At 62.8% G+C, this 115343-nt stretch carries 96 protein-coding genes and 2 riboswitches (2 of these 98 running past the window's edge); of the genes, 41 read left to right on the top strand and 55 right to left on the bottom strand.

All coding sequences use genetic code 11. The annotated features are described in order from the left end of the window. Positions 1-35: the end of a tRNA epoxyqueuosine(34) reductase QueG gene (gene queG, locus AA098_RS02485; RefSeq protein WP_064613792.1), read on the top strand. 1030 nt of this gene lie to the left of the window's left edge; only the last 35 of its 1065 coding nucleotides appear in the window; its start codon lies beyond the left edge, outside the window; it ends in the stop codon at positions 33-35. A gap of 131 nt (positions 36-166) precedes the next feature. On the opposite strand, the gene AA098_RS02480 is transcribed toward queG, so the two are convergent. Then, entirely contained in the window at positions 167-778 is a 612-nt protein-coding gene (locus tag AA098_RS02480) for a trimeric intracellular cation channel family protein (protein WP_003249516.1), read from the bottom strand. A 91-nt stretch (positions 779-869) separates the two neighbouring features. Further along, positions 870-1412, bottom strand: a complete 543-nt coding sequence (gene orn / locus AA098_RS02475) for an oligoribonuclease (protein WP_003249514.1) — start codon at positions 1410-1412, stop codon at positions 870-872. A 152-nt stretch (positions 1413-1564) separates the two neighbouring features. Between orn and rsgA the strand changes: the two genes are divergently transcribed. Continuing rightward, positions 1565-2596, top strand: coding sequence for a small ribosomal subunit biogenesis GTPase RsgA (gene rsgA / locus AA098_RS02470; protein ID WP_003249512.1), 1032 nt, complete (start codon positions 1565-1567; stop codon positions 2594-2596). A 307-nt stretch (positions 2597-2903) separates the two neighbouring features. Here rsgA and motB read toward each other — a convergent pair whose 3' ends face one another. Both motB and motA read right to left on the bottom strand, forming a co-directional pair. Further along, positions 2904-3944 (bottom strand): flagellar motor protein MotB, encoded by a 1041-nt coding sequence (gene motB / locus AA098_RS02465; protein WP_003249509.1) that lies wholly within the window; start codon positions 3942-3944, stop codon positions 2904-2906. A 3-nt stretch (positions 3945-3947) separates the two neighbouring features. Beyond that, positions 3948-4799, bottom strand: coding sequence for a flagellar motor stator protein MotA (gene motA, locus AA098_RS02460; RefSeq protein ID WP_003249507.1), 852 nt, complete (start codon positions 4797-4799; stop codon positions 3948-3950). Between the two features lie 130 nt (positions 4800-4929). On the opposite strand from motA, the gene AA098_RS02455 reads away from it, so the two are divergent. Genes AA098_RS02455 through asd form a run of 3 tightly spaced genes read left to right on the top strand, consistent with a single transcriptional unit; the run spans position 4930 to position 8192 of the window. After that, entirely contained in the window at positions 4930-6465 is a 1536-nt protein-coding gene (locus AA098_RS02455; protein WP_003249505.1) for an HDOD domain-containing protein, read from the top strand. Between the two features lie 44 nt (positions 6466-6509). Beyond that, positions 6510-7319 (top strand): rhodanese-like domain-containing protein, encoded by an 810-nt coding sequence (locus AA098_RS29680; RefSeq protein ID WP_003249503.1) that lies wholly within the window; start codon positions 6510-6512, stop codon positions 7317-7319. A 9-nt stretch (positions 7320-7328) separates the two neighbouring features. Further along, on the top strand, positions 7329-8192 hold the full coding sequence (gene asd, locus AA098_RS29675) for an archaetidylserine decarboxylase (RefSeq protein WP_003249501.1): 864 nt from the start codon (positions 7329-7331) through the stop codon (positions 8190-8192). A gap of 76 nt (positions 8193-8268) precedes the next feature. Here asd and serB read toward each other — a convergent pair whose 3' ends face one another. After that, a complete protein-coding gene (gene serB / locus AA098_RS02440; RefSeq protein WP_003249498.1) occupies positions 8269-9483 on the bottom strand; it encodes a phosphoserine phosphatase SerB in 1215 nt (404 codons plus the stop codon). 134 nt (positions 9484-9617) lie between these two features. On the opposite strand from serB, the gene AA098_RS02435 reads away from it, so the two are divergent. Further along, on the top strand, positions 9618-11075 hold the full coding sequence (locus AA098_RS02435; protein WP_003249496.1) for an AhpA/YtjB family protein: 1458 nt from the start codon (positions 9618-9620) through the stop codon (positions 11073-11075). Positions 11076-11632: 557 nt separating this feature from the next. Here AA098_RS02435 and AA098_RS02430 read toward each other — a convergent pair. From AA098_RS02430 to AA098_RS02390, 9 genes are all read right to left on the bottom strand, one after another. Next, entirely contained in the window at positions 11633-12343 is a 711-nt protein-coding gene (locus AA098_RS02430) for a membrane integrity-associated transporter subunit PqiC (RefSeq protein WP_003249494.1), read from the bottom strand. Positions 12344-12515: 172 nt separating this feature from the next. Further along, positions 12516-14774 (bottom strand): DNA topoisomerase IV subunit A, encoded by a 2259-nt coding sequence (gene parC / locus AA098_RS02425; RefSeq protein WP_003249492.1) that lies wholly within the window; start codon positions 14772-14774, stop codon positions 12516-12518. A 10-nt stretch (positions 14775-14784) separates the two neighbouring features. Further along, entirely contained in the window at positions 14785-15303 is a 519-nt protein-coding gene (locus AA098_RS02420; protein ID WP_003249490.1) for a TIGR02281 family clan AA aspartic protease, read from the bottom strand. Next, positions 15300-16286, bottom strand: a complete 987-nt coding sequence (locus AA098_RS02415) for an esterase-like activity of phytase family protein (protein ID WP_064613791.1) — start codon at positions 16284-16286, stop codon at positions 15300-15302. Before AA098_RS02415 ends, AA098_RS02420 begins: the two co-directional genes overlap by 4 nt. Further along, the gene (parE, locus tag AA098_RS02410) at positions 16283-18187 is read right to left on the bottom strand and encodes a DNA topoisomerase IV subunit B (protein ID WP_003249486.1); all 1905 of its coding nucleotides are present in this window, start codon (positions 18185-18187) and stop codon (positions 16283-16285) included. The genes AA098_RS02415 and parE overlap by 4 nt, the downstream gene beginning before the upstream one ends. A gap of 35 nt (positions 18188-18222) precedes the next feature. Continuing rightward, positions 18223-18831: a YqiA/YcfP family alpha/beta fold hydrolase gene (locus AA098_RS02405; RefSeq protein WP_003249484.1), complete on the bottom strand. Its 609-nt coding sequence runs from the start codon at positions 18829-18831 to the stop codon at positions 18223-18225. A 240-nt stretch (positions 18832-19071) separates the two neighbouring features. Continuing rightward, entirely contained in the window at positions 19072-19872 is an 801-nt protein-coding gene (cpdA, locus tag AA098_RS02400; RefSeq protein WP_004577397.1) for a 3',5'-cyclic-AMP phosphodiesterase, read from the bottom strand. Between the two features lie 85 nt (positions 19873-19957). After that, positions 19958-20410 carry a DUF1249 domain-containing protein gene (locus AA098_RS02395; RefSeq protein ID WP_003249480.1) on the bottom strand — a complete coding sequence of 151 codons (453 nt, stop codon included), beginning with the start codon at positions 20408-20410 and terminating at the stop codon, positions 19958-19960. Further along, on the bottom strand, positions 20401-21018 hold the full coding sequence (locus AA098_RS02390) for an NUDIX domain-containing protein (RefSeq protein ID WP_064613790.1): 618 nt from the start codon (positions 21016-21018) through the stop codon (positions 20401-20403). Before AA098_RS02390 ends, AA098_RS02395 begins: the two co-directional genes overlap by 10 nt. A 185-nt stretch (positions 21019-21203) precedes the next feature. Here AA098_RS02390 and AA098_RS02385 point away from each other — a divergent pair, with 185 nt between their 5' ends. Continuing rightward, complete coding sequence (locus AA098_RS02385) at positions 21204-21950, top strand: RsiV family protein (protein WP_003249476.1); 747 nt, start codon at positions 21204-21206, stop codon at positions 21948-21950. Here the strand turns inward: AA098_RS02385 and cytX are convergent. Further along, positions 21919-23202 carry a putative hydroxymethylpyrimidine transporter CytX gene (gene cytX / locus AA098_RS02380; protein ID WP_064613789.1) on the bottom strand — a complete coding sequence of 428 codons (1284 nt, stop codon included), beginning with the start codon at positions 23200-23202 and terminating at the stop codon, positions 21919-21921. The two genes, AA098_RS02385 and cytX, sit on opposite strands and share 32 nt — an antisense overlap. A gap of 165 nt (positions 23203-23367) precedes the next feature. Next, on the bottom strand, positions 23368-25248 hold the full coding sequence (thiC, locus tag AA098_RS02375; RefSeq protein WP_003249473.1) for a phosphomethylpyrimidine synthase ThiC: 1881 nt from the start codon (positions 25246-25248) through the stop codon (positions 23368-23370). A gap of 153 nt (positions 25249-25401) precedes the next feature. Continuing rightward, positions 25402-25508, bottom strand: a riboswitch (TPP riboswitch). A 160-nt stretch (positions 25509-25668) separates the two neighbouring features. On the opposite strand from thiC, the gene AA098_RS02370 reads away from it, so the two are divergent. Then, complete coding sequence (locus AA098_RS02370; RefSeq protein ID WP_064613788.1) at positions 25669-27105, top strand: TolC family outer membrane protein; 1437 nt, start codon at positions 25669-25671, stop codon at positions 27103-27105. Between the two features lie 114 nt (positions 27106-27219). Here the strand turns inward: AA098_RS02370 and waaA are convergent, their stop codons facing one another. Next, complete coding sequence (gene waaA / locus AA098_RS02365) at positions 27220-28491, bottom strand: lipid IV(A) 3-deoxy-D-manno-octulosonic acid transferase (RefSeq protein WP_004577391.1); 1272 nt, start codon at positions 28489-28491, stop codon at positions 27220-27222. Between the two features lie 11 nt (positions 28492-28502). Next, positions 28503-29393 (bottom strand): LysR family transcriptional regulator, encoded by an 891-nt coding sequence (locus AA098_RS02360; protein WP_003249460.1) that lies wholly within the window; start codon positions 29391-29393, stop codon positions 28503-28505. Positions 29394-29479: 86 nt separating this feature from the next. Here AA098_RS02360 and AA098_RS02355 point away from each other — a divergent pair, with 86 nt between their 5' ends. From AA098_RS02355 to AA098_RS02340, 4 genes are all read left to right on the top strand, one after another. Next, the gene (locus tag AA098_RS02355) at positions 29480-29812 is read left to right on the top strand and encodes a multidrug efflux SMR transporter (RefSeq protein WP_003249458.1); all 333 of its coding nucleotides are present in this window, start codon (positions 29480-29482) and stop codon (positions 29810-29812) included. Positions 29813-29900: 88 nt separating this feature from the next. Continuing rightward, the gene (locus AA098_RS02350; protein WP_064613787.1) at positions 29901-31076 is read left to right on the top strand and encodes an FAD-binding oxidoreductase; all 1176 of its coding nucleotides are present in this window, start codon (positions 29901-29903) and stop codon (positions 31074-31076) included. Further along, complete coding sequence (locus AA098_RS02345; RefSeq protein WP_003249454.1) at positions 31073-31885, top strand: aldo/keto reductase; 813 nt, start codon at positions 31073-31075, stop codon at positions 31883-31885. Before AA098_RS02350 ends, AA098_RS02345 begins: the two co-directional genes overlap by 4 nt. Positions 31886-31943: 58 nt before the next feature. Beyond that, on the top strand, positions 31944-32912 hold the full coding sequence (locus AA098_RS02340) for a hypothetical protein (protein ID WP_064613786.1): 969 nt from the start codon (positions 31944-31946) through the stop codon (positions 32910-32912). Between the two features lie 81 nt (positions 32913-32993). Here the strand turns inward: AA098_RS02340 and hldE are convergent, their stop codons facing one another. The 3 genes from hldE to AA098_RS02325 form a co-directional block, all read right to left on the bottom strand. Further along, positions 32994-34415 (bottom strand): bifunctional D-glycero-beta-D-manno-heptose-7-phosphate kinase/D-glycero-beta-D-manno-heptose 1-phosphate adenylyltransferase HldE, encoded by a 1422-nt coding sequence (hldE, locus tag AA098_RS02335; RefSeq protein ID WP_003249449.1) that lies wholly within the window; start codon positions 34413-34415, stop codon positions 32994-32996. Between the two features lie 130 nt (positions 34416-34545). After that, positions 34546-36354, bottom strand: a complete 1809-nt coding sequence (msbA, locus tag AA098_RS02330; protein ID WP_003249447.1) for a lipid A export permease/ATP-binding protein MsbA — start codon at positions 36352-36354, stop codon at positions 34546-34548. 15 nt (positions 36355-36369) lie between these two features. Further along, the gene (locus AA098_RS02325) at positions 36370-37545 is read right to left on the bottom strand and encodes an O-antigen ligase (RefSeq protein WP_004576601.1); all 1176 of its coding nucleotides are present in this window, start codon (positions 37543-37545) and stop codon (positions 36370-36372) included. Between the two features lie 100 nt (positions 37546-37645). On the opposite strand from AA098_RS02325, the gene AA098_RS02320 reads away from it, so the two are divergent. Continuing rightward, a complete protein-coding gene (locus AA098_RS02320; RefSeq protein WP_003249444.1) occupies positions 37646-38251 on the top strand; it encodes a hypothetical protein in 606 nt (201 codons plus the stop codon). Between the two features lie 2 nt (positions 38252-38253). Here AA098_RS02320 and AA098_RS02315 read toward each other — a convergent pair whose 3' ends face one another. The 9 genes from AA098_RS02315 to putP form a co-directional block, all read right to left on the bottom strand. Next, positions 38254-39345: a glycosyltransferase gene (locus tag AA098_RS02315; RefSeq protein WP_064613785.1), complete on the bottom strand. Its 1092-nt coding sequence runs from the start codon at positions 39343-39345 to the stop codon at positions 38254-38256. A 37-nt stretch (positions 39346-39382) separates the two neighbouring features. Further along, positions 39383-40156: a glycosyltransferase family 2 protein gene (locus tag AA098_RS02310; protein WP_054830858.1), complete on the bottom strand. Its 774-nt coding sequence runs from the start codon at positions 40154-40156 to the stop codon at positions 39383-39385. Between the two features lie 65 nt (positions 40157-40221). Further along, a complete protein-coding gene (locus tag AA098_RS02305; protein ID WP_003249439.1) occupies positions 40222-41178 on the bottom strand; it encodes a glycosyltransferase in 957 nt (318 codons plus the stop codon). A 48-nt stretch (positions 41179-41226) separates the two neighbouring features. Next, positions 41227-42630: a PIG-L deacetylase family protein gene (locus AA098_RS02300; protein WP_064613784.1), complete on the bottom strand. Its 1404-nt coding sequence runs from the start codon at positions 42628-42630 to the stop codon at positions 41227-41229. Next, positions 42627-43523 carry an antimicrobial resistance protein Mig-14 gene (locus tag AA098_RS02295; protein ID WP_014859633.1) on the bottom strand — a complete coding sequence of 299 codons (897 nt, stop codon included), beginning with the start codon at positions 43521-43523 and terminating at the stop codon, positions 42627-42629. Before AA098_RS02295 ends, AA098_RS02300 begins: the two co-directional genes overlap by 4 nt. Further along, positions 43523-44653: a glycosyltransferase gene (locus AA098_RS02290; protein WP_003249433.1), complete on the bottom strand. Its 1131-nt coding sequence runs from the start codon at positions 44651-44653 to the stop codon at positions 43523-43525. The genes AA098_RS02295 and AA098_RS02290 overlap by 1 nt, the downstream gene beginning before the upstream one ends. Further along, on the bottom strand, positions 44637-46394 hold the full coding sequence (locus AA098_RS02285) for a carbamoyltransferase (RefSeq protein ID WP_003249431.1): 1758 nt from the start codon (positions 46392-46394) through the stop codon (positions 44637-44639). The genes AA098_RS02290 and AA098_RS02285 overlap by 17 nt, the downstream gene beginning before the upstream one ends. 192 nt (positions 46395-46586) lie before the next feature. After that, positions 46587-47423 carry a 23S rRNA (adenine(2030)-N(6))-methyltransferase RlmJ gene (locus AA098_RS02280; RefSeq protein WP_003249430.1) on the bottom strand — a complete coding sequence of 279 codons (837 nt, stop codon included), beginning with the start codon at positions 47421-47423 and terminating at the stop codon, positions 46587-46589. 106 nt (positions 47424-47529) lie between these two features. Next, the gene (gene putP, locus AA098_RS02275) at positions 47530-49008 is read right to left on the bottom strand and encodes a sodium/proline symporter PutP (RefSeq protein ID WP_003249420.1); all 1479 of its coding nucleotides are present in this window, start codon (positions 49006-49008) and stop codon (positions 47530-47532) included. 355 nt (positions 49009-49363) lie between these two features. Here putP and putA point away from each other — a divergent pair, with 355 nt between their 5' ends. Further along, entirely contained in the window at positions 49364-53317 is a 3954-nt protein-coding gene (putA, locus tag AA098_RS02270) for a trifunctional transcriptional regulator/proline dehydrogenase/L-glutamate gamma-semialdehyde dehydrogenase (RefSeq protein ID WP_064613783.1), read from the top strand. A gap of 682 nt (positions 53318-53999) precedes the next feature. Here the strand turns inward: putA and AA098_RS02265 are convergent. Beyond that, entirely contained in the window at positions 54000-54683 is a 684-nt protein-coding gene (locus AA098_RS02265) for a hypothetical protein (RefSeq protein WP_064613782.1), read from the bottom strand. A 142-nt stretch (positions 54684-54825) separates the two neighbouring features. Between AA098_RS02265 and AA098_RS02260 the strand changes: the two genes are divergently transcribed. From AA098_RS02260 to yccS, 7 genes are all read left to right on the top strand, one after another. Further along, positions 54826-56628 carry an acyl-CoA dehydrogenase gene (locus tag AA098_RS02260; RefSeq protein WP_003249414.1) on the top strand — a complete coding sequence of 601 codons (1803 nt, stop codon included), beginning with the start codon at positions 54826-54828 and terminating at the stop codon, positions 56626-56628. Between the two features lie 31 nt (positions 56629-56659). Beyond that, positions 56660-58102, top strand: a complete 1443-nt coding sequence (locus AA098_RS02255) for a TldD/PmbA family protein (protein ID WP_064613781.1) — start codon at positions 56660-56662, stop codon at positions 58100-58102. Beyond that, positions 58102-59421 (top strand): TldD/PmbA family protein, encoded by a 1320-nt coding sequence (locus AA098_RS02250; RefSeq protein ID WP_064613780.1) that lies wholly within the window; start codon positions 58102-58104, stop codon positions 59419-59421. Before AA098_RS02255 ends, AA098_RS02250 begins: the two co-directional genes overlap by 1 nt. Positions 59422-59530: 109 nt before the next feature. Beyond that, a complete protein-coding gene (gene mdtD, locus AA098_RS02245) occupies positions 59531-60958 on the top strand; it encodes a multidrug transporter subunit MdtD (RefSeq protein WP_003249408.1) in 1428 nt (475 codons plus the stop codon). A 112-nt stretch (positions 60959-61070) separates the two neighbouring features. After that, complete coding sequence (gene dbpA / locus AA098_RS02240) at positions 61071-62408, top strand: ATP-dependent RNA helicase DbpA (protein WP_230065385.1); 1338 nt, start codon at positions 61071-61073, stop codon at positions 62406-62408. Between the two features lie 121 nt (positions 62409-62529). Continuing rightward, the gene (locus tag AA098_RS02235; RefSeq protein ID WP_064613779.1) at positions 62530-63711 is read left to right on the top strand and encodes an NAD(P)/FAD-dependent oxidoreductase; all 1182 of its coding nucleotides are present in this window, start codon (positions 62530-62532) and stop codon (positions 63709-63711) included. 83 nt (positions 63712-63794) lie between these two features. After that, positions 63795-65978 carry a YccS family putative transporter gene (gene yccS, locus AA098_RS02230; RefSeq protein ID WP_012053890.1) on the top strand — a complete coding sequence of 728 codons (2184 nt, stop codon included), beginning with the start codon at positions 63795-63797 and terminating at the stop codon, positions 65976-65978. Positions 65979-65996: 18 nt separating this feature from the next. Here the strand turns inward: yccS and AA098_RS02225 are convergent, their stop codons facing one another. Then, entirely contained in the window at positions 65997-66734 is a 738-nt protein-coding gene (locus AA098_RS02225; protein ID WP_003249400.1) for an ABC transporter substrate-binding protein, read from the bottom strand. 153 nt (positions 66735-66887) lie between these two features. Between AA098_RS02225 and AA098_RS02220 the strand changes: the two genes are divergently transcribed. Next, a complete protein-coding gene (locus AA098_RS02220; protein ID WP_003249398.1) occupies positions 66888-67340 on the top strand; it encodes a GNAT family N-acetyltransferase in 453 nt (150 codons plus the stop codon). Between the two features lie 25 nt (positions 67341-67365). Here AA098_RS02220 and AA098_RS02215 read toward each other — a convergent pair whose 3' ends face one another. The 9 genes from AA098_RS02215 to tkt all read right to left on the bottom strand — a co-directional run bounded on the left by AA098_RS02215 (position 67366) and on the right by tkt (position 76803). Beyond that, on the bottom strand, positions 67366-67662 hold the full coding sequence (locus AA098_RS02215; RefSeq protein ID WP_003249396.1) for a helix-turn-helix domain-containing protein: 297 nt from the start codon (positions 67660-67662) through the stop codon (positions 67366-67368). A 12-nt stretch (positions 67663-67674) separates the two neighbouring features. Further along, positions 67675-68175, bottom strand: coding sequence for a M48 family metallopeptidase (locus tag AA098_RS02210; RefSeq protein ID WP_004576612.1), 501 nt, complete (start codon positions 68173-68175; stop codon positions 67675-67677). A gap of 39 nt (positions 68176-68214) precedes the next feature. Next, on the bottom strand, positions 68215-70341 hold the full coding sequence (locus tag AA098_RS02205; RefSeq protein ID WP_064613778.1) for a bifunctional diguanylate cyclase/phosphodiesterase: 2127 nt from the start codon (positions 70339-70341) through the stop codon (positions 68215-68217). 212 nt (positions 70342-70553) lie between these two features. Next, positions 70554-71618 carry a class II fructose-bisphosphate aldolase gene (gene fba, locus AA098_RS02200; protein ID WP_003249389.1) on the bottom strand — a complete coding sequence of 355 codons (1065 nt, stop codon included), beginning with the start codon at positions 71616-71618 and terminating at the stop codon, positions 70554-70556. Positions 71619-71718: 100 nt separating this feature from the next. Continuing rightward, positions 71719-72048: an MliC family protein gene (locus AA098_RS02195; protein ID WP_004576614.1), complete on the bottom strand. Its 330-nt coding sequence runs from the start codon at positions 72046-72048 to the stop codon at positions 71719-71721. 78 nt (positions 72049-72126) lie between these two features. Continuing rightward, positions 72127-72378 carry a hypothetical protein gene (locus tag AA098_RS02190; protein WP_003249384.1) on the bottom strand — a complete coding sequence of 84 codons (252 nt, stop codon included), beginning with the start codon at positions 72376-72378 and terminating at the stop codon, positions 72127-72129. Then, complete coding sequence (locus tag AA098_RS02185; RefSeq protein ID WP_003249382.1) at positions 72378-73541, bottom strand: phosphoglycerate kinase; 1164 nt, start codon at positions 73539-73541, stop codon at positions 72378-72380. Before AA098_RS02185 ends, AA098_RS02190 begins: the two co-directional genes overlap by 1 nt. A 12-nt stretch (positions 73542-73553) precedes the next feature. Beyond that, complete coding sequence (gene epd / locus AA098_RS02180) at positions 73554-74615, bottom strand: erythrose-4-phosphate dehydrogenase (RefSeq protein WP_003249381.1); 1062 nt, start codon at positions 74613-74615, stop codon at positions 73554-73556. Between the two features lie 190 nt (positions 74616-74805). Next, complete coding sequence (tkt, locus tag AA098_RS02175) at positions 74806-76803, bottom strand: transketolase (RefSeq protein ID WP_003249379.1); 1998 nt, start codon at positions 76801-76803, stop codon at positions 74806-74808. Positions 76804-77053: 250 nt separating this feature from the next. On the opposite strand from tkt, the gene AA098_RS02170 reads away from it, so the two are divergent. The 6 genes from AA098_RS02170 (at position 77054) to AA098_RS02140 (ending at position 83857) form a co-directional block, all read left to right on the top strand. Beyond that, on the top strand, positions 77054-78046 hold the full coding sequence (locus tag AA098_RS02170) for a metalloregulator ArsR/SmtB family transcription factor (RefSeq protein ID WP_004576617.1): 993 nt from the start codon (positions 77054-77056) through the stop codon (positions 78044-78046). 18 nt (positions 78047-78064) lie between these two features. Beyond that, positions 78065-79255: a methionine adenosyltransferase gene (gene metK, locus AA098_RS02165; RefSeq protein ID WP_003249375.1), complete on the top strand. Its 1191-nt coding sequence runs from the start codon at positions 78065-78067 to the stop codon at positions 79253-79255. Between the two features lie 117 nt (positions 79256-79372). Then, positions 79373-80592, top strand: a protein-coding gene (locus AA098_RS27790; RefSeq protein ID WP_156747497.1) for an IS3 family transposase whose coding sequence is annotated in 2 segments (ribosomal slippage) — positions 79373-79721 and positions 79721-80592 — 1221 coding nt in all. Because the reading frame shifts where the segments join, the coding sequence is not laid out codon by codon here. Positions 80593-80888: 296 nt separating this feature from the next. Further along, complete coding sequence (locus AA098_RS02150; RefSeq protein ID WP_004576618.1) at positions 80889-81164, top strand: hypothetical protein; 276 nt, start codon at positions 80889-80891, stop codon at positions 81162-81164. 467 nt (positions 81165-81631) lie between these two features. Continuing rightward, entirely contained in the window at positions 81632-83332 is a 1701-nt protein-coding gene (gene ligB, locus AA098_RS02145) for an NAD-dependent DNA ligase LigB (protein WP_004576619.1), read from the top strand. Positions 83333-83464: 132 nt separating this feature from the next. Beyond that, a complete protein-coding gene (locus tag AA098_RS02140; protein WP_004576620.1) occupies positions 83465-83857 on the top strand; it encodes a DUF1090 domain-containing protein in 393 nt (130 codons plus the stop codon). A 185-nt stretch (positions 83858-84042) separates the two neighbouring features. On the opposite strand, the gene AA098_RS02135 is transcribed toward AA098_RS02140, so the two are convergent. Beyond that, positions 84043-84501 carry a cytochrome c gene (locus AA098_RS02135; protein ID WP_003249371.1) on the bottom strand — a complete coding sequence of 153 codons (459 nt, stop codon included), beginning with the start codon at positions 84499-84501 and terminating at the stop codon, positions 84043-84045. Between the two features lie 119 nt (positions 84502-84620). Between AA098_RS02135 and AA098_RS02130 the strand changes: the two genes are divergently transcribed. Further along, positions 84621-85772, top strand: coding sequence for a murein transglycosylase A (locus AA098_RS02130; RefSeq protein WP_064613776.1), 1152 nt, complete (start codon positions 84621-84623; stop codon positions 85770-85772). Positions 85773-85822: 50 nt separating this feature from the next. Here the strand turns inward: AA098_RS02130 and AA098_RS02125 are convergent, their stop codons facing one another. Continuing rightward, complete coding sequence (locus AA098_RS02125; protein WP_003249368.1) at positions 85823-86209, bottom strand: MAPEG family protein; 387 nt, start codon at positions 86207-86209, stop codon at positions 85823-85825. Between the two features lie 28 nt (positions 86210-86237). After that, complete coding sequence (locus AA098_RS02120) at positions 86238-87071, bottom strand: EamA family transporter (RefSeq protein WP_003249366.1); 834 nt, start codon at positions 87069-87071, stop codon at positions 86238-86240. 282 nt (positions 87072-87353) lie between these two features. Between AA098_RS02120 and AA098_RS02115 the strand changes: the two genes are divergently transcribed. Beyond that, positions 87354-88589, top strand: coding sequence for a sodium:proton antiporter (locus AA098_RS02115; protein WP_012053901.1), 1236 nt, complete (start codon positions 87354-87356; stop codon positions 88587-88589). Between the two features lie 112 nt (positions 88590-88701). Here AA098_RS02115 and AA098_RS02110 read toward each other — a convergent pair whose 3' ends face one another. Next, positions 88702-89103 carry an acyl-CoA thioesterase gene (locus AA098_RS02110; RefSeq protein ID WP_003249362.1) on the bottom strand — a complete coding sequence of 134 codons (402 nt, stop codon included), beginning with the start codon at positions 89101-89103 and terminating at the stop codon, positions 88702-88704. Between the two features lie 178 nt (positions 89104-89281). Continuing rightward, a riboswitch (S-adenosyl-L-homocysteine riboswitch) is annotated at positions 89282-89378 on the top strand. 20 nt (positions 89379-89398) lie between these two features. Here AA098_RS02110 and ahcY point away from each other — a divergent pair. The 6 genes from ahcY (at position 89399) to AA098_RS02075 (ending at position 97493) form a co-directional block, all read left to right on the top strand. Further along, positions 89399-90808, top strand: a complete 1410-nt coding sequence (ahcY, locus tag AA098_RS02105) for an adenosylhomocysteinase (RefSeq protein ID WP_003249358.1) — start codon at positions 89399-89401, stop codon at positions 90806-90808. A 166-nt stretch (positions 90809-90974) separates the two neighbouring features. Continuing rightward, positions 90975-91820 (top strand): methylenetetrahydrofolate reductase [NAD(P)H], encoded by an 846-nt coding sequence (gene metF / locus AA098_RS02100; RefSeq protein WP_003249357.1) that lies wholly within the window; start codon positions 90975-90977, stop codon positions 91818-91820. Positions 91821-91913: 93 nt separating this feature from the next. Next, positions 91914-92990: a hypothetical protein gene (locus AA098_RS02095; RefSeq protein ID WP_003249356.1), complete on the top strand. Its 1077-nt coding sequence runs from the start codon at positions 91914-91916 to the stop codon at positions 92988-92990. 61 nt (positions 92991-93051) lie between these two features. Further along, a protein-coding gene (locus AA098_RS27780; protein ID WP_177342662.1) for an IS3 family transposase occupies positions 93052-94406 on the top strand; the annotation gives its coding sequence in 2 pieces (ribosomal slippage) (positions 93052-93571 and positions 93571-94406; 1356 coding nt in all). Between the two features lie 187 nt (positions 94407-94593). Further along, positions 94594-95382, top strand: coding sequence for an ABC transporter substrate-binding protein (locus tag AA098_RS02080; RefSeq protein ID WP_003249354.1), 789 nt, complete (start codon positions 94594-94596; stop codon positions 95380-95382). A 218-nt stretch (positions 95383-95600) separates the two neighbouring features. Next, a complete protein-coding gene (locus AA098_RS02075; protein WP_064613773.1) occupies positions 95601-97493 on the top strand; it encodes a DEAD/DEAH box helicase in 1893 nt (630 codons plus the stop codon). Positions 97494-97633: 140 nt separating this feature from the next. Here AA098_RS02075 and AA098_RS02070 read toward each other — a convergent pair whose 3' ends face one another. From AA098_RS02070 to AA098_RS02060, 3 genes are all read right to left on the bottom strand, one after another. Further along, positions 97634-98212, bottom strand: a complete 579-nt coding sequence (locus AA098_RS02070) for a YceI family protein (RefSeq protein ID WP_003249350.1) — start codon at positions 98210-98212, stop codon at positions 97634-97636. A gap of 32 nt (positions 98213-98244) precedes the next feature. After that, the gene (locus AA098_RS02065; protein WP_003249347.1) at positions 98245-98796 is read right to left on the bottom strand and encodes a cytochrome b; all 552 of its coding nucleotides are present in this window, start codon (positions 98794-98796) and stop codon (positions 98245-98247) included. Between the two features lie 199 nt (positions 98797-98995). Beyond that, on the bottom strand, positions 98996-100855 hold the full coding sequence (locus AA098_RS02060) for a flavin monoamine oxidase family protein (RefSeq protein ID WP_064613772.1): 1860 nt from the start codon (positions 100853-100855) through the stop codon (positions 98996-98998). 209 nt (positions 100856-101064) lie between these two features. Here AA098_RS02060 and AA098_RS02055 point away from each other — a divergent pair, with 209 nt between their 5' ends. From AA098_RS02055 to AA098_RS02045, 3 genes are all read left to right on the top strand, one after another. Then, positions 101065-101556 carry a hypothetical protein gene (locus tag AA098_RS02055; protein WP_003249344.1) on the top strand — a complete coding sequence of 164 codons (492 nt, stop codon included), beginning with the start codon at positions 101065-101067 and terminating at the stop codon, positions 101554-101556. 79 nt (positions 101557-101635) lie between these two features. Further along, positions 101636-103042: an adenosylmethionine--8-amino-7-oxononanoate transaminase gene (locus AA098_RS02050; protein WP_003249342.1), complete on the top strand. Its 1407-nt coding sequence runs from the start codon at positions 101636-101638 to the stop codon at positions 103040-103042. A 148-nt stretch (positions 103043-103190) separates the two neighbouring features. Next, positions 103191-103910 carry a 16S rRNA (uracil(1498)-N(3))-methyltransferase gene (locus AA098_RS02045; RefSeq protein ID WP_003249340.1) on the top strand — a complete coding sequence of 240 codons (720 nt, stop codon included), beginning with the start codon at positions 103191-103193 and terminating at the stop codon, positions 103908-103910. On the opposite strand, the gene AA098_RS02040 is transcribed toward AA098_RS02045, so the two are convergent. From AA098_RS02040 to AA098_RS02010, 7 genes are all read right to left on the bottom strand, one after another. Then, positions 103911-104528 (bottom strand): hemolysin III family protein, encoded by a 618-nt coding sequence (locus AA098_RS02040; RefSeq protein ID WP_003249338.1) that lies wholly within the window; start codon positions 104526-104528, stop codon positions 103911-103913. 140 nt (positions 104529-104668) lie between these two features. Beyond that, a complete protein-coding gene (locus tag AA098_RS02035) occupies positions 104669-105142 on the bottom strand; it encodes a chemotaxis protein CheW (RefSeq protein ID WP_003249336.1) in 474 nt (157 codons plus the stop codon). Further along, positions 105135-110075 (bottom strand): Hpt domain-containing protein, encoded by a 4941-nt coding sequence (locus tag AA098_RS02030; RefSeq protein ID WP_064613771.1) that lies wholly within the window; start codon positions 110073-110075, stop codon positions 105135-105137. The genes AA098_RS02035 and AA098_RS02030 overlap by 8 nt, the downstream gene beginning before the upstream one ends. A 12-nt stretch (positions 110076-110087) precedes the next feature. Further along, positions 110088-112112 (bottom strand): methyl-accepting chemotaxis protein, encoded by a 2025-nt coding sequence (locus AA098_RS02025; RefSeq protein WP_223817433.1) that lies wholly within the window; start codon positions 112110-112112, stop codon positions 110088-110090. A 47-nt stretch (positions 112113-112159) separates the two neighbouring features. Further along, entirely contained in the window at positions 112160-112714 is a 555-nt protein-coding gene (locus AA098_RS02020) for a chemotaxis protein CheW (RefSeq protein ID WP_003249330.1), read from the bottom strand. After that, entirely contained in the window at positions 112711-113076 is a 366-nt protein-coding gene (gene pilH, locus AA098_RS02015) for a twitching motility response regulator PilH (RefSeq protein ID WP_003249327.1), read from the bottom strand. The genes AA098_RS02020 and pilH overlap by 4 nt, the downstream gene beginning before the upstream one ends. A 47-nt stretch (positions 113077-113123) precedes the next feature. Next, positions 113124-113525: a PleD family two-component system response regulator gene (locus AA098_RS02010; RefSeq protein WP_003249324.1), complete on the bottom strand. Its 402-nt coding sequence runs from the start codon at positions 113523-113525 to the stop codon at positions 113124-113126. A 238-nt stretch (positions 113526-113763) separates the two neighbouring features. Here AA098_RS02010 and gshB point away from each other — a divergent pair, with 238 nt between their 5' ends. Continuing rightward, a complete protein-coding gene (gene gshB / locus AA098_RS02005; protein WP_003249322.1) occupies positions 113764-114717 on the top strand; it encodes a glutathione synthase in 954 nt (317 codons plus the stop codon). A gap of 91 nt (positions 114718-114808) precedes the next feature. After that, a protein-coding gene (locus tag AA098_RS02000; protein WP_003249319.1) for an energy transducer TonB crosses the window boundary here: on the top strand, positions 114809-115343 show its 5' portion. Its footprint extends 371 nt past the window's final position; the window shows 535 of its 906 coding nt (coding positions 1-535); its start codon is at positions 114809-114811; the stop codon falls past the right edge of the window.

Here is a 115343-nt window from a genome sequence, read left to right as displayed (position 1 = left end):
TGGAGTGGGCGCTGGCCCGACACGATATTTCCTAGCCACACAATCTTTGCAGGAGCGGGTTCACCCGCGAATGCTGTGGCGGCGGCACAATTGAACGCCTGGTAGAAACTGGCCGACAGGCCCGGGCCTTTCGCGGGTAAACCCGCTCCTACAGGGCTGCATCAGGCTACTGCTGGTCGTTGTAGTGGAACTTGGGCATTTCCCAGTGGAAGCGTATCGCCAACAGGCGCACCAGGAAGCCGCCAAACAGAGTCAGCAACATCGCCTGCTCCGCCGGCACCTTGAAATACACGCATCCCAGATAGAACCAGGCCGCCGCAAATGACACACTGGCATACAGCTCACGGCGGAACACCAGCGGGATGTCGTTGCAGAAGATATCCCGCAGGATCCCGCCAAACACCCCGGTGATCACCCCGCTGATCGACGCCACCAGCATGCCCTGCCCCATCTCCAGCGCCGTCATGCAACCTATCAGGGTAAACGCCACCAGCCCCAGGGCATCAAGCACCAGGAACAGCGAGCGAAGGCGGCGCATCATTGGCGCAATGAAAATGGTCAGCAGCGCCGCAAAACTGGTCAGCACCAGGTACTCAGGGTGCTTCACCCAGGTCAGCGGGTAGTGCCCGAGCAGCACATCACGCACCGAGCCACCCCCAAGCGCAGTGACGCAGGCGATCAGCACCACGCCAAACCAGTCCATGCCGCGACGCCCGGCAGACAGCGCGCCAGTCATGGCTTCGGCGGTAATGGCGATAAGGTAGAGCATCAACAACATGGTGCGGGTCCGTGCGGGAAAGGCGCGCAGTCTAACCAGTTGCCCAAGGCACCAAAAGGGGGCGCAGAAACAATATCTGCGCCGTTTCGACTCACAGCTTGATGAAGTGCTCGCGATAGTGACGCAGTTCGGCGATCGATTCGCGGATATCGTCCAGCGCCAGGTGGGTATTGCCCTTCTTGAAGCTGTCACGCACGTCCGGCGCCCAGCGCGCGGCCAGCTCCTTGAGGGTGGAGACATCCAGGTTGCGGTAGTGGAAGTAGTTTTCCAGGTTGCGCATGTGGCGATAGAGGAAACGACGATCCTGGCAGATGCTGTTGCCGCAGATCGGCGACTTGCCTTTAGGCACCCACTGCTCGAGGAAGGCGATGGTCTGTGCCTCGGCTTCGGCCATGCTGACCTTGCTCTCGCGCACGCGCTGGGTCAGCCCCGAAGCGCCATGGGTGCGGGTGTTCCACTCGTCCATGCGCGCCAGCACTTCGTCACTGTGGTGGATGGCGATCACCGGGCCTTCGGCCAAGGTATTGAGCTCGCTGTCGGTGACGATGGTGGCCATTTCGATGATGACGTCGCTGTCCGGATCCAGGCCGGTCATTTCCAGGTCGATCCAGATCAGGTTCTGTGGGTTTTGCATGCAGGGGCTCCTCATATAGGCGGTCATATTAGCCTAGTGGCCAAGGCACGCCCATTCACGGCACAAAGGTGAGCAGAATAGTCCAGCGGCTGGCGTGCTAAACTGCCTGCCGTTTTCAATGCCCCACGCCGGGCCTCTCTTACGGTACCTTCATGGCCAAACGCCAGCTCAATCGCCGCCAAAACTGGCGGATCGAAAAAATCCAGGGCGAGCGCGCCGCTCGCGCGGCCAAACGCGAGCAGCATGCACTGCAGGAACTGGAAGGTGGCGACCTGGGGCCGGAGCAACTGGGCCTGGTGATCGCGCACTTCGGCGTGCAGGTAGAAGTTGAAGCTCAGGATGGCGAAACCGCAGGCCAGGTGTTCCGCTGCCATTTGCGCGCAAACCTGCCAGCACTGGTCACCGGCGACCGTGTCGTGTGGCGTGCGGGTAACCAGGGCATCGGCGTAATCGTGGCGCAGATGCCGCGCAGCACCGAGCTGTGCCGGCCGAACAACCATGGTCAACTCAAGCCGGTGGCAGCCAACGTCGACCTGATCGTGATCGTGTTCGCCCCGGCGCCGGAGCCGCACCCGAACCTGATCGACCGCTATCTGGTAGCGGCCGAGCACGCCGGCCTGCGCCCGCTGCTGCTGCTGAACAAAGCCGACCTGATCAACGACGAGAACGGCCCCGGCCTGCATGCGCTGCTGGAGGTCTACCGCGAACTGGGCTACCCGCTGCTGGAAGTTTCGGCACACCACGGCGACGGCATGCAGCGCCTGCAGCAACAACTCGACGGCCATATCAGCGTGTTCGTCGGCCAGTCGGGGGTGGGCAAGTCGTCGCTGGTCAACAGCCTGCTGCCAGACGCTGGCACCCGCGTCGGCGACTTGTCGGAATGGTCAGGCCAGGGTACCCACACCACCACCACGGCGCGGCTTTACCACTTCCCCAATGGCGGGGACCTGATCGACTCGCCGGGTATTCGCGAGTTCGGCCTTGGCCATGTCAGCCGCGACGACGTGGAGGATGGCTTCATCGAGTTCCGCGACCTGTTCGGCACCTGCCGCTTCCGCGACTGCAAGCATGACCGCGAACCGGGCTGCGCGCTGCTCAAGGCACTGGAAGAGGGGCGCATCAAGCCGCAGCGCATGAACAGCTACCGCTCGATCATCGCCAGCCTGGCAGAAGACAGCTACTGAAACGCTCGAAATGAAAGTTGCCGCGCCCCCTTGTAGGAGCGGGTTTACCCGCGAATACGGTGGCGACTGCAACGGTGAACGGCGGGTGGAAATTGGCCAGCAGGTCCGGCCCTTTCGCGGGTGAACCCGCTCCTACGACGGCCTGCGCCCAATCACCGATGCGTATGTAGGAGCGGCTTTAGCCGCGAACACCGGCAACGCCGGTGCCATTCACCGCACTGGCGGCTTCGCGGGTAAACCCGCTCCTACAGTGATCGCGCCAGCGTTCAGGTGGTGGGTAGCACAGTTGCCCACCCCCAAAAGCCGCTTACTGATCCTTGGCTTCATCCATCTTCAGCGTGCCATCTTCAAAGATGTTCAGCTTCTGGCGCAGCTCGCGCGGTTGCATCGGTGCCTGTTCAGTTGCCCCTGGGTCAGCCGGTGCCGAAGCCCCTGGCGCAGCACCACTGGCTGGCGCTGCAGGTGCCGTTGGCGCAGCTGGCGGTGTTTCCGGCGCACCCTGCTCACCTTCGATATTGCGCTGGGCTTTCTTGGTCAGCACGATGATGTCGATACGGCGGTTGACCGGGTTGAACGGGTCCTTGCGGTCGAACAGTGACGACGAGGCGTACCCCACCACCCGTGCCACCTGGCCGTCCGGGTAACCACCCGCCACCAAGGCACGCCGCGCGGCGTTGGCGCGGTTGGCCGACAGCTCCCAGTTACCGTATTCGCCAGTGCCAGCATACGGCTTGGCATCGGTATGGCCGCTGATGCTGATCTTGTTCGGCACCGCCTTGATGGTGTCGGCCATGGCCAGCAGGATATCTTCGAAGTAAGGCTGCAGGCGCGCGCTACCGATGTCGAACATCGGTCGGTTCTCAGCATCCATGATCTGGATGCGCAGGCCGTCCTGGGTGATCTCGAACAGGATCTGGTCCTTGAACTTCTGCAGCTGCGGGTTCTCTTCCACCTTGTTCTGCAGTTCCTGCAGCAACAGCTCCAGACGCTCGCGCTCGACCTGCTCGGCCATGGTCTCGACCTGGTCCTTGTTCAGCTGAGTGGGGGACTGCTGCGTCGGCTCGGTCTTCACTTCCGGATTGATCGTTTTGTCCGGCGCCATCTCCGGGGAACCCCCCAGGTCGATGACATAAGGCGTGCCACTCTCGGAGAAACCAATAGGGTCCTGGAAGTAGCCGGCAATGGCGATCTTCTGCTCAGGCGTGGCCGTGGACAACAGCCACAGCACCAGGAAGAACGCCATCATCGCCGTGGCGAAGTCGGCAAAGGCGATTTTCCAGGCGCCACCATGGTGGCCGCCGCCAAAGCGCTTGACGCGCTTGACGATGATGGGCTGATTGTTCTCCATGACTCAGCGACCGCGAACCGCTTGTTCCAGTTCGGCGAAGCTTGGGCGGTGCTTGGGGTACAGCACCTTGCGCCCGAACTCGACCGCCAGCGAAGGTGGCATGCCCGACGCCGAGGCCACCAGCGAAGCCTTGATCGATTCGTAGAGGTTCAGCTCTTCCTTGGCATCGTGCTCAAGGCACTTGGCCAAAGGGCCGAAGAACCCGTAAGCCGCCAGAATACCGAAGAAGGTACCCACCAGCGCCGCACCTACGTGCATACCGATGGCCGCCTGATCGCCATCGCCCAGCGAGGCCATGGTCACCACGATACCCAGTACCGCCGCAACGATACCGAACCCGGGCATACCGTCGGCGATGCCGGTCACCGCGTGGGACGGGTGCTCCAGCTCTTCCTTCATGCTCAGCAGTTCCATGTCGAACAGGCCCTCGAGCTCGTGCGGGGCCATGTTGCCGGTGGACATGATGCGCAGGTAATCGCAGACGAACGCGGTCATGCGCTCATCGGCCAGTACCGTCGGGTACTTGGCGAAGATCGGGCTGGCTGCGGCGTCCTCGATGTCGGCCTCGATGGCCATCATGCCTTCGCGACGGCTCTTGTTGAGGATTTCGTAAACGAGGCCCAGCACCTCCAGGTAGAAGGCATGGCTGAAGCGCGAGCCGAACATCTTCATCGACTTCTTGATGACGTGCATGGTCATGTGGCCAGGGTTGGCCTGCAGGAATGCACCAAAGGCCGCACCGCCGATGATCAGTACTTCGAACGGCTGGATCAGCGCTGCGATCTTGCCGTGGGAGAGCACGTAGCCGCCGAGCACGCTCGCGAATACGACGATGATGCCGATAATTTTAGCCATAGGTTCAAAGCACTTGCTGTCGTGGTCAGGGGAAGAGACGGGAGCTTTAAAACTCTTCTTCTACTTATCGGCAGAACTGCGCCAGACTATAGCCACTCAATGCGAAAAGCCAGTTCGGACTGATGTCAAAATGCCAATTGAAACCAAGGTGCCCACTCAGGCCCCGCGTACGCTAGAGGCCTGGGTAAAGCTGCTCGAGAGTGTTCGCATCCCCGTGCCGAAGCACAGCTACGACCGGGTCATGGCTGCCATCCACGATAGCCGTCGCTCGCTGCGCGATATCGCCGAACTGATGCAGGATAGCCCGGCACTGGTGCTGTCAGTGATGCGCGAAGCCAATCACCCCACCAATGCCAGCCTTGCCGAACCCGCCGAAAGCCTGGAGGTCGCTCTCAACCGCCTGGGCCTGGAGCGCAGCGAGCAGCTTCTCAAACGCCTGCCGGCGCTGCCCGTGGAGGAAATTCCGCCGGTACTGTGCCAGTTCCAGATGATCAGCCAGCATGCGGCACAGCAGGCCAGCGGCCTGTTCGCCAGCCGCCTGGCACGGCTGTGGCAAGAGATTCACTGGGGCAGCCTGCTGTTCCTGTCGCCACTCTGGCCACTGGCACTGGCCTACCCCAAGCTGCTCGACACTTGGGAGCTGCGGGTTATCCACAAAGGTGAAGACGCCGCCCACGTCGAGGAAGAACTGTTTGGCGTGCGCATCATGGCGCTGTGCCAGACCATGGCCGAGTATTGGCGCCTGCCCCAATGGGTCACCCAGGGTTATCGCCTGCTACTGGAAGAGCGCGAACAACTGGCCCAGGTGCTGAATATCGCCCGCGACGAAGACCTGCTCAGCCAGCAACACCGCCTGGACGCCGAGCCCGGCCTGCGGCGCTGGTTCAACCAGCCGGCCAATACCGTACTGCTGGCCAACAACCTGGCCCTGGCGGCACAGGTCGGCTGGGACAACCCGCACCTGCTGCGCTGGCAACTGCTGACCGCGCTGTACCTGCAAACCTCGCTGGAAGATGTGCAGCAGCAGGTGCACCAGCAGGCTGCAGCCAGCGCCCGCCGCCACGCTCGGCATGCCCTGTTCCACCCGGCCGAGGCCTTGATCTGGCCGTGGCACCAACGCCGCCCTCACCCGGACATGCTGGCCCCGCCACCGCCCAGCAGCGACGACCTGGCACGCTGGCGCACGCTGTGCCAGCACCTGCTGGCCCAACCCAGCCCGTTCACCAACACCGTGCACCTGGCCACGCAGGCCCGTGAGGCCCTGCTGGCCTGCGGCATGCAACGCATCATGCTGCTTAGCCTGGACAAGGCCAGTGACTACCTGCGCGTGCAGCAAATTGCCGGCCTGCCCAAGGAGGCCGGGGCTCTGGCCCTGCAGGTATCGCAGAACAAGCTGCTGCAAAAGCTGCTGAGTCAGGCCGGGCAGTTGCGCATCACACCGGAAAACCACAGCCAGTTCTCGGCGCTGTTGCCCGCCCCGCTACGCACCTTGTTCCGCAGCGAACATGTACTGCTTCGCTCGCTGGCTGCGAACGACCAGGTGCTGATGCTGTTGGTGGCCGACCAGGGCTGCCGGCCTTTGGCCGATATCAGCGTGCAAGCCTTCGGCAAGACCGCGCAATGCATCGAGCGGGCCTTGTCGGTGTTTACCAACCGCAAGGGTTGAGCCTTGCGCTACAATCGCCCCTCTTTCCACACTGGAGACCGTGGATGACCGACTTTTCCGGCCTGCCCCTGGTGATCGAAGCTGCAGACCTGCTGCCACGCCTGGATTCGCCGCAGCTGATCCTGGTCGACCTGAGCAGCGCCAACCGCTATGTCAGCGGGCATATCCCCGGCGCGCGCTTTGTCGAAGGCAAGCGCACCCAGCTCGGCCAGCCCCCGGCGCCCGGCCTGCTGCCAGCCCTGGGCGAGCTCGAAAAACTGTTCAGCGAACTCGGCCACCGCGCCGATGCCGTGTATGTGGTGTACGACGATGAAGGCGGCGGCTGGGCCGGGCGCTTCATCTGGCTGCTCGATGTCATCGGCCACGAGCGCTACCACTACCTCAATGGCGGTATCCAGGCCTGGCCGGCAGACAAGCTGTCCACCGCAGTGCCTGCCATTGGCAGCGCCCCGGTGCACCTGCACATAGACAGCGCACCCACTGCCACCCGCGAGTACCTGCAAAGCCGCCTGGGCGCCGATGACCTGGTCATCTGGGACGCACGCGGCCCGCAGGAATTCAGCGGCGAAAAAGTGCTGGCAGCCAAAGGCGGCCACATCCCCGGCGCGATCAACTTCGAGTGGACCGCCGGCATGGATTTCAACGACCACCTGCGCATCCGCCAGGACATCGCTGAAGTCCTCAAGCAACTGGGCATCACCCCTGACAAGGAGGTGATCACCCACTGCCAGACCCACCGCCGCTCCGGTTTCACTTACCTGGTGGCCAAGTCCCTCGGTTACCCACGCGTCAAGGCCTACGCCGGCTCGTGGGGCGAATGGGGCAACCACCCGGACACGCCTGTAGAAGTCTAAGGAACCTGCATGAAATCCCGTCTGTTCATCATCAGCCAGTACCTGCTGCCGCACCACCTGCTGTCGCGGCTGGCCGGCTGCATCGCCGAGTGCCGCGTGCGCTGGTTCAAGAACGCCTTCACCGCATGGTTCGCCAAGCGCTACCAGGTGAACATGAGCGAGGCGCTGGTCGAAGACCTGAGCGCTTACGAGCACTTCAATGCGTTCTTCACCCGCGCCTTGAAACCTGGTGCCCGTCCGCTGGACGAAACCCCGGGCGCCATCCTGTGCCCGGCCGACGGTGCGGTCAGCCAGCTTGGCCCGATCGAGCACGGTCGTATCTTCCAGGCCAAAGGCCACGGTTTCAGCGCGCAAGAGCTGCTGGGCGGTGATCCGGCCATGGCCGCGCCGTTCATGGGCGGCGAGTTTGCCACCATCTACCTGTCGCCCAAGGACTACCACCGCGTGCACATGCCGCTGGCCGGCACCCTGCGCGAAATGGTCTATGTGCCGGGCCGCCTGTTCTCGGTCAACCAGACCACCGCAGAGAATGTCCCCGAGCTGTTCGCTCGCAACGAGCGCGTGGTCTGCCTGTTCGATACAGAGCGTGGGCCAATGGCTGTGGTACTGGTCGGCGCGATGATCGTCGCCTCGATCGAAACGGTATGGGCCGGGCTGGTCACGCCGCCCAAACGTGAGCTGAAGACCTTCCGCTACGACGAAGCCAGCCGCACGCCGATCCACCTGGAGAAAGGTGCCGAACTAGGCCGCTTCAAGCTGGGTTCGACCGCCATCGTGCTGTTCGGGCCGGAGCAGGTGAAGTGGGCTGAGAGCCTGGGTGCGGGTTCTGCAGTGCGCATGGGGCAGCAGCTGGCGGCGCCTGTGCAGGCTTGATTCGAGCCATATGAAAAAGGCCCTGCATATGCAGGGCCTTTTTCGTTGGGCCGCCATGCGGCCCCAGATTCACGGATCAGCCGCGGGCGTCGCGATCACGCAGGCCCAGCAGATACAGCACCCCGTCCAGCCCCAAGGTGGAAATCGCCTGCTTGGCCGACTGGCGCACCAGCGGCTTGGCACGAAACGCCACGCCCAAACCGGCCAGCGACAGCATCGGCAGGTCATTGGCACCATCGCCCACGGCGATGGTCTGCTCCAGTTGCAAGCCTTCGTCACTGGCCAGCTTCTTCAACAAATCGGCCTTGCGCTGGGCATCGACAATCGGCTCAACAGCCACGCCCGTCACCTTGCCATCGACCACTTCAAGTTCGTTGGCGAACACATAGTCGATACCCAGGCGCGCCTGCACCTGACGAGCGAAATAGGTAAAGCCACCGGACAGAATCGCGGTCTTGTATCCCAGGCGCTTGAGCTCGGCAAACAGGTTCTCGGCACCCTCGGTCAGGCGCAGCGATGCCCCGATCTCGTCCAGTACCCCCACATCCAGGCCCTTGAGCAGCGCCATGCGCTCTTTGAAGCTGGCGCGGAAGTCCAGTTCACCGCGCATGGCGCGCTCGGTGATCGCCGCCACCTGCTCACCCACACCCGCCGCCTTGGCCAGTTCGTCGATGACTTCGGCCTCGATCAGCGTGGAGTCCATGTCGAACACCGCCAGGCGGCGGTTACGGCGGAACAGATCGTCCTTCTGGAAGGCGATGTCGACGCTCAGCTCTTCAGCCAGGGCAAAGAAGTCGGCACGCAGGGCCTGGGCATCGCTCGGTACACCGCGCACGGAGATCTCGACGGCTGCCTTACCCTTGTCGGTTTCGGCATCCAGTGCCACCCGGGCCGACAGGCGCTCGATACGCTCGATGGTCAGGCCGTACTGGCTGATCACCGCACTCACCCGCTGCAGTTGCTCGGGAGTAATCTTACGGCTGAGCAGGGTAACGATGTGGCGCGCTTCGCCATGCCCATCAGCCCAATGCTGGTAGTCCGCCTCGGAAATCGGCGTGTAACGGGCCTGCAGGTTCAGTTCGTGGGCTTTAGCCTGCACGCTTTGCAACAGCGCGGTAGCCACTTCGTTGTCCGGGATGTCGACCAGGATGCCAAACGACAAGGTGCCGTGCATGACCGCCAGGCCGATGTCGAGGATACTCACACCGCCCTGTAGCAGGACGCCGGTGATAGCCGCAGTGAGACCGGGACGGTCCTCACCGGTGATGTTGATCAGGACGATTTCGCGCACAACCTGGCTCCGACTTCGATGAAAAATGCGCATTCTACCGATTTTCCATGACCATCGGGCGCCAACGATACTTTGCCGACAAAACCCGGCTCGCTATACTCCCCCCACTTTCATGCCATTAAGAGCCGAGCTCTGTGAACCGGCCCACGCCAGTCAAACCAGACAATTTCTTCCTGATGATCTATCGCGCCCTGAGTCAACGTCGCGTGCCGCTGGCACTGCGCATCGCCTGCACCAACATTTTCCTGGTGGCGCTGGCGCTGGTGATCTACGCCTGCGTGATGGGCCTGCAGTTCAAGCAGGCCATGCATGAGCAGGCCGATGCCTTGGGCCAGAGCCTGACCACCCAGACGGCCACATCGGCCACCGAGCTGCTGGTGTCCAATGACATCCTCAGCCTCAACGTGCTATTGGGCAACCTGGTTAAAAACCCGCTGGTGGCCCATGCCGCAATCTACAGCGTGGATAACCGCATCCTCGCCGAAGCGGGCCAGCGCCCGCGCAACAGCCTGCTGGGCGAGGCCGAAGGCCTGTACCAGACCAAAATCACGTTCCAGGACGTGACGGCCGGGCAGTTGCGCATCAGCCTGGACATGAGCCAGTTCCAGCAACCGATGCTGATCAGCCTGCAGAGCATGGGCATTCTGGCCGCTATCCTGCTGGCCCTGGCCTTGGCCCTCAGCTTGCGTCAGGGCCGCTTCATCACCCTGCCACTGCTGCAACTGCGGGTATGGCTGCGCGACCCGCAGCCCTATACCCCGGCCACCGACCGCCAGGACGAAATTGGCGACATCGCCCGCCAGTTGCATGCACGCCTGGCCCCGCCTCCGCCCCCGGAGCCGGAGCCTGAGGAAGAAGACGACGAGCAGTTCGACGACCTGCCCGCCGCTGCCCCGGCACCCAAGGCCGTACCGCGCGCCAAACCTGCCCTGGAAGACGAGGATGACGACGAGGCCTTCGCCGGCCTGCTGGACGACGACACTGCACCCAAGGCCGCCGCAGAGGTCGAGTCCGACGAGCCGCAGTACAGCGCCGTACTTGCCGTGCAGCTGGGCTCGCAGGAGCAACTGCGTCGCCTGCCACGCACACGCCTGGCCGAGCTGACCGAGCGCTACCGCGATTGCCTGGAGCACGCAGCCTCGCTCTACGACGGTGAAACCCACACGCTGAACGACGGCAGCACCTTGGTGCTGTTCCACAGCCGCGAGTGTGGCGAGGACTACCTGACCAACGCCATTTGCTGTGGCGAACTGTTGCGCGCCCTGGGCCACGCCCTGCAGATCGAGGTAGCCGACAGCGGCATTACCCTGCAACTGCAGCTAGGCCTGGTCTTGGGCAACGACCTGCATGGGCTGGAACTGGTTGACCTGTTGATGGCCGAGAAGGTCCAGGATGCCCTGGCACTGTCGCAGCACAGCCGTAACCTGTTGCTGGTAGAGCGGCAGATCAACGATGACGCCCTCATTCGCCAGCGTGCGCGTATTCGCCCGATCGCCAGCCCCGAAGGCGCCTGCTGTGTGGAGCGACTGATGGAGCCCTACCCGTCAATGCTGGAACGGCAACTGGCACGCATGCATGAGCACCGCGCCTGACAGGCATACGCTGCATCTGCAGCGCATGTCTTGAGCCAGGCTCGTTTCCTTGCGATCACGTGCCTGGCGCAAGATCCAGCCAATAGCGCCCCCGGTAGGAGCGGGTTTACCCGCGAATACGGTGGCGGCGGCAACGGTGAACGGCGGGGGAAAATTGGCCAGCAGGGCCGGCCCTTTCGCGGGTAAACCCGCTCCTACAGCGGCCAGTATCAACCCCCGATGTGTATCCACCCCAATCAGATGTAGGAGCGGGTTTACCCGCGAATACGGTAGCGGCGGCAACGGTGAACGGCGGGTGAAAATTGGCCAGCAGGGCCGGCCTCTTCGCGGGTAAACCCGCTCCTACAGCGGCCAATATCAACCCCCGATGTGTGTCCACCCCAATCAGATGTAGGAGCGGGTTTACCCGCGAATACGGTAGCGGCGGCAACGGTGAACGGCGGATGAAAATTGGCCAGCAGGGCCGGCCTCTTCGCGGGTAAACCCGCTCCTACGAAGACCGGCAGATACAAAAAAGCCCGCAGCGAATGCGGGCTTTGTCGTATCTGGCCGTTTGATCAGAACCGATAAACTTCCATATCGGTGCGAATCGGCGAGGCCATCGGGATTTTGGGTTTCTCCGGCCCCTTCTTCACCTGCGTCGGTGCAGCGGGCTTTTTCGGTGCTTCTTCGGCAATCGCCGGCTGGTTGGCCAGCGGCTTCACCGCCGTGCTCAGCTGTTCCGCCAGCTTCTGCAGCAGTTGGCCCTGAGCCTGCACCTGCGACGACTCACTGCCCTCGTGCTGCTGCTCGAGGTGAATGATACGGTTGTCACGCACACGGCCACGGCGGTCAAGCAGACGCCACTGGGCATCCAGGATGGCCGGCTGGTTCTTGCCCGAGTCCAGGCGTGTAATCGACAACAGCACTTGCACGTCCGGGCTGAAGCCTGCGGTCGCCGGGGCCAGTACTACGCGTTGGCTGTCCAGGCGCCAGGCCAGTTGACGCACCAGCAGCTGGTCGATATCCGATGAAAGGCTGCCAGCCCAACGACCGTCGGTCGCCGCGCTCAGGCTGCCATCAGGTTGACGCTGCAGAAACGTCTCACGCTGAAGGTAATCGGCCACCGATACCGGGCCGAGTACCACGGCCATGCCCGCACTCTGCGACGGCTGGCCAGGATCACCACTGTCGAGCTGATACAGGGCAACCGGCTGATGCATGGTGCACCCGCCAAGGCCCAGCAGGCCAGTCATCAACAGCGCAAATGGAAGGCGCAGAAATTTCATCATCCCATCCAGGCGGCTGCCACAAGGCACACCGCAGTGATACATGTAGATTCAAACGGGCACACGGCCACGCCGGCACCGCAAGGGGCATATCATCCGCGAAATAACCGTCCGACTCCAGCATTTCTGCCCGAAACGGCGTTGAAATTGCCGTTCCAGACATTACAACCGGTTATGTCGGCACTTCCACCTGCAACCCATCGACGCGCTGGAACCCGCGTGGCAGCTTGCTGCCGCGCCGACCGCGCTCGCCCTTGTAGTGCTCCAGGTCGTCCGCCTTCAAAGACAGGGTACGCTTGCCGGCTTGCAATACAAGGGTCGCGCCTTCGGGAATCACCGCCAGATCGGTAACAAATTCTTCACGGCTGGCCACCCGGTCACCCGGCACGCCAATGATCTTGTTGCCCTTGCCTTTACCCAGCTGCGGCAAGTCGCTGACCTTGAACACCAGCAGGCGGCCTTCGGTGGTCACGGCCGCCAACCAGTCCTGCTCGCGATCAGCCACTGGACGCGGGGTCATGACCTTGGCCCCGTTGGGCAAGCTGAGCAAGCCCTTGCCGGCCTTGTTCTTGGCCTGCAGGTCTTCACCCTTGACCACGAAGCCGTAACCGGCATCCGAAGCCACCACGTACAGCGCATCGTCGTCAGGCAACAACACACATTCGAAAGTCGCCCCCGGTGGCGGCGTCAGACGGCCAGTCAGCGGCTCGCCCTGGCCACGCGCCGATGGCAGGCTGTGGGCCGCCAGCGAGTAGCTGCGGCCGGTGGAATCGATGAGCACGGCAAACTGGTTGGAGCGCCCGGCCGCGGCGGCCTTGAATCCGTCGCCGGCCTTGTAGGAAAGGCCAGTGGCGTCAATATCGTGGCCCTTGGCGCAGCGCACCCAGCCCTTCTCCGACAGCACCACAGTGACGGGCTCGGTCGGCATCAGCTCGTTTTCCGACAGGGCCTTGGCTTCGGCACGCGCTACGATCGGCGAGCGACGATCATCGCCATAGGTTTCGGCATCCTTGATCAGCTCGCTGCGCACCAGCTTGCGCAGTTTGGCCTCGCTCCCCAGCAAGGCCTGCAGCTTGGCTTGCTCCTTCAGCAACTCATCCTGCTCACCGCGGATCTTCATCTCTTCCAGGCGCGCCAACTGCCGCAGGCGGGTCTCGAGGATGTAGTCAGCCTGGATCTCGGTCAGCTCGAAACGTTCGATCAGGGCCTGCTTGGGGTATTCCTCGGTACGGATGATGTGGATCACTTCATCCAGGTTGAGGAATGCGGTGAGCAAACCGTCCAACAGGTGCAGGCGCCTCTCGACCTTATCCAGACGGTGCTGCAGGCGGCGACGAACGGTATTGGTGCGGAACTCCAGCCACTCCACCAAGATGGTTCGCAGGTTTTTCAACTGCGGCCGGCCGTCCAGGCCGATGATATTCACGTTGACCCGATAGGTGCTTTCCAGGTCGGTGGTAGCGAACAGGTGCTGCATCAGCTCGTCGACATCGACGCGGTTGGATCGCGGGATGATGACAATACGGCACGGGTTCTCGTGGTCCGACTCGTCGCGCAGGTCGGCGACCATCGGCAGCTTCTTGGCCTGCATCTGCGCGGCAATCTGCTCCAGCACTTTGGCCCCGGAGACCTGGTGCGGCAGCGCAGTGACGACGATATCGCCATCCTCGACGCGGTACACGGCACGCATGCGGATCGAGCCGCGGCCGCTTTCGTACATCTTGAGAATTTCAGCCCGCGGCGTGACGATCTCCGCCTCGGTCGGGTAATCCGGCCCCTGGATGTGCTCGCACAACTGCTCGATGGTTGCCTTGGGCTCATCGAGCAGTCGCACACAGGCACTGGCCACCTCTCGCAGGTTGTGCGGCGGCACGTCGGTGGCCATGCCCACGGCGATACCGGTGGTACCGTTGAGCAGGATGTTGGGCAGGCGCGCAGGCAGCACGGCCGGCTCCTGCAATGTGCCGTCGAAGTTCGGCACCCAGTCGACGGTGCCCTGGCCGACTTCGCTGAGCAGCACTTCAGCGTAGCGTGACAGCCGCGCCTCGGTGTAGCGCATGGCGGCGAACGACTTCGGATCATCCGGCGCACCCCAGTTGCCCTGGCCATCGACCAGGGTGTAGCGGTAGCTGAACGGCTGCGCCATCAGCACCATGGCCTCGTAGCAGGCCGAATCGCCATGGGGATGGAACTTGCCGAGCACGTCACCGACGGTACGTGCCGACTTCTTGTGCTTGGCATCGGCATCGAGCCCCAACTCGCTCATGGCGTAGACGATGCGGCGCTGCACCGGCTTCAGGCCGTCGCCGATATGCGGCAAGGCACGGTCCATGATCACGTACATGGAGTAGTTGAGGTAGGCCTGTTCGGTGAAGTCAGCCAGCGAGCGGCGTTCTACGCCGTCCAGGCTGAGTTCCAGTGAGTCGCTCATGCGGGCCTCGTCATTTCAGGTTCTGGCGCAGCAGCATGGTGCCACCGCGCTGGGTAAATTCAAGTTGTTGCAGGGCACTCATGCCCAGCAGTACGGTGGCCCCATCCAGGCCCGGCACCACGATGGCGCGTACGTTCTGCAGGCGGATATCGCCCAGTTGCAGGCTGGTCAGGCGCGTGCGGTAACCTTCAGTACGGCCATTGGCGGTGCTCAGTAGCACCGGGCTACCGCGCTCCAGGCTCAGTTCATGAGCCAACGCCTCCGGGATCGCCACATCGGTGGCGCCGGTGTCGAGCATGAAATGCACCACCTGGCCGTTGATGGCACCATCCACCACGAAGTGGCCCTGGCCATTACTCAGCAGGCGCACTTCGATAAAGCCTTGACCATGTTCGGATTGCACCTGGCTGTTGGGATTACGCTGGCTGTCTTCCCACTGGCCGAAAAAACGCGTGGCAAGAAACAGCGCCGCCGCCCAAGCGACGATCATCAGCAACTTGCCCGCGCGCTTGCCCGGCGCCTGGCTCATGGTTTGGCGCTCCAGCCACCTTCCGGTGCGTCGAAGCGCCAGACGACTGGGCGGGTTTCACCGTCGGCACGGGCGCCGTTGTTGTTGTCCAGGCCAATCCAGGCGCCCTTGGCATCGATCACCAGTGCTTCGGCCAGGCCAAACGGCTGCGCGTAGCGCCGTGACTCGACCAGCGCATCAGCAGCGAACGACCAGCACCGCTCGACCTTGTCACTGTCGACATCACGTCGGCACACCCGGTAGGCGTTGCGTTCGAGGGTAAACAGCTTGCCCTCGAACCAGGCCAGGTCAGCGAAGTCGCGCGACAGGGCCCTGGCATTGGGCATCTGCGCGGGTTGCATTTCGACCCCCGCCTCGCTCAGCAGCACGCAACCACGCCCGCAGGTCCAGACCGACTGCTGGCGCTCGATAGCCAGCAGGCCACGGCGCTCACGCTCGGCAGCCAGCCACAGGCGGTCACCCGCGGGGTTGATCGCCAGGCCTTCGAACAGGGCATTGAAGTTCAGCAGCATGCCGCTTGCCCGGGCCTGGCGCACCATGGCCGAGTCGATCCTCAACCAGTCCGGCTCGCCTTCCAGCGGCAATTGCAGCACCGCGGCATGCGCCTCGCTGACCAGATAGAGGTTACCCGCCTGATCACAGGTGATACCTTCGAAATCCAGCTCGCCACCGCGAATGTACGATGCCGCCCAATTGCGCGACTTCAACCCCCATGGCAGGCCGCTTTCCGGGACAGCCGGCGGGGTGAAGGTAAGCGGCTGCGCGCGCCAGGTGGGGTTCTGCTGATCGAAGCGGTAGATACGGTCGTCGTCACGGTCGGACACGCCCCACAACCCGCCCCGGCATTCCACCAGCCCCGACAGGTTGCCACCGCGCATACCGTCAATCGGGTGCTCGGCTGTCATCTTCAGCTCTGGCCAGTTGCCCGCCAGGGTAGGCAGGGCAACCAGCGCCAGGCAAACGGCAAGTACTTGCCGAATCAAACCATGACCTCGGCCAGGTTGCCCTTGGTTTCCAGCCAACTCTTGCGGTCACCGGCGCGCTTCTTGGCCAGCAGCTTGTCCATCAGCTCGCAGGTGGCTTCTACGTCGTCCAGGGTCAGCTGCACCAGGCGCCGGGTATTCGGGTCCATGGTGGTTTCGCGCAACTGCGGCGGGTTCATCTCGCCCAGGCCCTTGAAGCGTGTTACCTGCGGCTTGCCGCGCTTCTTCTCGGCCACCAGGCGGTCGAGGATGCCGTCACGCTCGGCTTCGTCGAGGGCGTAGTAGATTTCCTTGCCCAGGTCGATGCGGTACAGGGGCGGCATGGCCACGTAAACGTGCCCAGCTTCGACCAGTGCCCGGAAGTGCTGAACAAACAGCGCACACAGCAATGTGGCGATGTGCAGACCATCGGAGTCAGCGTCGGCGAGGATGCAAATCTTGCCATAGCGCAGCTGCGCAAGGTCGGTTGCCCCCGGATCGACGCCAATGGCCACGGCAATGTTATGCACTTCCTGGCTGGCCAGGACTTCGCCACCGTCCACTTCCCAAGTGTTGAGGATCTTGCCGCGCAGCGGCAGGATGGCCTGGAACTCCTTGTCCCGCGCCTGCTTGGCCGAACCACCGGCCGAGTCACCCTCGACCAGGAACAACTCGGCACGCATCGGGTCCTGGCCCGCACAATCGGCCAGCTTGCCGGGCAATGCCGGGCCCTGTGTGATGCGCTTGCGCTCGACCTTCTTGCTGGCCTTGAGGCGGCGACCGGCGTTGCTGATGGCCAGTTCTGCCAGTTGCATGCCCAGCTCGGGGTGGGCGTTGAGCCACAGGCTGAAAGCATCCTTGACCACACCGGAGACGAACGCGGCGGCCTCGCGCGATGACAGGCGCTCTTTGGTCTGCCCGGAGAACTGCGGGTCCTGCATCTTCATCGACAGTACGAAGGTGATGCGCTCCCAAACGTCTTCCGGCGCCAGCTTCACCCCGCGCGGCAGCAAGTTGCGGAACTCGCAGAACTCACGCATGGCATCCAGCAGGCCCTGGCGCAGGCCGTTGACGTGGGTGCCGCCCTGGGCGGTGGGGATCAGGTTGACGTAGCTTTCCTGAATGCTGTCGCCGCCTTCGGGCAGCCACAGCAAAGCCCAGTCAACCGCTTCCTTGTTACCCGCCAGGCTGCCACAGAACGGCTCGTCGGGCAGGCGCTGGAATTCGTTGACCGAGTCGACCAGGTAGGAGCGCAGGCCATCCTCGTAGTGCCATTCCACCTTTTCGCCGCTGGCCTTGTCCTCGAAGCTGACCAGCAGCCCCGGGCACAATACCGCCTTGGCCTTGAGCACGTGCTTGAGACGGCTGATGGAAAACTTGGGCGAGTCGAAGTACTTCGGGTCTGGGCTGAAGTACACGCTGGTGCCGGTGTTGCGCTTGCCGACCGAGCCGACCACTTCCAGCTCGCTGGCCTTGAAGCCATCGGCAAAGGTCATCTGGTATTCATTGCCGTCACGCTTGACGCGCACACGCACCTGCGTCGACAAGGCGTTGACCACCGAGATACCCACCCCGTGCAGGCCACCGGAAAACTGATAGTTCTTGTTGGAGAACTTGCCGCCGGCGTGCAGCTTGGTGAGGATCAGCTCGACCCCGGACACGCCCTCTTCCGGATGGATGTCCACCGGCATGCCGCGGCCGTCGTCGCTGACTTCCAGCGAGTGGTCGGCATGCAGGATGACCTGCACCGAACGCGCGTGGCCGGCCAGTGCTTCGTCGACACTGTTGTCGATGACTTCCTGGGCCAGGTGGTTGGGGCGGCTGGTATCGGTGTACATGCCCGGCCGCTTGCGGACCGGATCAAGGCCCGAGAGGACTTCGATGGCGTCTGCGTTATAGGCGCTAGCGCTGGGATTGGCCATAGGGTCTCGTCGTCAGTCTGGTGAATGCAAAAAAGTCAAAATACAGAAAAATCGAGCGCCGCATACTGCCCACGGGCAATGCCGGCGAAGGCCAGCAGTGCCGGCAGGCGCTCGGCGAAGCCCTGGAAGCTGTGGTCGCCACCGGCCTGGATACGCAGGGCACAAGCACGGTAATAGCGCTCGGCGTGGCGATAGTCCAGGGTTTCATCGGCGGTCTGCAGCCACACTTGATAGCGGTCGGCATCGGCCGGGGCCGCGACTTCCAGTTCGGCCAGGGCCTGAACGTGATCGTGGGTCAGTTCCCAGGTTTCACCGCTGTAATGGTTGCGCTGGGTGCCCAGGTAACCGTCGAAATGCTTGTGCGGGGTTACCGCCGGGTTGACCAGCAGGGCCTTGAGGCCATGGCGCTCGGCCAGATGGGTGGCATAGTAGCCGCCGAGCGAACTGCCCACCAGCAGTGGCGCACCCAGTTCGGCGATGGCCGCTTCGAGCTGGACCATGGCTTGCCGTGGGTGGTGGTGCAGGGCCGGCACTCGCAGCTGGTCGGCCAGGCCGAGCTGCTGCATGACTGCCTCCAGCTGACGCGCCTTGGTCGAAAGCGGCGAGCTGTTGAAGCCATGGATATAGAGGATGGAACCCGACATGCTGCCCCCGGAATCTGTGGCTTCGCGCCTGATAATGCGGGCGCAGGGACGCGCAGTGTAGCGCGTTCGCCGGGTTTTGGCGCCGCACAGGGGTTTTAGCAACACATTCTTCAACAGCTTTGAGAGTGCCGGCGGCGCTTTGCGCCCTATCGCGACACAAGGCCGCTCCCACAGGGGTACGCGATCTCCTGTGGGAGCGGCCTTGCGTCGCGATAGGGCTGCGCAGCAGCCCCAAAATCATCAATAGCCAGGGCTATCGAAGTCGAGCTGCACCTCGAAATCCAGCGCCCGCTCCACCCCGGTTTCCAGCCGCCCGTCGGCATGCAGGCGCAACCAACGGTACCCCGGATGCTCTTCGCTCACCTGAAAGTCTTCGCTGCGCGCCGCGAACTGAATGCAGGTCGACGGCGTGGCCAACAGGCGCCGCCCCCCTCGGACCTCATCCCATTCCTGATGCACATGCCCCCATAGCAAAGCCCGTACCTGTGGATATCCTTCAACGATATCGAACAGCGCCTGGGCATTGCGCAAGCCGATCGGCGCGATCCAGGCGCAGCCGATGTCCACTGGCTGATGGTGAAAGCACACCAGGCAATGCCGCTCGCCGGCCTCTTTCAAGGCAGCTTCCAGTACGGCCAGCTGGTCATCTTGCAGAAACCCGTGGGTAGCACCGTGCACGGCGGTGTTGAGCATGACCACCCGCCACGCGCCGATATCAGTCACTGCCTGCACCAGCTCCGGCGCCACCTGCGCCATCACCTGAGCCTCGTCATGGTTGCCCGGCAGCCAGCGCGTGGGCACGGCAAACGGTGCGGTCAGCTCACGAAACGCTTCATAGGATGCCACGCTGGCATCCTGGGACAGGTCGCCCGTGCACAGCAGCAAGTCGACAAGCGGCTGCTCGCGCCGCACCTGGGCCACCACGTGGCGCAGGCTGTCTCGGGTCTTGAGGCCCAGCATGCTGCCAGCCGGGTCGGCGAACAGGTGGGCATCGGTCAGTTGCACCACATGCACGGGGCGGGATTGGTCTGGCGGCGACAACGGCCATCTCCTCGAATGGATTCAGCGGGAATTATGGCTGTGCGACGGTGACGAGCAAACACCCGCAACCGACTCACGTCACAATTCAGCGAACACTTGCCAGTTCGTGGCCGCAGGCCAGGCAGTGGCTGAGCCATTCACCCAGGAACAGGTTGAGCTGGGCCTTTTCGTCCGGCTGGTGCATGGCATCGTTCGGATACGGGTAGATGCTGCGCAGGCGCCGGGTGTGTTCGGCGCTGACCACTTCGGCCATGCGCGCATCGTGATACACCTGCACTTCCAGGTGTGGCACTGGCAACCAAGGCAGGCTGTGTTCCTGGCGCACATGCAGGGTGGTGGTGTACGGGCAGGCCAGCACCACGTCGAGCACCAGCACGCCAAGCATCTGGTCACCCTGGGTCATGCCGATGCGGCGCGAGCTCTGGGTGGTGCGCATGTCGGGCAACAAGCGCATCAGCCGGGCGTAGTTGGCCTCGCAGGCTGCCTGCAGCCCGACCAGGTCGACTCGATAGCGCTCGCGCAGCAGGTTCACTTCCACATACCTCTTACTTCGTCACGGTTCAGCGCCAGCCATTGCAGGCCAATGATGGTGGCCGCATTGCAGATGTGCCCGTCGCGCACCGCCTGCAGGGCATCCTCGAACGCCCACACGCGTACGCGAATGTCTTCGCCCTCTTCCTCCAGGCCATGCAGCCCTCCCGCGCCCTCGCTGCTGCAACGGCCGAGGAACAGGTGAACGTATTCGTCACTGCCGCCAGGCGACGGGAAGTAGCGGGTCATCGGCCACAGGGCGCTGAACGTCAGGCCTGCTTCTTCTTCCGCCTCGCGATGGGCAACTTCCTCGGGCTGCTCGTCTTTGTCGATCAGCCCGGCAACCATCTCGATCAGCCAGGGGTTGGCGACCTTGTCCAGTGCGCCCACGCGGAACTGTTCGATCAGCACCACTTCATCGCGCGCAGGGTCGTACGGCAGCACGCATACCGCATCGTGGCGCACAAACAGCTCGCGACTGATCTCGCGCCCCATGCCCCCGGCAAATAGCTCGTGGCGCAGGCGTAACTTGTCGAGCTTGTAAAAGCCCTGGAAGCAATTGGCCCGCTCGATGATTTCGAAGCCCTTGGGCACAGCGTTCAACGCGTCTGACATGGAAATCCTCATTACCTCAAATACTGCTTCGCGCCATCCTACTCCGCACGCCTGTTGGTTTCACCCCTTTCCAGCAACCGCCGGCGCACTCGGGACAGCAGCCCTTCACTCTGTTAGCTTAGTGGCGAACTGAAGGCCGCGCAGACGGTCAAAGGCCGACTTTTCCCTGTTCTGCAAGGATCATCATGACACTTGTCAAACTGACTTCCGTGGCCGTGCTGGCACTCGCTCTGGGCGCCTGCCAGAGCCTGTTCACGCCCAACTACCGGGCCCCGCTCGAGGTCAAGCGCGACGCCTGGGAGCATGTCAAACCCGGCTGCAGCGAGAGCGACTGCCCGCTGGTGAACATCGACATGATCCACTTCCCGGCCCTGCCCAAGCTCGACGGCATCGTCGAAAAACGCCTGCTGCAACTGACCGAAGACAATCAGCATGGCACCGCACCAGCCACCCTGCAGGCCTACGAACAGCAATATCTGGCCAGTGCCGACAAACGTAACAGCAGCTACTTGCAAGCCAAGGTACGCGAGCAGCATGACGGGCTGGTGATCATCGAGTTGTCCAGCTACCTGGACAGCGGTGGCGCCCACGGCATGCCCGGGCGCGGCTTCATCAACTATTCACGCAAGCTGGACAAGGTGCTGACCCTGCAGGACATGCTGGTGCCCGGCCAGGAAGACACCTTCTGGAAAACCGTCGAAGAATCGCACCGTGCCTGGCTGATGAGCGTGGGAATGGACAAGGATGCCGAGTTCGTCAAGACCTGGCCGTTCAAGAAATCGCCGCACGTCGCCCTGACGTACGGCGCGGTAGTGGTCAAGTACGAGGTCTATGCCATCGCGCCCTATTCCATGGGCCACGTGGAACTGAAGATCCCCTACCCGCGCCTGAATGGCGTACTCAAGCCTGAACTGTTTCCCGGCCGCGGCTGAGGCTTAGCAGCCCATGCAGCACACCTGCCAGCAGCAATGCGGGCAGGGTAGCGCCCAGTTCCGGCGCCTTGGCGGCAATCAGGTGATAGGCCACCGCCCCGGCAAACCAGGCCACCAACGCCTGCCAGTGCAAGCCATTGACCTGCGCTGGCAGACGGCGTCGACGGACCACGTAGTGGTCCATCAGCACCACGCCGAACAGCGGTGCGAACACCGAGCCGATCAGCAACAGGAAGTTTTCGTACTGTGCCAGTGGCGCCAACAGGGCAATCAGGGTGCACAACACGCCGATGGCCAACGCCAGGTGCTCGACCTTCAGCGGTAGCAGCACACCGGTGGAAACCGCCGCCGAGTGGATGTCGGCGAAGGCCTTTTCCGACTCGTCCAGCAGAATAAGCAGCAGCGGAATCCCCATGCCGGCGCCCGCCAGGGCCAGCAGCAAGGCATTGACTTCGCCATTGGCGGCGAACGCCAGCGTGTAGGCCACGCCCAGGCTCATCAGCCAGGTGTTGCCGATGAAGTAGCCAACGACCGTGCCGCCGAACACATGCTTGCCATTGCGGGCAAAGCGCGAGTAGTCCGCGATCAGCGGCAACCAGGACAGCGGCATGGCGATGACGATATCGAAGCCAACCGCCAGCGACATCGAACCATCCCCGGCTCGGTTCCACAGCTCCGCCAGGTCGGCCTTGGCGAACAGGTTCCAGGTCAGCCACAGACAGGCGCCCAGCAACAACCAGATGCCCCAGGCGCGCAGCACCTTGCGCACGAAGGCCAGTGGCCCGCTGACGGCCAGCAGGGTGGCCAGGGCACCGAAGCACAGCGTCCAGAGCATGGGGCTGTTCCAGGCACTGTCCTCACCGAACGCTCGCGCCCCCAGCAAGCTGGCAGCATCGCGCATGACGATAATCTCGAAAGCGCCCCAACCCACCAGTTGCAGCAAGTTGAGCAGCGCCGGCAAGCGCGCGCCATGGCTGCCCAGGCTGAGTTTCAGGGTGCCCATGGCGGACAGGCCGGTGTCGCTGCCGATAACCCCCGCCGCACCCAGCAACAGCACACCGACACCGGTGCCCAGGGCGATGGCCAGCACGGCGCCAGCAAGGCCCAGGCCTGGCGCCAGCATGGCGCCGACCTGCAGCACCATCAGGCCGATGCCGAGGGAAAACCACAGTGAAAACAGGTCGCGAGCACCGAAGATGCGCTGCTGGATGGGGATTGGATGGTCGGGAGAGAACTGGCTGGGTGATGTCATGGTTGGCGCTCGCCGGCAATATTGTTGGTGTTCCTGGCGAGGACTTCGTCCTCGTATCGCGACGCAAGGCCGCTCCCACAAAAACCACGCAGGCTTCGAGGCTTGCGCGGTCCTTGTGGGAGCGGCCTTGCGTCGCGAAAGGGCCGCAAAGCGGCCCCAGCGTGCTTACACTTTGTGGTACAGCTGGCTGCCTTCCTGGCGGAACCGCTCGGCCTGCTCACGCATGCCTTGCTCGACCGTCACATCCACGGCCTCGATCTTGGCAGCGTACTCACGCACTTCCTGGGTGATCTTCATCGAGCAGAACTTCGGCCCGCACATCGAGCAGAAGTGCGCGACCTTGGCCGATTCCTTCGGCAGGGTCTCGTCGTGGAAAGCGCGGGCGGTGTCCGGGTCGAGGCCCAGGTTGAACTGGTCTTCCCAACGGAACTCGAAACGCGCCTTGGACAAGGCGTTGTCGCGAATCTGTGCACCCGGGTGGCCCTTGGCAAGGTCGGCGGCATGCGCGGCGATCTTATAGGTGATGATGCCGGTCTTGACGTCGTCCTTGTTCGGCAGGCCCAGGTGCTCCTTCGGCGTGACGTAGCAGAGCATGGCGCAACCGAACCAGCCGATCATCGCCGCACCAATGCCCGAGGTGATGTGGTCGTAACCCGGCGCGATGTCGGTGGTCAGTGGGCCGAGGGTGTAGAACGGCGCCTCGTCGCAGCACTCCAGCTGCTTGTCCATGTTCTCTTTGATCAATTGCATCGGCACGTGGCCGGGGCCTTCGATCATGCATTGCACGTCGTGCTTCCAGGCAATCTTGGTCAGCTCGCCGAGGGTTTCCAGCTCACCGAATTGCGCAGCGTCGTTGGCGTCGGCAATCGAGCCAGGGCGCAGGCCGTCGCCCAGCGAGAAGCTGACGTCGTAGGCCTTCATGATTTCGCAGATTTCGTCGAAGTGGGTGTACAGGAAGTTTTCCTTGTGGTGCGCCAGGCACCACTTGGCCATGATCGAGCCACCGCGGCTGACGATGCCGGTGACGCGCTTGGCGGTCAGGGGCACATAGCGCAGCAACACACCGGCGTGAATGGTGAAGTAGTCCACGCCCTGTTCGGCCTGCTCGATCAGGGTGTCGCGGAACAGTTCCCAGGTCAGGTCCTCTGCCACGCCGTTGACCTTTTCCAGGGCCTGGTAGATCGGCACGGTACCGATCGGCACCGGCGAGTTGCGAATGATCCACTCGCGGGTTTCGTGGATGTGCTTGCCGGTGGACAGGTCCATGACCGTGTCCGATCCCCAGCGGATGCCCCAGGTCAGCTTGGCCACCTCTTCCTCGATCGAGGAACCCAGGGCGCTGTTGCCGATGTTGCCGTTGATCTTCACCAGGAAGTTGCGGCCGATGATCATCGGCTCTACTTCCGGGTGGTTGATGTTGGCCGGAATGATCGCGCGGCCACGGGCGATTTCCTGGCGGACGAATTCAGGGGTAATTTCTTTCGGGATGTTGGCACCGAAGCTGTGGCCGGCATGTTGCTCATTCAGCAGGCCGGCGGCGCGGGCCTCCTGCAGCTTCATGTTTTCGCGGATGGCCACGTATTCCATTTCGGCGGTGATGATGCCCTGACGGGCATAGTGCATCTGCGAGACGTTGGCGCCGGCCTTGGCACGACGCGGGTTGCGCACATGGGCGAAACGCAGCTTGGCCAGCTCTGCATCGTTCAGGCGCTGCTGACCGAAGTCGGAGCTCAGGCCTTCCAGGCGCTCGGTGTCACCGCGGGCTTCGATCCACGCCGAACGCACATCGGCCAGGCCTTTGCGCACGTCGATGATCACGTCGGGGTCGGTGTACGGGCCAGACGTGTCATACACCAGCACCGGGGCGTTGGACTCGCCGCCGAAATCGGTCGGGGTGTCATCCAGGCTGATTTCACGCATGGGGACGCGGATGTCCGGGCGCGAGCCTTCGACATACACCTTGCGCGAACGGGGGAAGGGTTGCACGGACTGCTGATCGACTTGTGCCGATTCGCTGAGGTTGATCGCTTTTTCTTGTTTGGTCATCACAGGCTCTCCTGACGGCTTCCTAGCAGTGGAATGTCGGGGTGAACCTGAAACGCGCGGACGCACCCCCTTTGGGTGCAGTGCCGGACATGGGGGTGCCTGAAGCTGTAGCAGCTGTGACAATCCCGGACCTGGCACAAGAGGCTCCCCGGGAAGGCGAGCAATCTTGTTCCCTACGCAGGCGCTAACCTGATCAGGTTCAACGGGATCCGCACCTCTGCGATCTCAGCCTTTGCTTCAAGGCACCCCGACAAGAACATGCGCAGTCTAGACTGGAGTGGTCAGCAAAGCCAAGCAGGTAAATGCGCGGATGATGAAAGGCACACCGAGCGATTGTTGCCGGGTGCGCATGGCACTACACTGGCCCATCGCTCGATACTCAACAGTTCAGTAATTAAATTTCGTACAAGGATTGCCTCTATGCTGCGCAAACTCTCACTGGCGATAGCCGTGTCTTGTGCGTCCAACGGAGTGGTCTGGGCAGCGGACGTGCCTTCGACAGTCAAAACCGATCTGGTCAGCGTCTACCAGGAAGCAGTGGACAACAACGCTGACCTGGCTGCAGCACGCGCCGATTACGGGGCACGCCGCGAAGTGGTGCCGCAGGCCCGCGCCGGGTTGCTGCCAAACCTGTCGGCCGGTGCCGAGATGATGAACACCCGCACCAAGCTGGACGAGCCGTCCATGACGTCCAATCGCAGCGGCAACGCCTGGAGCGCGACCCTGGCTCAGCCGATCTTCCGCGCTGATCGCTGGTTCCAGTTGCAAGCCGCCGAAGCAGTCAACGAACAGGCAGCACTGGAGCTGTCGGCGACCGAGCAAAACCTGATCCTGCAAACCGCGCAAAACTACTTCGCCGTCCTCCGCGCCCAGGACAACCTGGCCGCCACCAAGGCAGAAGAAGCCGCCTTCAAGCGCCAGCTGGATCAGTCCAACGAGCGTTTCGACGTGGGCCTTTCGGACAAGACCGACGTGCTGCAATCGCAAGCCAGTTATGACACTGCACGGGCCAACCGGATCATCGCCGAACGCCAGGTGCAGGATGCATTCGAGGCCTTGGTGACCCTGACCAACCGTGAGTACACCTCTATCCAGGGCGTGGTGCATAGCCTGCCGGTACAAGTGCCAACGCCCAACGATGCCAAAGCCTGGGTCGAAACCGCCGGGCGCCAGAACCTCAACCTGCTGGCCACCAACTACGCGGTTTCTGCCGCAGAAGAGACCCTGCGTCAGCGCAAGGCCGGGCATGCACCGACCCTGGACGCCGTGGCCAAGTACCAGAAGGGTGACAACGACAGCCTTGGCTTCACCAACCCGGCGCCGCAGCAAAACGTGCGCTACGGCGGCGACGTCGAGCAGACCAGCGTTGGCCTGCAACTGAACATACCGATCTACAGTGGCGGCCTGACCAGCTCGCAGGTACGCGAGGCTTACCAGCGCCTGAGCCAGAGCGAGCAACAGCGTGAAAGCCTGCGCCGCCAGGTCGTGGAAAACACCCGCAACCTGCACCGCGCAGTGAACACCGATGTGGAACAGGTACAGGCGCGCAAGCAGTCGATCATTTCCAACCAGAGCGCGCTGGAAGCCACTGAAATCGGCTACCAGGTCGGTACCCGCAACATCGTCGACGTGCTTGATGCCCAGCGCCAGCTGTACACCTCGGTGCGCGACTACAACAATAGCCGTTACGACTACATCCTCGACAACCTGAGCCTGAAGCAGGCAGCCGGCACCCTGAGCCCGCAAGACCTGCAGGACCTGAAGCGCTACCTGAAACCTGACTACAACCCGGACAAGGACTTCCTGCCGCCGGACCTGGCGGCAGCAGCGGCCAAGAACTTCGAGCGCAGGCCTTGAGGTAGGGGCTGGACCATTCGCGGGCTCGCCCGCTCCCACAGGGATAGCGCAGCCCTCGAGCCATGCATCCATCCTGTGGGAGCGGGCGAGCCCGCGAAGGAGCCAATGCAAAAATCAGCGGATAAGCGCACCCAGCCCCTCGAGCAATCGCTGCAGCGCCCCCTGATTGGCCCGCATCACCGCCCTGCCCGCCTCGCCCATGCGCTGGGCGTCCTGCGGCAGTTCCACCAGACGGCGCACCGCACCGGCCAGCCCGTCAGCATCATCCACCTGCTGCAACGCACCCGCCTCGCGCAGCATCGCGCTGATTTCGAGGAAGTTGAACACATGTGGCCCCATGAGCACCGGCAAGGCCAGCGCCGCAGGCTCCAACGGATTGTGCCCACCGGTCGGCACCAGGCTGCCACCGACGAAGGCAATGTCGGCCAGGGCATACAGGAACAGCAGTTCGCCCATGGTGTCGCCCAGCAATACCCGCGTTTGCGCATCGACCAGCGTGCCGGCAGAGCGGCGCACGGTGGTGAACTGCTCGCTGCACAGCGCATGCACTGCATTGAAGCGCTCGGGGTGGCGCGGCACCAGGATCAGCAAGGCATCGCCATGCACCTGCAACAACTGCCGATGCGCCTGCAGGATCAAGGCATCTTCCCCTTCATGGGTGCTGGCGGCGATCCACACAGGGCGCTGGCCGCCCCCCCACTGTTCACGCAATGTCCTGGCGCGCGGCAGCAGCTGTTCGTCGATCGTCAGGTCGAACTTGATCGAACCGGTGACTTGCACGCGCTCAGGGCGTGCACCCAGGTCACGGAAGCGCTGGGCCTCGGTTTCGGTCTGCACGGCAATCAGGCTCATCTCGGCCAGCATCGGCCGGGTCAGCCTGGCAAAGCGCCCATAGCCACGGGCCGAGCGCTCAGACAAGCGCGCATTGGCCAGCGCCACCGGAATGCCGCGCCTGGCACACTGGTGAATGTGGTTGGGCCAAAGCTCGGTTTCCATGATGATGCCCAGCTTAGGCTGCACATGATCGAGAAAACGCCCCGCCGCCCAAGGCAGGTCGTAGGGCAGGTAGCAATGCTGCACGCGTGGTTCGTTGGCGAACAGGGCGCGAATGCGTTCGGAGCCGGTAGGGGTCATGCAGGTCAGTGTGATCGGCAGCTCCGGGTAAGCCTTTAGCAAGGCACGCACCATGGGTGCGGCAGCAATGCTCTCGCCCACCGATACCGCATGTACCCAGATACCCCCCTGGCGCATGGCCGGCAGCTTGAAAGCAAAGCGCTCGCCGATGCGTTGGCCATAGGCCGGCGCCTTGCGCGCGCGCAGGTACAGGCGCAGCGCAACCAGCGGCAGGCCCAGGTGAAACAGCAAGGTATAGAGAGTTCTGTTCATGGCGGCTAAGTCTACCCGATCGCGCGAAGGTGCACTGCAAAGCGCTCGGCCAGCCACTGCGCGGCCGGGCCCAGAGGTTCATCGCGGCGCCAGGCCAGCTCTGCCACCAAGGCCGGCGGCCGCCAGTCGCTGTCCAGTTCGACCATGTGCGCCTGGTAGGTCGGGTACTGCACCACATGCCGGGGTAACCAGGCCCAGCCCAGGCCGCGCATCAGCAGTTCGGCCATGGCGTAGAAACTGTCGGCACGCCATACCTGCGGGCTGATCGCCTCGCCGCCGGGGTAACCGCTTTGTTGTGGCGTGATCAGCAACTGCCGGTGGCGGGCCAATTGTTGGCGGGTGACCCGGCCTTCGCCCGCCAGCGGGTGGCCGACCGCGCACACCGTGACCATCTCCACGCTACCCAAGGCACGGCGCTCCAAGGAAGCCGGGATGCTTTCGTGGAGGAAGAACAGGCCCAGATCGGCGCGCCGCTCCACCAGCTTGCGCGCCACATCGCCCTGGGCTCCGCTGGCCAGTTGCACCTCCAGGAACGGGTAGCGGCTCGCCAGTTCGTCGAGGCTGTCGATCACCGGCTGATACGGCATGGCTTCGTCCTGCGCGACCCGCAGCAAGGCCTCCTGCCCGCGCATCAGGGCCAGGGCGCGGCCATCCAGGCGTTCGCACTGGCGTAACAATTCGCGGGCGTCTTCCAGCAAGGCGCTGCCGTTTTCAGTCAATTTCGGTTGCCGGCCGCTGCTGCGCTCGAACAGGGTGACCCCTAGGTCGGTTTCGAGCAGCGCGATGGCACTGCTGATCGCCGACTGGGCTTTGTGCTGCTCACGTGCCACCGCGGAGAACGAGCGCAGTTCTGCAACGCGCAGAAAGGTACGCAATTGTTCAAGGTTCCACTGCTCGGCCATCAACCTATCTCCCACATTGATAGGTAATGACTTTACCCCATCCAGGCAACGTCTAGAATGCCCGCTCAGTAACGGAGGATCCCGCCATGAATGCCTACACCTACCTCGCCATTGCCATCTGCGCCGAAGTCATCGCCACCGCCTCGATGAAAGCGGTGAAAGGCCTGAGCACGCCGTTGCCACTGCTGCTGATGGTGGTTGGCTATGGCATTGCGTTCTGGATGCTGACGCTGGTAGTCCGCAGCATTCCGGTGGGGATTGCCTACGCCATCTGGTCGGGCCTGGGGATTGTGCTGATCAGTGTGGCGGCGCTGGTGATCTATGGGCAGAAGCTGGATATACCGGCAATGCTTGGCATGGCCATGATCGTGGGTGGCGTGGTGGTGATTCAGCTGTTCTCGAAGACCGCTGGGCATTGAGAGCCCGTGTGCGGGGTTCGCCGACGATAGGGCCATCTCAGGTATAGCCTGTATACTTGCCAGCTGTCCCAGTCTTCGAGGTACCGCCATGCCATCTGCCATTTCCACTGACGTGCTGATCGTCGGCGCCGGGGTCGCAGGCCTTTGGCTCAATGCCCGCCTGCGCCGCCTGGGCTACTCGACAGTGCTGGTGGAGCGCGCCAGCCTTGGCGGCGAGCAGACCATCAAGTCGCAGGGCATCATCCACGGCGGCACCAAATACGCCCTGCACGGCGCCCTGACCGGCGCCTCGGAAGCCATCGCCGACATGCCGCGCCGCTGGCGCGATGCCTTGGCCGGCAACGGCGAACTCGACCTCGGGCGTACCCGCCTGCTCTCCGATGCCCACTACCTGTGGTCGCCGGGCACCTTGGCCGGCAACCTCACAAGCTTCTTCGCCAGCAAGGCCGTGCGCGGCCGGGTCGACCAGGTCAAGGGTGACCAGCTGCCACCGGCACTGCAGGACCGCGCGTTCAAGGGCAAGGTGTACCGCCTGGCGGAACTGGTGATCGATGTCCCGAGCTTGCTGGCCAACCTGGCCGAGCTGGCCGGCGAGTCCTTGCTGGCAGGTGAACGCATCGAACCCTTGCGTGAAGGTAATGCGTTGGTTGGCCTGCGCGTGGACGACCGGGAAATCCGTGCCCAGCGCATCGTATTGAGTGCCGGAGCCGGCACCGAAGGCTTGCTGCAGGCGCTGGGCCTGGATCAGCCGGCCATGCAAACCCGCCCGCTACACATGGTCATGGCCAAGGGCCCGAACCTGAAACCTTTGTACGCCCACTGCCTCGGCGGCGGGCCCAAGCCGCGGGTAACGGTGACCACCCATCCGGCAGCCGATGGCCAGTGGGTCTGGTACCTCGGTGGGGACCTGGCCGAAGCCGATGGCGTGGCGCGCGAGCCTGCAGCGCAGATTGCTGCAGCGCAGAAGGAAATCGCCAACCTGCTGCCCTGGGTCGATCAGAGCCTGGTGCGCTGGGCCACACTGCGCGTCGACCGCGCTGAGCCTGCACAATCCGGCCTGGCACGCCCGGACAACGCCTTCCTTGCCGACCAGCAGCGCCTGTTGGTGGGCTGGCCAACCAAACTGGCACTGGCACCGGACTTCAGCGACCGGGTAATCAGCCACCTGGAGCGCGACGGCATTCGTCCACAAGCACAGGCCGACCTGGCCGACCTCCCACGCCCTCCACTGAGCGTACCGGCCTGGGAGCAGTTGCTGCCATGAGCCTGCCAACCCTGCACGCATTCCATCGCCCGCTGGGCAGCACTGGCCTCACGGTCTCTCCACTGGGCCTCGGCACGGTCAAGCTGGGCCGCGATCAGGGCGTGAAGTACCCCACTGGCTTCACGATCCCCGGCGATGAGGAAGCCCGCCTGTTACTGGCCCAGGCCCGCGAGCTTGGCATCAACCTGATCGACACCGCCCCGGCCTACGGCCGTAGCGAAGAACGCCTGGGCCCGCTGCTGCGCGGCCAACGCGATGAATGGGTAATCGTCAGCAAGGTCGGTGAAGAGTTCGAGGAAGGCCTGTCGCATTTCGACTTCAGCGCTGCCCACACCCGCCGCTCGGTGGAGCGCAGCCTGCGCCGGCTCGAAACCGACCGCATCGAACTGGTGCTGGTGCATTCCGACGGCAACGACCTGGCCATCCTCGAACAGCAGGAGGTCTACCAGACCCTGGCCGAACTCAAGCAGGAGGGCAAGATCCTCGGTTTCGGGCTGTCCGGCAAGACCGTCGCCGGCGGCCTGAAGGCACTGGAGCAAGGCGACTGCGCCATGGTCACCTACAACCTCAACGAACAGGCAGAACGCCCGGTGCTGGACTACGCTGCCGAACACGGCAAGGCCATCCTGGTAAAGAAGGCCTTGGCGAGCGGGCATATCTGCCTGGCCCCGGGCGTCGACCCGGTGCAGGCCAGCTTCGAGCTGCTGTTCGCCCACCCGGGCGTCAGCAGTGCTATTGTCGGCACCATCAACCCGTTGCACCTGGCCCACAACGTGGCCACCGTCGCCCGTATCCTGGGCCAGCATTGAGTTACCTCAGGCTCCCGATTCAGGGACTGGAGACTGACCCGACGCAAGGAGGAGCCTCGTGGCGCGAACGCTGATCCGCAAGAACCCGAGCAACTTCAAGACACTGCCACTGCATGTCGAGGCCACGCCCGAAGGCTTGATTTACCAAAGCATCGGCATGCCGCTGAACTTTGCCCAGATCCAGCAACGGCGCAAGGCCATCCAGTTACCCGATACACAACACTTCGTGGTCGAACTGGCCAACCTAGGCGTGTCAGTGCGCCTCACGCTGCATTGGCAGAACCGCGATTACTGGGTACTGGTGCGTCAGCGCCGACAAGACCGTGGCGATGTGGTACTGAAACTGATTTCCGGTTATGTACCGGCGCAGGAGCTGAACCTGCCGCTGCACACGGCCGTACAGGAAGTGGCCGAGGAGTGCCTGCTGGAAACACCGGAAGGTTGGCTGGGCGGGCGCTTCAACGACACCTGGCTGCCCATCCCCTACGCCGCCGCCCTGCACTACCGCGAAACACCCCACTTCGTGCTGGCTCCGGAGTCCGGTGCCGCACGCCCGGTGCATTGCGGCAAGCTGATGCTCCTGGAGCGCCCACGGGCCTATGTGCACCTGCCCACCGCTTCGCTACAGCTGATCTATGACATGCGCCTGCAAGTGCCCCGGGACGCCAAGAAACTCAGCTTGTTCCACGTTGACGAGCGGCTGGAGGGCGACCAGCTGGTGGCGCGGCTCAACCGCAAACGCCCCGACCTGTACCTGATGCCATTGAAGGACGGCCAGCCACTGGCAGAGCTGTACACGCTGAAAAAGGATGAGCTGGTGCCGGCGAGTACGCGTGGGCTGTACCTGGCAGAGAGTTTTGCCCGGCAGGAAGGCTGGGTGGTGGCAGATGAACGGGTACGCTGGAAGGATTGGGTGAAGCAGCAGGGGTTGGTGGAAAGCAAGCCCGCAAGGGCGTCGCACTTGCAAAGGTTTGGCGACAAGGCGCGAGCGCTGCTGGAGCGGGCGCGGACCTCGCTGAACAAGTGACATCCCGAGAGCTTTCGCCTGCTTGCTGGGGCGGGTAAACCCGCCCCAGCCGAGGGCCGCCACAACGGCCCCAAGGTCAGATCAGTTCTTGCGAATTTTCTCGACAATCGCCGTGGTCGAGCTGTTCTCGACCAGCCCCAGCACCTTCACGGTGCCGCCATAGCCCTTGACGATATCAGCGCCAACCACCTGGTCGATGCCATAGTCTCCACCCTTGACCAACACATCCGGCTTGACCTGGCTCAGCAGGTTTTCCGGGGTGCCTTCCGGGAAACTGATCACCCAGTCCACCGCGCCCAAACCGGCCAGCACGGCCATACGCCGGTCAACGCTGTTGATCGGCCGGCCCGGCCCCTTCAGGCGGCTTACCGAGGCATCGTCGTTTACCGCAACGATCAGGCGATCACCCTGGGCCCGCGCCTGTTCCAGGTAGGTGACATGCCCGGCATGCAGGATGTCGAAGCAGCCATTGGTAAAGACAATCTTCTCGTTGTGCGCCCGCGCGTCATCAATGGCCAGCAGCAGTTGCTCAAGGCCCAGCACGCCGCGTTCGGAGCCTTCCTCACGCTGGATGGCCCGACGCAGCTCAGGGGCGCTGATGGCAGCCGTACCCAGCTTGCCGACCACAATGCCCGCCGCCAGATTGGCCAGGGCCACCGCATGGGGCAGGTCCTCACCCGCGGCAATGGCTGCGGCAAGGGTGGAGATGACAGTATCGCCGGCACCGGTCACATCGAACACCTCGCGTGCCCGTGCAGGCAGGTGCAACGCAGGCTGACCAACGCGCAGCAGGGTCATGCCATGCTCGCCGCGGGTGACCAGCAGGGCGCCCAGGTCCAGGTCCTGCAGCAACTGCAAGCCCTTGGCAACCAGTTCGGCCTCATCGACGCAACGGCCAACGATGGTCTCGAACTCGCTGAGGTTCGGGGTAATCAGGCTGGCGCCACGGTAGATGGAAAAGTCCTTGCCCTTGGGGTCGGCCAGCACCGGAATGCCCTTGGCCCGCGCCGCCTGGATCAGGTTTTGGTGGTTCTTCAATGCACCTTTGCCGTAGTCGGACAGGACCAGCACCTTGACGCCTTCGAGCAGGCTGTCGACCTCCGCGCCCAGCGACAGTGGGTCGGTGGCGAACGGCTCTTCGAAATCGATACGCAGCAGTTGCTGGTGACGGCTCATGACCCGCAGCTTGACGATAGTCGGCTGGTGTGCGATGCGCTGGAATACCGAACGGACACCGGCAGCCTGCAGGCTGTTGGCCAGGCTGTCGGCAGCCTCATCCTGGCCGGTGACGCCGATCAGCGAAGCCGGCGCGCCCAGCGCAGCAATGTTCAAGGCAACGTTGGCCGCGCCGCCGGGGCGATCCTCGATTTGATCGACCTTGACCACCGGGACTGGCGCTTCAGGCGAAATACGCGAAGTACCGCCATGCCAGTAGCGGTCGAGCATGACATCGCCGACCACCAGTACCGGGGCTTGATCGAAACGCGGCATGGACAACTTCATGGGCAACCCATATGGAAATAATGAACAGGGGCAGGATATTAGCACAGGGTAGTCAATGGCTTTATGGCCAGATCAACCCTGGAAAATTCCCGTGACAATCGGGGCCATAACGGCCCCGATCAAGGAGGGTTCAGGTGATATCGGCCTTGGCCGGCTCATCCAGCCCCATGGCATGCAGACGGGCATAATGGCCATTAGCCGCAAGTAGCTCGGTGTGAGTACCGCGCTCGACCAGGCGGCCCTGGTCCATGACCAGGATCTGGTCGGCCTTCTCGATGGTCGACAGGCGATGGGCAATCACCAGCGTGGTACGGCCTTGCATCACGTGGTCCAGGGCGGCCTGGATATGCCGCTCGGACTCTGTATCCAACGCCGACGTCGCTTCGTCGAGGATCAGCAACGGCGCGTTTTTAAGCAGCGCACGGGCAATTGCCAGGCGCTGGCGCTGGCCCCCGGAAAGCAGTACACCGTTCTCACCCACTTCGGTATCGAAGCCCTTTGGCAGCCGGTCGACGAATTCCTTGGCATAGGCATCGGCCGCGGCGGCTTCGATGTCTGCGCGCGGCGCGCCGGCCAGATCGCCATACGCGATGTTGTTGGCCACGGTGTCGTTGAACAAGGTGACATGCTGGGTGACTTGCGAAACATGGCGACGCAGGTTGCGCAGGCGATAGTGCTCGATCTCCACGCCATCGAGCAGGATCTGCCCCTTGTCGTGGTGATAGAAGCGTGGAATAAGGGCCGCCAGGGTAGACTTGCCACTGCCGGAGCGGCCGACCAGGGCGATCATCTGCCCGGGCTCGGCGACAAAACTGATGTCGCTCAACACTTCACGCTCGGTACCCGGGTAGGTGAAGCTCAGGTTGCGCACTTCCAGGCGCCCTTCCACGCGCTCCTTCTCGACCGTACCAGTGTCCACTTCAGGCGCTTCGTCCAGCTGTTCGAAGATGCTCTCGGCACCTGCCAGGCCCTTCTGGATGGTCGAGCTGACTTCCGACAACTGGCGAATCGGCTTGGGCAGCAGGCCGGCAGCAGTGATATAAGCCACCAGGTCACCGGCAGTGGACTCACCGCGCAGGAACAGTACCAGGAACATCAGCGCAGCCATGGCGCTGTAGATCACCAGCTGAAGCATCGGCGTGTACAGCGAGCCGGTCTTGGTCATCCGCAGTTGCTTGTCGGTGTTGCTCTGGCTGGCCTGGCCGAATCGCTGCTGCTCGTAGGCCTCGCCACCGAAGCTACGGACCACGCGGTAACCCTGGATGGTTTCCGAGGCAACGTGGGTGACGTCGCCCATGGCTACCTGGATCTTCTTGCTCTGCTTGCGGAATTTCTTGCTGGCGATGCTGACCATAACCGCGATCACCGGCAAGATGGCAACCATCACCAGGGTCAGGTGCCAGTTCATCCAAAGCAGGTAGGCAAACAGGAACACCACGGTCAGGCCTTCGCGGATTACCACCTTGATGGCGTCGGTAGCGGCGCCGGTGACCATGGTCACATTGAAGGTAATGCGCGAAATCAGGTGCCCGGAGTTGTGGTTGTCGAAGTAGCGGTTGGGCAACACCAACAGCTTGTTGAACAACGCCACCCGCAGGTCATGCACCAGGCTCAGAGAGACCTTGGCCAGGAAGTAGTTGCCGAGGAACGAGCCCAGGCCCTGCCACGCAGCGATCAGGATGATCAGCAGCGGCACCGCCTGCAGCAATTGCAGGTCACGCAGGTAGGGGACGTTGGGGAACAATACCGCTTCGGGGTTGCTCAGCCCATCGACGAAGTACTTGAGAATGCCGGCCAGCATTGGCTGGGTCGAGGCAAAGATCACGAAACCGACAATGCTCAGCAGGAAAATGCCGACATAGGGTTTCACATAGCTCAACAGCCGGAAGTAGATCTTCAGGCTGGAGGTGTGCTCCGCTGGTCGCGGTGTTTCGGCCATTATCGAGCTCGCTGTTCAGGTTGAACCGGCAATTTTACCACAGGCGTCATTTTCGGCACGCCCCCATGGCAGCAACATGGCAAGGCCCACCGGCAGCCAGCTGATGAACCATTCGGCACGTGGCGTACCGGTGAGGCTGGCGGCATCGAACTGCATGGCCAGGGTCGAATAGACCCAGAAGCCCAGCAGGACCTTGCCGAGCAGGGTGCCACGGGCGCGCACGATTTCGCCCAGCGTGAACAGCCACACCATTACCCACAGCAACATGCCGGGCAAGCCCATCTCAACGGCAACATGGGTGAACATGTTGTGGGTGTGATCGAAGTGCATGCCGACGGCGCTCACTTCGTAAGCAGCCCCCAGACCAAGACCAGTCCAAGGGTGCGCGGCTATCATCTGGACCACGGCATGGAAAATTTCCGGCCGGTAGGACGAGCCCCGTTGGGCGATAACGTCGTACACGGCCAAAAAGGCCAGGCCGGTGGCAAGCAGTGCCAGAACAGAGAACACCCGGCTGTGGCGGTCACGGAACCACAACGGCGCCATCACCACGGTAATCACCAGTGCCAGAACCGCACCACGGCTCTGGCTGAGCATGGCGAAGGCCCCCAGGCAAGCCAGTGCCGCCAGCCACAACACCTGCAAGCCACGCCGCCGAGGTGGCTCGTAGAGCATCAAGAGCACAGCCGAACCAATGACATAGGCCCCCAGGATGGGGTGGGATATTTCGCCGATACCCGCCAGCCTGAACAGCAGAGGCGCACGCTGCACCCCATAGAACTTGATGATGGAGACTAACGCAGCGATGGCCAGCAGCGCGCTGCCGAGCAGCAATAACTGACGAATGCGGGCTTGGCCAAGCTGGGCCAACAGCGGAAACGCCAGCAGGAACACCAGGATGTAGAGCAAGCGCTTGAGCTCGCGCATGGGCTCCTCGGCGGGCGACCATGCCAGGCTCAGGCCGCTCCAGGCCAACAGCAGCAGCACACTCCCCCACAGCGCCGGTTGCCGCCTCCAGGCTTGCACCAGCACACCTCGGGCCGACCAGGCCAATACCAGCGTTGGCAGCCATAAGAACAACACCAGACCTTGCTGATAAACCTTGTTGCTGGGTGCCAGGGCAATCGCCGCCAGGAACCAGACCAGGCCCAAACCTAACCACGCTTGTGCCCAGTTTTTTTGATACAACATCCTTTCCCCCGATGAATCAGAAACACCATCCATGGTGCTACAGCATTATTTTCGGCATTATTGCCGGTCATTTTGATCGCCAGACGACAAGGCTCTATTCATGCAATGCTCCCGGCTCACCCAGGTCGACTTCGATCAGCTGACACTCGGCGCACAGGTGCTTGAGGCAGACAGCCATGGCGCCAAAGTCTACCTGCTCACAGATGGAAATTTCCTCAAGGTTTTTCGTAGGAAGCGGCTGATTTCATCTGCACTGCTACGTCCTTACTCGCAGCGTTTCGTCGATAACGCCGCGCGCCTGGCGCAACTGGGCATCCCTACCCTCGAAGTGATCAGCCAGCACAAGCTCGACCTGCCGGGCCGCACTGCGGTGCTGTATCGCCCGCTACCTGGGCGGACGCTGCTGCAGATGTCGCGCGATGACGGCTTCAGCTGGGACACTTACCTGCCACGCCTGATCGAACTGATCCGCCAGTTGCACCGCAGCGGCGTTTATTTCCGCTCGCTGCACTTGGGCAACGTGGTGGTCACCCCCGACCAGCGTCTGGGCTTGATCGACGTGGCCGACATGCGCTTTCTGCGCCCGCCACTGTCAGCCCGCATGATTCGACGCAATGTGCAGCACATGGTGCGCTATATCGAGCGGGAGAACCTGGGCGACCGGTTCCCCCTTGCCGCCTTCGAGGCAGCCTTGCTGACACGCTGAGCTCAACTGCGCAACAGGCTCTGCGAGCCGCTGCAGAACGCCTGCCAGGCCTGCTCCGGTGCCAGTGCCTGGCGCTGCTTCGCGGCGATCGTCGATGCACTGAGCACCGCACAGCGCTCGATCGCCTCAGCCCAGGCGCTTTCGTCGGCAACCGGCAGGTAGCCACCCGTGTCGCGCAACTGCTCGCGGAACACCTCCAGGTCGCTGCACACCACCGGTACGTCGGCCATCACCGCCTCTTGCACCACAAGCCCCAGGCCTTCGGAACGCGAAGGTACCAATAGCCAGTCGAATGCCCGATACAGCTGCTGCAGGTCTTCGCGGTGACCGCGCAGATGAACGCGCTCGGCCAGGCCCAACGCGTCGATACGCTGCTGCAGCACGGCATGCTGCGGCCCCTCGCCAATGATCGCCAGCTGCAAGCCCGGTTGCCGTGCACTGGCCTTGGCGAATGCCTCGATCAGCATTTCGAAGCCTTTGCTCTCTACCAATCGCCCTACCGCACCCAGCATCACCTCGGCGCCCTGAGGCAACTTCAGCGCCTGCCTGGCCTGGTCCCGGTTCAGCAAAGGCTCGACGAATGCAAGCGGGTCGAGCGCCATGCGCAGCGTCTGCACCGGCCTGCCCAGGTCACGCTCCAGCGACTCGGCCAACGTCTGTGATACCGCCGCGATACTCAGACGCTCGGACGGAAAACTCTGCAACAAGCGGATATCGCTGGCATGCAGGCGCGTCTTGCCATGGAACAGTACCTTGGCACGCACGTGCGTGATGCGCTGTAACAACGGCAGCACCAACCGGGCGACACCAATACCGTCGAGCAGCACCACTTCTGCCCCGGCCTCGGCCAATGCCTTGCGCAAGCGCATGCGCAGCCACGGACGCAGCAAGCGCCACAAGTGCCGCCCTTTGAGCGCACGTGAGGGCATATGCCATTCCCGGGTCGAACCGAGCCCACAGCAGAGCCCGCTCCCCAGCAACAGCCAGTTACTGATCCGGGCATCGGCACCCGCATTCGACAAGACCTGCCGATGCACCTTGTGGATGGACATGTAAGGCGTTCCACCCGCCCACATCATATTGACGATGTTCATGGGCCCTCTCCCGCTCAAGTCAGGTGGGACAGCGACTTCATTGAACAAAAATGGTGATTCCCATGCCGATCAAGGCACCCGCAACCAGCGTCAATGCCAGCTTCATCCGATCACGTTGACGGCGCTTGGCCTTACGCTCCACCTCGATAGGCAAGGTCACGTGATTGCCAAAACCAGTGTGCAATACTGCATCACCCTCCAAGGTGACCGCTGTCAGATTTAACTCAGCGTAGCGGCGGGAAAGCGCCTTTTCTCCAGCATAGGCGGCAAATGGCGCACAGCGCTGGTAATCGCTCAATCGGCGCAGCCCAGGGTTGAGCGAGAACGCCTGCCACTCGGCCTTGTCGGACAGCAGCGGATAGCACGGCACCCCGGCGATCACCTGGCGATCGCCCAAGTGGATGTACGGGCTGTGGATGGCCAGGTCGTGGGCATGGCTGCGCAACCACACCTGCAAGATGTTGGGACTGACATCCAGGATGGCCTGCGAGTCTTCGACAAAGCCTTGGCGATAGAATTGCCAGTCGTCTTCGCAGTGAAAAATGTACGGCGTCTTGACCTGGCTGTAAGCCAGGTCGATAGACGGCAACTGGCCAAGTTTGGGCCGGTTGACGAACACCTTGCAGTACGGCTTCCAGTGCGCCGGCACAGCGGCATGCACAGCATCGTCGCCAGAGTCTTCGGTGATGAATACCTCGCGAATGGGCGCGGTGTTGTAGCGATCGAAACTCTCAAGGGTGTCTTTGAGCAGATCGAACCGCCCACAACTGGTCACGACAAGCGTGACGTCACTCTCATTTGAAAAGCGCACCGGATTCCCTCCGCATTACGACTATCGGCCTTCAACAACCCGCTCCTGGGCGTGAAAGCTCTTATTTAGATGCCCAGCTTCAGACGCAGCCGCTGCCATGCAGACAGTGGCGGATGGGGCCTGAGCGCAGGGCGCATGTGGTCGACGATGCTACGTCCAACTGCGCCGAAACTAAAACGGGAAACCGCCAGATGGCGGCCATTTTCTGCAATCTGCCGTGCTAGCTCGGGGTTGGCGCGCAAGCGACGGAGTTTTTCCTGAAGGGTCGGGATGTTGTCATAGAACACCACGTTGTGCATGTCTTGCAGGCCCAGCGCACGGTTCTCTTCCTCGCCCTGGTCGTATGCCAGCAACACACAGCCACAGGCCATGGCTTCGAAGTTCTTGATCATGTATTCGCCCATGCCGACATCGGCACTGACGAAGAAACGAATACGGTTGAGCGTGTTGCAGTAGTCCTCACCCGACTTGGTACGGGTTACCAGCAGGTTCTCGACCTGCCCCAACTCGTCCAGCAGTGCCTTGCGGCCACTGTAGGCCACGCTGTTGACGCTGCCGACAAAGGCCAGTTCGATATCACGCTCTCGCCCTTGGTCGGCCAGCAACTGCTCGTCATAGCCCTTGGGCACGAACACCGCGTCAAAACCTTCCTGGCGCAAGCGCTCGCTGACCATGTAGCCGGAGCTGATCACCCGTGCCCATGGCAACTGACGGTAATGAGCGCTGAACTTGCCGGTGTACTTGCACGGGATGTAGTTCTGGTAGGCGTCGTGCTCGAGAATCACCAGGTTCGGCACAGTGCGGATGAAGGCCACCTGACGGATCTCTTGCTTGAAACGCAGGAAGAACACGATGCGGTCATAACGCTCGACCTGCACTTCACGCTTGAAGTAACGGCGCAGGTTGCGCTGATCCTGGCTGGTCAGCCAGCGCAGGTCGCACTCGCAGTTGGCCGCGACGCCATCGTACAGGCGGTCAAGTATCGCCCGCTGTTCCTTCTGCACCAGAAATAGGACTTTCATTGCTTTCCTTGGGCGCTCTGCGCCTTCGCGGTCAACCATGGGGCGTGCTTACAGCTCACGCCGCCAGAACAGTTCGTGCCGGCGCACGGCCTTGCGGAAGAATTCGTTCTCCCCAAAAGGCGATGGCTGTCGCCCGGCAAGCCAGCGTTGCAGCAGACGGCGCAGGCGGCGCTTGAACGGTGCCGGCGGCTGCAGGTCGTGCATCATGCCCAGGGCCATGGCCTTGTCGCGCTGGGTCGCGCAGTCCAGCACCAGGCTGCAGGGTGCCCAGGCCTGGGCAGCGCTCAATTGCGGCGGCAAAGCCACGCCATCGCCACTGTCGCCCATCGGCCAGCGGTCGTTATCGTGCAGGTGGTTGGCGTAGCACAGCAAGGTTTGTGGCTGCCAGGTCATGCCTTGCAAGGCTTCCAATACCGCCGCCTGAGCGCAGATATGGTCCGGATGGGGGTCTAGCTGCGGGTGCGGCATCACCAGGACCTCTGGCTTGGCCCGCTCCAGCAAGGCTCGCAGGTCGGCCAGCAGGTTATGCCAGGTGGGTGCGCCATCACGGTCGCCCGGTAACGGGAACGGGTTGAACTGGCGGAACACGCGGATATCGGCCAGTTCGGCTTCACGTGAGGCGGCCGGCTGGTCGGGGGCGGCCTGCATGGCAGGCAGCTGCAGGCAAAAGTAGCCCAGCTGTATGCAATGCGACTCCGGCACCCCGGCCCAACGCGGCACGGCGATGCTGTCCCAGGCACGCAGGCGCCCCTTCAGGCGCGCGGCCTCGGCCTTTGCAAGGCCCATCTGCTGATAGTGCTCGGCCTCTATCTCACCGGCGGTCAGGGTCACCACCCAGCTTTCGTCGGCCTGGCTGTACAAACCATACGCGGCCAACTCGGCGTCGTCGGCATGTGGCGCGATCACCATCACTCGGCGCCGCTGCAGCTCGACCGAGGGGGTTATCCACAGACGCAGCTGACCCTGCAGCCGGCAATGCCGGCCGCGCAGTCGCAACGTACCGGCCTGCAGTGGCGCAGCAAGGCCGGTCAGGTTAAGGAAGCGCACCCCATCGACGCCACGCTCGAACGTTTGCCGATCGGCCTGTTCGCCAGCCAGCAGCTCGACCCGAGGGTCGAGAAAGCGCCCCAACCAGCTGCTCTTTAGCCGCAGCTCAAGCACCAGGGTTTCGTCGCCCTGCAACGTGCAATCAGCCTTGAGCCAGCCATCGTGCAGGCTGGCAGGAACCTGCCGCACCTGATCGCCGAAGTCGTAGGCATAGTCCTCACCCGGTGCATAGAACAGGTGGTCGGCAAACCAGGCCTCATGGGCAGCCCAGAGCAGCGGCAACAACAGCAGTGGCAACCACCACCAACTGAATACACCGAGGGCGACCAGCGCAACCAGGCCCGCCAGCAGCCCCAGGCGTTTGTTGCGCCGGTGGCGCTTGAGCAACTGCTGCTTGCGGCTCACGCTTGATACACCGGCACAGGGTTGCACCAGCGGTCCTTGTACTCACGATCAGCACGGCCGAACGAGAACCGCAGCGGCTTGTTGCGCGCCCGGGCATCTTCCCAGGCGGCCTGGGTATTAAGGAAGCTCAGCACGCTGCCTGGGCTGAAGGCCTTGGTTTCAGGGTCGACACCGCCATTGATGTACTCGACGCTAATCCATTCCGGCGCTTCGACGCGGTACACCAGCTGGATGGCAATCGGTTTACCGTCCAGCAGCAGCACCGAGCCGATCAGCAGCTCGCGCAAGCGGCCCAGCACATCGGCCATACGCTCGGCACCGGTGGCAGGGAACCCCCAGCGGCGCAGGAACAGGTCGCAGTACATGCTGGCGATTTCCTGAGCACTGAAGTCGCTGATCGGGCGTACCACACCACCCGCTTCTTCCAGCAGGCGAAGTTCACGGCGCTGGTTGTAGCGGAACTTCTTCGACAGGTCTTCAGGCGCCCGGGCCATGGCCAACTGCTCCTTCTGCGCCTTTAGGCCGCTGAAGCGGCCCTGGTTCAGTTCGGACAGGTAACGCATTGTATGGCGCAACGGCGCAGCGGCATCAGACGCCGCCGGTAGAATGATCTCGGCATTACCGAGGTCGAACAGGGCCTTCTTGCCAGCACGCTTCAGCACGTCCTTGGACAGCGCCAAGTGACGCCCCCAGGCCGGGATGGCGGCTTTCAGCTCGCCAGCCTGGTGCCAGCCCAGGTAACGCACCGGGATCTGTGCCAGATCCGCCAGTTGCTCGACCACCAGCGGATGGGTGGCGACACTGCCGCCAAAGCGCGCCCATGCCTGGGCATAAGCATTGGCATCGATAGCTTGCCAACCGCGTTCGCGGAAGGCCTGGATACGATTGAGCATCAGGCCTGCCCCACCAACGCGCGCACCTGCGGGAGTTGCCAGAAGGCCTCGCGCACCGCCTGGTCAGAGAAACGCTCACGCAGGCGCTGCAGCATGTGCCTGGCACAGGCCTGGCGCTGCTCAGCGTCCAGTACGGCCATGTGCTTCAGGCCCTGAGCCAGCTGCGCGGCGTCGCCCAGCGGGAACAGCACGCCAACGCCCTCGACCACTTCGCGGGCACCGCCACAGGCCGTGGCCAACACCGGTACACCGGCAACCATCGCTTCGAGCAGGACCATGCCGAACGGCTCGTGATCAGAACTCAACGCGAACACGTCGAACGCCTGGAAATAACGGCGCGCATCCGGTACCTGGCCAAGAAAGTCGACTTGCCCGGCAATACCAAGTTCGGCGGCCAACGCCTTGAGCTTGGCCTCCAGGCGCCCCTTGCCGAGGATTGCCAGGCGGGCGCCAGCCGGCAGCCCCGGCAATGCCTGGGCAAAACCGCGCAACAGGGTGGCCTGGTCCTTGTCCGGGTGCAGGCGCCCAACATTGCCGACGATCCACGCCTGAGCATCCAGGCCCAAGGCCTGGCGTGCGTCAGCGCGCGGCACCAGGGCTGCTTGCAGGGCGTCGATGTCGATGCGGTTGTACAGGGTCTGGATGCGTTCGGCCGGCCACTGCGGCAAGCAACGGCGCATATCGTCACGTACCGCGTCCGAAACACCCAACAGGCTCAGACGCTTGCCGAACAGGTTCGCGAACAGGCGGCGGCCTTTGCGCTGGTAGTCGCCAAAGGCATGGTGCACACCAATCACTGGCAGGCCGGTCCCCAGCAGGGCAACGTAGATCGGCTTGAAGCGATGGGCGATGCAGAAAGCGAAATTGCGCTCAGCCGCAATGCGCCGCAATGCGCGGATGGCGCCGAGTTTCAGGCCACGCACGGCCTTGGAGCTGAACTCAAGGAACAGCACCTCGTCCGACGCACAGCCAGCCGCCACCTGCGCGTCGGCGGCGCCGGTGAGGAACACCGTAGTCACCCGGTACCCACGCCCCTGAAACAGGCTGGCGTACTGACGGGCGCAGTCCAGGAACGGCCCGTCATAGCCATGGCAGAACTGCAGGATGCGCGGTTCAGAGCGGCTGGTCATACGGGGCCGCGCCGTCCTTCACAACCAGGATGTCTTCCATGATCAGGTACTGCAGGTCCGAGCCGAAGAACATGTTCAGGGCATCGGTCGGCGAGCAGATCATCGGTTCACCACGACGGTTCAGCGAGGTGTTCAGCGACACGCCGTTGCCCGTCAGGTCTTCCAGTGCCTTCATCATGTCGTAGTAGCGCGGGTTGTACTCGCGCTTGAGCACCTGGGCACGCGAAGTGCCGTCCTCGTGCACCACTTCCGGCACGCGGGTTTTCCACTCTTCAGCAACTTCGAAGGTGAAGGTCATGAACGGCGCGGGATGGTCGACCTTGATCATCTGCGGGGCGACAGTGTCGAGCATCGACGGGCAGAAAGGTCTCCAGCGTTCGCGGAACTTGATCTGGTGGTTGATGCGGTCAGCCACGCCTTCCACGCTTGGGCAGCCGATGATCGATCGGCCACCCAGGGCACGCGGCCCGAACTCCATGCGGCCCTGGAACCAGGCAACCGGGTTGCCATCGACCATGATCTGGGCGATCTGCTGCGGCATGTTCTCGAGTTTGCGCCATTTTGGCTGGTTCGGGTGACGGGCGCAGGCGGCGATCACGTCTTCGTTGGAGTACGACGGGCCGAGGTAGACGTGCTCCATCTTCTCGACCGGAACGCCACGGGCGTGGGACACATAGGCAGCGGCGCCAACGGCAGTCCCGGCGTCGCCGGAGGCCGGCTGAACGAACAGCTCTTTCACGTCCGGACGGGCGATGATCTTCTGGTTGAGCTTGACGTTCAGCGCACAGCCGCCGGCGAAGGCCAGCTTGCCGGTTTCACGCAGGGTGTCGCCCAGGTAATGGTCGATCATCTGCAGCGCCAGTTTCTCGAACAGCGCCTGCATGCTGGCGGCGTAATGGATGTACGGCTCGTCGGCGATGTCGCCTTCGCGCTTGGGGCCCAGCCATTCGATCAGCTTTGGCGAGAAGTAGAAGCCCTTGCCCTTCTCTTTGTAACGGCGCAGGCCGATAACGTTGGCGTACTCGGTGTTGATGACCAACTCGCCGTTTTCGAAGCTGGCCAGACGCGAGAAATCATACTTGCTGGCGTCGCCATACGGCGCCATGCCCATGACCTTGAACTCGCCATCGAGCATTTCGAAGCCCAGGAACTCGGTGATGGCACCGTAAAGGCCACCCAGCGAGTCCGGGTCGAAGAATTCCTTGATCTTGTGGATCTTGCCGTTTTCGCCGTAGCCAAAGAAGGTGGTGGCGTACTCGCCCTTGCCGTCAATGCCGAGGATTGCGGTTTTTTCCTTGAAGCCCGAGCAATGATAAGCACTGGAAGCGTGGGCCAGGTGGTGCTCGACCGGCTCGATCTTGACCTTTTTCGGGTCGAAGCCCAGTTGCTCCAGGCACCAGACGATCTTCTTGCGATAGCGCTTGTAGCGACGGTTGCCCATCAGGATGGCATCGAGCGCACGATCCGGGGCGTACCAATAGCGCTTGGCATAGTGCCACCGCGCCTTGCCGAACAGGCTGATCGGGGCGAACGGGATGGCTACCACGTCGACGTCGGACGGCTTGATGCCTGCCTGTTCCAGGCAGAACTTCGCCGACTCGTAGGGCATGCGGTTCTTCGCATGCTTGTCACGCACGAAGCGCTCTTCTTCGGCGGCGGCAATCAGCTTGCCGTCAATGTACAGGGCCGCGGAAGGGTCATGGCTAAGGGCGCCGGACAGGCCAAGAATCGTCAATGCCAAGGGATTAGCCTCTTCATTCGGTAAAAATGCGCCAGCGGCCTCTTGGGCGGATGGCGGCTAAAGGGCGGGATTATAACGCAAACATTGGAGGCACACCGCCCCCTTGTAGGAGCGGGTTCACCCGCGAAGCAGGCAACGCGGTGGATGGCACCGGCGTCGCCGGTGTTCGCGGGTAAACCCGCGCCTACAGGTTTACTCGGCGATCAGCCAGTCCATGCGGTAACTGCCGGCGGTCTGTGCCAGCTCTTTGGCCAGCCATGGCAGCAGCTCCTTAAGTTCATCCTCCAGCCCCCACGGCGGGTTGGCGATGGCCAGGCCAGAGCCGTTCAGCCCCTGAGGGCTGTCCTGGTGATGCACATACAGCTCAACCCGCAACAGTTTCGGCGCGCCAGTGCTGGTCAGGTCCTGGTAATAGCGGGTCAGCGAACGCTGGTCTTTGATCGGGTACCAGATGGCCACAACCGTCTGGCGCATGCGGCCGATCGCCTCTTTCATGGCAGTGGTGCAGCGCTTGAGCTCATCGGCCTGCTCGAACGGCGGGTCGATCAGCATGATCGCGCGCTTTTCCTGCACCGGCAGCAAGGCCCGCGGCACATGCCAGCCTTCACCCAGGTGCACGGTCACGCGCGGGTCTTTTTTCATGTTTTCCTTGAGGAGCGGCCCGTCTTCGGGGTGCTTCTCGTTGAGCAGGGCGCGGTCCTGCTGGCGCATCAGGCGACGGGCCAATTCGGGCGACCCCGGGTAGTAGCGCAGTTCGCCATCGGCATTCAGGCGCTTGATGATGCGCAGGTAGTCGTCGGCCATGGCCGGCAGGTCATCGCGATTCCACAGGCGGGCTACGCCTTCCAGGTACTCGCCGGTACGGCTTGCCTGATCGCCCTGCAGGTCGTACAGGCCGAGCCCTGCGTGGGTATCGATATAGGCGAACGGCTGCTCCTTGCGCGACATCAGGGCGATGAGGCGGGTCAGCACGATGTGTTTGAGGACGTCGGCGTGGTTGCCGGCGTGGAAGGCGTGACGATAGTTCATGGCAACTCCTGCGAAGGCGGCAAGTTTACCTTGCCTTGCAGGCGGAGTCAGGCCTGGCTGCTGATTGGCGGCACCCGCAAAGCAGGCACCGCCAATTCAACGGGTGTTACTTGTCGGCGTGATACGCCGCATCAGCTGCTTCGAAGCGTTTGACCATCGCCTGCGAAGGGCTGCCCAGCTTGCTCACCAGAACAATGGCGATGCTGGCGAACAGGAAGCCCGGGATGATTTCGTACAACCCGAGGGTGTCGAAGTTCTTCCACAGGATCACCGTCAGCGCACCCACCACGATACCGGCCAGCGCACCGTTACGGGTCATGCCTTTCCACAGCACCGAAATCAGCACCACCGGACCGAAGGCGGCACCGAAGCCGGCCCAGGCATAGGCCACCAGGCCCAGCACGCGGTTTTCCGGGTTGGAGGCCATGGCGATGGCGATCAGGGCCACGGCCAGCACCATCAGACGGCCGACCCACACCAGTTCGACCTGCGAAGCATTCTTGCGCAGGAAGGCTTTGTAGAAGTCTTCGGTCAGGGCACTGGAGCACACCAGCAGCTGGCAGCTCAGGGTACTCATGACTGCGGCCAGGATGGCCGACAGCAGGACACCCGCAATCCATGGGTTGAACAGGATCTTGGCCAGCTCGATGAACACACGTTCGTGGTTCTCGCTAACCGGGCCTGCCAGTTCAGGATGAGCCGAGAAGTAGGCGATGCCGAAGAAGCCAACGGCGCAGGTACCCGCCAGGCACAGGATCATCCAGGTCATGGAAATGCGGCGCGCCTTGGCGATGGACTTCACCGAATCAGCGGCCATGAAGCGCGCCAGGATATGCGGCTGGCCGAAGTAACCCAGGCCCCAGCCCATCAGCGAGATGATGCCGATGAAGGTGGCACCCTTGAGCATGTCGAAGTTCGCCGGGTTCACCGCCTCGATAGCGGCGAAGGTCTGGTCGAAGCCACCGGTGGAGATCAGCACGATTACCGGGGTCAGGATCAGCGCGAAGATCATCAGCGAAGCCTGTACGGTATCGGTCCAGCTCACCGCCAGGAAGCCACCCACGAAGGTGTAGGCGATGGTCGCCGCTGCACCAGCCCACAAAGCGGTTTCGTACGACATGCCGAAGGTGCTCTCGAACAGACGGGCACCGGCCACGATGCCGGAGGCACAGTAGATGGTGAAGAACACCAGGATGACGATGGCGGAAATGATACGCAGCAGCCCGGTATTGTCTTCGAAACGGCTGGAGAAGTAGTCCGGCAGGGTCAGCGCGTCACCGTTGTGCTCGGTCTGCACGCGCAGCCGGCCGGCCACGAACAGCCAGTTCAGGTAGGCACCCACCGTCAGACCGATGGCGATCCAGGCCTCGGACAGGCCCGCGAAGTAGATGGCACCGGGCAGGCCCATCAGCAGCCAGCCACTCATGTCGGAGGCACCGGCAGACAGCGCGGTAACCACGCTACCGAGGCTGCGACCGCCCAGAATGTAATCGGAAAGGTTGTTGGTAGCGCGATAGGCGGCGAAGCCGATCAGCACCATTGCTGCGATGTAGATCACGAAGGTGATCGTTAGTGGATTGCCCATGCGTGTGCCCTGGCGTTTGTTTTTATCATGCGCAACCACAGCGATGGCGGTTGCACCCAGGCGGCGAATGCTATGCAACAACGCAAAGAAGGTGCAACCATTTTTCTTTTGCAAGTTGCACCTGCCCGTGCATTTTCCGACAAAGCCTGCTTCTTGCTCCTTTCGGGAGCAAAAAACCGACTTTTCAGAATAAATCGCACCGAAAACGCCCCTTTTCAGGGTATGGGAATAGCTGTCGGACGAGTTGCACCTTTCACACGAAAAAATCGGGTTGCACCTGGTTGCACCCGAATTGTCCTACAGATACTCTTGACGCCAGCTTAGGCCACAACCGTGGCAATAACGAGGATAAGAAATGGCGACTACCACCCTTGGGGTCAAACTCGACGACCCGACCCGTGAGCGACTCAAAGCAGCTGCGCAGTCCATTGACCGCACGCCGCACTGGTTGATCAAGCAAGCGATCTTCAACTATCTGGAGAAGCTCGAGGGTGGCGCCACCCTGACCGAACTCAACGGTCATGTCAGCAACCTGGCCGACGATGCCGGTGAAGTCCAGGCCGACCACAGCCACCAGTGCTTCCTCGAATTTGCCGAAAGCATCTTGCCGCAGTCGGTACTGCGCTCGGCGATCACCGCTGCCTACCGCCGACCGGAGCAGGAAGTGGTGCCGATGCTGCTGGAGCAGGCGCGCCTGAGCGCGCCACTGGCCGAAGCCACCAACAAGCTGGCCGCGGGCATTGCCGAAAAGCTGCGCAATCAGAAAAGCGCCGGCGGCCGTGCCGGTATTGTCCAGGGCCTGCTGCAGGAATTCTCGCTGTCGTCTCAGGAAGGCGTGGCGCTGATGTGCCTGGCCGAAGCCCTGCTGCGTATCCCCGACAAAGGTACCCGTGATGCGCTGATCCGCGACAAGATCAGTACCGGCAACTGGCAGCCGCACCTGGGCAACAGCCCGTCACTGTTCGTCAACGCCGCCACCTGGGGGCTGCTGCTGACCGGCAAGCTGGTCAGCACCCATAACGAAACCGGCCTCACCTCCTCGCTCACCCGCATCATCGGCAAGAGCGGCGAACCGATGATCCGCAAGGGCGTCGACATGGCCATGCGCCTGATGGGTGAGCAGTTCGTCACCGGCGAGACCATTGCCGAAGCCCTGGCCAACGCCAGCCGTTTCGAGGCCAAAGGCTTCCGTTACTCCTACGACATGCTCGGCGAAGCCGCACTGACCGAGCACGACGCGCAGAAGTACCTGGCGTCCTACGAGCAAGCCATCCACTCGATCGGCAAGGCCTCGCATGGCCGTGGCATCTATGAAGGCCCAGGTATCTCGATCAAGCTGTCGGCACTGCACCCGCGCTACAGCCGCGCCCAGTACGAGCGCGTGATGGAAGAGCTGTACCCGCGCCTGCTGTCGCTGACCCTGCTGGCCAAGCAGTACGACATCGGCCTTAACATCGACGCCGAAGAAGCCGACCGCCTGGAGCTTTCGCTGGACCTGCTCGAACGCCTGTGCTTCGAGCCATCCCTGGCTGGCTGGAACGGCATTGGCTTCGTTATCCAGGCCTACCAGAAGCGCTGCCCGTACGTGATCGACTACGTCATCGATCTGGCCAAGCGCAGCCGCCACCGCCTGATGATCCGCCTGGTAAAAGGCGCCTACTGGGACAGCGAGATCAAGCGTGCCCAGGTCGAAGGCCTGGAAGGCTACCCGGTCTATACCCGCAAGGTGTACACCGACGTGTCCTACGTCGCCTGCGCCCGCAAGCTGCTGGCCGTGCCAGAAGCCATCTACCCGCAGTTCGCCACCCACAACGCCCACACCCTGTCGGCCATCTACCACATTGCCGGGCAGAACTATTACCCGGGCCAGTACGAGTTCCAGTGCCTGCACGGCATGGGCGAGCCGCTGTACGAGCAAGTGGTCGGCAAGATTGCCGATGGCAAGCTGAACCGCCCGTGCCGCGTGTATGCACCGGTCGGCACCCATGAAACGCTGCTGGCCTACCTGGTGCGCCGCCTGCTGGAAAACGGCGCGAACACCTCGTTCGTCAACCGCATCGCCGACCACTCGATTTCCATCCAGGAACTGGTCGCCGACCCGGTGGCCAGCATCGAGCGCATGGGTACCCAGGAAGGCAGTATCGGCCTGCCGCACCCACGCATTCCCCTGCCGCGCGACCTGTATGGCACCGAACGGGCCAACTCGGCCGGTATCGACATGGCCAACGAACACCGCCTGGCATCGCTGTCCTGCGCCATGCTGGCCACCGCTCACAATGACTGGAAGGCTGTCCCGCTACTGGCCTGCGCCGCCAGCGAGAGCGCTGCCGCACCGGTGCTGAACCCGGCCGACCACCGCGACGTCGTCGGCCATGTGCAGGAGGCCACCGTTGCCGACGTGGACAACGCCATCCAGTGCGCACTGAACGCCGCACCGATCTGGCAGGCCACCCCACCAGCCGAGCGTGCTGCCATTCTGGAGCGCACCGCCGACCTGATGGAGGCCGAGATCCAGCCGCTGATGGGCCTGCTCATCCGCGAGGCCGGCAAGACCTTCGCCAACGCCATTGCCGAAGTGCGTGAAGCCGTGGACTTCCTGCGCTACTACGCGGTGCAGGCACGTAACGACTTCAGCAACGACGCCCACCGCCCACTGGGCCCTGTGGTGTGCATCAGCCCATGGAACTTCCCGCTGGCGATCTTCACCGGCCAGGTGGCCGCAGCCCTGGCTGCCGGCAACCCGGTACTGGCCAAGCCTGCCGAGCAAACCCCACTGATCGCCGCCCAGGCCGTGCGCCTGCTGCTGGAAGCTGGCATCCCAGAAGGCGTGCTGCAGCTGCTGCCTGGCCGCGGTGAAACCGTCGGAGCCGGCCTGGTCGGGGACGAACGCGTCAAAGGTGTGATGTTCACCGGCTCCACTGAAGTGGCCCGCCTGCTGCAGCGCAACGTCGCTGGCCGTCTGGACAACCAGGGCCGCCCGATCCCGCTGATCGCCGAAACCGGCGGCCAGAACGCGATGATCGTCGACTCCTCGGCACTGACCGAACAGGTCGTGATCGACGTGGTGTCCTCGGCCTTCGACAGTGCCGGCCAGCGTTGCTCGGCCCTGCGCGTACTGTGCTTGCAGGAAGACTCCGCCGACCGCGTAATCGAGATGCTCAAGGGCGCCATGGCTGAAAGCCGCCTGGGCTGCCCGGACCGCCTGGCCGTGGACATCGGCCCGGTGATCGATGCCGAAGCCAAGGCTGGCATCGAGAAGCACATCCAGGGCATGCGCGAGAAAGGCCGCCCGGTCTACCAAGTCGCTATTGCCGATGCTGCCGAGATCAAGCGTGGCACCTTCGTCATGCCAACCCTGATCGAGCTGGACAGCTTCGACGAGCTGAAGCGCGAAATCTTCGGCCCCGTACTGCACGTGGTGCGCTACAACCGCCGCAATCTGGATCAGCTGATCGAGCAGATCAACAACTCCGGCTACGGCCTGACCCTCGGCGTGCACACCCGTATCGACGAGACCATCGCCAAGGTGGTGGAAACCGCCAACGCCGGCAACATGTACGTCAACCGCAACATTGTGGGTGCAGTGGTGGGCGTGCAGCCGTTCGGTGGTGAAGGCCTGTCGGGTACCGGCCCGAAAGCCGGCGGCCCGCTGTACCTCTACCGCCTGCTGTCGACCCGCCCGGCCGACGCCATCGGCCGCCACTTCCAGCAGCAGGACGGCGAAGGCAAGCCGGATCGCACCCTGCACGAACAGCTGGTCAAGCCACTGCACGGCCTGAAGGCCTGGGCCGAGAACAACCAGCTGGCCGACCTGGCCGCGCTGTGCAGCCAGTTCGCCAGCCAGTCGCAGAGCGGCATCGCCCGCCTGCTGCCTGGCCCGACCGGCGAGCGCAACAGCTACACTATTCTGCCGCGTGAGCACGTGCTGTGCCTGGCCGACAACGAAGCCGACCTGCTGGCGCAGTTCGCCGCAGTACTGGCCGTTGGCAGCTCGGCGGTGTGGGTTGACAGTGAACCGGGCAAGGCCCTGCGCGCCCGCCTGCCGCGTGAGCTGCAGGCCAAGGTGAAGCTGGTCGCGGACTGGAACAAGGATGAAGTGGCGTTCGACGCCGTGATCCACCATGGCGACTCGGACCAGCTGCGCGGCGTATGCCAGCAGGTGGCCAAGCGTGCCGGGGCGATCGTTGGGGTGCACGGGCTGTCCAGCGGTGATCACCAGATTGCGCTGGAGCGCCTGGTCATCGAGCGCGCGGTGAGCGTGAACACTGCAGCGGCAGGCGGTAACGCCAGCCTGATGACCATTGGCTAATGGCTGAGGGTTGTTGAAGAAGAAGGAGAGCCTCGGCTCTCCTTTTTTATGCGTGCATGTCCTGAAGCAGGGGCTGGACTAACAGGTGCTCACCAGAACGTGGTCATGCCAACGGTGACTTGGGTGTCTTCTGTTGTTACCGTTTATCCCCTGGAATTTCTCGGCTGCCTGGGCCGGTCCTTTCGCGGGTAAACCCGCTCCTATACACATGCACAGGCCGTCGTGTAGGAGCGGGTTCACCCGGCCGGACCTGCTGGCCAATTTCTACCCGTCGTTCACCGTTGCCACCACCACCGTATTCGCGGGTAAACCCGCTCCTACACCGGATCGGTGGCGAACACAGGTCGGTGGCTGGACACAGGCCGTCGTGTAGGAGCGGGTTCACCCGCGAAGAGGCCGGACCTGCCGGCCAATTTCTACCCGCCGTTCACCGTTGCCGCCACCACCGTATTCGCGGGTAAACCCGCGAATACACCGGATCAGTGCCGGACACAGGTCGGGGGTTGGACACAGGCCGCTGTAGGGTTTACCCGCGAAAGGACCCGTCCAGACAGACCTATCAAAAAAGCCTTGCAGCAGGCTTCTACCCCAGCATCGTATTGTCTTCAAGGAAAGCGGAAGCGCGGTGTGGATCGGGGACTATCCGGAGCTTCCCTCCGACAGAGCTTCGGCCAAAAATTGCTCAAACCATTGGTGAAAGCGCAATCAAAGCAAACAGCTGTGCTGCCATAAGCGCAATACCCAGCAGCATCCAAAGCCAATTGGCCAGCGTGAACCGGCTGTTGGTCTTCCCTTCTTTGTCACCCGCACAGAAATTGATGCCCTTCTGCATGAACACCAGAATGATCAGCCAAGCTGCCTGAATGGCTAAACCCGCAAAATAGGCCGGCCACAGCTGGTCTTCCAACACGACGCTGGCAACCACCCAGACAACGCAAAAACCGTAATAGCCCAGCGTGAGCCCTAGGATGGACCATGGATAGGTTTTACCTGAGTCGCGAATATGGTCATTTACCCTTCTCAATAATGGATAGATGAAGAACACTGCAAAAGCGCTTCGCCAGAACGGACTTACGCGCTCTCCCGTTTTCTCTCTATGCAGACTCCAACTTTGATAGAAGCAATAAACCCAGTAGAAGCCCAAGGTAAAGAAATTCATTACACCAAATTTAATGGGTGAGACTACGAAGAAGGGAACCTGGTTGCCGTTGGCCTCAGCCAAGTCAGCGTGGTGGGCATCACTCATCTGAAACGTTTCCTTGTGAACACCAAAACGCACATTCAAGGCCAACTGATATTCGATCCGCAGCAGTCCATTTCTGATCGGGATTGTGGGAAACGTCTCTATATTCTCCCGAGCAGGCATTACACGACCTGACCTTGCGTTGGTTTCACCAATAACCGGCAGGCTTCCCGGCGTTCTCAACCCATATCACGCAAACCTATTAACCTGTCCCCAGTCTCACCACGCTCCTACACTCGCAGCATCCCGCCTCAGGACCGCCACCATGCCCGAGACCTTGCTCAGCCCCCGCAACCTTGCCTTCGAGCTCTACGAAGTCCTCGACGCCGAAGCCCTGACCCAGCGCCCGCGCTTCGCCGAGCACAGCCGTGAAACCTTCGATGCGGCACTGACGACCGCCCGCACCATCGCCGAAAAGTATTTCGCCCCGCACAACCGCAAGGCCGACGAAAACGAACCACGCTACGTGGACGGCCGCGCCGAGCTGATTCCCGAGGTGAAGCCCGCCGTCGATGCCTTCCTCGAAGCCGGCTTCCTCAACGCCAACCGGGACTTCGAGGTCGGCGGCATGCAGCTGCCCAGCCTGGTCTCGCAAGCCTGCTTCGCCCACTTCCAGGCCGCCAACGCCGGCACCACGGCCTACCCGTTCCTGACCATGGGCGCGGCCAACCTGATCGAGAGCTTCGGCTCCGATGAACAGAAGCGCCTGTTCCTGCAACCGATGATCGAGGGCCGCTACTTCGGCACCATGGCGCTGACCGAACCCCACGCCGGCTCGTCGCTGGCCGACATACGCACCCGCGCCGAACCAGCAGGCGACGGCAGCTACCGGCTCAAAGGCAACAAGATCTTCATTTCCGGCGGCGACCACGAACTGTCGGAAAACATCGTGCACATGGTGCTGGCCAAGCTTCCGGACGCCCCGCCCGGGGTCAAAGGCATCTCGCTGTTCATCGTGCCCAAGTACCACGTAAACCCGGACGGCAGCCGTGGCCCGCGCAACGATGTGCTGCTGGCCGGGCTGTTCCACAAGATGGGCTGGCGCGGCACCACCTCGACCGCGCTGAACTTCGGCGACAATGGCCAGTGCGTCGGCTATCTGGTCGGCCAGCCGCACCAAGGCCTGGCCTGTATGTTCCAGATGATGAACGAGGCGCGGATAGGCGTAGGCATGGGCGCGGTGATGCTGGGTTACGCCGGCTACCTTTACTCCCTGGAATACGCTCGCCAGCGGCCGCAGGGCCGGCTGCCAGACAACAAGGACCCACACAGCCCGGCGGTGCCGATCATCGAGCACACGGATGTGAAGCGCATGCTTCTGGCGCAGAAGGCCTACGTAGAAGGCGCCTTTGACCTGGGCCTGTACGCCGCGCGCCTGTTCGACGACACCCATACGGCCGCTGACGAAAACACCCGCAAACTGGCGCAGGACCTGCTCGACCTGCTGACCCCGATCGTCAAATCCTGGCCCTCGGCGTTCTGCCTCAAGGCCAACGAATTGGCGATCCAGATTCTTGGCGGCCACGGCTACACCCGCGAATACCCGGTGGAGCAGTACTACCGTGACAACCGTTTGAACCCGATCCACGAAGGTACCGAGGGTATCCAGTCGCTCGATCTGCTCGGTCGCAAGCTGGCACAGCACAATGGTGCCGGCCTCAAGCAGCTGATACGCCTGATCGCCACCACCTGCGAACGTGCCAGCCATCACCCGAACCTTGACCCACTGCGTCAGCCGCTGGAACAACTGGCCAACCGCCTGCAGGGGGTGACCCTGGTCCTGCTCGGTGACCTCGCCCAAGGCAAAGTCGCTGGTGCCTTGGCCAACTCTGCCTTGTACCTCAAGGCCTTCGGCCACTGCGTGATCGGCTGGCGCTGGTTGGAGCAGGCGGTTCACGCCGAACTTGGTCTGCTCAAGGGAACCGCTGCTGATCGCGACTTCTACCTCGGCAAGCTGCAAGCTGCGCGTTTTTTCCTGACCTGGGAAGTACCGGGCTGCCATAATGAGCTGGCATTGCTCGAGGCACACGACGATACCTGCCTCGGCATGCAAGACGGGTGGTTCTAGGGGGAGCCACCGTGTACACGGAGGCATCCGCATGTTCGATTCCAGCGCCCTGCTGCGCCAGCGCTTTGCTGCGCTGCGCAGTACGGCCGAGTTGTTTTCCCTGCGCCATGTGAAACAGTCGCACCAGGCGCTTTCGGTTCGCCGCAACGTCGCCGAACCACCCTTCTTCAGCCAGGATGAGGGCGCCATGCTCACCGTGCGGGTCAATGGCGTGGAGGCCTACGCTGCCACCGCCGACCTGTCCCAGGCTGGCCTGCAGCGCGCCCTTGAGCAAGCCGAGGCGCTGGCGCGGCAGATCGCCCGGCACAGCCTGCTGGACCTGCGCGAACACGCCGTGACCAGCGCACGCCACGACCATGTTTCGCCCAACTTCGACCAACCCGTGCCCAGCCTCGCCGACTGCCTTGGCCTGCTCGCCGCCGAATCGGCCAGCGTGCCCAAGGACAGCCGTTTGGTGGACTGGCAGGCCAGCCTGGGGCTGAGCCTGGTCGAGCAAACCTACCTGAACTCGGCCGGCGCCGAACTGCGCCATGCCCAGCGCTTCCTGTTCCCGGGCCTGGGGGTGACCGCCAGCGACGGCCAGGACAGCCAAAGCCGCAGCCTGGGCCGCGACAACTTCGGCCAACAGGGTGGTTTCGAGATCATCGAGCGCTGCGGCCTGGTCGGCGCGGCCAGTCGGGTCGCTGGCGAAGCACTGCAGCTGCTGCAGGCACCGAACACCCCCAGTGGCCCGCGTGACCTGCTGTTGATGCCGGACCAGATGATGCTGCAGATTCACGAATCCATCGGCCACCCGCTGGAGATGGACCGCATTCTGGGCGACGAGCGCAACTACGCCGGCACCAGCTTCGTCAAAGCCAGCGACTTCGGCCACCTGCAGTACGGCTCCAGCCTGCTGAACGTGACCTTCGACCCGACCATTGGCGAAGAGCTGGCCAGCTACAGTCATGACGACGACGGCACCCCGGCCAGCAAAGCATTCCTGATACGCGACGGCCTGCTGCTGCGCCCGCTGGGTGGCGCGCTGTCTCAGTTCCGCTCCGGCCTGGACGGCGTGGCCAACAGCCGTGCCTGCGGCTGGAACCGCGCGCCGATCGACCGCATGGCCAACCTCAACATCGAGCCTGGTGAGCAAAGCCTGCCGCAACTGATCCAGGGCATCGAGCACGGCATCCTGATGCGTACCAACCGTTCCTGGTCCATCGACGATGCGCGCAACAAGTTCCAGTTCGGCTGCGAATGGGGCCAGTTGATTGAAAATGGCGAGCTCAAGGGCATCGTCAAGAACCCCAACTACCGCGGCATCTCCGCGCAGTTCTGGCGCAACCTGTCGGCGGTTGGCGACCACAGTACCTTCCAGGTGCTGGGCACGCCCAACTGTGGCAAGGGCGAACCCAATCAGGTGGTGCGGGTCGGCCACGCCTCGCCGGCCTGTGTGTTCCGCCAGATCGATGTATTCGGAGGAGACGCCTGATGAAGCACGCGTTCGAAACCCTGGTCGGGGAGGTGCACGCCGCCCTTCAGGCGGGCGAGCAGTTCACCCTCGGTTACAGTGCCGAGCAATCGCAGTTCGTGCGTTTCAACCATGCCAAGGTGCGCCAGGCCGGCGAAGTCAGCCAGGCCAGCGCGCAACTGCGACTGGTGCGCGATGGGCGCCAGGCGGAACAGCAGGTGACCTTGAGTGGCGACGTGCAACTGGATCGCCAGCGCCTGAACGTTGCGCTCGAGCAGCTGCGCCAGACCTTGCCGCTGCTGGCACTCGACCCTTACCTGCGCCTGGACGAAAACGCCTGGCACAGCCATAGCCTGCAGGAACACCCCCTGCCCGCACTGAACGAAGTACTGGCCCTGCTCGAGCGTGAAGCAGGTGACCTGGACCTGGTCGGCATCTACGCCGCCGGCCCGGTATGCCGCGGCTTCGCCAGCTCGTTCGGCGCCTTCGGCTGGCACCAGGCCAACAGCTTCAACGTCGACTGGAGCCTGTTCCACGATAATGGCCAGGCAGTGAAGGCCAACTATGCCGGCCAGGCCTGGAGCGCCGACGACTTCACCGTACGCCTGCGCCAAGCACGAGAGCAGTTGGGTTTCCTCGGCCTCCCGGCAGTTACCCTCAAGCCCGGCACCTACCGCGCCTACCTTGCACCTGCGGCCATGGACGAAGTCGCCGGCATGTTGTGCTGGGGCGGCTTTTCCGCGCAGGCGCTGGCCACTGGCAACAGCGCTCTGCAGCGCCTGTACAACGGCGATGCACGGCTTAGCCCGCTGGTCAGTTTTACCGAGCAGGTCAGCGGCTCGCTTAGCCCGGCATTTTCCGATGAAGGTGCGCCGCGCCTGGATGTGCCGCTGATCCAGCAAGGCGAGGCCCGGCAGCGGTTGATCAGTGCGCGCAGTGCGGCCGAGTTCGAGCTGCAGGCCAATGGCGCCGACGGCTACGAGTCGCCCTGTGCGCTCAGCCTGGCGCCGGGCAATCTGGCCAGTGCGCAGATCCTTGAGCGTCTAGGCACCGGGCTGTACATCAGCAACCTGTGGTACCTGAACTACTCGGACCTGCCAGCGGCGCGCATGACCGGGCTGACCCGCTTCGCCACTTTCTGGGTAGAAGACGGGCAGATCCAGGGGCCGGTGAGTACCATGCGCTTCGATGACAGCCTGTACAGCTTACTGGGCAGCCAGCTGGAGGACCTGACCCAGGAGCGCGAGATGATTCTGTCGACCAGTACTTATGGACAGCGCAGTACCGGGTCGAGTCATTTGCCCGGAGCACTGGTCAAAGGCCTGACCCTGACATTGTGACTGGACTTGCCGGCCCTTTCGCGGCTAAAGCCGCACCTACAAGGAACGCGTAACCCTTGTAGGAGCGGCTTTAGCCGCGAAAGGGCCGGCACTGACAAACGAGGACGTCATGCCCGAACGCACCCCGCTGGACCCCGTCACCGCCCGCTGGATCCCTTGGGTGGTGGCCATCGCCTTCTTCATGCAGTCCCTGGACGGCACCATCCTCAACACGGCGCTGCCGGCCATGGCCCGCTCGTTGGCCGAAGACCCCTTGCGCATGCAAGGTGTGATCATTGCCTACATGCTCACCGTGGCCCTGCTGATCCCTGCCTCAGGCTGGATCGCCGACCGTTTCGGCACCAAGCGCATCTTCTTCAGCGCTATCTTGCTGTTCAGCTTTGGCTCGCTGCTGTGCGCCGCAGCCAACAGCCTTGGCTTCCTGATCTTCGCCCGCGTGGTGCAAGGCCTGGGCGGTGCGCTGATGCTGCCGGTCGGGCGGCTGGTGGTGCTGCGCGCCTACCCACGCAGCGAGCTGGTGCGGATCATGAGTTTCATCACCATCCCCGGCCTGCTCGGGCCATTGCTGGGGCCAACGGTCGGTGGCTGGCTGGTGGAAATCCTCAGCTGGCACTGGATCTTCCTGCTCAACCTGCCTGTCGGCCTGCTTGGCTGCATTGCCGTGTGGAAGTTCATCCCGGACTTGCGCGGCGCCGAGCGCACCACCTTCGACGGCCCTGGTTTCCTGCTGTTCGGTGCAGCGATGGTACTGATCACCATTGCCATGGAAGGCCTGGGCGAGCTGCACCTGCCGCACTTGCGGGTAATGTTGCTGCTGTTCGCCGGCATGGCCTGCCTGGCCGCGTACTGGCTGCGCGCCGGGCGCGACCCGGAGCCGCTGTTCTCGCCAAGCCTGTTCCGCGTGCGCACCTTCGCCATCGGCATCCTCGGCAACCTGTTCGCCCGCCTGGGCAGCGGCGCGCTGCCGTTCCTGGTGCCGTTGCTGCTGCAGGTTGCGCTGGGCTACTCACCCGCCCAGGCAGGCATGAGCATGATCCCGCTGGCGGCGGCGGCCATGCTGGCCAAATCCATTGCCCGACCGCTGATCGAACGGTTCGGCTATCGCATCATCCTCACCGGTAATACCTTGCTGCTGGGCATCCTGCTGGCAAGCCTGGGCCTGGTGGACGAGCAGACCCCTTATTGGCTGCTGTTGGTGCAACTTGGCCTTCTGGGGGCAGTGAACTCCATGCAGTTCACTGCGATGAACACAGTGACGCTCATCGATCTCGACGACGCCAGCGCCAGTAGCGGTAACAGCCTGCTGTCGGTGGTCGCGCAACTGTCGCTGAGCCTGGGTGTGGCCTGCGCCGGCGCACTGTTGGGCGGCTTTACTGCGGCAGGCAGCGCCGAGGGCGTGGAAACCACCCTGGGCGCGTTCCAGCTGACCTTCGTCACCATCGGCGTAATGGCCATGCTGGCAGCGGCGATCTTCCTGCAGCTGGCGCCGACGGACGGAAGGCGTGCCCGTCGTCCGGAACAACACATGGAGTCGTAGGGCGAATGGCCACGAGGCTGGTAGACTATGCGGCATTTTTCGCTTCGCACCGCAGGCCCGCCTCGTGACCACCGAATCCACCGCCTTTGCCACCTTGCCGCTGTCCACTGCCATGCTGGCCAACCTGGAGGCCCTTGGCTATGCCTCGATGACGCCGATCCAGGCCCAGAGCCTGCCTGTCATCCTCAAAGGCCAGGACCTGATCGCCCAGGCCAAGACCGGTAGCGGCAAGACTGCCGCCTTCGGCATCGGCCTGCTCAACCCGATCAACCCGCGCTACTTCGGCTGCCAGGCGTTGGTGCTCTGCCCTACCCGCGAACTCGCCGACCAGGTGGCCAAGGAGCTGCGCCGCCTGGCCCGTGCCGAGGACAACATCAAGATCCTGACCCTGTGCGGCGGCGTTTCGCTGGGCCCACAGATCGCTTCGCTGGAGCACGGTGCGCACATCATCGTCGGCACCCCAGGGCGCATCCAGCAGCATCTGGACAAAGGCACCCTGGTCCTGGACGGGTTGAACACCCTGGTGCTGGACGAAGCCGACCGCATGCTCGACATGGGCTTCTTCGACGCCATCGCCAGTATCATCGGCAAGACCCCGTCGCGCCGCCAGACCCTGCTGTTCTCGGCCACCTACCCGGCCGGCATCAAGCAACTGGCCGCCGACTTCATGCGCAACCCGCAGCAGGTCAAGGTCGAAAGCCTGCACACCGACAACCAGATCGAGCAGCGTTTCATCGAGATTGACCCGCAGCAACGCCTGGAAGCCGTCACCCGCGTGCTCGGCCACTACCGCCCGCAGTCGTGCGTAGCGTTCTGCTTCACCAAGCAGCAATGCGAAGACGTGGTTGCCCACCTGACCGCCAAGGGCATCGTCGCCCAGGCCCTGCACGGCGACCTGGAGCAGCGCGACCGTGACCAGGTGCTGACCATGTTCGCCAACCGCAGCAGCTCGGTGCTGGTGGCTACCGACGTGGCCGCGCGCGGCCTGGACATCGATGGCCTGGACATGGTCATCAACGTGGAGCTGGCGCGTGATGCGGAAATCCACGTGCACCGCGTGGGCCGTACCGGCCGCGCCGGCGAGAAAGGCGTTGCGGTCAGCCTGGTGGCACCGGCCGAAGGCCACCGCGCCCAGGCCATCGAAGCGCTGCAGAAGAGCCCGCTGCGCTGGGACCAGTTGGACAGCCTGAAAAACAAGGGCGGCGAGCCCCTGCTGCCGGTGATGACCACACTGTGCATTGCCGCTGGCCGCAAGGACAAGCTGCGCCCTGGCGACATTCTGGGGGCCCTGACCGGTGATGCCGGCATCCCGGGCAAGCAAGTGGGCAAGATCGCCATCTTCGACTTCCAGGCGTTTGTGGCCGTGGAGCGGGCGTTGGCCAAGCAAGCCATGCAGCGACTGAACAGCGGCAAGATCAAGGGTCGCGCCCTGAAAGTCCGCATTATCTAAAGCCAGGCAAAGCCCCCTGTAGGAGCGGGTTTACCCGCGAACGCGGCAGTGAATGCATCGTCGCATTCGCGGGTGAACCCGCCCCCACAGGGTTCAGCATTTCAATCTGAAGGTTCATACCGTGCACTCCACCGACGTGATCATCCTTGGCGCCGGCGCCGCCGGCCTGATGTGCGCCCAGCTCAGTGCCCGTCGCGGCCGCCGGGTGCTGCTGCTCGACCACGCCAACAAGCCAGGCAAGAAAATCCTCATGTCCGGCGGCGGGCGCTGCAACTTCACCAACCTGTACACCGAGCCGGCCAACTTCCTTTCGCACAACGCGCACTTCTGCAAGTCGGCCCTGGCCCGCTACACCCAGTGGGACTTCATCGAGCTGGTGTGCAAGCACGGCGTGGCGTACCACGAGAAGAAGCTCGGCCAGCTGTTCTGTGACAACAAGGCCAGCGACATCCTCGACATGCTGCTGGCCGAGTGCGACGAGGCCGGTGCCGAGATCCGCATGCACACCAGCATCGAACAGATCGAGAAGACCGAAAGCGGCTACCTGCTGCAGACCAGCGGCGGCCAGTTCGCCTGCCAGTCGCTGGTCATCGCCACCGGCGGCCTGTCGATCCCGACCCTGGGCGCCACCGGTTTCGGCTACCAGGTGGCCCGCCAGTTCGGCCACACCCTGCTGCCAACCCGCGCTGGGCTGGTGCCATTCACCATCACCGAGCCCCAACTCAAGGCGATGTGCACTGAGTTGTCCGGCACCTCGCTGGACTGCACCGCCAGCTGCAATGGCACCAGCTTCCGCGAAAACCTGCTGTTCACGCACCGCGGCCTGAGCGGCCCGGCAATCTTGCAGATCTCGTCGTTCTGGGAAACCGGTGACACGGTCGAGATCAACCTGTTGCCCGACCGCGATGCGCTTTCCTGGCTGCAACAGATGCAGGCCGAACGCGCCAACGCCGAACTGAAGACCGTGCTGGGCGAGGTGTTCACTCGCAAGCTGGCTAACTTGCTGGCCGAGCAGTGGTTCGAATCGAAGCCGATGAAGCAGTACACACCGGCGGAACTGGCGCACATCGCCGAAAAGCTGGCGAACTGGCAAGTGGTGCCAGCCGGCACCGAAGGCTACCGCACCGCCGAAGTGACCCTGGGCGGCGTGGATACCCGCGAGGTGTCGTCCAAGACCATGGAATCGCTGAAAAGCCCCGGCTTGTACTTCATCGGCGAAGTGCTGGATGTCACCGGCCACCTGGGTGGTTTCAACTTCCAGTGGGCTTGGGCATCGGCGAACGCCGCCGCGCAGTTCGTGTAGAGTAGAATCCTTTCAGCAGCACGGAACGCTTCTTGCTGGCCCGTGCTGCAGTGCATTCTTCGCTCACCGCCTGGCAGGCCATCATGTCATCGAGCTCGTTCCGTCAGTCACTGCGTCGCCTGTGGGGCCAAGACAAGTTCAGCTACAGCATCCGGGTCACCATTGCCCTCACCGGCAGCCTGGCCCTGTGCTGGTACCAGAACGAGATGGCCCTGCTGATTCCGCTGTTCCTCGGCATCATCGCCAGCGCCCTGGCCGAAACCGACGACAGCTGGCAGGGCCGCCTCAGCGCCCTGGCCGTTACCCTGGTGTGCTTCGCCATCGCTGCACTGGCAGTCGAGTTGCTGTTCCCCTACCCCTGGATCTTCGTCATTGCCCTGGCCCTGGCTGCCTTTGGCCTGACCATGCTCGGGGCGCTGGGCGAGCGCTACGGCGCCATCGCTTCGGCCACCTTGATCACTTCGGTCTACACCATGATCGGGGTGGACCAGCGCGGTGGCCAGGTCACCGATTTCTGGCACGAACCGCTGCTGCTGGTGGCAGGTGCGGCCTGGTACGGGCTGTTGTCGGTGCTGTGGCAGGCGCTGTTTTCCAACCAGCCGGTACAACAGAGCCTGGCCAAACTGTTTTTCGAGCTGGGTAGCTACCTGAAGCTCAAGGCCAGCCTGTTTGAACCGGTCCGCACGCTCGACGTCGAGGCACGGCGGCTGGAACTGGCCCAGCAGAACGGCAAGGTGGTGGCCGCGCTGAACGCAGCCAAGGAGATCATCCTGCACCGGGTGGGCAACAGCCAACCAAACTCGAAGGTAAGCCGCTACCTCAAGCTGTACTTCCTGGCCCAGGACATCCACGAGCGTGTCAGTGCCTCGCACTACCCCTACAACGCACTGACCGAGGCGTTTTTCCACAGCGACGTCATGTTCCGCTGCCAGCGCCTGTTGCGTAAGCAGGGCTCATCCTGCCAGGAACTGGCCCGCTCGATCCGCCTGCGCCAACCATTCGTGCTGGCCAGCGGTTATCCAGAAGCCCTCGAAGACCTCAACGCCTCGCTGGAGCACCTGCGCATCCAGAGCAACCCGGCCTGGCGCGGCCTGTTGCGCTCACTGCGGGCACTCGCTGCCAACCTGGCAACACTGGACCGCCTGCTCAGTGCCGCCAGCAACCCGGACAGCCTGGCCGACGCCAGCGACAGCAGCCTGCTCGACCGCTCGCCGCGCTCGCTGAAGGACGTGTGGACGCGCCTGCGCACTCAGCTCACACCGACTTCGCTGTTGTTCCGCCATGCCTTGCGCCTGCCGCTGGCGTTGTCGATCGGCTATGGCATGGTGCACCTGATTCACCCGACCCAGGGCTACTGGATCATCCTCACCACGCTGTTCGTGTGCCAGCCCAACTACGGGGCCACGCGGCGCAAGCTGGTGCAGCGAATCTTCGGCACTGCCGTTGGCCTGACAGTGGGCTGGGCCTTGTTCGACCTGTTCCCCAACCCGGTCATCCAGTCGTTGTTCGCCGTGGTTGCCGGGGTGGTGTTCTTCGTCAACCGCACCACCCGCTACACCCTGGCCACTGCCGCGATCACCCTGATGGTGCTGTTCTGCTTCAACCAGATCGGCGATGGCTACGGCCTGTTCCTGCCACGCCTGTTCGATACGCTGGTGGGCAGCCTGATTGCCATTCTTGCAGTGTTCCTGTTCCTGCCTGACTGGCAGGGCCGACGGCTGAACAAGGCGCTGGCCAATACCCTGGCCTGCGCCAGCGTGTACCTGCGCCAGATCATGCAGCAGTATGCCCACGGCAAGCGCGACGACCTGGCCTACCGCCTGGCCCGGCGCAATGCCCACAACGCTGACGCGGCGCTGTCCACCACCTTGGCCAACATGCTGATGGAGCCGGGGCATTTCCGTAAGGAGGCCGACGTTGGCTTTCGCTTCCTGGTGCTGTCGCACACGTTGCTCAGCTACCTCTCGGGGTTAGGCGCGCACCGCGACACGGCGTTGCCAGCGGAGGTGCAGGAGCAGTTGATCGAAGGCGCCGGGCAAAGCCTGGCCAGCAGCCTGGACGAGATTGCCAACGGCCTGGCCGCACGGCTGCCGGTGGCGATTCACAGTGATGCCGAAGAGGCGCTGGCCAATGCCCTGGAGCAGATGCCGGAAGATCTGGATGAGCATCAGCGGCTGGTGCAGACGCAGCTGGCGTTGATATGCCGCCAGCTGGGGCCATTGCGGACCCTGGCGGCACACCTGATCAAGGAAAATGCCCCGGCCTGATCGTTTTAGTGCCTGTGCTCAAAAGCCGTACTGACGCAGCAGCCGGGCATAGCTGCCATCGGCCTTCATCGCCGCTATCGCCTGCTCGAAGCGCTCGACGATCCGATCATGCTCCGGGTGCTTCAGGCTGACCAGGACATGCAGGGTGTTCTCCCCCAGCGGCGGATCCACCAGCATCACCCTGTCACGCACTTCCTGCGGCTCGCGCTGCAGGTTGTAGCGGGCCACGTACTCGTCTTCCACCGCCAGGCTTACCCGCCCTGCCGCCAACATGCGTACCGCAGAAGAAAAGTTGCGCACCGGCACTTTGTTCAGACGCGGATCCCCGTCGAATTCCGGTGAATAGGTGTAATCACGCACTACCGCAATGCTGTAGGCATAAAGGTCAGACAGACGCGTGTAGCTGAATGCCTCGCCCTTACGTTGCAGCAGGCGAATACGATTACTCAGGTAGGCGCTGGAGAATTGCCCGATATTGGCGCGCGAGTCGTTGTACCAGGCATTGATCAGCACGTCGTAGCGCCCTTCACCTACCCCCAGCAATGCACGCGCCCACGGTACCTCTTCATAGCCGCTGGCGTAGCCGGCACGGGCCAGTGCGGTGGTAACGATGCTGGTCGCAAGGCCGCCGCCCGGCATCTTGGCATCGGTGAACGGTGGCCAGTTGTCGGCCACCAGGCGCAGCTTGTCGTGACCCGGGGCAGGTGTTGCCAGCATCGTTGCCAGTAAACCCAGAACATAAAGCAGTGGCCGCATGCTCACGTCCTTTCGCAATGGAGGGCAACACTGCCAGTGAGATTACACAAAGCGGTTGCCGAGGGCAGCGGCCAATAGTGTCATTTAGCCTCTATTTTGGCCGAAGCACATGCAGCATGCGATGATCGAGCCCCATCCAAGGAGTTCGTGCCCATGTCAATCGACTGGCTCTGCAAGCACCACACCGACCTCGGCAAGGAGCAGCTCTATGCCATTTTGCAGCTACGCACTGAAGTACTCGTGGTGGAGCAGCGCCACGCCTACCAGGAAGTCGATGGTCAGGACCTGACTGGCGATACCCTGCACCTCATGGCCTGGCAGGAAGACAAGCTGGTGGCCTACCTGCGCCTGCTGGATCCGCAGTCACAAGGTGGGGATGTGGTGATCGGACGAGTGGTGACATCACCGCAGGCGCGAGGTTTGCAGCTCGACGAAAGCTTGCTGCTCAAGGGGCTGGAAGCGGCGGAGCATTGTTGGCCGGGGGTGCCGGTTTATCTGTCGGCTCCGGCGCATTTACAGGCGTTTTATGCCCGCCATGGGTTTGCGGTGGTGGGCGAGGAGTCTTTGGAGGACGGCATCGCGTCCATTGGAATGCGCAAGGGATGAGCCCACCCTGTGCGGGCTTTGCACATCAGGGGTAACCCAGCACTTCGCGGATCTGCCGCAAGTGACGGATGATCCACTGCTTGTCGATCGCCCCCCAATCATGAATGCGATAATGCCCGGCGTGGTTGCGTGCGCCTTCCTGCTGTTCGAACTCGCAGACGATGTCCAGGTCGGCCAGCGCGGCGATAGTGTCCTGGGCTGTGCGACGGGGCATGCCGGTGGCTTCCATCAGGGCGGGCACGCTGGTCGCGGTCTGGCTATCGATCAGCCAGGCCACGTACAGGCGGCGGTAGAAGCTGCTCTTGGTCTTGCTCACTTCCATGCTGCATGTTCCTTAGAGGTTGCCCGGCAGCTCCCGGTAGGTCAGGTAGACGCGCAGGTCGAATTCCAGTTGGTGATAGTCCGGCTCCATGTGCTGGCAGAGCTGGTAGAACGCTTTGTTGTGATCTCGCTCGCGCAGGTGCGCCAACTCGTGCACAACAATCATGCGCAAGAACTGTGGCGCGGCCTCCTTGAACAGCGAGGCAATGCGGATTTCCTTCTTCGCCTTGAGCTTGCCACCCTGCACCCGCGAGACCGCCGTGTTCAAGCCCAGGGCCCGATGCGTCAGATCGAGGCGGCTGTCGAACAATACCTTGTCCAGGTTTGGCGCACTTCGCAGGTACTGTTGGCGCAAATCCTGGGCATAGCCATACAGCGCCTTGTCGTTTTGCACGTCATGGCGGTCAGGGTAACGGCGCTGCAGGTATTCACCCAGGCGGTCGCTGTCGATCATCTGCCGCACCTGCGCCTGCAGGTGCGGGGGGTAGGCTTGCAAGTAACGTAGTACGGTCATGGCGCTGTATTCGGCGTAACGAATGCCGATTCTAGCCAATCACGGCCCTGGCCAGGAGAAAATTGCCGGGAAGCCGCTAGCGTCAGCAGCGGTCATCGGATAAGCCACCAGGAAACCCTGAACGTATTCGCAACCATTGGCCTTGAGCCAGGCTGCCTGCGCCGGGGTCTCCACCCCCTCGGCGATCACCGTGATACGGTAGTCGGCGCACAAGCCGATCACGCTGCGAACCAACGCAGCATCTACCGCCGAATCGGGCAGACGTGCCACCAGATGACGGTCGAGCTTGAGGGTGTCGATAGGCAGGTCGCGCAGCATGCGCAACGAACAGTCACCCGCACCAAAGTCATCCAGGGCCACCCTCACACCCAGCTCACGCAAGCGGTGTATCTGTTTGACGGCCGCGTCGATGTTATACATCAGCGACGTTTCCGCCACTTCCACCTCCAACTGCGTCGGGACAAGCTGGTAAAGCTGGATGACCCGTTGCAGTTCTTCGACCAGGCCAGGCATGACAAACTGCGCGCGGCTCAGGCTGATGCCGAGCACAAGGTCCGGCGGAAACCTGTCGTACCAGGCCTGCCGCTGGGCGGCCCCCTGGCGGTAGATCCAGCTGGCCAGGCGGTTGATCAGACGCGCTTCTTCCAGCAACGGGATGAACAGCCCCGGCGGCACATCGCCAACGCTGGGGTGCTGCCAGCGCAGCAAGGCCTCGAAACCACGCAGGCGGCCATCGTGGAAGGCGACCTGTGGCTGGTACACCAAGGTAAAGTCCTGCTGCTCGATGGCCATGCGCACGCTATCCTCGAGCATCAATCGCGAGCGCGCCCGTCCGTTGAGTTCCTGGTCGTAGAAGCGGTATTGCTGACGCCCCGCTTGCTTGGCTGCGTACATCGCTGCATCGGCCGAACGCAGCAGGCCTTCAACATTGGCGCCGCAGTCCGGGTAGGTGGCAATGCCGATGCTGACCCCAAGGCATACATCGAGCCCGTCGACCTCATGGCTGATGGAAACACGCTCAAGCAACCGTTCTGCGTAACGCCCGGCCTGCTCCGGGTAGGGCAAGCTGTCGAACAGTGCAGTGAACTCATCCCCGCCCATACGCGCCAGCAAGGCCTCACTGCCCAGGCAGTCCTTGAGCTGCTCGGCCACCCAGCGCAACACCCGGTCGCCCGCGTCGTGGCCGAGCGAGTCGTTGATGCGTTTGAAGCCATCCAGGTCCATGTACATCAACGCCTGCGCCTTGTCCGAGCGCTCGTTGCGCAACAGAACACCTTCAGCAGCCTGGTAAAAACCACGACGGTTGAGCAGGCCGGTGAGCGGGTCGGTAATAGCCTGGTATTCCAGCTGCTGGTGCAAGTTACGCACCACCGACATGTCCAGCACGGTCACCACCATGGCCTGTTGGTCGGCCGGCAACGGCGCACAGGACAGCGCCACCGGCACAAGCTCCCCCCCTTGGGTCCGCAGTTGGGCATCATGTACGCGGAAGATCTGCCGCCCCTGGTAGGCCTTGTAGAAGTCCGACTCGCGCCACAGGCTGGTACTGGTCAGTTGCACAACGTCGAGCAATGGAGTGCCCTGCAGTTGTTGCACCGGTGCCGCCAGCAAACGGGAAATGGCCGGATTGGCAAAACTGATGATGCCATGGGCATCAACCACCAGAATGCCTTCGGCAGCATTCTCCAGGATGGACGCATTGAATGCCCTGGCCGCCTCCAGTTCGCGACTGAGCTGCTGCAACATGCGCCGGTTGCGCTGCTGGTCGAGCAGCGCCTGGACCTTGGGCTTGAGTATTTGCGGGTCGAACGGTTTGAACATGTAGTCCACGGCGCCGCTGGCGTAGCCTTTGAGCACGGCCGCGTCGGACTGTTCGTTGGCGGTGAGGAAAATGATCGGGGTCAGTCGGGTACGCTGATTGCCGCGCATCAGCCGGGCGACTTCAAAGCCGTCCATTTCCGGCATCTGTACATCCATCAGCACCAGATCGACTTCGTACTCAAGCAACGCGCTCAACGCTTCTATCCCAGAGCTCGCCGTCAATACTTGCCAATCCTGCCGGGCCAGCAAGGCCCGCATGCTGATGAGGTTCTCGGGGTAGTCGTCTACCACCAGAAGAACTGAGCTGCCATCCAGTGGCTGCTGTTGAGGGTAAGCGCCATCCATGCTGCTTCTCTGTTATGTGACCGACTTCAAAATACGGTTGGATCCATTAGTACTCTAGTCCTGAGGCTGCAACACGCAATGCAATCAGAACGCTATCAGTGGTTAAACTGTACGGTAGCCGACTAACGGTAGGTCTGCGGAAATTATGTACAGGTTTCCATCGCCCATAAAAAAACCCGCATCACTGCGGGTTTTTCAGGGTTACCTGTCGATCAGTTGACCTTGGCGGCCAGCTCACCTTTCAGGTAGCGCTGGTACATACCGTCCAAAGAGATCGGCTTGATCTTCGAAGCATTGCCCGCGGTGCCGAAGGCTTCATAACGTGCGATGCACACGTCGCGCATGGCCTTGATGGTTTCACCGAAGAACTTGCGTGGGTCGAACTCGCTCGGGTTCTGCGCCATCAGACGGCGCATGGCACCGGTAGAGGCCAGACGCAGGTCGGTATCGATGTTGACCTTGCGCACGCCGTGCTTGATGCCCTCAACGATTTCTTCGACCGGTACACCGTAGGTTTCTTTGATGTCGCCGCCGTACTGGTTGATGATCGCCAGCCACTCTTGCGGTACCGAGGACGAACCGTGCATCACCAGGTGGGTGTTGGGGATGCGCTTGTGGATTTCCTTGATGCGATCGATGGCCAGCACGTCACCGGTTGGTGGCTTGGTGAACTTGTAGGCACCGTGGCTGGTACCGATGGCGATCGCCAGGGCGTCGACCTGGGTCTTCTTGACGAAGTCGGCAGCTTCTTCCGGGTCGGTCAGCATCTGGCTGTGATCCAGCACGCCTTCGGCGCCGATCCCGTCTTCTTCACCGGCCATGCCGGTTTCCAGCGAACCCAGGCAGCCCAGCTCGCCTTCAACCGAAACGCCGCAGGCGTGAGCCATGGCAACGGTCTGCTGGGTAACGCGGACGTTGTACTCGTAGTCGGTCGGGGTCTTGCCGTCTTCACCCAGCGAGCCGTCCATCATCACCGAGCTGAAGCCCAGCTGGATCGAGCGCTGGCAGACATCAGGGCTGGTACCGTGGTCCTGGTGCATGCACACCGGGATGTGCGGGAACTCTTCGATGGCAGCCAGGATCAGGTGGCGCAGGAATGGCGCACCCGCGTATTTGCGGGCACCGGCCGAAGCCTGAACGATCACCGGGGAGTCAGTCTTGTCGGCCGCTTCCATGATGGCGCGCATCTGCTCGAGGTTGTTGACGTTGAAAGCTGGTACGCCGTAGCCGAACTCGGCGGCGTGGTCCAGCATCTGGCGCATGCTAATGAGTGCCATTGTGTATCTCTCTCCCGACAAGCGTCGTTTGTTTCGTGCAAGCCTGCCGCAGGGGCGGTTGCTGTTCAAGTAGTGTGGGCCACCCTCGCGGCCCGGCCAGTCACGGTGCCTTGCAGCCCCGCCCAATCAGATCGTTGGTTGCCACCCAGTACACCAGGCCTTCTTCGCCCTTGGTGTGGAAGGCCAGCATGCCATCGCTGTACAGCGCACCCGAGGCACCCGGTTCAGCCTTGAGCCGGTACACCTGGTCGCCGCCGCCAAGGCGCACGTCAACCTGGTCACGTTGCGCATCGGCGAAGCGCCAAAGCACCTCAGCCTGGGTGTCGCAGACCCAACGGGTCCAGTTGTCTGCCGGGGCCGGTTGCGCCGGCTGCAGCAGTGAGCATCCTGCCAGTGTCGCCAGGGCCGTCACGGCCAAAAGCGCTTTCATTCAGTCTCCTCGATTTGGGGCTGCTGTGCAGCCCTTCCTCAAGACCACAAATCAGCGTTCAGGTTGCCTATTACCCGATCAAGGGCAACCCGGCGCCTTGCGCTGGTGGTCTTCGTCGTACTTTTCCAGGCCTTCCGGGCCCACGCGCTTGCCGATGACCGGCACAGTCTCGGCCTGCCAGTCGGACTGATAGCAACCGCCCTTGTGCGACTGCGCCGGGTCGGCATCCGAGGCCGGGCTGCCCGCGCAAGCGCTCAGCAGACCGGCAAGCATCATCACAGGCAATTGTTTGACCACCAGGCCACTCCCTTTGCCAAGCGCCGACGTCATCAGGCCTTGGCCCGCTCTTCCAGGATTGCCACAGCTGGCAGGACCTTGCCCTCGACGAACTCGAGGAAGGCGCCACCACCGGTAGAAATGTAGGAGATTTCCTTGCTGACGCCATATTTGTCGATGGCTGCCAGGGTGTCACCGCCACCGGCGATGGAGAATGCGGCGCTGTCGGCGATGGCCTTGGCCAGTACCTTGGTGCCGTTGCCGAACTGATCGAATTCGAACACGCCCACCGGGCCGTTCCACAGAATGGTTTTCGACGATTTCAGCAGCTCGGCGAAATTGGCCGCGGTTTGCGGGCCGATGTCCAGGATCATGTCGTCGGCAGCAACGTCGGCGATGGCCTTGACGGTGGCTTCGGCGGTCTCGGCAAACTCCTTGGCAACCACCACATCAACTGGCAGCGGCACGCTGACCTTGGCGGCAATGGCCTTGGCGGTGTCGACCAGGTCAGGCTCGTACAGCGACTTGCCCACCGGGTGGCCAGCAGCGGCCAGGAAGGTGTTGGCAATACCGCCACCGACGATCAGCTGGTCGCAAACACTGCTCAGGCTGTTCAGCACGTCCAGTTTGGTGGAAACCTTGGAGCCGGCAACGATGGCCGCCATTGGTTTGGCGGGGGCCTTCAGGGCCTTGCCCAGGGCGTCCAGTTCGGCAGCCAGCAGCGGGCCTGCAGCAGCGACTTTGGCAAACTTGGCTACACCGTGAGTGGAACCCTCGGCGCGGTGGGCGGTGCCGAAGGCGTCCATGACGAACACGTCACACAGGGCAGCGTACTTCTGCGCCAGCTCGTCGGCGTTCTTTTTCTCGCCCTTGTTGAAGCGCACGTTCTCGAACAGCACCAGTTCACCGGCCTGTACCGCGACACCGTCCAGATAGTCGGCAACCAGCGGCACGTCACGGCCCAGGGCCTTGCTCAGGTAATCGGCGACCGGCTTGAGGCTGTTCTCGGCAGAGAATTCGCCTTCGGTCGGGCGGCCCAGGTGCGAGCAGACCATTACCGCTGCGCCCTTCTCCAGGGCCAGCTTGATGGTCGGCAGCGCTGCCAGGATACGCGCATCGCTGGCTACCACACCGTCCTTCACAGGCACGTTGAGGTCTTCGCGGATCAGTACGCGTTTACCTTGCAGGTCGAGGTCGGTCATCTTCAACACGGTCATGAATGCAGTCCTTCAGGGCTGTTTGTTGCGGGTTGGGTGAACGACGTGCAGAAAGTGTTCGGCAACGTCGAGCATACGGTTGGCAAAACCCCATTCGTTGTCGAACCAGGCCAGCAGGTTTACCAGGCGGGGCCCGGAAACACGCGTCTGGCTGGCATCGACGATCGCCGAATGTGGGTCATGGTTGAAATCACAGCTGGCGTGCGGCAGCTCGGTGTAAGCCAGCAAGCCTTTAAGCGGACCTTCCAGCGCAGCCTCGCGCAGCACTCGGTTGACTTCGGCCGCACTGGTGTCGCGGGCAGTCTGCAGGGTGATGTCCAGGCACGAGACGTTGACGGTCGGTACACGTACCGCTTTGGCCTGGATTCGCCCGGCAAGTTCCGGAAGCAGGCGCTCGATGCCACGCGCCAGGCCAGTGGACACAGGAATCACCGACTGGAAGGCCGAACGCGTGCGGCGCAGGTCTTCGTGGTGATAGGCATCGATCACCGGCTGGTCGTTCATCGCCGAGTGGATGGTGGTGATCTGCACATATTCGATGCCGAACGCCTGGTCCAGCACACGCAGCAGCGGCACGCCGCAGTTGGTGGTGCACGAGGCGTTGGACACCAGGCGCTCGCTGCCGGTAAGGCAGGCCTGGTTGATGCCGTAGACCACCGTGGCGTCAACGTCGGCCTCGCTGGCCATGGGCTGCGAGAACAGCACCCTTGGCGCACCGGCGTCGAGGAAACGCTGGCCATCGGCACGGGTGTTATAGGCACCGGAGCACTCCAGCACCAGGTCGATGCCCAGCGCAGCCCAGTCGATGCCTTCGGGGGTGGCACTACGCATTACCTTCACGCAATCGCCATTGATGTGCAGACAGTCGCCGTCGACCTTGACCTCGCCGGGAAAACGCCCGTGGGTGGAGTCGAAGCGTGTCAGGTATTCCAGGCTGGCCTGATCGGCCAGATCGTTCAGCGCGACGATCTCGAAACCGGCCTTTGCCCCCCGCTCGAACAGCGCGCGCAGGACACAGCGGCCGATACGGCCATAACCGTTGAGTGCAACTTTGTAGGGACGCGGGTGGGGCATTGGTTGGCTCGCTAACGCATGATGGCTTTGGGGCCGCGTTGCGGCCCATCGCGACGCAAGGCCGCTCCCACAGGGACCGCGCCATCCGGAGGACAGCACCGTTTCTGTGGGAGCGGCCTTGCGTCGCGATGGAGGGCAAAGCCCTCCCCTTGCACGACCTGGAGGGCGTCACTGCCCTCCATTTGTTACATCAGTCTTCCAGCAGCTCTTCGGCAGTACCGAGGATGTTCTCCAGGGTGAAGCCGAACGCTTCGAACAATGCCGAAGCCGGCGCCGACTCACCGTAGGTGGTCATGCCGATGATACGACCTTCCAGGCCGACGTACTTGTACCAGAAGTCAGCGTGGGCAGCTTCGATGGCGATGCGCGCACCGACTTCCAGCGGCAGCACGGACTGCTTGTAGGCAGCGTCCTGGGCATCGAACACGCTGGTGCACGGCATGGAAACCACGCGCACCTTGCGGCCTTGCTCGGTCAGCTTGTCGAAGGCCTGAACAGCCAGGCCCACTTCGGAACCGGTGGCGATCAGAATCAGTTCAGGCTCGCCGGCGCAGTCCTTGAGCACATAGCCACCGCGGCTGATGTCGGCGATCTGCTGGGCATTGCGGTCCTGGTGCTGCAGGTTCTGGCGCGAGAAGATCAGCGCCGATGGGCCGTCCTTGCGCTCCAGGGCGTTTTTCCAGGACACGGCGGATTCCACCGCGTCGGCCGGGCGCCAGGTGTCCAGGTTCGGGGTGCTGCGCAGGCTGGTCAGCTGCTCGATCGGCTGGTGCGTCGGGCCGTCTTCGCCCAGACCGATGGAGTCGTGGGTGTACACGTGGATCACGCGCTGCTTCATCAGGGCCGACATGCGCACGGCGTTGCGGGCGTATTCCATGAACATCAGGAAGGTCGCGCCGTAAGGCACCAGGCCACCGTGCAGGGCAACGCCGTTCATGATGGCGGTCATGCCGAACTCGCGCACGCCGTAGAACACGTAGTTGCCGCTGGCGTCATTGGCTTCGACGCCCTTGCAACCTTTCCACAGGGTCAGGTTGGAGCCGGCCAGGTCAGCCGAACCGCCGAGGAACTCGGGCAGCAGCGGGCCGAAGGCGTTCAGGGCGTTCTGGCTGGCCTTGCGGCTGGCGATGGTTTCGCCTTTGGCAGCCACTTCGTTGATGTAGGCCTGGGCCTTTTCGCTGAAGTCGGCCGGCAGCTCGCCGCTGGCACGGCGCTTGAACTCGGCAGCCAGCTCCGGGTAGGCCTTGGCGTAGGCGTCGAAGCGCTGGTTCCACTCGGCTTCAACCTTGGCACCGGCGGCCTTGGCATCCCACTCGGCGTAGATGTCGGCCGGGATTTCGAACGGGCCGTGGTTCCAGTTCAGGGCCTGGCGGGTCAGGGCGATTTCGTCGTTGCCCAGCGGGGCGCCGTGGCAGTCTTCCTTGCCCTGCTTGTTCGGCGAACCGAAACCGATGGTGGTCTTGCAGCAGATCAGGGTCGGGCGATCGCTCTTGCGGGCGGTCTCGATGGCCATCTTGATTTCTTCGGCATCGTGGCCGTCGACGTTGCGGATCACCTGCCAGTTGTAGGCTTCGAAGCGCGCCGGGGTGTTGTCGGTGAACCAGCCGTGCACTTCGCCGTCGATGGAGATGCCGTTGTCGTCATAGAAGGCGATCAGCTTGTTCAGGCCCAGGGTGCCGGCCAGCGAGGCGACTTCATGGGAGATGCCTTCCATCATGCAGCCGTCGCCGAGGAACACATAGGTGTTGTGGTCGACGATGGTGTGGCCGTCACGGTTGAACTGGGCAGCCAGTACTTTTTCGGCCAGGGCGAAGCCCACGGCGTTGGCGATACCCTGGCCGAGCGGGCCGGTGGTGGTTTCAACGCCTGGGGTGTAGCCGTACTCCGGGTGGCCCGGGGTGCGGCTGTGCAGTTGGCGGAAGCCTTTGATGTCATCGATGGTGACGTCGTAGCCGGTCAGGTGCAGCAGCGAGTAGATCAGCATCGAACCGTGGCCGTTGGACAGCACGAAGCGGTCACGGTCGGCGAAGCTCGGGTTGCTCGGGTTGTGCTTCAGGTAGTCGCGCCAAAGCACTTCGGCGATATCCGCCATGCCCATGGGGGCACCTGGGTGGCCGCTGTTGGCCTTTTGCACGGCATCCATGCTGAGGGCACGAATGGCGTTGGCACGTTCACGACGGCTGGGCATCGCTGATCTCCTAGGGGGCTTGAATAGGTGGTGTCACGAAAAAGGCGGCCATTTTCGCCCACTGGGGGCGCTTGGGGCAAACATTTAAGCGCCAAGCGCCAGCTTTAAGCCGCAACTGAAGAAGCAGAGCGCGACTCGGGGCGCCCCAAAGCGTGTCACTGAGGCTTTCGGCTTACAGCTCATCGCCAATATCAAAACTTTTTGATATTGGCCTTGCTAGGGCATCGATGCCTGTCTAGACTGCCGCCCCATGAACCTCCGTGCGCAATCGATCCCCGAGCAACGCGAAACATTGGCCGCCCTGTGCAAAGCCAGTGGCGATGCGTTGCGCCTGAACGTATTGCGCGCACTGGCCAACGACTCGTTCGGCGTGCTGGAGCTGGCGCAGATCTTCGACATCGGCCAGTCGGGCATGAGCCATCATCTCAAGGTGCTGGCTCAGGCCGACCTCGTGGCAACCCGCCGCGAAGGCAACGCCATCTTCTACCGCCGTGCCCTGCCCGATGGCCTGCGCCTGGGGGGGCGGCTGCACGCGGCGCTACTCGAAGAAGTCGACGACCTGGCCCTGCCGCCCGATGTGCAGGCGCGCATAGCCCATGTACAGCAGCGCCGGGCGGCCACCAGTCAGGACTTCTTCCTGCGCGTGGAAGAGAAGTTCCGTGCCCAGCAGGACCTGATCGCCGGCCTTCCGCAGTACCGCGACAGCCTGCTGGCGCTACTCGACAAACTGCATTTCGACCCGGCCGCCAGCGCGCTGGAAGTCGGGCCCGGCGACGGTGGCTTCCTGCCCGACCTGGCCCGGCGCTTCGCCCAGGTCACCGCCCTGGACAACAGCCCTACCATGCTCGAGCTTGCGCGCCAGGTGTGCCAGCGCGAAGGGCTCGACAACGTGAACCTGCAGTTGGCCGATGCACTGGGTGCAACGGATCTGGCCGCCGACTGCGTTGTGCTGAACATGGTGCTGCACCATTTCAGCGACCCGGCCTTGGCCTTGCGCCAGCTGGCCAAACGGGTGAAGGCAGGCGGCAGCCTGCTGGTCACCGAACTGTGCAGCCATGACCAGGGGTGGGCGCGCGAAGCCTGCGGCGACCTCTGGCTGGGCTTCGAACAGGACGACCTGGCGCGCTGGGCCAACGCTGCCGGGCTGGCCCATGCGGACAGCCTGTACGTGGGCTTGCGTAACGGTTTCCAGATCCAGGTCCGCCATTTTCAGCGGACGGCTGGCGACATACACCATCGGTAAATTTCAGGAACCTTCGAGATGAGCGAATACTCCCTTTTCACCTCCGAGTCCGTGTCCGAAGGGCATCCGGACAAGATCGCCGACCAGATTTCGGACGCTGTCCTTGATGCCATCATCGCCCAGGACAAATACGCCCGCGTAGCCTGCGAAACCCTGGTCAAGACCGGTGTCGCCATCATCGCCGGCGAAGTCACCACGTCGGCCTGGGTCGACCTGGAAGACCTGGTGCGCAAAGTCATCATCGACATCGGCTACAACAGCTCCGACGTCGGCTTCGACGGCGCCACCTGCGCCGTGATGAACATCATCGGCAAACAGTCGGTAGACATCGCCCAGGGCGTGGACCGCTCCAAGCCGGAAGACCAGGGCGCCGGTGACCAGGGCCTGATGTTCGGCTACGCCAGCAACGAAACCGAAGTCCTGATGCCTGCACCGATCTGCTTCTCGCACCGTCTGGTAGAACGCCAGGCCGAGGCGCGCAAGTCCGGCCTGCTGCCATGGCTGCGCCCGGACGCCAAGTCGCAGGTCACCTGCCGCTACGAGAACGGCAAAGTGGTCGGTATCGACGCCGTGGTGCTGTCGACCCAGCACAACCCGGAGGTTTCGCAGAAAGACCTGCAAGAAGCCGTGATGGAGCTGATCGTCAAGCACACCCTGCCGGCCGAACTGCTGCACAAGGGCACCCAGTACCACATCAACCCGACCGGCAACTTCATCATCGGTGGCCCGGTGGGTGACTGTGGCCTGACCGGCCGCAAGATCATCGTCGACTCCTACGGCGGCATGGCCCGCCACGGTGGTGGTGCGTTCTCCGGCAAGGACCCGTCCAAGGTCGACCGCTCCGCCGCCTACGCCGGCCGCTACGTGGCCAAGAACATCGTCGCCGCCGGCCTGGCCGAGCGTTGCGAGATCCAGGTGTCGTACGCCATCGGCGTGGCCCAGCCGACCTCCATCTCGATCAACACCTTCGGCACCGGCAAGGTCTCCGACGACAAGATCATCCAGCTGGTGCGTGAGTGCTTCGACCTGCGTCCATACGCCATCACCACCATGCTCGACCTGCTGCACCCGATGTATCAGGAAACCGCTGCCTACGGCCACTTCGGCCGCACACCGCAGCAGAAGACTGTCGGCGACGACACCTTCACCACCTTCACCTGGGAGCGCACCGACCGCGCCCAGTCGCTGCGTGACGCTGCCGGCCTGTAAGCCTCCTACAGCGCCAGACGAAAGCCCCTGCCGAGCGATCGGCAGGGGCTTTTTTATATTGCGTGTCCCGTCCTGAATAAGGTTTACACCTCCCATCCCGAATTTCCGGAGAGTCTGATGGAGCAAGGTGTAAAGCGCACACAGCGTGATTACTCACTGTCTTTTAAATTGGCGGTGGTTGATCAGATAGAAAAAGGCGAACTGACCTACAAGCAGGCCCAGATGCGGTATGGCATCCAGGGTCGCTCGACGGTTCTGGTATGGTTGCGTAAGCACGGTCGGCAGGATTGGAGCCAGGGGGCCTCGATCCGCGACGAGAGGAGCTGCGCGATGTCTGACCCCAAAACGCTCACTCCAGAGCAGCGGATCAAAGAGCTTGAGCAGCAGCTTGAGCTGATGAGCCAGAAGGCCCAATTCTTTGAGACGGTCGTTGATGTTCTGAAAAATGACTATGGTGTCTCGGTCGTAAAAAAGCGATCCGGCAAGTCCTCACGCAAGGTCAAGTCGCAGGACTGAGCATTGCCAGGGCTTGTCAGTTTCTAGGCATCAGTCGACAGGCTTACTACAAACGCAATCGAGTTGCTGATGGCAAAGAACGCCAGGCAGACCGGGTGGTTGAGTTTGTACAGCAGATCCGGATACGCCAGCCTCGTCTGGGCACACGCAAGCTGCACTATCTGCTGCATTGCCAACCTGACAGACGATTCCAGGTCGGCCGAGATAGGCTGTTCCAGGTCTTGGGAGAGCGCCGTTTGCTAGTGCTGCCTAAGCGGGCCTATCACAAGACAACACAAAGCTTTCATCGCTTCTACCGCCATCCCAATTTACTCAAACCCGGCCCAAGTCAGATCGTTCCGACAAGGCCGGAGCACGTCTGGGTTGCCGACATTACTTACCTGCCCGCACGCAAGGGCCCGCTGTACCTGAGCCTGGTAACGGATGCGTACTCCAGGAAGATTGTTGGCCACCACGTCCATGAAAGCCTGCATGCCGAGTCAGTGGCGCAAGCCTTCAAGCAGGCATTACGAAAGCGCCGTCGTCGCCAGCCATTAGTCCACCATTCGGATCGAGGAATCCAATATTGCTCGGCGCTATACCAGTCACTACATCAACGGCACGGCGTTCAGTGCTCCATGACTGATGGGTATGACTGCTACCAGAACGCGCTGGCCGAGCGAATCAACGGAATCCTCAAGATGGAGCTGCTGTTGAGTAGCCCTGAAGATCTGGAACAAGCGAGGCAGATGGTTGACGAGGCAGTGCAGATTTACAATACAGAACGGCCTCATATGGCCCTGAAAAACAAAACGCCCGATGCGGTGCATCGGGCGTTTTGAGGCCTGTGGCCTACCTGAACAGGTGTAAACCTATTTCAGGACTAGACAGCGCGCAGCAATCTGACCCCAAATGCTGGATTAAATCCTGAATGGGGTCGAGCGCTGCTTTTCAACGCTGAGCGAGAAATACGACAAGCGACAGGCACATGCAAGTATCAAAGATCAGGGAGACGTGTTGGCGAGACGAGCCTTATAAGTGTGCGTAGCGGCACCTGATAAAAATGCTAGTTGTGGTGAATTTTTTCGGTGCGTAGAGTAAAAAAGCTTCTGCAGTTCTTCTACTTCTGGAGGTTGCCATGAACAAACACGAGCTGATTTTGCCTAATGAATGGCTGGTACATGCTGTCGAAATTAACCTTTTAGCTTACGACTCCTCCCGGGAGGGCCATCAAGATCTTCTGTTCCTTTTCGCAACCGACAAAGATGGCACAGCACATGAATTCACCGTGACGGCGCCAGCGATGCGGTACGTGGCAATGGAGGCATACAATGCTCTTAAAACCGGCTCGGTAGATGAAGTCGTGTTACGCATTACGGATATCGATAACCATCTGTACGCGCTATATATTTGATAGTTAAAGTTTTGCAGATCGCGCCCTAGAATGTGGCGTAACAGAACCAGCCAAATGTACCCTGCGGACGAAAGACGATGGTCATCGTGGTCCTTGGCTAATATTGAGTTTGCGGCCTTAAACTTAACGGAGAAAACCACGATGACCAAGCCCACTATCGCATTGAATGAGTGGGTTTTATAAAGCGGCAGACGCTGGCCTTTCTCACGCATTGACGTGGTCGTCGAAAACAACTTCCACCACTTCACCTGTATCACTCAGTCACGCCCAAATAAAAAATGGGCGTATGTTTTGAAAATTGGGTGGCTGCCAGGAGTTCGCCACAGCAGTCCCAGCGCCTGTGAGATCGAGCGCCACCTCAATCCTCAAGACAGCCCCTCGGACATATCACCTGACAACCTCGCACTTCACCCACCGCACTACCTGACTACGCTGAGGACTCACCCCGCCAAGCAAGGATGCTGGCCATGCCGCTGATGCTGTTACTAACTCTGATGCTGTTGCTAAACGCCCCCCAGGCCTGGGCCACCTCATGCCCCGACTGGACCCCGCAACAGGCCAAGGCCGAAGTTGCGCAACTGCGCGCCACGCTTGCCCGATGGGACGAGCACTACCATCGCCAGGGTGTTGCCCTGGTCGCCGATGAACTGTACGACCAAAGCCGCGAGCGCCTGAACCACCTGCAGCAGTGCTTCGCGGTTGGCACCAGCCCCTCCCCCCTGGCCAGCGCTCGCGGCCCGGTCCCCCACCCCGTGCCGCATACCGGCGTTGACAAGCTGGCAGACCGCCAGGCCGTGGCGCGATGGATGGCCGGCAAGAGCGGCGTGTGGGTACAGCCCAAGGTCGACGGCGTAGCCGTTTCCCTCACCTACCAACAGGGCCGATTGGTGCAGCTGACCAGCCGGGGGGACGGTGTACACGGCCATGACTGGAGCCGACACATCCCACAGCTCGGCGCTGTCACCCGGCAGTTGCCCGAGGCGGTGGACCTGCACTTGCAAGGTGAGCTGTATCTGCGCCTGGACGAACATGTGCAAGCCAAGGCAGGCAGCGCCAACGCCCGGGGTACCGTGGCAGGGCTGCTCGCACGCAAGCAACTGACCGGCGCACAAGGCAACGCTATCGGCCTGTTCGTGTGGGGCTGGCCGCACGGCCCCGAGCAACAGGCCGAACGCCTCGCCCAGCTGGCACGGCTGGGGTTTCCGGACAGCCAGCTTTACAGCATCGCCATCGACACGCTGGAGGATGCAGCACACTGGCGCGAGCACTGGTATCGCTCTGCTCTGCCCTTCGCCACCGACGGTGTAATCCTGCGCCAGGGCAGCCGACCACCTGCCGAGCGCTGGCAGGCCAAGGCGCCCTACTGGATCGCGGCCTGGAAGTATCCCTATGCACAAGCCTTGGCCGAAGTACGCGACGTGCGCTTTCGGGTTGGCCGCACCGGCAGGGTCACGCCCGTGTTGCACTTGCTGCCGGTAACCCTGGACGACCGACGGATTACCCAGGTAAGCCTGGGTTCGCTGGCGCGCTGGCACACCCTCGACATCCGCCCCGGCGACCAGGTGGCCATCAGCCTGGCCGGGCTGACCATTCCACGCCTGGAGCAAGTGGTGCATCGCACGGTCGAACGCCAGGCGGTCGCCGCGCCTGCGCCCGACCGCTATCATGCCCACAGCTGCTGGCAAGCCAGCGAGGGCTGTGATGAGCAGTTCATTGCCCGCCTCACCTGGCTTGGCGGTAAACAGGGCCTGGCCTTGCCCCGCACCGGGCCCGGCACATGGCGTCGGCTGGTCGAAGCTGGCTTGGTAACGTCCATGACCGATTGGCTGCAGCTCGATGCCGAGCGCCTGCAGCAGGCCCCCGGCATCAGCAGACTCACCGCGGCACACCTGCTGGGCAGTTTCGACGAAGCCCGCTCACGCCCCTTCGATCAATGGCTGCGCGCCCTTGGCGTGCCCATTGGCAAGCATTTGCCACTGGCTGGCGACTGGCAGGCGCTGGCTTCACGCAGCGCCGGGCAATGGCAAACCGTGCCCGGCATCGGCGCAAAACGCTCGCGCCAACTTGTGGAATTTTTCGCAGCCTCCGAGGTGCAAGCCATTGCCGCACAGTTGGCCGAAGCCGGCATAGAAGGTTTCCGGACCCCACCCCAGCGCATTGAGCAATGATTTTTTACCAAATAGTGCGTAGGAAAAACCCGAGACTCCGGCAGAAAACCTCATCAAGGGTTTCTAAATGGGCAAAACCAAGGCAGGATTTCCCCCAACTTTTGCTGCCCCGCCCCGTTAGGGAGGCTTTTCATGAAACGTATTTCGACTCTTTTCCTGCTCGCAACACTGGGCCTGGCCGCGGGTACTACTCAGGCTGCCCAGCCGGATGCCGGCCTGACCGGTTGTGCCGCCAAGCGCAGCGCCATCGAAAACCAGCTGAAAATTGCCCGTGACCACGGTAACAGCGACCAGGTTGCAGGGCTGGAGGAAGCCCTGCGCGGTGTGGACAACTGCACCGACGCCAGCCTGCGCAAGGAACGTGAGCAGAAGGTGCTCGATGCGCGTCACGAAGTGGCGCAGCGGGAAAAGGACTTGAAGAAGGCAGAGAAGAAAGGCGACGCCGAGAAGATCAACAAGCGCAAGGACAAGCTGGCCGAGTCGCGTAAAGAGCTGCAGGAAGCGGTCGACGATCTCGACCGCTAAGGCATCTGGCCGGCAAGCCTGGTCTTTGTGGGAGCGGCCTTGTGTCGCGATAGGGCCGCGCGACGGCTCCAGCTATGCATGCATTTTTGCTGAAATCCCGGGGCCGCTGAGCGGCCCTATCGCGACACAAGGCCGCTCCCACAGGAATTTGTACAAGCCCCGAAGGTTTGCGCAAGCACAGCCATTCAATGATTACGAAATTCGCTATGACAGGCCTTGCACGCAGCCTCGACCTTGTCCATCGGTGCCTTCAGTTGCGCAGCATCCAGTGGCTGATTGCGGGTGGCATCAACCAGTTCGCCGGTGACGCCTTCAAGCTGCCGAGCCAGGTCATGAAACCGCGCCTGGCGCTCCCACACGTCGGCGCGGGCGGCGCTGTCACCACCATCGCGCGCCTGTGGGAAATGCTGCCACGGCTGATGCGACAGGCTGTCCAGCTTCAGCGCACCGTCGGCAAACTTTACCCCGTCGAACGGCAACCGGCCACGCAGCATGCCCCCCAGGTCTTCGCTGGTCTTGAGCATGTCCTTGAAGATCACCTTGCGTTTACCCAGCGGCGAGTTCGGGTCAACCCGGTCACACCCCGTCAAAGCCCCTACCAGGGCAAGTGCAGCCAGCAGAACAACGGTCAATCGCTTCAACATCACGCTCACTTCGGCCTACGCAAATGGGCGGCCAGTATCGCTGCCACTGGGCCAAACACCAATAGCCACATAAAAGACAGGGGCGAACCTTCATGTTCGCTCATGACAGGAATGCACACATGAAATCTGCCCTGCGCCACCTGGCCTGGACACTGCCGGTGCTGGCTTTGCTGGCCGGCTGCAACGGCGGCGAGAGCGCCAAGCCCGAGCCCCACGCTGTCGCCACCTATGCCCCGACCACTTGGAAAGACTTGCCGGCGGTCAGCGATGAAGACCTGCTGGCCGGCTTTTATGCATGGCGCAACGGCTGCGAAAAACTCAAGCGCGACCCGGTGTGGGCCGCCACCTGCGAAGCGGCCGGCAGCGCCACAGCCAGCGCCGCCCAAGTGCGTACCTTCCTTGAACAGAACCTGCAGGTGTACGGCCTGCGCTCTGCAGAGAACAATGCCAACGGCCTGATTACCGGCTACTACGAGCCGGTCTACCCTGGCAGCCTGAGCCAATCGGCAACCAACCATGTGGCGGTCTACGGCATCCCTGATGACATGATCGTGGTCGACCTGGCCAGCGTGTACCCCGAACTGAAGGGCAAACGCCTGCGCGGCCGTCTGGAGGGTCGGGTGCTCAAGCCCTATGACACGGCCGAGGTCATCAACCGTAACGGCGTCCAGGCACCGGTGCTGGCCTGGCTGACCGACCCGATGGACCTGCAGTTCCTGCAGATCCAGGGTTCTGGCCGGGTGCAACTGGAAGACGGCCGTCAACTGCGCCTGGGCTACGCCGACCAGAACGGCCACCCCTATCGGCCGATCGGCCGCTGGCTGGTGGAGCAGGGTCAGCTGAAAAAAGAAGACGTGAGCATGGGCGCCATTCATGCCTGGGCCCAGGCCAACCCGCAGCGCGTACCAGAGCTGCTGGCCAGCAACCCCAGCTACGTATTCTTCAGCACCCGCCCGGACAGCAACGAAGGCCCGCGCGGCTCGCTGAACGTACCGCTTACCGCCGGCTACAGCGTGGCCATCGACCGCAAGGTGATTCCCCTGGGCAGCTTGTTGTGGCTGTCTACCACACGCCCGGACGGCTCGCCGGTGGTACGACCGGTTGGCGCGCAAGACACCGGCGGAGCGATTACCGGCGAAGTGCGTGCCGACCTGTTCTGGGGCACTGGGCCGGAAGCCGGCGAACTGGCCGGGAACATGAAGCAGCAAGGGCAGATCTGGATGCTGTGGCCCAAGGGCCAGCCACTGCCTGAGGTGCCCAAGGTACCTTGACCGTTGCTGCCTTCTTCGCGGGAGCTGCCCGCGAAGAAGGCCACTCGGTTTCAGATGGAAACCACGAAGAACGACACGATCAGTGCCAAACCGGCAAGCCACACCAGCGACCGCAAGGCAGCCCAGTCGGCCAGGTAGCAGATGATGTAAAGCAAGCGGCTGGTGATATACATCACCCCCAGTACATCCTGGGTCACCTGCTCGGCATTGCCGACGATATCCGCCACAAGCACCGCCGCAGCAAATGCCGGAAACGCTTCGTAGCCATTCTGCTGCGCAGCATGGGCACGCCGTGGCAGGCCCGACAAGGTATCGAGGAAGGCTCGCGGATCGTGATTGTCCTTGAGGCCGAAGCGGCCGCTGCTCGCCTTGGCGATCAAGGCACAAAGCGGGTTCAACAGCAGGGCAATCAGGATGCACCACAGGGCAACAGTCATGGACAGGACTCCTTGTTCAGTCTTCAGGTCAAAGCTTCATTACCAGCATGCCGGCCAATACCAGCCCGCAAGCTAGGAGTCTCGGCCCGCCAAAAGGTTCTTTGAGGTAGCGCATACCCAGCAGCACCACCAGGATCACGCTCAATTCCCGCAGTGCCGCCGCTTCGGCCACAGACCCCAGGTGCATGGCCCACAGCACCAGGGCATAGCTGAACAATACGCAGAACCCTACCGCCAACCCAAGGCGCCATTGGGTTCGCCAGAACAGTACGAATGGCGCCCGCCGCGCTACGCTCGCCAACAACGGGAATTGCCAGGCGCTGAGCAGGGTCAGCCAGACCAGGTAATCCCACGGTTTGCCCCACAGGCGCACGGCCTGGCCGTCGAACCAGGTGTAGCAACCAATGCACAGGCCAATCAAGGCAACCACCGGCAGCATCGACCATGGTAGCCGGTCACCGCCGCCGCCCTGCCACAACAGGCAGGCCATGCCACAGGGGATCAACAGGATACCGATGATCTGCTGCTGGCTCAGCGATTCCCCGGCAAAGGCCAGGGTCAGCCCCAGCACCACCAACGGCGACAGCCCGCGCATCAGAGGATAGACCAGCCCCAGGTCGCCCACGCGGTAGGCCTGGATCAGCAAATAACGGTACAACTGCTCAGCCAGTGCCGAAGCAACCAACCAAGGCCAGATTTCAGCAGGCGGAACATCCACGAAGGGCACCGCCAGCACCGCGAAGGCCAGCGCTACCGTGTCCATGCTGGCGATGACCAGCAAGCGCTCGCCGCTGAATTTGATCAATGTATTCCAGGTTGCATGCAGCAGGGCGGCAACCAGCACCAGAGATGTTGCCAACACGCCTTCTTGTCCTTATGGCTTTTCATGGCTGTGAATATATAGCGTTCAGGGGGGCTTTGTGGGAGCGGGCATGCCCGCGAAGAATGCAACTCGGTGTATGGCACCGGCTTTGCCGGTGTTCGCGGGCACGCCCGCTCCCACAGGGTAACCAGTGCAGACTGTCACGGGAACGATTTGGACTAATTCGGTCAAACCCTGTGCCCCGAACCCCGTGCCAGGTCATCAAAGAACTGCCCGAGTCACTCGGGTAACGACTTGGAAGCCACTGTTACGGGATTCGGGATGCTTGAATTAGTTGCCGCGTTTATCTGCCTCACCACACTTCTGACCTATGTGAACTACCGTTTCATCGGCCTGCCCCCCGCCATCGGCGTGATGGTTACGGCGCTGCTGTTTTCCCTGATGTTGCAGGGCCTGAGCCTTATCGGCTTCCCTGGCCTGGAAGAACGCGTCGAAGGGCTGATGAACCAGATCGACTTCAACGACCTGCTCATGCACTGGATGCTGGCGTTCCTGCTGTTTGCCGGCGCCCTGCACGTCAACCTCAGCGACCTGCGCAGCTACCGCTGGCCGATCGGCCTACTGGCCACCTTGGGCGTGCTGATCGCCACCGTGGTCATCGGCTACCTCGCGCATTGGGTGTTTGCCCTGTTCGGCTGGCAGGTCCCCCTGATCTACTGCCTGCTGTTCGGTGCACTGATCTCACCAACCGACCCGATTGCCGTGCTTGGCGCGCTGCGTACTGCCAATGCGCCCAAACCGCTTAAAACCACCATCGTCGGCGAGTCACTGTTCAACGACGGCACGGCAGTCGTGGTATTCACCGTGTTGCTGGGCATCATCCAGCTGGGTGAAACACCGAGCATGACCGACACGGCGATCCTGTTCGCCCGCGAGGCCATTGGCGGCGTGGTGTTCGGTGGCCTGATCGGCTACGCCACCTACCGGATGATCAAGAGTGTCGAGCAGTACCAGGTGGAAGTCATGCTGACCCTGGCGTTGGTCATCGGTGGTTCGGCGATGTGCTACGAACTGCATGTGTCGGCACCGATCGCCATGGTGGTGGCTGGCCTGATCATCGGCAACCTGGGGCGCAACCTGGCGATGAATGACATGACCCGCCGTTACATGGACGGTTTCTGGGAACTGATCGACGACATGCTCAATGCGCTGCTGTTCGCATTGATCGGCCTGGAGCTGTTGCTGCTGCCGTTCAACTGGATGCACCTGGCGGCCGGCGGCGTGCTGGCGCTGGCAGTGCTGCTGTCGCGCCTGCTGACGGTGGCCCCGGCGATCGTGCTGCTGCGGCGCTGGCGCCCGGTGCCCAAAGGCACGGTGCGGGTGCTGACCTGGGGTGGCCTGCGCGGTGGCGTGTCGGTGGCACTTGCACTGTCGCTACCGCTGGGCGAGGAACGGGACCTGCTGCTGTCGATCACCTACATCGTGGTGTTGTCGTCGATTCTGGTGCAGGGGTTGAGCATTGGGCGCGTGGTGCGCAAGGTCAGCGCCCAGCCTTGAGAATGCCGGGGCCGCTTTGCGGCCCATTCGCGGGTAAACCCGCTCCTACAGGTTTGCGTACCCCTGGAGGAGCGGGTTCACCCGCGAAGAGGCCGGCACAGGCAACCAGAGTCTATTCGACTGCCGAATCCGGGAACTGGTCCTGCACATACTTGATCTCGGTGCGCCCATGGGCTGCCGGCAAGCCATCCTCACCCAGGTTGACGAACACCATCTTGTCGACAGTCAGAATGCTCTTGCGGGTGATCTTGTTACGCACTTCGCACTTGAGGGTGATCGAGGTGCGGCCGAACGCGGTAGCGGTGATGCCCAGCTCGATGATGTCACCCTGACGCGAAGCACTGACGAAGTTGATTTCCGACATGTACTTGGTCACCACACGCTGGTTGCCCAGCTGGACGATGGCGTAGATCGCCGCCTCTTCATCGATCCAGCGCAACAGGCTGCCACCGAACAGGGTGCCATTGGGGTTGAGGTCTTCGGGTTTAACCCACTTGCGGGTGTGAAAGTTCATCTGTACTCCTGACCTGCTTGGCTAACGTGTAGCAATGATGGCAGAGCGGCTGCCTTCGCTCCATTGAACATCGACTATCGTCGCGATTAATCGACGGAAAACCTTGGGCAAGCCGGCGGGGGCAGCTATAATCTGCGCCGTTTTACATGGTTGCCCACAGCGGTGCCATGCCCGCCACCTGTCCGAGGGGCGCTGCAGCAGGCTAGGCCTGTCAGGCTCGGATGGGGCGTTGCTCGCTCCCGCGAGCGCTTAACGCACAACGGCGCCCATTCGCACATTACGAATGGAGGCTCTCATGAGCGCTGCAAACATGCCTGCTGGTTTTACCGATTACAAAGTCGCCGACATCTCCCTGGCCGCCTGGGGCCGTCGCGAAACCATCATTGCCGAATCGGAAATGCCTGCGCTGATGGGCCTGCGTCGCAAGTACCTGGCCGAGCAACCGCTCAAGGGTGCGAAGATCCTGGGCTGCATCCACATGACCATCCAGACCGCCGTGCTGATCGAAACCCTGGTTGCCCTGGGTGCCGAAGTGCGCTGGTCGTCCTGCAACATCTTCTCGACTCAAGACCAGGCCGCCGCTTCGATCGCCGCCGCCGGTATCCCGGTGTTCGCCTGGAAAGGTGAAACCGAAGAAGAGTACGAGTGGTGCCTGGAGCAGACCATCCTGAAAGATGGCCAGCCATGGGACGCCAACATGATCCTCGACGACGGTGGTGACCTGACCGAACTGCTGCACAAGAAGTACCCGCAGGTACTGGACCGTGTGCACGGCGTGACCGAAGAGACCACCACCGGCGTACACCGCCTGCTGGACATGCTGGCCAAGGGCGAGCTGAAAGTCCCGGCGATCAACGTCAACGACTCGGTCACCAAGAGCAAGAACGACAACAAGTACGGCTGCCGTCACAGCCTGAACGATGCCATCAAGCGTGGTACCGACCACCTGCTGTCGGGCAAGCAGGCCCTGGTGATCGGCTACGGTGACGTGGGCAAGGGCTCGGCCCAGTCCCTGCGTCAGGAAGGCATGATCGTCAAGGTCTCCGAAGTTGACCCAATCTGCGCCATGCAGGCCTGCATGGACGGCTTCGAGCTGGTCTCGCCGTTCATCGACGGTATCAACGACGGCACCGAAGCCAGCATCGACAAGGCTCTGCTGGGCAAGATCGACCTGATCGTGACCACCACCGGTAACGTCAACGTCTGCGACGCCAACATGCTCAAGGCCCTGAAAAAGCGTGCCGTAGTCTGCAACATCGGCCACTTCGACAACGAGATCGACACCGCCTTCATGCGCAAGAACTGGGCCTGGGAAGAGGTCAAGCCGCAGGTTCACAAGATCCACCGTACCGGCGCTGGCAGCTTCGACCCGCAGAACGACGACTACCTGATCCTGCTGGCCGAAGGCCGCCTGGTCAACCTGGGCAACGCCACTGGCCACCCAAGCCGCATCATGGACGGCTCGTTCGCCAACCAGGTTCTGGCACAGATCTTCCTGTTCGAGCAGAAGTTCGCTGACCTGTCGGCCGAAAAGAAAGCCGAGCGCCTGACCGTTGAAGTACTGCCGAAGAAACTCGACGAAGAAGTGGCCCTGGAAATGGTCCGCGGCTTCGGCGGCGTGGTCACCCAGCTGACCAAGCAGCAAGCCGACTACATCGGCGTGACCGTCGAAGGCCCGTTCAAGCCGCACGCCTACCGCTACTAAGCGGCAAGCTTGAAGCTGCAAGTGGCAGGTAAAGGCATACCGTGCCGTTGCCACTTGCAGCTCCAGAAACACAGATCTTGAACGACGCCCAAGCCAGACCGGCCATCACCGATCTGGCTTTTACTTGCAGCTTGCCGCTAGACGCTTGTTGCCAGAGGAACGCCTGATGTCACAAGAACGCCGCTACAGTTTCGAGTTCTTCCCGACCAAGACCGACGCCGGTCACGAAAAGCTGATGGGCGTCGCCCGCCAGCTGGCCACCTATAACCCGGACTTCTTCTCCTGCACCTACGGTGCCGGTGGCTCGACCCGCGACCGCACGCTCAATACCGTGCTGCAGCTGGAAAGCGAAGTGAAGATACCTGCCGCGCCGCACCTGTCGTGCGTGGGCGACACCAAGGCCGAATTGCGCGCCCTGTTGGCCGAGTACAAGGCCGCCGGCATCAAACGCATCGTCGCCCTGCGCGGCGACCTGCCGTCGGGCATGGGCATGGCCAGTGGTGAACTGCGCTATGCCAGTGACCTGGTCGAGTTCATCCGCCAGGAAACCGCTGATCACTTCCACCTGGAAGTGGCTGCCTACCCGGAAATGCACCCGCAGGCGCGCAACTTCGAGGCGGACCTGGCCAACTTTGTGCACAAGGTCAAGGCCGGTGCCGACAGCGCCATCACCCAGTACTTCTTCAACGCCGACAGCTACTTCTACTTCGTCGAGCGTGCACAGAAGCTGGGCGTGGACATTCCGGTGGTGCCGGGCATCATGCCGATCACCAACTACAGCAAGCTGGCCCGCTTCTCCGATGCCTGTGGTGCCGAGATCCCGCGCTGGATCCGCAAGCAGCTGGAAGCCTATGCCGACGACACCGCCAGCATCCAGGCGTTCGGCGAAGAAGTGATTACCCGCATGTGCGAACAGCTGTTGCAAGGCGGCGCGCCGGGCCTGCACTTCTATACCTTGAACCAGGCTGAACCGAGCCTGGCGATCTGGAACAACCTGAAACTGCCGCGCTGAAATCTTTTGGCAAAGTCTGCTTAAGAAATGATTAAGGCTTTGGTCATAGACTAAAGCCTTATTCAATTTCGGGTTAAACAGGTCTCGCCTGCCATGCAGCACCCCCAACCTTCGCGCCCACAGCTTGTTTACCTGGCTTTTGGCTCGGCAACCTACCATCAGGAAGCCTGCTTCAGCATCGTCAGCGCCCTCGCCCAGTTGGGCAGCGCAGCCGGCGAGGCCATGGACATCCAGGTTTACACCGACAATGCGCAGCCCTACGCCAAGCTGCCCGTCACCGTCCACTTGCTGGACGAGGCCACGCGCCAGGCATGGAATGCCCCGCACGGTTATCACTTTCGCAGCAAGCATGTGCTGTTGCGCCAGGTACTGCAGCAACACCCGCTGGCAGTACTGATCGATACAGACACCTTCTTCCGCACTTCACCGTTGCACCTGTTCGCCCGTGTGGCGCCCAACCGCCTGCTGTGCAACGCCATCGGCACACGCTACGGCGCTGACCAGAAGTGCCTGTTGTACAAAAACCTGCTGACCCTTCTCGAGTCCCGGGGACTGGCCGACTGCCAGATGCCGCTCGTCAATTCCGGCGTTATCGGCCTCACTGCCGAGGACTGCGGCACCCTGGACCGCTCCATCGCCATGATGGACGAATTCTACCCCTTGGCTCGCGAGGCCTATACCCTTGAGGAGTTCTGCCTGGCAGTGGCGGCCTACCGCAACCTGGAGCTGGCCGAGTGTACCGATGTCATCCATCACTACTGGAGCCGGAAGGCGCAGTTCCGCGCCAAGATCCAGGCCTGGCTGCGCAAGCACGACCACGACCCACTCAGCCCTGCGGCCCTGGCCGACGTTGCGCGGGTCAACGACCAACTGCCGCGACCACCCACCCTGCACCGTCTGGGTTACAAAGCGCTGAGCCTGACCCTGCCCAGCCACGAGCGCCAGTTCGCCCGCGAATTGCTCTATGGCTGCTACCCCTACCCCAATGAGTTCGACCGCGCCTGCGCGTCCGCCTGGTGGGACAAGGCCCTGGAAAACCTCAATGACCGCTACGGCTACATGGAGCCCGAGCGGCTGCGTCAGTGCCTGCGCCATCCGGGGCTACGGCTATCGCTGGGCGAGCGGCGCAAGGATATCGAGGCGCATCTGCTGCGAACCACTCAAGCCTGATGTGCCCGCAAAATGGACTGCCCCCAAGAAGTTGGACACCAATCCAACCCTTGGGGGATCTATGGGTAAGTACACCGAGCAATTCAAGCTCACAGCGATCACAGCCTACCTGGATGGCAGCAACGGTTTCCGAAAGGTGGCTCAACACTTAGGTATCGATTTCAGCCTGCTTCGACGCTGGGTGGCCAGTTATCAGGCCAATAATGGCATTGGTCCAGGCTCGCATGGGCGGCGCTATACCAGTGATTTCAAACAGCAGGTGCTTAGCTATATGCACGAGCATCGGCTTTCGCTGCGCCAGACCGCTGCCCACTTTGGTCTTGGGCAGTCCTCTCAGATAGGCATTTGGCAGCGGCAGTACTACAGTGGCAGTCCTGCACCCTCTACTGCCATCAAGCCAAGAAAGCCAATCGACGTGTCGAAGAAGATCAAGCCTGCCAAACCCACCGATACCAATGATGATCAGAAGTCTCGAGATCAGCTGATGGCTGAACTTGAGTACCTGCGCATGGAGAATGCTGTCCTAAAGGAGCTCAAGGCTCTGCGCGAGGAAAAGGAACGAACACGCGGGGAAAAGTCCTGATCGTTTCCAAACTCAAGCGCAGATTTCCTTTGCCTGACCTCCTTCAACTGGTCGAGCTGGCGCGCAGCACCTTCTACTACCAGCTCAAAGCTCAGCAGAAGCCAGATCGGCATGCTGAGCTCAAGGCATTGGTGCATCGCGTCTACCACGAGCAGAAAGGGCTTTATGGTTATCGCCGTATCGCACTCGTAATCAGGAAGGAAAAGCGGGTGAACAAGAAGGTCATTGAACGGCTGATGGCTGAGCAGGGATTGAAATCAGTAGTGCGCCCCAAGAAATATCGCTCCTATCGAGGTACCGTCGGTAAAGTGGCAGCGAATGTACTGGAGCGAAATTTTATCGCTCAACGCCCAAACCAAAAGTGGGTGACTGACGTAACCGAGTTCAAAGTAGCTCAACAGAAGCTCTATCTGTCGCCCGTGATGGATTTGTACAACGGCGAAATCGTGGCCTACGAAATGGCCAGCCGCCCGTGCTATAGCCTGGTTGGGAACATGCTTGGCAAAGCGCTCGATTGCCTGGGAGAGAAACCGAAGCTCGTGCAGCATTCGGATCAGGGATGGCATTACCAGCAGGCGCAATACCGCCGTAAGCTAAGCGAATGTGGGGTAAAGCAGAGCATGTCTCGAAAAGGCAATTGCCTGGACAACGCGGCCATGGAAAGCTTCTTCGGCACGCTCAAGTCTGAGTTTTTCTACCTGAAGCGTTTCGAGAGCATTGATGAGCTGAGAGCGGGTCTGGATGAGTACATTCACTACTACAACCATGATCGCATCAAGCTGAGGCTCAATGGCCTGAGCCCTGTGGAGTACAGGGCTCAGGCTGCAGCTTAAAACTGTCCAACTTTTGGGGGGCAGTCCAAAATTCATTGTCTTGCGCGGCTTTGTGGGAGCGGGCGTGCCCGCGAAGAGAGTAACCCGATCGTTGGCACCGGCTTCGCCGGTGTTCGCGGGCACGCCCGCTCCCACATCGATCGTGCATGCCTTTACCGTACACCGGCCGAGCGCGTAATCTCCGGCCATGCCACATATCGCCCGTCTGTTCTGGATCCTCCTGCTCGTTTGCCTGAGCCCGTTGGCTCTGGGCGAACGCTTGCGCCTGGTAACCGACGACTGGGCACCTTATGTGTTTCAGCACAACGGCCAACCGCGCGGCATCGACTACGAAGTCGCCAGCCAGGTCTTCGCACGCCTCGGCGTCGAGGTGGAGTGGCAATTCCTGCCTTGGAAGCGCTGCTTGGCGATGGCTGAGCAGGGCCTTGCCGATGGCATTCTCGACATTTTCCAGACGGACGCGCGCCAACCCTACATGGTGTATGGCTCCGAACCCATGTCGGAAGTCGAATTCGTCCTGTTCCAAAGCCGCTCGCGCCGCCATGCCGTCACCCACCTGGACGACCTCGCCGGCCTCACCGTCGGCACATCGCCCGGCTACACCTACGGTAAAGCGTTCACCGAGGCCCCGCACTTCAAGCGCGAAGCCGCACCCACCCACGAAGCCAACTTCGGCAAGCTGGTGCTGGGCCGTATCGACCTGGCGATCACCGACCGCAGGGTCGGGCATTACCTGCTCCGCCAGCTCGGCCTGCAACAGCAAGTCGAAGAACTGCCGCTGGTAGTCAGCCGCCAGGCGCAGTATTTGGGCCTGGTGCGCAAGCCTGGGCGCGAGGCACTGGCCGTGGCCTTTGCCGAAGAGCTGCAGCGGTTCAAGCAGGAACCGGCCTACGCAGCGATCAGCAACCGCTATACAAGCGACACTGGAAACATTCTCAACGCCGTTGAGCAGCAGGAAAGCAGCACAGCGCGATAGCTCTGTTATACTCGGGCCTTCCCGCCCGGCTCACGCCCGGACGCTCGGCCTCGCAACAGGCATCCCGATCGGCACCGACGCCCCTTCGCGTCCAGCCTCCGTTTCCCGGATGTGCAGTGAAAGCCCAGCTGGACCGGACGCGATCGCATTTCACCGATGCCCGTCGCGCCAGGCAGAACATCCCAACGGGCCCAGCCCACACGAGAACAGGATCGCCCATGTCCTTTGCTTCCCTCGGTCTCTCCGAGGCTCTTGTCCGCGCTATCGAGGCTGCGGGCTACACCCAGCCGACCCCCGTGCAACAGCGGGCCATTCCCGCCGTGTTGCAAGGCCGCGACCTGATGGTTGCCGCACAGACAGGTACGGGTAAAACCGGCGGCTTCGCCCTGCCGATTCTCGAGCGCCTGTTCCCGGCCGGCCATCCCGACAAATCGCAGCGCCATGGCCCGCGCCAGCCTCGCGTACTGGTCCTGACACCGACCCGCGAACTGGCAGCCCAGGTGCATGACAGTTTCAAAGTCTATGCCCGTGACCTGCCACTGGTCAGCGCCTGCATCTTCGGCGGCGTTGGCATGAACCCGCAGATCCAGGCCATTGCCAAAGGCGTTGATGTGCTGGTCGCCTGCCCAGGCCGCCTGCTCGACCTGGCCGGGCAAGGCAAGGTCGACCTGGCCCACGTGGAAATCCTGGTACTTGATGAAGCCGATCGCATGCTCGACATGGGCTTCATCCACGACGTCAAGAAGGTGCTCGCCCGCCTGCCGGCCAAGCGGCAGAACCTGCTGTTCTCGGCCACCTTCTCCAAGGACATCACCGACCTCGCCGACAAGCTCCTGCACAACCCGGAGCGTATCGAGGTCACCCCGCCGAACACCACCGTCGAGCGTATCGAGCAGCGGGTGTACCGGCTGCCTGCCAGCCACAAGCGTGCCCTGCTGGCGCACCTGATCACCTTGGGCGCCTGGGAACAGGTGTTGGTGTTCACCCGAACCAAGCACGGTGCCAACCGCCTGGCCGAGTACCTGGAGAAGCAAGGCCTGACCGCCGCCGCGATCCACGGCAACAAGAGCCAGAACGCCCGCACCAAGGCTTTGGCCGATTTCAAGGCCAACAGCGTGCGCGTACTGGTCGCCACCGACATCGCTGCCCGCGGCCTGGACATCGACCAGTTGCCCCACGTTGTCAACTTCGAGCTGCCGAATGTCGAGGAAGACTACGTCCACCGCATTGGCCGTACCGGCCGTGCCGGTCGTTCGGGCGAAGCTATTTCCCTGGTCGCACCAGATGAAGAAAAGCTGCTCAAGAGCATCGAGCGGGTGACCAAGCAGCGCATCGCGGATGGCGACCTGATGGGCTTCGACGCCAGCCAGGTCGAAGCCGAGAAGCCTGAAACACGCGAGCGCCCGCAAAACAACGGCCGCGGTGGCCGCAACCAGCAAGCCCGCGGCGAAGGTGCCAAAGACAGCAACGGCGGCCGCAAGGACAAAGGCAAGGACAAAGGCAAAGCCAGGCAGCCAGCTGCGGCCAAGCCGGACGACAAGGAAAAGAGCGGCGACAAGCAGCAGCAGCCGCGCAAGCCGCGTGACAAGAAGCCACGCCCACAGCAGGCCAGCAATAACGGCGTGCCGAAACCGCCAGCAGACCGCGACCCGGAAGAGTTCCTGGACGACGAAGTCGATAACTTCGGTAACCGCGCCGACTATGTCAGTCCGTACCAGGGCAAGAACCAGGGCCGCAACCGCCGCCCAGGCGCTGCCGGCCAAGGTCAGGGGCAAGGCAATCGTCAACGCAGCAACGCTGGCGGCCAAGGCCAAGCCCGCAATGGCGGCCAGCCACGCAGTGGTGGCAGTGCCGGCGGAGAGAAACGCCCGCCCCGTGCCAACAACGGTGGCGGTGCCCGTCGTGATGGCGGCGGTGGCCGTGGTCGCCCCGCGCGTGACGATGCTGCCCGGCAAGAGCCGGCCGTGCGCAACCCGCGTCAGCCGGAAAAACAGCCAGTGATCATTCGCAAGGAGTCCAAACTGGACCGTTTCCCGACGCCTGAGCAACTGGATGACCTGCCAAGCCGCCCACGCGGTGAGCGCCCGGCGCTGCTGACCCGCAAGGGCTGATAGAAGTACCGAGGGGGCTGCTTCGCAGCCCTATCACGACACAAGGCCGCTCCTGCAGAGAATTTCTTGATCTCTGCAGGAGCGGCCTTGTGTCGTGATAGGGCCGCAAAGCGGCCCCCTCGGTTTTCAGCTGGCAGAAATTACTTCTGCTTCACACCTTCGACACTGATATCCAGGTCCAGGGTCTGCGAAGTAGCACCTGGGCCTTTGATGCCGAAGTCGTTCAGGTTCAGCGTGGTGGTGGCGTTGAAGCCAGCGCGCTCGCCACCCCATGGGTCCTTGCCTTCACCGTTGAAGGTAGCCTTGAACGTCACCGGTTTGGTGACACCGTGCATGGTCAGGTCGCCGGTCACGTCAGCCGTCTTGTCGCCAGTCGACTTGACGCTGGTGGAGACGAATTTGGCGTCCGGGTACTTCTTCACGTCGAGGAAGTCGGCGCTGGCGATGTGCTTGTCACGCTCGGCGTGGTTCGACCACAGGCTGGCAGTTTTCAAGTCGACGCTAATCTTGCTGGCTTCAGGCTTGGCACTGTCCCAGCTGAAGTTGCCGTCGAAATCCTTGAAAGTACCGTGGATAAAGCTGTAGCCCAGGTGGCTGATTTTCCAGTCAACGAACGCGTGCTGGCCTTCCTTGTCGATCTTGTACTCGGCAGCCATGGCCTGGCCAGCAGAGAGCAGAGCGGTACCGAGCGCCAGAGCGGCAAAAGTCTTTTTCAACATCCTGTTCCTTCCTGTGTAATTGAGGTTGAGAGTCAAGCTTTGCGGCCCAGCATGCGAGTCAGGGTCGCGTCACGGTCGATGAAATGATGCTTGAGCGCGGCAAGGGCATGCAGCACGGCAAAAATCACCAGCCCCCAAGCCAGCCACAAATGAACCACACCCGCCACATCTGCCTGGTCAGGCAGGTCGCTGATCAGTGCCGGCACTTCGAACAGGCCGAACACCGGAATGCCGACGCCGTCGGCGGTGGAAATCAGGTAACCGGCAGCCATCACCGCAAACAGACCAAGGTACAGGGCCAGGTGGCCCAGCTTGGCCGCCAGGCGTGTGATTGCGCCGTGGTTGGTGGGTGCCGGTGGTGGCGGGCTGATGAAACGCCAGACTACCCGCAGCAGCATCACCGCCAGCAGCACCAGGCCGATGCTCTTGTGCAGGTCCGGGCCAGCTTTGCGCCAAGGGCTGTAGTAGTCGAGGCCGACCATCCACAAGCCCAGGCCGAACAGGCCGAAAACTGCCAGCGCCACGCCCCAGTGCAGGATGATGCTGACCACGCCGTAGCGAGAAGGTGAATTGCGCAGTTGCATGTTGCGTGTTTCCCCGTGAAAGCTATGCACAGACTAACGCGTAACGTATCGAAGAAAAGCGGAAAAAATTGCTTTGGATTATCGAGGAATCCGATATTTATTCTGTTAGCTGACCATTAAGAAAACATTAACGATAGTCGGAGAGTTCGGGTTGCAGTGTCGGCCCTTAGGCTGCGAACAGGCCGACACTGTCGATCGATCAGCCCGCCTTGGCCTGGGTATTGGTTACAGCCTTCTTCGCAGGCTCCGACTTGGCTGTCGCCTTCTTCGTCTCGGCAGGCTTGTGGGCTGGCTTGTGCGCGGGCGCATGCTTGGCGGGAGCGGCTTTGGTTGCCGCAGGCTTGGCGGCCGCTTCCTTGGCTACAGGCGCAGGCGCGGCAGGAGCCGGAGCCGCCTGTGGAGCGGGCGCAGGTGCAGGCGCCACTTCCTCAGCCTTGGCTATTGGCTCAGCCTTCATCTCTGGCGTTTGCGCCCCACCAAACAGGCGCTTGAAGAAGCCTGGCTTGTCCTGCTTGGCCTCTTCGGCCTGCTTAAGTTCAGCTTTGGCCGGCGCCTTGTCAGCTTTGTCGCCCTTGTCGGACGAACCGCCGAACATATTGGAGAAGAATCCGCCCTTGCTCTCCTTGGCGGCCACCGCACCTGCCGCCGCCGCAACCGGCAGCGCCTTGGCCGGGTCGAACGACTTGCCGGCCAACAGGTCCTGTGCCTGGCTGGCCGCACGCTGGCCACTGCGCAGGGCGCCTTCCAGAGTGCCCGGATACAGGGCATCCGTGTGCTCACCGGCAAAGGTAATGCGCTGCACCGGACGTTCCCACAGGCGCCAGTATTTGCTGATCTGCCCCGGACCGTAGGCCAGGTAGGCACCACCCGTGCCAGCGTCCGCGCTGTATCGCTTGACCTCGTAACCGGTGAAAGCACCACGGGCCTGTGGGTAGAACGCATGCAGACGGATCAACACCTGGTCGACCATCTGCTTTTCACCAAACGCCTGCAGCAGGCGAGCGTTATCGCCAGACAGGTTGATCACCACATTGGCACCACCCTTGAGCGCCGGTTCGACCCACAGCATGCCGAGGCCGGCGTTACTGAAGATTTCGCCCGACATGCGTGCGCGGCTTTCCCATACGGGTTTCTTGAACTTGAGCATGATCTGGTCGCGCCAACCATAGTTGGTGCCCTTGAGCGCCGCCAGGTGTTGGCTGTCCAGGCCAGGGGTCATCTGAATCTTGGCCAGCGCGCGCAGGGGCACAGCCATGACCAGATAATCCGCCTTGTAGCCGACGCTGCCGACTTTTACCGTGACACCATCCTTGTCCTGGACAATGGCGGTAACCGGCGAGCTGGTCTTGATGGTTTTCAACTGCTTGACGAAAGCCTGGGCCAGCACCGGGCTGCCACCGGGCAGGCGCGCGGCGCGCAGGTCGCGGTCGCTGACGCCGCGGTACACGCGGTTCTGCTGGGCGAAGTACAGCAGCGACAGGCGCGACGGTTCATCGTAGCGGGTGCGGATCTGCTGATTGATCAACTGACGGGCGGTGGCCGGCAGTTGCAGTTTGTCCAGCCAGGTGGAGACGTTGATCTGGTCAAGGGCGAACAGCGTGCTGGTTGCCTGCGGGTTCAGCGGGTCATCGATCGAACGGGCCAGGTCATCAAGGGTTTTCTCGTAACGCTTGAGCGCCTCAGCAGTGGCCGGTTGCTTGGTGGCCAGGTCGCTGGCGCTGAAGTATTCGCCGTCAATCAAGTAACCCGGGGTACGCACGAACTCGGGCGCCGGCAGTGTTTCAAGCTTGAAACGGTCGAGGTACTGGTTGAGCACCGGCTGTGCCTTGGCGTTGCCGATCCACTCGCTGGTGGCCAGGCCCGAACGCCCGCCCATGCCCGCCTTGGCCTCCAGCAGGGTCACCTGCCAGCCTTTGTTCTGCAGCTCGTAGGCTGCCGTCAGGCCTGCCAGGCCACCCCCCACGACAATCGCCGTGGGCGTCTTGTCTTTTGCCAGCGCAGCGCCGCTGGACACACCAATCAATACCAACGCGCACAGGCGCACCCAAGCAGCAGCCATGTCGGCGAACTCCGAGTCAGAGGTTACAGAAACGGGGAGAGGCAGGAATGCCCCGGGAAGATGCGTTAAGAATACGTCAGGTCCGGTCACCCTGCCAGCGCAGTGACATCAAGTCCTTTTGGCAACTGACATTTTTGCCAGTAGCCACGTCACAGGGTGGTAGGCGAAGCTGGCGAAGATGGCCAAAAGCCCGCCAGGGGGGGCTGCGCATGATCTTCGAGGAGCGTTTCAACCAAGTGGAGCGGCAGCTTCTGTTACACAGGCAGACACTTCGCACAGCCTCAGGCCTGAGCTTCCACGCCAGCAGCACGTCCTGGATCGGCTTTCACGAAGCCTTCAAGGGCGAGGACGGTACCGAGCTGGTCATTGGTGAACACAGCGAAATTTCGATTGCGTTCGCTCAAGAGGTCGAGTCCCTGCGGCTGGAATACTACGTAGTCAGCGACTTTCTGAGCGAAGACCTGCACATGTTGTTCGATGCCGAGAACATCGACTATGACCTGGTTGCGCCATCCCCTCGCATTTTTTACTGGCTCACCCTCGAAGGTAGCGGCTTCCGGGACGCTCGCCCGGGCCCGATCGCTACACACCCCTACTACCAGGTGATTGACGGCCCCTTTCGGCGCCTGACCATCTCCACCTCGCACGCCGGCACCGTGCATATCCGCAAGCTGGAATGGACCGGCACCCACCGCCATTGAACGGCAGCGGTTGTCCTGCCCTGCGGCATTGCTTAGGCTTACGCGGTCGAACCACGCCGCAAAGCCAGGAGAAGTGCCCATGGGCCTCAATGATCAGTGGATGCAACGCGACCTCAAGGTCCTGTGGCACCCCTGTACCCAGATGAAAGACCACGAGCAGCTGCCGCTGATCCCGATCAAGCGCGGCGAAGGCGTGTGGCTGGAAGACTTCGAGGGCAAACGCTATCTGGATGCGGTGAGCAGTTGGTGGGTCAACGTCTTCGGCCATGCCAACCCGCGCATCAACCAGCGCATCAAGGACCAGGTCGACCAGCTCGAGCACGTGATCCTGGCCGGTTTCAGTCATCAGCCAGTGATCGAGCTGTCCGAGCGCCTGGTCGCCATGACCCCGGCCGGTCTCGACCGGGTGTTCTATGCCGACAATGGCTCGTCGTGCATCGAGGTGGCGCTGAAGATGAGCTTCCACTACTGGCAGAACATCGGCAAACCGGACAAGAAGCGCTTCGTCACCCTGACCAACAGCTATCACGGCGAAACCATTGCCGCCATGTCGGTGGGTGATGTGCCGCTGTTCACCGAAACCTACAAGGCGCTGCTGCTCGACACCCTCAAGGTGCCAAGCCCTGACTGCTACCTGCGCCCCGAGGGCATGAGCTGGGAAGAGCACTCGCGCAACATGTTCCAGGCCATGGAGCAGACCCTGGCCGAACACCACGCCTCGATCAGCGCCGTGATCGTCGAGCCGCTGATACAGGGTGCCGGTGGCATGCGCATGTACCACCCGGTGTACCTCAAGTTGTTGCGCGAGGCCTGCGACCGCTACGACGTGCATCTGATCCATGACGAGATCGCCGTGGGCTTCGGCCGCACCGGCACGATGTTCGCCTGCGAGCAAGCCGGCATCCGCCCGGATTTCCTGTGCCTGTCCAAGGCCCTGACCGGCGGCTACCTGCCGCTGGCCGCCTGCCTGACCACCGACAAGGTGTACCAGGCGTTCTACGACGACTACCCGACACTGCGCGCGTTCCTGCACTCGCACAGCTACACCGGCAACCCGCTGGCGTGCGCTGCAGCGCTGGCGACCCTGGATATCTTCGAGCAGGACAACGTGATCGAGGCCAACAAGGCCCTGGCCACGCGCATGGCCACAGCCACTGCACATTTGGCCGATCATGCTCATGTTGCCGAAATACGCCAGACTGGCATGGCCCTGGCCATCGAAATGGTTCAAGACAAGGCAGGCAAGGTGGCCTACCCCTGGCAGGAGCGCCGTGGCCTGAAGGTGTTCGAGCACGCCCTGACCCGCGGCGCCCTGCTGCGACCGCTGGGCAGCGTGGTGTATTTCCTGCCGCCGTACGTGATCACCCCCGAGCAGATCGACTTCCTTGCCGAAGTGGCCAGCGAAGGCATCGATATCGCCACCCGCGACAGCGTCAGTGTCGCAGTGCCGGCCAACTTCCACCCCGACTTCCGCGACCCGGGCTAGGCCCGGCAATTCGCCACACCACTTTTCCTGTGGGAGCGGGCGAGCCCGCGAACAAGGGCGAAGCCCTTGCCAGGCACCGCGGCGCCTGATTCGCGGGCACGCCCGCTCCCACAGGGGATCTGCGTCTCTCTATTTACCGAGCAAACCCATGAGACTGTCCCGCTTCTTCATCGACGCCCCCCTGAGCCTTGGCGAGCACGACCTGCCCGAGGCCCAGGCCCATTACATTGGCCGCGTGCTGCGCATGGCACCCGGCGACGCCGTGCAGCTGTTCGATGGCAGCGGCCAGGAATTCCGTGGTCAGTTGCTCGAGGTGGGCAAGAAAACTGTCCGCGTCAGCCTTGACCAGGCCTTTGCCGGCCAGGCCGATTCACCGCTGCATGTGCACCTGGGCCAGGGCCTCTCCCGTGGCGAGCGCATGGACTGGGCGATCCAGAAGGCCACCGAACTTGGCGCCAACGAAATCACCCCGATCGTCAGCGAACGCTGCGAAGTGCGCCTGAAAGACGAACGCGCCGACAAGCGCCTGGCCCACTGGCGCCAAGTGGCGATCAGCGCCTGTGAACAATGCGGGCGTTCTACCTTGCCAGTCATTCACCCACCCGTGCCCCTGGCGGAATGGTTGAGCAGCACCAAGGCTGACCTGAAACTGGTCCTGCACCCGGTGGCCGAGCCGCTCACCAGCCATGAAAAGCCCGCAACACTGGCCTTCGTGATCGGCCCCGAAGGCGGCCTTAGCGAGGCCGAAGTCGAGCAGGCCAAAGCCGCCGGCTTCCACGCAGCACGCCTTGGCCCGCGCGTGCTGCGCACCGAGACCGCGCCGGTGGTGGCGCTGTCGGTGGCACAGCAGTTGTGGGGCGATTTTTAACTAGCGCACGTAGAACGACACCGCCACGAAGTGCATCAGGCTGCCAGCGATCACGAACAGGTGCCAGATGCCATGCCAATGGCGGAAACGGCTGTCGAAGGCGAAGAAAATGATGCCGACGGTGTAGAACACGCCGCCGGCAGCCAGCCAGGCGAAGCCTGCAGTGCCCAGCGAGTTCAGCAGTGGTTTGACTGCCACCAGCACGATCCAGCCCATCACTGCGTAGATGATGATCGACAGGATACGCGCCTCGGAGCGCGGCTTGATCTCTTGCAACATGCCGATGATCGCCAGCCCCCAGACCACACCGAACAGGCTCCATCCCCAAGGGCCGCGCAGGCTGACCAGGCAAAACGGCGTGTAGCTGCCGGCAATCAGCAGATAGATCGACAGGTGGTCGAGCTTGCGCATGATCACTTTCGCCCGCCCACGGGTGCTGTGGTACAGGGTGGAGATGCTGTACAGCAACAGCAGCGTGCCGCCGTAGATGGAGAAGCTGACGATCTTCCACGGGTCGCCTTGCAGGCCCGCGACCACGATCAGCCAGATGGCACCAATAGCAGCGAGGACGGCACCGACCAGGTGGGTCCAGGCGTTGAAGCGTTCACCGTAATACATGCAAACACAGACCTCCTGAGGTGGGCTGGGTTCCTGTTGTGATGTTGATGACCCCTTCGCGGGTAAACCCGCTCCTACAACTGAGCGCGCAGCCATTGTAGGAGCGGGTTTACCCGCGAAGAGGCCCTGCGCCTCACATCCTAACCAAGGTCAGGTTGCAGATCCGCGTCACGCACCAGCCTTTCCAAGGCGACCAGGTCCGGTACCCGCGCCACCTGCTCACCCACCTGCACCGCCGCCAGCTCCAACCTGCCCAGCGCCACATCCACGTAGTTCAGCTGGCTGTCGAGCTTGCACGAGCGCGGAATGTCCTGCAGCAACAGCGCCAGGTACCGCAAGCCGGTATCGCCCAAAGCATTGAGCACCACCACGCGAGCCCGCTCCCCGCACGGCGTCTCACCACCGCACGCGGCCTCGAAACCGATCAACGGCAGGCGTTGCTGACGCCAGTCAATCCACCCCAGGTGCCAGGCGGGGTCGCCATGCTGGCACACCAGGTTACGCTGCCCGCTCAACTCGGCCACCGCCACGTTGGGCAACACCAGCGTGCGGTCCCCCAACGGTAGCAACAGCCCGGTCAGGCTGCTGCGCTGGCCGGAAATCAGTTCAAGCATGGGCCTGGCTCCAATGGGCGATGCTCTGCAACAGCAGCGACTCCTGGTACGGCTTGCCCAGGTATTCGTTGACGCCGATGGCCATGGCGCGGTCCCGGTGCTTCTGCCCGGTACGCGAGGTGATCATGATGATCGGCAAGTCTTTCAACCGTGCGTCACGGCGGATGCGTGTGGCCACCTCGAAGCCGTCCATGCGCGGCATTTCGATGTCCAGCAACAACACGTCGGGCCGGTGCTCTTCCAGCAGGGCCATGGCATCGACGCCATCCTTGGCCGTGAGCACGCTCATGCCGTGGCGCTCCAGCAGGCGGCTGGTCACCTTGCGTACGGTTACCGAATCGTCCACCACCATCACCAGCAAGGCACGGCGCGGTGCCGGGCCAAGCAACTGGCGTTGGCTACCGCCTCCGGGCAGGCGGGCCAGCCGTCGCTGCTGGCCGCGCAGCTGGCCCAGCAGGTCAAGAATCAGTACCACCCGGCCATCGCCCAGCAGTGTCGCCCCCGATAACCCGGCAACCGCGGCAAACTGCGGCCCCAGGCTTTTCACCACGATCTCACGGCTGGGCGACAGGTTGTCGGCCTGGATGGCGAACGACTGCTCCTTGGAATGCACCAGCAGCACCGGCAACGGCACACTTTGCCCCAGCAGCGCCGGGCGCGGCAGGCCTTGCAGCAACTCGCCCAGGTAGCGCAGCTCGTATTCGTGGCCGGCATAGACATAGCGCGGCGAGTCCAGCTGGTAGCACGCCGCAAGCTCGGCAGGTGGCACGCGGACGATGCCCTCGATGGTATTGAGCGGAATGGCGTATTGCTCTTCGCCCAGGTGCACCATCAGCGCACGGTTGATCGACACGGTGAACGGCAGGCGGATCAGGAAACGCGCCCCCTTGCCCGGCGCCGACTCGATACTCATCGAGCCACCCAGTTGCTTGACCTCCTCGTGCACCACATCCATGCCCAGCCCACGCCCGGAAATCTGGGTAATCTTTTCGGCGGTGGAAAAGCCTGGCCGCAGGATGAACTGCAGGATTTCGTGGTCACTCAACTGCGCCTGCGGGTCCAATAGGCCGCGCTTGATGGCCTTGCGCCGCACCGCTTCCAGTGGCACGCCAGCACCATCATCCGTCATTTCGATGACGATATCGGCGCCCTCATGCAGCAAATTCAGGTGAATGGTGCCCTGCTCCGGCTTGCCGGCGGCCAGGCGCATTGCGCGGCTTTCCAGGCCGTGGTCAACGGCGTTGCGCAGCATATGCTCCAGCGGCGCCACCATACGCTCCAGCACACTGCGGTCCAGTTCGCCCTCGGCATTGCCAACCACCAGTTCCACCTGCTTGCCCAGCTCGCTGGCCACCTGCCGCACCACGCGCTGCAAGCGCGGCACCAGGCGCTCGAACGGCACCATCAGGGTGGCAGTCAGGCCCTCCTGCAACTGGCTGTTCACCCGCGCCTGCTGCTGCAGCAGGCTGTAGGCCTCCTGAGCGCGCTGAGCCAGGGTCTCCTTCAGGTCCAGCAGGTCCGAGGCAGACTCGAAGAGGGCCCGTGACAGCTGCTGCAGCTGGGAGTGGCGGTCCATTTCCAGCGGGTCGAAGTCGTCATAGGCATCGCCTTCGAACTGCTGCCGGCTGGAGATTCGCCCCTGGGTCTCGACATCCAGACGCAGCAACTGATCACGCATGCGCTCGAGTGTGGTTTCCATTTCGTTGAGGGCGAACTGCGCGTCGTTGACCTGCTGCTCGATGCGCCCCCGGATGATCGAGTGCTCGCCGGCCAGGTTACCCAGGTCGTCGAGCAGCTCGGCGTCGACCTTGACCATGTCACCCGGTGCCCGCTCTGGTGCTGCTGCCGGAACTTCGGCGGTTGCAGCTTCTGGCGGCCCCTGGCCTGCGGCAGTGTCTGTCAGTGCGGCGCTGCTGAAGTTGCGAATGTAGTCGATCAGCGCCGTGGCGGCATGCAGCGGCTGCCCCAGGCGCACAGCGTCAAGCATATGCGCCAGCCGGTCGTGGCAGTTCTGCAGCAGTGCGAACAGTGGCGCGCTTGGCGGCAATCTACCCGCAGCCAACAGCTCGTAGAGGAACTCCAGTTCGTGGGCCAGGTCGCCGATCGGGGTGATTTCGACCATGCGCGCCACGCCTTTGAGGGTGTGCAGGTCGCGCATCAGGTTGTCCACCTCGACGCTGCTGCGCGGGTCGGCCTGCCAGCGCGCCAGAGCCGCCGCGGCGCTCTCGACGATGTCCGAGCTTTCTTCCAGGAACACTTCCAGCAGCTCTTCGCCGGGGCTTTCCGGCTCCTCGGCAAGCGGCTCTGCCACCTGCGGCTGCAACGGCGGGTGCGGCAGCCCCAAGGTATCGGCCAGGTCCATGTCCGGGTGCAGCGGTGTGACCGTATCGATGCCCACCAGGCCGGTGGCATCCGGCGCCAGGGCCTGGTCCAGCAGGTTGCGCAGGCTGTCGACCAGCTCCGGGCGCGGTGGAATATCCTGCCCGGCCGCCACTTCGTCCAGCATGTCCAGCAAGGCCTCATGGGCCCGCTGGGCCTGGCTGAAGAAGCGGGAATCGGCAGGCAGGCTGCCCTCCTCCACCGCGCCATACAGGTCCAGCAACGCCTCGCACACCTCATCCATCTGCCACAGGTCGGCCAGGTGCGCGGCGTGCCCCAAGGTGGTCATCTGGTCGAGCAGGTTATCCAGTGCGTCACGCTGGGCGGGCTGTTGCTGCCAGCGCGACAACAACGTCTCTGCATCGAGCAGAATGTCCATGGCCTGCGCCAGGAAGCTGGCGACCAACTGCGGATCACGCTTGCTGCGGCCGGCAGGGTGCGAGTCTTCATGCAGACTGGCCAGGCGGCCGTCCACGGCCTGGCCCACCTGCTCGATCAGTTCCGCGGCGCCGGGAATGGCGGCCAGCGGTGTGCTATCGAGTTGCGCCAAGCCCAGATGGAACAACGACCGCGCAGCTTCCAGCCACTCCATCTCGGCCATTTGCAGTGGCAGTTGATGACCCTTGTATTCACGGGCCAGGCGGTCGAAGGCGGTGGCCAGTTCGGCGACCGGCATCACCCCGGCCATGGCGGCACTGCCTTTGAGCGTGTGCAAGGCACGCTGCAAGTCATCGCTGACCGGCGTGTCGTGGCCACCGGCGCTTTGCAGATAAACCTCAAGGCTGGCCAGATGGCCCTGCGCCTCGGTACGAAAAATGCCCAGCAACTGCGGATCGAGGCCATCGACACCGGCAGCCGCCGGGGCATCGTTTTCGGCCAGGCTGTGCAGGTGCCCGGCCAATTGCTCGATTTCAGTCAGTTGCGGCAACTGGCCGGCGGCAAAGTCGGCCAGCAAGTCAGGCAGGTGAACGAACACCTGCTGCAGCGCTACAACCCCTTCCGGGGTGAGCACGCTGCGGCCCTCGAGCACCCGGTTCAGCAGGTGCTCGGCGCCCCAGGCCAGTTCAGCCACCGCCTCGGCATGCACCATGCGGCCACTGCCTTTGAGTGTATGCAGCGCGCGACGCACTTCGCCCAGCGCCTCGCGCTGCTGGTTGTCGGCACGCCAGCGAAGCCAGTGGCGCTCGATTTCCGGCAGCAGCTCGCCCGCTTCATCAAGGAACACCTCGCGAAGCTCGTCATCGATGCCGTCGCCACTGCCGTCCAGGTCTGCGCTGGCCCCAACTACCGCGCACTGCACACCCAGCGCCGCCAAGCTGGCCCGCGCCATCTCGATAAAGGGTTGGCCATCGGCCAGCGGGTCGGCCGCCCGCCATTGCAGGTAGCATTCGGCAGCGCTCAGCGCCTCAGCCAAGTGCGTCAGCTCATCAACCGGCGGCTCTTCCTCCAGGTGCTGCAACCAACGCTGCACATAGCTTGCGCAGCCGACAAACAGCTCGGCCACGGCGGGCAGCATCAACATGGCCAGTGCCCCGCGGATCTGCTGCAACAGCCCCGGCAAGGGTTGCAGGCGTTGCCGGGGCCAGTCGGACTCCAGGTAATCGCCGATCAGATCCTTGGCCTGCTGCAACACGTTCAGCGCTTCATGCAGCACCAGCTGGCGTATCTCCGCCAGGTCCGAGCCTGGCAGGCTGCCTTGGCCGCTTTCCTCCAAAGGGCCGACCATGCCGTTCAGGGAGGCCTCCACGTACAGCAGGGCCCCCGCCACGTCCATCAACACCGCGTCGTCCACCGCCCGCTCGCCCTGAGCCAATGCCTGCAACGCCAACACCTGGTCGATGATCACCCGCCGCGGTTGCTGAAAGCCCAGTACCGCCAGGGTGTCAGCCACGTGGCGCAACGGTGCCAGCAGCGCATCGAGCTGCTCGCTGTGCTGACGGTCGCCGCGGCCGTACTGGTCCAGGCGCTCCTTGATGCGCATCAAGTCGTCGCACAGTGCAGTCACCACCGAACGCAGCGCATCGCGCCCTGACCCGGCCTGCAGCTGGTCACGCCAGTTGCCCAGCGACAGGTCGAGGTTGGCAAGGTCATCGTCACCCGCAAAGCGTTGGGCGGCACCGGTCATCAGGCTGGCCTGGGCCAGCGGTTCCTCCCCACGGCAGGCACGCAGCTGGTTGAGCAACGGCAGCATGACCAGTGGCAGGTCGTGGCGGGCACCGCGCAACCGCTCCAGGTACGAGGGCAACTGCTCCAGGCCGCGGAACAATGCGCCCAGGCAATCACCCCGGGGGCTGACCTGGCCGTCGGCCAATGCCTTGGCGAACAGCTCCAGCTCCTCGGCCAGGCGCGTGGCGCCGCGCAGTTCGAGCATGCGCAGGCAGCCGTGCACCTGGTGCAGGTTATCGACCACAAAAGCCATCATCGACAGGTCACCCGTCTCGCCGGCAAAGCGCTCCAGCGCCTGCCGTGCCTGGCCCAGGCAATCGAGGATGGCGGCCTTGGTCCAGGCCAGCGCCACTGTTTCGTGACGCTCGGGGCTTACTGCAGAAGCCATGGTCACTATTCCTTAACGCGGCTCGGTCGGTGGTGGCAGGGTGAAACCGGACACCGAACGGCGCATCTCGCTGGCCATGCGGGCCAAGTGGCGGATGCTGTCGGCGGTGGCACCGGAGCCGGCAGAGGTTTGCGCGGTAATCTGCTGGATCACCGCCATGGTGTGGGAGATCTGCCCGGCCGACGAGGTCTGCAACTGGGCAGCGTCGGAGATGCTGTGGATAAGGTCGGCGAGGTTCTGCGATACCCCTTCGATCTCGGCCAGCGCCACCCCGGCATCCTGGGCCAGGCGTGCACCACGCACCACTTCGGCAGTGGTCTGCTCCATGGAGATCACCGCTTCGTTGGTATCGGCCTGGATGGTACGCACCAGCGCCTCGATCTGGCGGGTGGCAGACGATGAGCGCTCAGCCAGGCGCTGCACCTCGTCGGCAACCACGGCAAATCCGCGGCCGGCCTCACCGGCCAGCGAGGCCTGGATAGCGGCGTTCAGGGCAAGAATGTTGGTCTGGTCGGCAATGTCGTCGATCAGGCTGACGATATCGCCGATTTCCTGTGAGGACTCGCCCAGGCGCTTGATCCGCTTGGCGGTGTCCTGGATCTGCTCGCGAATGTTGTCCATGCCGTTGATGGTGTTGTGCACCACCTCGTTGCCCTTGTTGGCGATGGCCACCGAACGCTCGGCCACCTTGGCCGATTCGTAAGCATGCGCCGAAACCCGATCGATCGACTCGACCATGTCACCCACCGCCTCGGACGCCTCGCTGATCTGTGCAGCCTGGTGCTCGGAGGCCTTGGCCAGCTGCCGCGCAGTGTTCTGCGTGTCCTGCACGGCGGCAGCGACCTGCATTGCACTGTGGTTGATGGTGGCGACCAGGTCGCGCAACTGGTCCACGGAATAGTTGATCGAGTCGGCAATGGCGCCGGTAAAGTCTTCAGTCACCGATACGGTCACCGTCAGGTCGCCATCTGCCAGCTCTTCGATTTCGTCGAGCAGGCGCATGATGGCCTGCTGGTTGCGTTCGTTCTTTTCTGCGGTCTCGCGCAGTTGGCGGTTGGTGGTGCGCACCATGACCAGGCCGATGAGGATGATCGAGGCCAGCGCCAGCAGCCCCAGGGCATAGCCGCCAACGGTGTCGAGGGTGCGCCCGCCAGCCAGGTTCTCGAAACCGTTCGCCAGGTGCGACGCTTCGTCGAGCAGGGTTTGCGAAAGGCTGAAGATGTTGCCCGCAGCCTCCCGCACACGGAACAGTTCGGGCGAGGTTTCGAGGATTTCATCCACCGAACCGGCAACAAACTGGAACAACTCGGCGATTTCGGCCAGCCGCGCACGCGCGTCGGCGTCCTCGACGCGGGTTATCTGGATTGTCGCATTGCCATTGAGCATGCCCTCCAGCACCTGGCCAAAGCGCCCGGCGTCACGGCCGAAGGCATCGGCCGCCTGGGCGGCGCTGTCGTCACCGGCCAGCACGGTGTTGACCGAGCCAAGGATACGTTCGGCCAGCAACAGCTGGCGCTGGGCCACCGCAACCTGATTGGCCGGGGCACCGCTCTGCAGCAGGATCTCGACCACTTTTTCGTATTCCACCTGCAACTGCGGCACGGTCTCGGCCAGGGTCGCTGCCACCTGGTGCAGCGACAGCACGGTCTGCTCGCTGGCCAGGATGATGTCGGTGTTCTTGCGCAGGTTTTCCCAGTCGCGGCGTACCGATTCCATCTCGTCACGCACCGAAGGTGGCGCAGGCGGCAGGCCAGTGGACTTGTCACCCTGGCGCAGGTAGCCCCAGCGTCGTTCGAAATCATTGCGTGCATCCGACAGCAGCTTGAAAGCCAGGGCCTTGCCGGTGGCCGCCTCGGTGGCGTTCTTGGCGATACGCTGCGACAGCACGCGCAGCTCGCCGGCATGGCCGATGTACTGCTTGTCGTAGTTGGATTGGGTATTCAGGTAAGCAAAGTTGGCGAACAGCAAGATGATCGAAAGGATCAGGATCAGGAACAGCACGGTGATCTGCGCGATGCTGCGGGTACGTGGGCTCACGGTGGTGGCAGTGACGGGGGTGGCAGGCTTGTTCACGTTCGCAGGTCCTATAACGCCACATCGAGAAAGCCTGGCGCCTGGGCCAAGGCAAAGGGGCTGAAGATCGCCCAGTTACGTTCACGCGGAAAATACCCCTGCACAAAGCGCGCAGCGGCAAGGATCAGAGGCTGCGGCGGCGACAGCTGCAGGCTGTCGAGGGCAAAGTGCTGAAGGCCCAGCACCTCGTCGACCAGCAAGCCGACGAACAGGTCGTCGTGATCCAGCACCAGCACTCGCCGCTGCTTGCCCGGTGCGGCGTGGCCCAGGCCGAAGAAGCAGCTCAGGTCCATCACCGGCAACAGCCGGCCACGCAGGTTGGCCACCCCGCACACCCACGGCTGCACGCCGGGGACGCGGCTACTGCGCGGTTCGCGCAGCACCTCGGCCACTTCGCCCATGGGCGCGACGAACCACTGCCCGGCAATGCGAAAGCCAATGCCGCTCCACTGCTGCACGCGGTTGTCCTGCGGCGGCTGGTCGGCAACCAGCAGGCGACAGCGCCGGTCGATGTCCAGCAACAACTCAAAGGCGGTCAGCGACGCGCCTTGCGGGCGGGTGGTCAAGCCCCCAGCACTTCTTTGAGCTTGGCGATCAGCGCCTCCTCTTCCACCGGTTTGGTCAGGAAGTCACGGGCACCCTGGCGCGTGGCCCAGATACGGTCGGTTTCCTGGTCCTTGGTGGTTACCACGATCACTGGAATAGCGCTGGTGTCCGGGTCCTTGCTGAGCTGGCGGGTGGCCTGGAAACCGTTCATGCCAGGCATGACGATGTCCATCAGCACCGCGTCAGGCTTGTCCTGCCGGGCCAGGGCCACGCCGTCGGCACCGTTGCTGGCCTTGAGCACCTGGTAGCCGTGCTTTTCCAGCCATTCGGTCAATCTGTACATCTCTGTCGGCGAGTCGTCGACAATCAGAACTCGGGCCATGCTGTTTCCCCATCAGGAAAGTAGGACCGCGCCATGGCGGGGCTCGGTCAGGGTGCGTGTTGTTGAGGTGTGGCAAACCCGGGCACATGGGCGCGGATCGCATCGAGCAGTTCTTCCTTGCTGAACGGTTTGGTCAGGAACTGATCGGAACCGACCACCCGGCCGCGGGCCTTGTCGAACAGCCCATCGCGGGACGACAGCAGGATAACCGGGGTGTCCTTGAAGGCACTGTTGTGCTTGATTACCGCGCAGGTCTGGTAGCCGTCCAGGCGTGGCATCAGCACATCGACAAAAATGATGCTGGGCTGATGGTCGACGATCTTGGCCAGGGCATCGAAGCCATCGCTGGCGGTGATTACCTCGCAGCCCGCTTCACCGAGCAACATCTGCGCGGTGCGGCGGATCGTGCGGGAATCGTCGATCACCATCACCTTCAGGGGTTGTTCCATAGACGCCTACCAGTAGGATTGAAGCCGCAAGTTGCAAGCGGCAAGCTGCAAGAAAGCAGCTCGGCGCATGGATGCTCTTTTCTTGAGGCTTGTAGCTCAAGGCTTGCAGCTGCATTTTTAGCACACTCCGGGTGCCCATTCCATCTGCCGCGCCCCTTGACCGGCGGCGCTCCCGGCGCCACCCTGAGCCACTTTTCTTTCGATCCACCGCGGCCACCTGCCGCCAAGAGGACCCCCCATGAGCGTTCGCCTCGGCATTGTAATGGACCCCATCGCGTCCATCTCCTACAAGAAGGACAGCTCGCTGGCCATGCTGCTGGCCGCCCAGGCACGCGGCTGGAGCTTGTTCTACATGGAACAGCAAGACCTGTACCAGGGCGAAGGCAAGGCCCGCGCCCGCATGCGCCCGCTGACGGTGTTTGCCGACCCTGCACGCTGGTTCGAACTGGGCGAAGAGCAGGACAGCCCGCTGGCCGAGCTGGACGTGATCCTGATGCGCAAGGACCCGCCCTTCGACATGGAGTTCGTCTATAGCACTTACCTGCTGGAACAAGCCGAGAACGACGGCGTACTGGTGGTAAACCGCCCGCAAAGCCTGCGCGACTGCAACGAGAAGATGTTCGCCACGCTGTTCCCGCAATGCACCACCCCGACCCTGGTCAGCCGCCGCCCGGACATCCTTCGCGAATTCACCGCCAAGCATGCCGACGTGATCCTCAAGCCACTGGATGGCATGGGCGGTACGTCGATCTTCCGTCACCGGGCGGGCGACCCCAACCTGTCGGTGATCCTGGAAACCCTGACCGCACTGGGCACCCAGCAGATCATGGCCCAAGCCTACCTGCCGGCAATCAAGGACGGCGACAAGCGCATCCTGATGATCGATGGCGAGCCAGTGGACTATTGCCTGGCACGCATTCCGGCCAGCGGCGAAACCCGTGGCAACCTGGCCGCGGGCGGGCGTGGCGAAGCCCGCCCACTGACCGAGCGCGACCGCTGGATCGCCGCCCAGGTCGGCCCGACGCTGCGCGAGAAGGGCCTGCTGTTCGTTGGCCTGGACGTGATCGGCGACTACCTCACCGAAATCAACGTCACCAGCCCCACCTGTATCCGCGAGATCGATGCCGCCTACAACACCGATATCGGTGGCAAGCTGATGGATGCCATTGATCGCAAGCTCAAAGCACGCTGACAGCCAACGCGAAGTAAAGCCGTAGAGTGGGGTATGATGCCGGTCCTATTCGACTGAGCTGCTGCCCCGCCCTGCGGTTGCTGGATACCTGATGACGCTGCCCGCTGACGTCCCTGCCGACCTGCTGCCTCCCCGTGTTCGCCCTGCGGACCGGCTTGGCTTCACCCTGTTCCTGGCTGCGCTGGTGCACCTGGCGCTGATCCTTGGCGTCGGCTTCACCGTGGTCAAGCCTGCCGAAATCCGCCACACCATGGACATCACCCTGGCCACCTTCAAGAGCGAGAAACCGCCCGAGAAGGCTGACTTCCAGGCCCAGGACAACCAGCAAGGCAGCGGCACCCTGGACAAGAAAGCGGTGCCCAAGACCACCGAGCTGGCGCCGTTCCAGGACAGCAAGATCAACAAAATCACCCCACCGCCTGCGGCCAGGCCCGAGGTGGTACCCCCCCCTACCCCGAAAAAGTCGGCGGTGGTGACTACTGCGCCCAAGCCGCACAAGGTCGAACCCAAACCCAAGGAAAGCAAAGCACAGCCCAAGCCAGCCACACCGACGCCGGACTTCGACAGCTCGCAGTTGTCCAGCCAGATCGCCAGCCTGGAAGCGGAGCTGTCCAACGAACAGCAGA

The organism is Pseudomonas sp. JY-Q, from assembly GCF_001655295.1.
GTDB classification, from domain to species: domain Bacteria; phylum Pseudomonadota; class Gammaproteobacteria; order Pseudomonadales; family Pseudomonadaceae; genus Aquipseudomonas; species Aquipseudomonas alloputida.
Note: the sequence above shows the minus strand (reverse complement) of the source record. Positions and strands in the feature narration are given on the sequence as shown.

What these genes read in the sequence shown, in the direction of transcription:
- AA098_RS02215 (WP_003249396.1), bottom strand. Translation starts at nt 67,662, where the DNA reads ATGGAAGTGAGCAAGACCAAGAGCAGCTTCTACCGCCGCCTGTACGTG.
- epd (WP_003249381.1), bottom strand. Translation starts at nt 74,615, where the DNA reads ATGCCCCACCCGCGTCCCTACAAAGTTGCACTCAACGGTTATGGCCGT.
- AA098_RS02265 (WP_064613782.1), bottom strand. Translation starts at nt 54,683, where the DNA reads ATGCCTGCTCGGGAGAATATAGAGACGTTTCCCACAATCCCGATCAGA.
- AA098_RS02185 (WP_003249382.1), bottom strand. Translation starts at nt 73,541, where the DNA reads ATGACCGTGTTGAAGATGACCGACCTCGACCTGCAAGGTAAACGCGTA.
- pilH (WP_003249327.1), bottom strand. Translation starts at nt 113,076, where the DNA reads ATGGCCCGAGTTCTGATTGTCGACGACTCGCCGACAGAGATGTACAGA.
- AA098_RS02370 (WP_064613788.1), top strand. Translation starts at nt 25,669, where the DNA reads ATGCTGCGCAAACTCTCACTGGCGATAGCCGTGTCTTGTGCGTCCAAC.
- AA098_RS02080 (WP_003249354.1), top strand. Translation starts at nt 94,594, where the DNA reads ATGCCACATATCGCCCGTCTGTTCTGGATCCTCCTGCTCGTTTGCCTG.
- AA098_RS02050 (WP_003249342.1), top strand. Translation starts at nt 101,636, where the DNA reads ATGGGCCTCAATGATCAGTGGATGCAACGCGACCTCAAGGTCCTGTGG.
- AA098_RS02065 (WP_003249347.1), bottom strand. Translation starts at nt 98,796, where the DNA reads ATGCAACTGCGCAATTCACCTTCTCGCTACGGCGTGGTCAGCATCATC.
- AA098_RS02205 (WP_064613778.1), bottom strand. Translation starts at nt 70,341, where the DNA reads ATGGATGGCGCTTACCCTCAACAGCAGCCACTGGATGGCAGCTCAGTT.
- AA098_RS02355 (WP_003249458.1), top strand. Translation starts at nt 29,480, where the DNA reads ATGAATGCCTACACCTACCTCGCCATTGCCATCTGCGCCGAAGTCATC.
- AA098_RS02055 (WP_003249344.1), top strand. Translation starts at nt 101,065, where the DNA reads ATGATCTTCGAGGAGCGTTTCAACCAAGTGGAGCGGCAGCTTCTGTTA.
- AA098_RS02095 (WP_003249356.1), top strand. Translation starts at nt 91,914, where the DNA reads ATGCAGCACCCCCAACCTTCGCGCCCACAGCTTGTTTACCTGGCTTTT.
- AA098_RS02345 (WP_003249454.1), top strand. Translation starts at nt 31,073, where the DNA reads ATGAGCCTGCCAACCCTGCACGCATTCCATCGCCCGCTGGGCAGCACT.
- AA098_RS02225 (WP_003249400.1), bottom strand. Translation starts at nt 66,734, where the DNA reads ATGCGGCCACTGCTTTATGTTCTGGGTTTACTGGCAACGATGCTGGCA.
- tkt (WP_003249379.1), bottom strand. Translation starts at nt 76,803, where the DNA reads ATGCCCAGCCGTCGTGAACGTGCCAACGCCATTCGTGCCCTCAGCATG.
- AA098_RS02325 (WP_004576601.1), bottom strand. Translation starts at nt 37,545, where the DNA reads ATGTTGTATCAAAAAAACTGGGCACAAGCGTGGTTAGGTTTGGGCCTG.
- AA098_RS02250 (WP_064613780.1), top strand. Translation starts at nt 58,102, where the DNA reads ATGAAGCACGCGTTCGAAACCCTGGTCGGGGAGGTGCACGCCGCCCTT.
- AA098_RS02060 (WP_064613772.1), bottom strand. Translation starts at nt 100,855, where the DNA reads ATGGCTGCTGCTTGGGTGCGCCTGTGCGCGTTGGTATTGATTGGTGTG.
- AA098_RS02280 (WP_003249430.1), bottom strand. Translation starts at nt 47,423, where the DNA reads ATGAACTATCGTCACGCCTTCCACGCCGGCAACCACGCCGACGTCCTC.
- AA098_RS02030 (WP_064613771.1), bottom strand. Translation starts at nt 110,075, where the DNA reads ATGGCTTCTGCAGTAAGCCCCGAGCGTCACGAAACAGTGGCGCTGGCC.
- gshB (WP_003249322.1), top strand. Translation starts at nt 113,764, where the DNA reads ATGAGCGTTCGCCTCGGCATTGTAATGGACCCCATCGCGTCCATCTCC.
- AA098_RS02075 (WP_064613773.1), top strand. Translation starts at nt 95,601, where the DNA reads ATGTCCTTTGCTTCCCTCGGTCTCTCCGAGGCTCTTGTCCGCGCTATC.
- AA098_RS02010 (WP_003249324.1), bottom strand. Translation starts at nt 113,525, where the DNA reads ATGGAACAACCCCTGAAGGTGATGGTGATCGACGATTCCCGCACGATC.
- AA098_RS02150 (WP_004576618.1), top strand. Translation starts at nt 80,889, where the DNA reads ATGAACAAACACGAGCTGATTTTGCCTAATGAATGGCTGGTACATGCT.
- AA098_RS02130 (WP_064613776.1), top strand. Translation starts at nt 84,621, where the DNA reads ATGAAATCTGCCCTGCGCCACCTGGCCTGGACACTGCCGGTGCTGGCT.
- AA098_RS02195 (WP_004576614.1), bottom strand. Translation starts at nt 72,048, where the DNA reads ATGAAAGCGCTTTTGGCCGTGACGGCCCTGGCGACACTGGCAGGATGC.
- metK (WP_003249375.1), top strand. Translation starts at nt 78,065, where the DNA reads ATGAGCGAATACTCCCTTTTCACCTCCGAGTCCGTGTCCGAAGGGCAT.
- AA098_RS29680 (WP_003249503.1), top strand. Translation starts at nt 6,510, where the DNA reads ATGACCGACTTTTCCGGCCTGCCCCTGGTGATCGAAGCTGCAGACCTG.
- putA (WP_064613783.1), top strand. Translation starts at nt 49,364, where the DNA reads ATGGCGACTACCACCCTTGGGGTCAAACTCGACGACCCGACCCGTGAG.
- AA098_RS02255 (WP_064613781.1), top strand. Translation starts at nt 56,660, where the DNA reads ATGTTCGATTCCAGCGCCCTGCTGCGCCAGCGCTTTGCTGCGCTGCGC.
- AA098_RS02135 (WP_003249371.1), bottom strand. Translation starts at nt 84,501, where the DNA reads ATGTTGAAGCGATTGACCGTTGTTCTGCTGGCTGCACTTGCCCTGGTA.
- motA (WP_003249507.1), bottom strand. Translation starts at nt 4,799, where the DNA reads ATGGCTAAAATTATCGGCATCATCGTCGTATTCGCGAGCGTGCTCGGC.
- AA098_RS02035 (WP_003249336.1), bottom strand. Translation starts at nt 105,142, where the DNA reads ATGCTTGAACTGATTTCCGGCCAGCGCAGCAGCCTGACCGGGCTGTTG.
- waaA (WP_004577391.1), bottom strand. Translation starts at nt 28,491, where the DNA reads ATGAACAGAACTCTCTATACCTTGCTGTTTCACCTGGGCCTGCCGCTG.
- AA098_RS02350 (WP_064613787.1), top strand. Translation starts at nt 29,901, where the DNA reads ATGCCATCTGCCATTTCCACTGACGTGCTGATCGTCGGCGCCGGGGTC.
- AA098_RS02290 (WP_003249433.1), bottom strand. Translation starts at nt 44,653, where the DNA reads ATGACCAGCCGCTCTGAACCGCGCATCCTGCAGTTCTGCCATGGCTAT.
- AA098_RS02190 (WP_003249384.1), bottom strand. Translation starts at nt 72,378, where the DNA reads ATGACGTCGGCGCTTGGCAAAGGGAGTGGCCTGGTGGTCAAACAATTG.
- parE (WP_003249486.1), bottom strand. Translation starts at nt 18,187, where the DNA reads ATGGCCAATCCCAGCGCTAGCGCCTATAACGCAGACGCCATCGAAGTC.
- AA098_RS02480 (WP_003249516.1), bottom strand. Translation starts at nt 778, where the DNA reads ATGTTGTTGATGCTCTACCTTATCGCCATTACCGCCGAAGCCATGACT.
- msbA (WP_003249447.1), bottom strand. Translation starts at nt 36,354, where the DNA reads ATGGCCGAAACACCGCGACCAGCGGAGCACACCTCCAGCCTGAAGATC.
- cytX (WP_064613789.1), bottom strand. Translation starts at nt 23,202, where the DNA reads ATGACATCACCCAGCCAGTTCTCTCCCGACCATCCAATCCCCATCCAG.
- AA098_RS02220 (WP_003249398.1), top strand. Translation starts at nt 66,888, where the DNA reads ATGTCAATCGACTGGCTCTGCAAGCACCACACCGACCTCGGCAAGGAG.
- AA098_RS02295 (WP_014859633.1), bottom strand. Translation starts at nt 43,523, where the DNA reads ATGCTCAATCGTATCCAGGCCTTCCGCGAACGCGGTTGGCAAGCTATC.
- hldE (WP_003249449.1), bottom strand. Translation starts at nt 34,415, where the DNA reads ATGAAGTTGTCCATGCCGCGTTTCGATCAAGCCCCGGTACTGGTGGTC.
- AA098_RS02210 (WP_004576612.1), bottom strand. Translation starts at nt 68,175, where the DNA reads ATGACCGTACTACGTTACTTGCAAGCCTACCCCCCGCACCTGCAGGCG.
- metF (WP_003249357.1), top strand. Translation starts at nt 90,975, where the DNA reads ATGTCACAAGAACGCCGCTACAGTTTCGAGTTCTTCCCGACCAAGACC.
- AA098_RS02260 (WP_003249414.1), top strand. Translation starts at nt 54,826, where the DNA reads ATGCCCGAGACCTTGCTCAGCCCCCGCAACCTTGCCTTCGAGCTCTAC.
- dbpA (WP_230065385.1), top strand. Translation starts at nt 61,071, where the DNA reads ATGCTGGCCAACCTGGAGGCCCTTGGCTATGCCTCGATGACGCCGATC.
- rsgA (WP_003249512.1), top strand. Translation starts at nt 1,565, where the DNA reads ATGGCCAAACGCCAGCTCAATCGCCGCCAAAACTGGCGGATCGAAAAA.
- parC (WP_003249492.1), bottom strand. Translation starts at nt 14,774, where the DNA reads ATGAGCGACTCACTGGAACTCAGCCTGGACGGCGTAGAACGCCGCTCG.
- AA098_RS02140 (WP_004576620.1), top strand. Translation starts at nt 83,465, where the DNA reads ATGAAACGTATTTCGACTCTTTTCCTGCTCGCAACACTGGGCCTGGCC.
- AA098_RS02360 (WP_003249460.1), bottom strand. Translation starts at nt 29,393, where the DNA reads ATGGCCGAGCAGTGGAACCTTGAACAATTGCGTACCTTTCTGCGCGTT.
- AA098_RS02455 (WP_003249505.1), top strand. Translation starts at nt 4,930, where the DNA reads ATGCCAATTGAAACCAAGGTGCCCACTCAGGCCCCGCGTACGCTAGAG.
- AA098_RS02390 (WP_064613790.1), bottom strand. Translation starts at nt 21,018, where the DNA reads ATGTCAGACGCGTTGAACGCTGTGCCCAAGGGCTTCGAAATCATCGAG.
- mdtD (WP_003249408.1), top strand. Translation starts at nt 59,531, where the DNA reads ATGCCCGAACGCACCCCGCTGGACCCCGTCACCGCCCGCTGGATCCCT.
- yccS (WP_012053890.1), top strand. Translation starts at nt 63,795, where the DNA reads ATGTCATCGAGCTCGTTCCGTCAGTCACTGCGTCGCCTGTGGGGCCAA.
- AA098_RS02110 (WP_003249362.1), bottom strand. Translation starts at nt 89,103, where the DNA reads ATGAACTTTCACACCCGCAAGTGGGTTAAACCCGAAGACCTCAACCCC.
- AA098_RS02045 (WP_003249340.1), top strand. Translation starts at nt 103,191, where the DNA reads ATGAGACTGTCCCGCTTCTTCATCGACGCCCCCCTGAGCCTTGGCGAG.
- AA098_RS02430 (WP_003249494.1), bottom strand. Translation starts at nt 12,343, where the DNA reads ATGAAATTTCTGCGCCTTCCATTTGCGCTGTTGATGACTGGCCTGCTG.
- ligB (WP_004576619.1), top strand. Translation starts at nt 81,632, where the DNA reads ATGCCGCTGATGCTGTTACTAACTCTGATGCTGTTGCTAAACGCCCCC.
- putP (WP_003249420.1), bottom strand. Translation starts at nt 49,008, where the DNA reads ATGGGCAATCCACTAACGATCACCTTCGTGATCTACATCGCAGCAATG.
- ahcY (WP_003249358.1), top strand. Translation starts at nt 89,399, where the DNA reads ATGAGCGCTGCAAACATGCCTGCTGGTTTTACCGATTACAAAGTCGCC.
- AA098_RS02040 (WP_003249338.1), bottom strand. Translation starts at nt 104,528, where the DNA reads ATGTATTACGGTGAACGCTTCAACGCCTGGACCCACCTGGTCGGTGCC.
- motB (WP_003249509.1), bottom strand. Translation starts at nt 3,944, where the DNA reads ATGGAGAACAATCAGCCCATCATCGTCAAGCGCGTCAAGCGCTTTGGC.
- AA098_RS02305 (WP_003249439.1), bottom strand. Translation starts at nt 41,178, where the DNA reads ATGAAAGTCCTATTTCTGGTGCAGAAGGAACAGCGGGCGATACTTGAC.
- AA098_RS02385 (WP_003249476.1), top strand. Translation starts at nt 21,204, where the DNA reads ATGACACTTGTCAAACTGACTTCCGTGGCCGTGCTGGCACTCGCTCTG.
- fba (WP_003249389.1), bottom strand. Translation starts at nt 71,618, where the DNA reads ATGGCACTCATTAGCATGCGCCAGATGCTGGACCACGCCGCCGAGTTC.
- thiC (WP_003249473.1), bottom strand. Translation starts at nt 25,248, where the DNA reads ATGACCAAACAAGAAAAAGCGATCAACCTCAGCGAATCGGCACAAGTC.
- AA098_RS02405 (WP_003249484.1), bottom strand. Translation starts at nt 18,831, where the DNA reads ATGTCGGGTTCCATCCTCTATATCCATGGCTTCAACAGCTCGCCGCTT.
- AA098_RS02170 (WP_004576617.1), top strand. Translation starts at nt 77,054, where the DNA reads ATGAACCTCCGTGCGCAATCGATCCCCGAGCAACGCGAAACATTGGCC.
- AA098_RS02115 (WP_012053901.1), top strand. Translation starts at nt 87,354, where the DNA reads ATGCTTGAATTAGTTGCCGCGTTTATCTGCCTCACCACACTTCTGACC.
- orn (WP_003249514.1), bottom strand. Translation starts at nt 1,412, where the DNA reads ATGCAAAACCCACAGAACCTGATCTGGATCGACCTGGAAATGACCGGC.
- AA098_RS02070 (WP_003249350.1), bottom strand. Translation starts at nt 98,212, where the DNA reads ATGTTGAAAAAGACTTTTGCCGCTCTGGCGCTCGGTACCGCTCTGCTC.
- AA098_RS02320 (WP_003249444.1), top strand. Translation starts at nt 37,646, where the DNA reads ATGCAATGCTCCCGGCTCACCCAGGTCGACTTCGATCAGCTGACACTC.
- AA098_RS02125 (WP_003249368.1), bottom strand. Translation starts at nt 86,209, where the DNA reads ATGACTGTTGCCCTGTGGTGCATCCTGATTGCCCTGCTGTTGAACCCG.
- AA098_RS02420 (WP_003249490.1), bottom strand. Translation starts at nt 15,303, where the DNA reads ATGAGCCAGGCGCCGGGCAAGCGCGCGGGCAAGTTGCTGATGATCGTC.
- asd (WP_003249501.1), top strand. Translation starts at nt 7,329, where the DNA reads ATGAAATCCCGTCTGTTCATCATCAGCCAGTACCTGCTGCCGCACCAC.
- AA098_RS02315 (WP_064613785.1), bottom strand. Translation starts at nt 39,345, where the DNA reads ATGAACATCGTCAATATGATGTGGGCGGGTGGAACGCCTTACATGTCC.